General features: G+C 54.3%; 111 protein-coding genes, 2 tRNA genes and 1 other RNA gene (1 of these 114 only partly in view). 60 read left to right on the plus strand and 54 right to left on the minus strand.

The features are described from left to right. Positions 1 to 126: 126 nt before the first annotated feature. The 4 genes from A3OW_RS27545 to A3OW_RS26160 all read left to right on the plus strand — a co-directional run bounded on the left by A3OW_RS27545 (position 127) and on the right by A3OW_RS26160 (position 8,965). Entirely contained in the window at positions 127 to 1,530 is a 1,404-nt protein-coding gene (locus tag A3OW_RS27545; RefSeq protein WP_157385761.1) for an STY4851/ECs_5259 family protein, read from the plus strand. Then, positions 1,530 to 3,989: a DEAD/DEAH box helicase gene (locus A3OW_RS0101000; RefSeq protein ID WP_026223238.1), complete on the plus strand. Its 2,460-nt coding sequence runs from the start codon at positions 1,530 to 1,532 to the stop codon at positions 3,987 to 3,989. The genes A3OW_RS27545 and A3OW_RS0101000 overlap by 1 nt, the downstream gene beginning before the upstream one ends. 9 nt (positions 3,990 to 3,998) lie before the next feature. Continuing rightward, positions 3,999 to 5,112 (plus strand): IS630 family transposase gene (locus A3OW_RS26765; protein ID WP_085984322.1). Its coding sequence is split into 2 segments (ribosomal slippage): positions 3,999 to 4,426 and positions 4,425 to 5,112, totalling 1,116 coding nucleotides; the frame shifts between segments, so codons are not numbered across the junction. 31 nt (positions 5,113 to 5,143) lie between these two features. Further along, positions 5,144 to 8,965 (plus strand): helicase-related protein, encoded by a 3,822-nt coding sequence (locus A3OW_RS26160; RefSeq protein WP_157385762.1) that lies wholly within the window; start codon positions 5,144 to 5,146, stop codon positions 8,963 to 8,965. A 236-nt stretch (positions 8,966 to 9,201) separates the two neighbouring features. Here the strand turns inward: A3OW_RS26160 and A3OW_RS0101020 are convergent, their stop codons facing one another. From A3OW_RS0101020 to A3OW_RS0101055, 9 genes are all read right to left on the minus strand, one after another. After that, positions 9,202 to 10,095 (minus strand): hypothetical protein, encoded by an 894-nt coding sequence (locus tag A3OW_RS0101020; protein WP_020561568.1) that lies wholly within the window; start codon positions 10,093 to 10,095, stop codon positions 9,202 to 9,204. Then, the gene (locus A3OW_RS0101025; protein ID WP_020561569.1) at positions 10,092 to 12,872 is read right to left on the minus strand and encodes a coiled-coil domain-containing protein; all 2,781 of its coding nucleotides are present in this window, start codon (positions 12,870 to 12,872) and stop codon (positions 10,092 to 10,094) included. Before A3OW_RS0101025 ends, A3OW_RS0101020 begins: the two co-directional genes overlap by 4 nt. After that, positions 12,869 to 13,447 carry a condensin complex protein MksE gene (locus A3OW_RS0101030; protein ID WP_020561570.1) on the minus strand — a complete coding sequence of 193 codons (579 nt, stop codon included), beginning with the start codon at positions 13,445 to 13,447 and terminating at the stop codon, positions 12,869 to 12,871. The genes A3OW_RS0101025 and A3OW_RS0101030 overlap by 4 nt, the downstream gene beginning before the upstream one ends. After that, positions 13,444 to 14,700 carry a hypothetical protein gene (locus A3OW_RS0101035; protein WP_020561571.1) on the minus strand — a complete coding sequence of 419 codons (1,257 nt, stop codon included), beginning with the start codon at positions 14,698 to 14,700 and terminating at the stop codon, positions 13,444 to 13,446. Before A3OW_RS0101035 ends, A3OW_RS0101030 begins: the two co-directional genes overlap by 4 nt. A 61-nt stretch (positions 14,701 to 14,761) precedes the next feature. Continuing rightward, positions 14,762 to 15,283, minus strand: coding sequence for a GNAT family N-acetyltransferase (locus tag A3OW_RS0101040; RefSeq protein ID WP_020561572.1), 522 nt, complete (start codon positions 15,281 to 15,283; stop codon positions 14,762 to 14,764). After that, positions 15,271 to 15,561, minus strand: coding sequence for a type II toxin-antitoxin system TacA family antitoxin (locus A3OW_RS0101045; RefSeq protein ID WP_033411506.1), 291 nt, complete (start codon positions 15,559 to 15,561; stop codon positions 15,271 to 15,273). The genes A3OW_RS0101040 and A3OW_RS0101045 overlap by 13 nt, the downstream gene beginning before the upstream one ends. 224 nt (positions 15,562 to 15,785) lie before the next feature. Beyond that, entirely contained in the window at positions 15,786 to 15,959 is a 174-nt protein-coding gene (locus tag A3OW_RS28935; RefSeq protein WP_332309794.1) for an excalibur calcium-binding domain-containing protein, read from the minus strand. A gap of 96 nt (positions 15,960 to 16,055) precedes the next feature. Then, positions 16,056 to 16,388: a cold shock domain-containing protein gene (locus tag A3OW_RS28405; RefSeq protein WP_232422304.1), complete on the minus strand. Its 333-nt coding sequence runs from the start codon at positions 16,386 to 16,388 to the stop codon at positions 16,056 to 16,058. Between the two features lie 294 nt (positions 16,389 to 16,682). Beyond that, complete coding sequence (locus tag A3OW_RS0101055) at positions 16,683 to 17,252, minus strand: septal ring lytic transglycosylase RlpA family protein (RefSeq protein ID WP_020561575.1); 570 nt, start codon at positions 17,250 to 17,252, stop codon at positions 16,683 to 16,685. A gap of 969 nt (positions 17,253 to 18,221) precedes the next feature. Between A3OW_RS0101055 and A3OW_RS0101065 the strand changes: the two genes are divergently transcribed. The 18 genes from A3OW_RS0101065 (at position 18,222) to A3OW_RS27550 (ending at position 29,128) form a co-directional block, all read left to right on the plus strand. Next, positions 18,222 to 18,494 carry a hypothetical protein gene (locus A3OW_RS0101065; protein ID WP_020561577.1) on the plus strand — a complete coding sequence of 91 codons (273 nt, stop codon included), beginning with the start codon at positions 18,222 to 18,224 and terminating at the stop codon, positions 18,492 to 18,494. A gap of 115 nt (positions 18,495 to 18,609) precedes the next feature. After that, a complete protein-coding gene (locus A3OW_RS0101070) occupies positions 18,610 to 18,945 on the plus strand; it encodes a hypothetical protein (RefSeq protein WP_026223241.1) in 336 nt (111 codons plus the stop codon). A 28-nt stretch (positions 18,946 to 18,973) separates the two neighbouring features. Next, entirely contained in the window at positions 18,974 to 19,303 is a 330-nt protein-coding gene (locus A3OW_RS0101075) for a hypothetical protein (RefSeq protein WP_020561579.1), read from the plus strand. A 135-nt stretch (positions 19,304 to 19,438) separates the two neighbouring features. Further along, on the plus strand, positions 19,439 to 19,933 hold the full coding sequence (gene radC, locus A3OW_RS0101080) for a RadC family protein (protein WP_020561580.1): 495 nt from the start codon (positions 19,439 to 19,441) through the stop codon (positions 19,931 to 19,933). A 163-nt stretch (positions 19,934 to 20,096) separates the two neighbouring features. Next, positions 20,097 to 21,023 carry a tyrosine-type recombinase/integrase gene (locus tag A3OW_RS0101090; RefSeq protein ID WP_020561582.1) on the plus strand — a complete coding sequence of 309 codons (927 nt, stop codon included), beginning with the start codon at positions 20,097 to 20,099 and terminating at the stop codon, positions 21,021 to 21,023. Positions 21,024 to 21,337: 314 nt separating this feature from the next. Further along, complete coding sequence (locus A3OW_RS28410) at positions 21,338 to 21,724, plus strand: hypothetical protein (protein WP_232422305.1); 387 nt, start codon at positions 21,338 to 21,340, stop codon at positions 21,722 to 21,724. Continuing rightward, a complete protein-coding gene (locus tag A3OW_RS0101100) occupies positions 21,724 to 22,647 on the plus strand; it encodes a tyrosine-type recombinase/integrase (RefSeq protein ID WP_232422431.1) in 924 nt (307 codons plus the stop codon). Before A3OW_RS28410 ends, A3OW_RS0101100 begins: the two co-directional genes overlap by 1 nt. 272 nt (positions 22,648 to 22,919) lie before the next feature. After that, on the plus strand, positions 22,920 to 24,137 hold the full coding sequence (locus A3OW_RS0101105; protein ID WP_020561585.1) for a tyrosine-type recombinase/integrase: 1,218 nt from the start codon (positions 22,920 to 22,922) through the stop codon (positions 24,135 to 24,137). Continuing rightward, a complete protein-coding gene (locus tag A3OW_RS0101110) occupies positions 24,134 to 24,364 on the plus strand; it encodes a DUF433 domain-containing protein (RefSeq protein ID WP_020561586.1) in 231 nt (76 codons plus the stop codon). The genes A3OW_RS0101105 and A3OW_RS0101110 overlap by 4 nt, the downstream gene beginning before the upstream one ends. Then, on the plus strand, positions 24,361 to 24,693 hold the full coding sequence (locus A3OW_RS0101115; RefSeq protein WP_020561587.1) for a DUF5615 family PIN-like protein: 333 nt from the start codon (positions 24,361 to 24,363) through the stop codon (positions 24,691 to 24,693). The genes A3OW_RS0101110 and A3OW_RS0101115 overlap by 4 nt, the downstream gene beginning before the upstream one ends. Before the next feature lie 64 nt (positions 24,694 to 24,757). After that, a complete protein-coding gene (locus tag A3OW_RS0101120; RefSeq protein ID WP_020561588.1) occupies positions 24,758 to 25,261 on the plus strand; it encodes a hypothetical protein in 504 nt (167 codons plus the stop codon). Positions 25,262 to 25,354: 93 nt separating this feature from the next. Beyond that, positions 25,355 to 25,558: a helix-turn-helix domain-containing protein gene (locus A3OW_RS0101125; protein WP_020561589.1), complete on the plus strand. Its 204-nt coding sequence runs from the start codon at positions 25,355 to 25,357 to the stop codon at positions 25,556 to 25,558. Between the two features lie 114 nt (positions 25,559 to 25,672). After that, positions 25,673 to 26,092, plus strand: coding sequence for a CHC2 zinc finger domain-containing protein (locus A3OW_RS0101130; RefSeq protein ID WP_020561590.1), 420 nt, complete (start codon positions 25,673 to 25,675; stop codon positions 26,090 to 26,092). Further along, on the plus strand, positions 26,089 to 27,624 hold the full coding sequence (locus tag A3OW_RS23770) for a YfjI family protein (protein ID WP_020561591.1): 1,536 nt from the start codon (positions 26,089 to 26,091) through the stop codon (positions 27,622 to 27,624). The genes A3OW_RS0101130 and A3OW_RS23770 overlap by 4 nt, the downstream gene beginning before the upstream one ends. Beyond that, positions 27,621 to 28,091, plus strand: a complete 471-nt coding sequence (locus tag A3OW_RS26770; protein ID WP_232422306.1) for a hypothetical protein — start codon at positions 27,621 to 27,623, stop codon at positions 28,089 to 28,091. Before A3OW_RS23770 ends, A3OW_RS26770 begins: the two co-directional genes overlap by 4 nt. 67 nt (positions 28,092 to 28,158) lie before the next feature. Next, positions 28,159 to 28,530 carry a hypothetical protein gene (locus tag A3OW_RS0101145; protein WP_020561593.1) on the plus strand — a complete coding sequence of 124 codons (372 nt, stop codon included), beginning with the start codon at positions 28,159 to 28,161 and terminating at the stop codon, positions 28,528 to 28,530. Positions 28,531 to 28,565: 35 nt separating this feature from the next. Further along, a complete protein-coding gene (locus A3OW_RS0101150; RefSeq protein ID WP_020561594.1) occupies positions 28,566 to 28,961 on the plus strand; it encodes a DUF5681 domain-containing protein in 396 nt (131 codons plus the stop codon). Further along, positions 28,958 to 29,128 (plus strand): hypothetical protein, encoded by a 171-nt coding sequence (locus tag A3OW_RS27550; RefSeq protein WP_020561595.1) that lies wholly within the window; start codon positions 28,958 to 28,960, stop codon positions 29,126 to 29,128. The genes A3OW_RS0101150 and A3OW_RS27550 overlap by 4 nt, the downstream gene beginning before the upstream one ends. A gap of 155 nt (positions 29,129 to 29,283) precedes the next feature. On the opposite strand, the gene A3OW_RS0101160 is transcribed toward A3OW_RS27550, so the two are convergent. The 4 genes from A3OW_RS0101160 to A3OW_RS0101175 form a co-directional block, all read right to left on the minus strand. Next, entirely contained in the window at positions 29,284 to 29,598 is a 315-nt protein-coding gene (locus A3OW_RS0101160; RefSeq protein WP_020561596.1) for a hypothetical protein, read from the minus strand. A 350-nt stretch (positions 29,599 to 29,948) separates the two neighbouring features. Then, positions 29,949 to 30,024 (minus strand) — tRNA-Thr (locus A3OW_RS0101165). A gap of 127 nt (positions 30,025 to 30,151) precedes the next feature. Next, a complete protein-coding gene (locus tag A3OW_RS0101170; RefSeq protein ID WP_020561597.1) occupies positions 30,152 to 32,326 on the minus strand; it encodes a YgiQ family radical SAM protein in 2,175 nt (724 codons plus the stop codon). Then, complete coding sequence (locus A3OW_RS0101175; RefSeq protein ID WP_020561598.1) at positions 32,323 to 33,126, minus strand: spermine/spermidine synthase domain-containing protein; 804 nt, start codon at positions 33,124 to 33,126, stop codon at positions 32,323 to 32,325. The genes A3OW_RS0101170 and A3OW_RS0101175 overlap by 4 nt, the downstream gene beginning before the upstream one ends. Positions 33,127 to 33,550: 424 nt before the next feature. On the opposite strand from A3OW_RS0101175, the gene A3OW_RS0101185 reads away from it, so the two are divergent. From A3OW_RS0101185 to A3OW_RS0101195, 3 genes are read left to right on the plus strand one after another with little or no spacing between them, the layout of a single operon-like run. After that, complete coding sequence (locus tag A3OW_RS0101185) at positions 33,551 to 33,931, plus strand: hypothetical protein (RefSeq protein WP_020561600.1); 381 nt, start codon at positions 33,551 to 33,553, stop codon at positions 33,929 to 33,931. Positions 33,932 to 33,941: 10 nt separating this feature from the next. Further along, on the plus strand, positions 33,942 to 34,589 hold the full coding sequence (locus tag A3OW_RS0101190; protein ID WP_020561601.1) for a DUF2760 domain-containing protein: 648 nt from the start codon (positions 33,942 to 33,944) through the stop codon (positions 34,587 to 34,589). Next, positions 34,586 to 36,487: an Hsp70 family protein gene (locus A3OW_RS0101195; protein ID WP_020561602.1), complete on the plus strand. Its 1,902-nt coding sequence runs from the start codon at positions 34,586 to 34,588 to the stop codon at positions 36,485 to 36,487. Before A3OW_RS0101190 ends, A3OW_RS0101195 begins: the two co-directional genes overlap by 4 nt. A gap of 155 nt (positions 36,488 to 36,642) precedes the next feature. Here A3OW_RS0101195 and A3OW_RS0101200 read toward each other — a convergent pair whose 3' ends face one another. The 9 genes from A3OW_RS0101200 to nrdR all read right to left on the minus strand — a co-directional run bounded on the left by A3OW_RS0101200 (position 36,643) and on the right by nrdR (position 45,816). Then, on the minus strand, positions 36,643 to 39,567 hold the full coding sequence (locus A3OW_RS0101200) for a thrombospondin type 3 repeat-containing protein (RefSeq protein ID WP_020561603.1): 2,925 nt from the start codon (positions 39,565 to 39,567) through the stop codon (positions 36,643 to 36,645). A 258-nt stretch (positions 39,568 to 39,825) separates the two neighbouring features. After that, entirely contained in the window at positions 39,826 to 40,341 is a 516-nt protein-coding gene (locus A3OW_RS0101205) for a phosphatidylglycerophosphatase A family protein (protein ID WP_020561604.1), read from the minus strand. Next, positions 40,325 to 41,260, minus strand: coding sequence for a thiamine-phosphate kinase (gene thiL / locus A3OW_RS0101210; RefSeq protein WP_020561605.1), 936 nt, complete (start codon positions 41,258 to 41,260; stop codon positions 40,325 to 40,327). Before thiL ends, A3OW_RS0101205 begins: the two co-directional genes overlap by 17 nt. Before the next feature lie 45 nt (positions 41,261 to 41,305). Beyond that, on the minus strand, positions 41,306 to 41,728 hold the full coding sequence (nusB, locus tag A3OW_RS0101215; RefSeq protein ID WP_020561606.1) for a transcription antitermination factor NusB: 423 nt from the start codon (positions 41,726 to 41,728) through the stop codon (positions 41,306 to 41,308). After that, on the minus strand, positions 41,728 to 42,204 hold the full coding sequence (gene ribH / locus A3OW_RS0101220; protein WP_020561607.1) for a 6,7-dimethyl-8-ribityllumazine synthase: 477 nt from the start codon (positions 42,202 to 42,204) through the stop codon (positions 41,728 to 41,730). Before ribH ends, nusB begins: the two co-directional genes overlap by 1 nt. A gap of 72 nt (positions 42,205 to 42,276) precedes the next feature. Continuing rightward, on the minus strand, positions 42,277 to 43,383 hold the full coding sequence (gene ribBA, locus A3OW_RS0101225; RefSeq protein WP_020561608.1) for a bifunctional 3,4-dihydroxy-2-butanone-4-phosphate synthase/GTP cyclohydrolase II: 1,107 nt from the start codon (positions 43,381 to 43,383) through the stop codon (positions 42,277 to 42,279). Positions 43,384 to 43,404: 21 nt separating this feature from the next. After that, positions 43,405 to 44,061 (minus strand): riboflavin synthase, encoded by a 657-nt coding sequence (locus A3OW_RS0101230; RefSeq protein ID WP_020561609.1) that lies wholly within the window; start codon positions 44,059 to 44,061, stop codon positions 43,405 to 43,407. Between the two features lie 206 nt (positions 44,062 to 44,267). Beyond that, positions 44,268 to 45,362 carry a bifunctional diaminohydroxyphosphoribosylaminopyrimidine deaminase/5-amino-6-(5-phosphoribosylamino)uracil reductase RibD gene (gene ribD, locus A3OW_RS0101235; protein ID WP_020561610.1) on the minus strand — a complete coding sequence of 365 codons (1,095 nt, stop codon included), beginning with the start codon at positions 45,360 to 45,362 and terminating at the stop codon, positions 44,268 to 44,270. Position 45,363: 1 nt separating this feature from the next. Next, positions 45,364 to 45,816 carry a transcriptional regulator NrdR gene (nrdR, locus tag A3OW_RS0101240; protein ID WP_020561611.1) on the minus strand — a complete coding sequence of 151 codons (453 nt, stop codon included), beginning with the start codon at positions 45,814 to 45,816 and terminating at the stop codon, positions 45,364 to 45,366. Between the two features lie 385 nt (positions 45,817 to 46,201). On the opposite strand from nrdR, the gene A3OW_RS28140 reads away from it, so the two are divergent. Next, entirely contained in the window at positions 46,202 to 46,354 is a 153-nt protein-coding gene (locus A3OW_RS28140) for a hypothetical protein (protein WP_020561612.1), read from the plus strand. Positions 46,355 to 46,429: 75 nt separating this feature from the next. On the opposite strand, the gene A3OW_RS0101250 is transcribed toward A3OW_RS28140, so the two are convergent. The 3 genes from A3OW_RS0101250 to A3OW_RS0101260 all read right to left on the minus strand — a co-directional run bounded on the left by A3OW_RS0101250 (position 46,430) and on the right by A3OW_RS0101260 (position 48,800). Continuing rightward, positions 46,430 to 47,587 carry a methyltransferase gene (locus tag A3OW_RS0101250; RefSeq protein ID WP_020561613.1) on the minus strand — a complete coding sequence of 386 codons (1,158 nt, stop codon included), beginning with the start codon at positions 47,585 to 47,587 and terminating at the stop codon, positions 46,430 to 46,432. Positions 47,588 to 47,623: 36 nt separating this feature from the next. Then, complete coding sequence (efpL, locus tag A3OW_RS0101255) at positions 47,624 to 48,190, minus strand: elongation factor P-like protein EfpL (protein ID WP_026223244.1); 567 nt, start codon at positions 48,188 to 48,190, stop codon at positions 47,624 to 47,626. Positions 48,191 to 48,362: 172 nt separating this feature from the next. After that, positions 48,363 to 48,800: a universal stress protein gene (locus A3OW_RS0101260; protein ID WP_020561615.1), complete on the minus strand. Its 438-nt coding sequence runs from the start codon at positions 48,798 to 48,800 to the stop codon at positions 48,363 to 48,365. Positions 48,801 to 49,218: 418 nt separating this feature from the next. Here A3OW_RS0101260 and A3OW_RS0101265 point away from each other — a divergent pair, with 418 nt between their 5' ends. Both A3OW_RS0101265 and A3OW_RS0101270 read left to right on the plus strand, forming a co-directional pair. After that, positions 49,219 to 50,310, plus strand: a complete 1,092-nt coding sequence (locus A3OW_RS0101265; RefSeq protein WP_020561616.1) for a DUF1631 family protein — start codon at positions 49,219 to 49,221, stop codon at positions 50,308 to 50,310. Positions 50,311 to 50,381: 71 nt separating this feature from the next. Then, complete coding sequence (locus A3OW_RS0101270; protein WP_020561617.1) at positions 50,382 to 51,164, plus strand: tRNA1(Val) (adenine(37)-N6)-methyltransferase; 783 nt, start codon at positions 50,382 to 50,384, stop codon at positions 51,162 to 51,164. A gap of 37 nt (positions 51,165 to 51,201) precedes the next feature. Here A3OW_RS0101270 and A3OW_RS0101275 read toward each other — a convergent pair whose 3' ends face one another. From A3OW_RS0101275 to A3OW_RS0101285, 3 genes are all read right to left on the minus strand, one after another. Then, entirely contained in the window at positions 51,202 to 51,597 is a 396-nt protein-coding gene (locus A3OW_RS0101275) for a glycine zipper family protein (RefSeq protein ID WP_026223245.1), read from the minus strand. A 94-nt stretch (positions 51,598 to 51,691) separates the two neighbouring features. Then, positions 51,692 to 54,175, minus strand: coding sequence for an ABC transporter permease (locus A3OW_RS0101280; protein ID WP_020561619.1), 2,484 nt, complete (start codon positions 54,173 to 54,175; stop codon positions 51,692 to 51,694). Next, positions 54,172 to 54,861, minus strand: a complete 690-nt coding sequence (locus tag A3OW_RS0101285; protein WP_020561620.1) for an ABC transporter ATP-binding protein — start codon at positions 54,859 to 54,861, stop codon at positions 54,172 to 54,174. Before A3OW_RS0101285 ends, A3OW_RS0101280 begins: the two co-directional genes overlap by 4 nt. Here A3OW_RS0101285 and A3OW_RS0101290 point away from each other — a divergent pair. After that, entirely contained in the window at positions 54,860 to 55,465 is a 606-nt protein-coding gene (locus tag A3OW_RS0101290) for an arylesterase (RefSeq protein ID WP_020561621.1), read from the plus strand. The two genes, A3OW_RS0101285 and A3OW_RS0101290, sit on opposite strands and share 2 nt — an antisense overlap. 31 nt (positions 55,466 to 55,496) lie before the next feature. Beyond that, a complete protein-coding gene (locus A3OW_RS0101295) occupies positions 55,497 to 55,925 on the plus strand; it encodes a GlcG/HbpS family heme-binding protein (protein ID WP_020561622.1) in 429 nt (142 codons plus the stop codon). A 279-nt stretch (positions 55,926 to 56,204) separates the two neighbouring features. Here A3OW_RS0101295 and aroG read toward each other — a convergent pair whose 3' ends face one another. From aroG to A3OW_RS0101310, 4 genes are all read right to left on the minus strand, one after another. Next, positions 56,205 to 57,293 carry a 3-deoxy-7-phosphoheptulonate synthase AroG gene (gene aroG, locus A3OW_RS0101300; RefSeq protein ID WP_020561623.1) on the minus strand — a complete coding sequence of 363 codons (1,089 nt, stop codon included), beginning with the start codon at positions 57,291 to 57,293 and terminating at the stop codon, positions 56,205 to 56,207. Positions 57,294 to 57,489: 196 nt separating this feature from the next. Then, positions 57,490 to 57,670: non-coding RNA, 6S RNA (gene ssrS, locus A3OW_RS26775), on the minus strand. A 24-nt stretch (positions 57,671 to 57,694) separates the two neighbouring features. After that, positions 57,695 to 57,994 (minus strand): cell division protein ZapA, encoded by a 300-nt coding sequence (locus A3OW_RS0101305; RefSeq protein WP_020561624.1) that lies wholly within the window; start codon positions 57,992 to 57,994, stop codon positions 57,695 to 57,697. Continuing rightward, complete coding sequence (locus tag A3OW_RS0101310) at positions 57,994 to 58,227, minus strand: TIGR02449 family protein (RefSeq protein WP_020561625.1); 234 nt, start codon at positions 58,225 to 58,227, stop codon at positions 57,994 to 57,996. Before A3OW_RS0101310 ends, A3OW_RS0101305 begins: the two co-directional genes overlap by 1 nt. A 586-nt stretch (positions 58,228 to 58,813) precedes the next feature. On the opposite strand from A3OW_RS0101310, the gene A3OW_RS0101315 reads away from it, so the two are divergent. From A3OW_RS0101315 to A3OW_RS0101335, 4 genes are all read left to right on the plus strand, one after another. Next, positions 58,814 to 59,335 carry a UPF0149 family protein gene (locus tag A3OW_RS0101315; protein ID WP_033411894.1) on the plus strand — a complete coding sequence of 174 codons (522 nt, stop codon included), beginning with the start codon at positions 58,814 to 58,816 and terminating at the stop codon, positions 59,333 to 59,335. Positions 59,336 to 59,348: 13 nt separating this feature from the next. Beyond that, entirely contained in the window at positions 59,349 to 60,659 is a 1,311-nt protein-coding gene (pepP, locus tag A3OW_RS0101320; protein WP_020561627.1) for a Xaa-Pro aminopeptidase, read from the plus strand. After that, on the plus strand, positions 60,659 to 61,882 hold the full coding sequence (gene ubiH, locus A3OW_RS0101325; RefSeq protein ID WP_020561628.1) for a 2-octaprenyl-6-methoxyphenyl hydroxylase: 1,224 nt from the start codon (positions 60,659 to 60,661) through the stop codon (positions 61,880 to 61,882). The genes pepP and ubiH overlap by 1 nt, the downstream gene beginning before the upstream one ends. Before the next feature lie 331 nt (positions 61,883 to 62,213). Continuing rightward, positions 62,214 to 62,651, plus strand: a complete 438-nt coding sequence (locus tag A3OW_RS0101335; protein WP_020561630.1) for a hypothetical protein — start codon at positions 62,214 to 62,216, stop codon at positions 62,649 to 62,651. Between the two features lie 103 nt (positions 62,652 to 62,754). On the opposite strand, the gene A3OW_RS0101340 is transcribed toward A3OW_RS0101335, so the two are convergent. Continuing rightward, on the minus strand, positions 62,755 to 64,098 hold the full coding sequence (locus A3OW_RS0101340; RefSeq protein ID WP_020561631.1) for a sigma-54-dependent transcriptional regulator: 1,344 nt from the start codon (positions 64,096 to 64,098) through the stop codon (positions 62,755 to 62,757). Beyond that, complete coding sequence (locus A3OW_RS0101345; protein WP_020561632.1) at positions 64,095 to 65,723, minus strand: sensor histidine kinase; 1,629 nt, start codon at positions 65,721 to 65,723, stop codon at positions 64,095 to 64,097. Before A3OW_RS0101345 ends, A3OW_RS0101340 begins: the two co-directional genes overlap by 4 nt. A 124-nt stretch (positions 65,724 to 65,847) precedes the next feature. On the opposite strand from A3OW_RS0101345, the gene sucC reads away from it, so the two are divergent. The 3 genes from sucC (at position 65,848) to A3OW_RS0101360 (ending at position 69,651) form a co-directional block, all read left to right on the plus strand. Next, positions 65,848 to 67,014 carry an ADP-forming succinate--CoA ligase subunit beta gene (gene sucC / locus A3OW_RS0101350; RefSeq protein WP_020561633.1) on the plus strand — a complete coding sequence of 389 codons (1,167 nt, stop codon included), beginning with the start codon at positions 65,848 to 65,850 and terminating at the stop codon, positions 67,012 to 67,014. Then, positions 67,011 to 67,889: a succinate--CoA ligase subunit alpha gene (sucD, locus tag A3OW_RS0101355; RefSeq protein WP_020561634.1), complete on the plus strand. Its 879-nt coding sequence runs from the start codon at positions 67,011 to 67,013 to the stop codon at positions 67,887 to 67,889. The genes sucC and sucD overlap by 4 nt, the downstream gene beginning before the upstream one ends. A 136-nt stretch (positions 67,890 to 68,025) precedes the next feature. Then, positions 68,026 to 69,651 carry an NAD+ synthase gene (locus tag A3OW_RS0101360; protein WP_020561635.1) on the plus strand — a complete coding sequence of 542 codons (1,626 nt, stop codon included), beginning with the start codon at positions 68,026 to 68,028 and terminating at the stop codon, positions 69,649 to 69,651. 31 nt (positions 69,652 to 69,682) lie between these two features. Here the strand turns inward: A3OW_RS0101360 and mgtE are convergent, their stop codons facing one another. Then, positions 69,683 to 71,128: a magnesium transporter gene (mgtE, locus tag A3OW_RS0101365; RefSeq protein WP_020561636.1), complete on the minus strand. Its 1,446-nt coding sequence runs from the start codon at positions 71,126 to 71,128 to the stop codon at positions 69,683 to 69,685. A gap of 489 nt (positions 71,129 to 71,617) precedes the next feature. Here mgtE and A3OW_RS0101375 point away from each other — a divergent pair, with 489 nt between their 5' ends. From A3OW_RS0101375 to A3OW_RS0101410, 8 genes are all read left to right on the plus strand, one after another. Further along, complete coding sequence (locus tag A3OW_RS0101375) at positions 71,618 to 72,622, plus strand: DUF475 domain-containing protein (RefSeq protein ID WP_020561638.1); 1,005 nt, start codon at positions 71,618 to 71,620, stop codon at positions 72,620 to 72,622. 34 nt (positions 72,623 to 72,656) lie between these two features. Then, on the plus strand, positions 72,657 to 73,862 hold the full coding sequence (locus tag A3OW_RS0101380; RefSeq protein WP_020561639.1) for an ABC transporter permease: 1,206 nt from the start codon (positions 72,657 to 72,659) through the stop codon (positions 73,860 to 73,862). A gap of 2 nt (positions 73,863 to 73,864) precedes the next feature. Beyond that, complete coding sequence (locus A3OW_RS0101385) at positions 73,865 to 75,064, plus strand: ABC transporter permease (RefSeq protein ID WP_020561640.1); 1,200 nt, start codon at positions 73,865 to 73,867, stop codon at positions 75,062 to 75,064. 94 nt (positions 75,065 to 75,158) lie between these two features. Continuing rightward, on the plus strand, positions 75,159 to 75,881 hold the full coding sequence (gene rph, locus A3OW_RS0101390; protein ID WP_020561641.1) for a ribonuclease PH: 723 nt from the start codon (positions 75,159 to 75,161) through the stop codon (positions 75,879 to 75,881). 40 nt (positions 75,882 to 75,921) lie between these two features. After that, positions 75,922 to 76,542 (plus strand): RdgB/HAM1 family non-canonical purine NTP pyrophosphatase, encoded by a 621-nt coding sequence (gene rdgB, locus A3OW_RS0101395; protein ID WP_020561642.1) that lies wholly within the window; start codon positions 75,922 to 75,924, stop codon positions 76,540 to 76,542. A gap of 52 nt (positions 76,543 to 76,594) precedes the next feature. Beyond that, a complete protein-coding gene (locus A3OW_RS0101400) occupies positions 76,595 to 77,656 on the plus strand; it encodes a phosphotransferase enzyme family protein (protein ID WP_051091842.1) in 1,062 nt (353 codons plus the stop codon). After that, the gene (locus A3OW_RS0101405) at positions 77,657 to 78,145 is read left to right on the plus strand and encodes an MOSC domain-containing protein (protein WP_020561644.1); all 489 of its coding nucleotides are present in this window, start codon (positions 77,657 to 77,659) and stop codon (positions 78,143 to 78,145) included. Next, positions 78,145 to 79,065, plus strand: coding sequence for a DMT family transporter (locus A3OW_RS0101410; protein WP_020561645.1), 921 nt, complete (start codon positions 78,145 to 78,147; stop codon positions 79,063 to 79,065). Before A3OW_RS0101405 ends, A3OW_RS0101410 begins: the two co-directional genes overlap by 1 nt. Positions 79,066 to 79,068: 3 nt before the next feature. Here A3OW_RS0101410 and A3OW_RS23780 read toward each other — a convergent pair whose 3' ends face one another. The 15 genes from A3OW_RS23780 to hisB form a co-directional block, all read right to left on the minus strand. Continuing rightward, positions 79,069 to 80,919, minus strand: a complete 1,851-nt coding sequence (locus A3OW_RS23780) for a hypothetical protein (protein WP_020561646.1) — start codon at positions 80,917 to 80,919, stop codon at positions 79,069 to 79,071. 260 nt (positions 80,920 to 81,179) lie between these two features. Beyond that, positions 81,180 to 81,650 carry a pilin gene (locus A3OW_RS0101425; RefSeq protein WP_020561648.1) on the minus strand — a complete coding sequence of 157 codons (471 nt, stop codon included), beginning with the start codon at positions 81,648 to 81,650 and terminating at the stop codon, positions 81,180 to 81,182. 520 nt (positions 81,651 to 82,170) lie between these two features. Beyond that, complete coding sequence (locus A3OW_RS0101435; protein ID WP_232422307.1) at positions 82,171 to 82,761, minus strand: D-sedoheptulose 7-phosphate isomerase; 591 nt, start codon at positions 82,759 to 82,761, stop codon at positions 82,171 to 82,173. 297 nt (positions 82,762 to 83,058) lie between these two features. Next, complete coding sequence (locus A3OW_RS27480) at positions 83,059 to 84,357, minus strand: fibronectin type III domain-containing protein (protein ID WP_020561651.1); 1,299 nt, start codon at positions 84,355 to 84,357, stop codon at positions 83,059 to 83,061. A 772-nt stretch (positions 84,358 to 85,129) separates the two neighbouring features. After that, on the minus strand, positions 85,130 to 87,025 hold the full coding sequence (locus A3OW_RS26165) for a fibronectin type III domain-containing protein (RefSeq protein ID WP_232422308.1): 1,896 nt from the start codon (positions 87,023 to 87,025) through the stop codon (positions 85,130 to 85,132). A 656-nt stretch (positions 87,026 to 87,681) separates the two neighbouring features. Next, entirely contained in the window at positions 87,682 to 88,056 is a 375-nt protein-coding gene (locus A3OW_RS0101460; protein WP_020561655.1) for a VOC family protein, read from the minus strand. Positions 88,057 to 88,243: 187 nt separating this feature from the next. Further along, complete coding sequence (gene tatC, locus A3OW_RS0101465; RefSeq protein WP_020561656.1) at positions 88,244 to 89,050, minus strand: twin-arginine translocase subunit TatC; 807 nt, start codon at positions 89,048 to 89,050, stop codon at positions 88,244 to 88,246. Further along, positions 89,037 to 89,363 carry a Sec-independent protein translocase protein TatB gene (gene tatB, locus A3OW_RS0101470; protein ID WP_020561657.1) on the minus strand — a complete coding sequence of 109 codons (327 nt, stop codon included), beginning with the start codon at positions 89,361 to 89,363 and terminating at the stop codon, positions 89,037 to 89,039. The genes tatC and tatB overlap by 14 nt, the downstream gene beginning before the upstream one ends. Positions 89,364 to 89,368: 5 nt before the next feature. Then, on the minus strand, positions 89,369 to 89,587 hold the full coding sequence (gene tatA / locus A3OW_RS0101475; RefSeq protein ID WP_020561658.1) for a twin-arginine translocase TatA/TatE family subunit: 219 nt from the start codon (positions 89,585 to 89,587) through the stop codon (positions 89,369 to 89,371). A 127-nt stretch (positions 89,588 to 89,714) separates the two neighbouring features. Beyond that, a complete protein-coding gene (locus A3OW_RS0101480; protein WP_020561659.1) occupies positions 89,715 to 90,032 on the minus strand; it encodes a phosphoribosyl-ATP diphosphatase in 318 nt (105 codons plus the stop codon). Beyond that, on the minus strand, positions 90,029 to 90,421 hold the full coding sequence (hisI, locus tag A3OW_RS0101485; protein WP_020561660.1) for a phosphoribosyl-AMP cyclohydrolase: 393 nt from the start codon (positions 90,419 to 90,421) through the stop codon (positions 90,029 to 90,031). Before hisI ends, A3OW_RS0101480 begins: the two co-directional genes overlap by 4 nt. After that, on the minus strand, positions 90,418 to 91,194 hold the full coding sequence (hisF, locus tag A3OW_RS0101490) for an imidazole glycerol phosphate synthase subunit HisF (protein ID WP_020561661.1): 777 nt from the start codon (positions 91,192 to 91,194) through the stop codon (positions 90,418 to 90,420). The genes hisI and hisF overlap by 4 nt, the downstream gene beginning before the upstream one ends. 2 nt (positions 91,195 to 91,196) lie before the next feature. Beyond that, positions 91,197 to 91,928 carry a 1-(5-phosphoribosyl)-5-[(5-phosphoribosylamino)methylideneamino]imidazole-4-carboxamide isomerase gene (hisA, locus tag A3OW_RS0101495; RefSeq protein ID WP_020561662.1) on the minus strand — a complete coding sequence of 244 codons (732 nt, stop codon included), beginning with the start codon at positions 91,926 to 91,928 and terminating at the stop codon, positions 91,197 to 91,199. A 41-nt stretch (positions 91,929 to 91,969) separates the two neighbouring features. Further along, a complete protein-coding gene (gene hisH / locus A3OW_RS0101500; protein WP_026223250.1) occupies positions 91,970 to 92,626 on the minus strand; it encodes an imidazole glycerol phosphate synthase subunit HisH in 657 nt (218 codons plus the stop codon). 31 nt (positions 92,627 to 92,657) lie between these two features. Further along, positions 92,658 to 93,251, minus strand: coding sequence for an imidazoleglycerol-phosphate dehydratase HisB (hisB, locus tag A3OW_RS0101505; RefSeq protein ID WP_020561664.1), 594 nt, complete (start codon positions 93,249 to 93,251; stop codon positions 92,658 to 92,660). A gap of 235 nt (positions 93,252 to 93,486) precedes the next feature. Here hisB and A3OW_RS27555 point away from each other — a divergent pair, with 235 nt between their 5' ends. The 4 genes from A3OW_RS27555 to truD all read left to right on the plus strand — a co-directional run bounded on the left by A3OW_RS27555 (position 93,487) and on the right by truD (position 96,195). Further along, positions 93,487 to 93,702 (plus strand): hypothetical protein, encoded by a 216-nt coding sequence (locus tag A3OW_RS27555; RefSeq protein WP_157385763.1) that lies wholly within the window; start codon positions 93,487 to 93,489, stop codon positions 93,700 to 93,702. 266 nt (positions 93,703 to 93,968) lie between these two features. Next, on the plus strand, positions 93,969 to 94,661 hold the full coding sequence (gene ispD / locus A3OW_RS0101515; protein WP_020561666.1) for a 2-C-methyl-D-erythritol 4-phosphate cytidylyltransferase: 693 nt from the start codon (positions 93,969 to 93,971) through the stop codon (positions 94,659 to 94,661). After that, positions 94,658 to 95,131, plus strand: a complete 474-nt coding sequence (gene ispF, locus A3OW_RS0101520; RefSeq protein ID WP_020561667.1) for a 2-C-methyl-D-erythritol 2,4-cyclodiphosphate synthase — start codon at positions 94,658 to 94,660, stop codon at positions 95,129 to 95,131. Before ispD ends, ispF begins: the two co-directional genes overlap by 4 nt. Beyond that, positions 95,128 to 96,195: a tRNA pseudouridine(13) synthase TruD gene (truD, locus tag A3OW_RS0101525; protein ID WP_020561668.1), complete on the plus strand. Its 1,068-nt coding sequence runs from the start codon at positions 95,128 to 95,130 to the stop codon at positions 96,193 to 96,195. The genes ispF and truD overlap by 4 nt, the downstream gene beginning before the upstream one ends. A 143-nt stretch (positions 96,196 to 96,338) precedes the next feature. On the opposite strand, the gene A3OW_RS0101530 is transcribed toward truD, so the two are convergent. Further along, positions 96,339 to 96,815, minus strand: coding sequence for a Smr/MutS family protein (locus A3OW_RS0101530; protein ID WP_020561669.1), 477 nt, complete (start codon positions 96,813 to 96,815; stop codon positions 96,339 to 96,341). A 134-nt stretch (positions 96,816 to 96,949) separates the two neighbouring features. On the opposite strand from A3OW_RS0101530, the gene surE reads away from it, so the two are divergent. Next, on the plus strand, positions 96,950 to 97,708 hold the full coding sequence (surE, locus tag A3OW_RS0101535) for a 5'/3'-nucleotidase SurE (RefSeq protein WP_020561670.1): 759 nt from the start codon (positions 96,950 to 96,952) through the stop codon (positions 97,706 to 97,708). Further along, positions 97,705 to 98,364, plus strand: a complete 660-nt coding sequence (locus A3OW_RS0101540) for a protein-L-isoaspartate(D-aspartate) O-methyltransferase (RefSeq protein ID WP_020561671.1) — start codon at positions 97,705 to 97,707, stop codon at positions 98,362 to 98,364. The genes surE and A3OW_RS0101540 overlap by 4 nt, the downstream gene beginning before the upstream one ends. Positions 98,365 to 98,414: 50 nt before the next feature. On the opposite strand, the gene A3OW_RS0101545 is transcribed toward A3OW_RS0101540, so the two are convergent. Continuing rightward, entirely contained in the window at positions 98,415 to 99,671 is a 1,257-nt protein-coding gene (locus A3OW_RS0101545) for an HlyC/CorC family transporter (protein ID WP_020561672.1), read from the minus strand. A gap of 612 nt (positions 99,672 to 100,283) precedes the next feature. Between A3OW_RS0101545 and fliG the strand changes: the two genes are divergently transcribed. From fliG to A3OW_RS0101575, 5 genes are all read left to right on the plus strand, one after another. Beyond that, entirely contained in the window at positions 100,284 to 102,806 is a 2,523-nt protein-coding gene (gene fliG / locus A3OW_RS26780) for a flagellar motor switch protein FliG (RefSeq protein ID WP_020561674.1), read from the plus strand. Positions 102,807 to 103,035: 229 nt separating this feature from the next. Then, positions 103,036 to 103,671, plus strand: coding sequence for a DUF6781 family protein (locus A3OW_RS0101560; protein ID WP_020561675.1), 636 nt, complete (start codon positions 103,036 to 103,038; stop codon positions 103,669 to 103,671). Positions 103,672 to 103,686: 15 nt separating this feature from the next. After that, positions 103,687 to 105,369: an ABC1 kinase family protein gene (locus tag A3OW_RS0101565; protein ID WP_020561676.1), complete on the plus strand. Its 1,683-nt coding sequence runs from the start codon at positions 103,687 to 103,689 to the stop codon at positions 105,367 to 105,369. A gap of 90 nt (positions 105,370 to 105,459) precedes the next feature. Next, positions 105,460 to 106,065 (plus strand): isochorismatase family protein, encoded by a 606-nt coding sequence (locus tag A3OW_RS0101570; RefSeq protein ID WP_020561677.1) that lies wholly within the window; start codon positions 105,460 to 105,462, stop codon positions 106,063 to 106,065. After that, positions 106,062 to 107,396 carry a nicotinate phosphoribosyltransferase gene (locus A3OW_RS0101575; RefSeq protein WP_020561678.1) on the plus strand — a complete coding sequence of 445 codons (1,335 nt, stop codon included), beginning with the start codon at positions 106,062 to 106,064 and terminating at the stop codon, positions 107,394 to 107,396. Before A3OW_RS0101570 ends, A3OW_RS0101575 begins: the two co-directional genes overlap by 4 nt. Positions 107,397 to 107,423: 27 nt before the next feature. On the opposite strand, the gene A3OW_RS0101580 is transcribed toward A3OW_RS0101575, so the two are convergent. Both A3OW_RS0101580 and glpK read right to left on the minus strand, forming a co-directional pair. Continuing rightward, positions 107,424 to 108,050 (minus strand): phosphatase PAP2 family protein, encoded by a 627-nt coding sequence (locus tag A3OW_RS0101580; RefSeq protein ID WP_020561679.1) that lies wholly within the window; start codon positions 108,048 to 108,050, stop codon positions 107,424 to 107,426. A gap of 96 nt (positions 108,051 to 108,146) precedes the next feature. Next, the gene (gene glpK / locus A3OW_RS0101585) at positions 108,147 to 109,619 is read right to left on the minus strand and encodes a glycerol kinase GlpK (protein ID WP_232422309.1); all 1,473 of its coding nucleotides are present in this window, start codon (positions 109,617 to 109,619) and stop codon (positions 108,147 to 108,149) included. Between the two features lie 240 nt (positions 109,620 to 109,859). Here glpK and A3OW_RS0101595 point away from each other — a divergent pair. The 4 genes from A3OW_RS0101595 to infB all read left to right on the plus strand — a co-directional run. Beyond that, positions 109,860 to 109,936: transfer RNA gene (locus A3OW_RS0101595), tRNA-Met, on the plus strand. Positions 109,937 to 110,063: 127 nt separating this feature from the next. Further along, on the plus strand, positions 110,064 to 110,549 hold the full coding sequence (rimP, locus tag A3OW_RS0101600; RefSeq protein WP_020561682.1) for a ribosome maturation factor RimP: 486 nt from the start codon (positions 110,064 to 110,066) through the stop codon (positions 110,547 to 110,549). Then, positions 110,539 to 112,071 carry a transcription termination factor NusA gene (gene nusA / locus A3OW_RS0101605; RefSeq protein ID WP_020561683.1) on the plus strand — a complete coding sequence of 511 codons (1,533 nt, stop codon included), beginning with the start codon at positions 110,539 to 110,541 and terminating at the stop codon, positions 112,069 to 112,071. The genes rimP and nusA overlap by 11 nt, the downstream gene beginning before the upstream one ends. Continuing rightward, a protein-coding gene (gene infB, locus A3OW_RS0101610; protein WP_020561684.1) for a translation initiation factor IF-2 crosses the window boundary here: on the plus strand, positions 112,068 to 113,488 show its 5' portion. 1,222 nt of this gene lie beyond the right edge of the window; only the first 1,421 of its 2,643 coding nucleotides appear in the window; the start codon lies at positions 112,068 to 112,070; its stop codon lies off the right edge, out of view. Before nusA ends, infB begins: the two co-directional genes overlap by 4 nt.

Consider the following 113,488-nt stretch of genomic DNA (forward strand, 5'->3'; position numbering starts at 1 on the left):
GCGACGCCCGTCAATTGGCGATTTACGACGCAACAGGCACGACGTAAACTGGCTCGCCTGTATCCTTGTGTTTCTTCGTGACTGACTACTAGCCAGCAATTCTCGAGACTAAGATTTCGAGACCGCTTGCCGACCTTAATTTCAGGACTTATCGATAGCAACCTCTTAGTGTGGCAAGAAAGAGTTGCCTCCTTACTGAATAGCGGAAGAAATCTTGATGATTCTGTTCGTTTCGAGATTACAACAACGAAAGGGGAATGCCTGACACGATTGCAAATAACCCGTTTCGATTGTCTGCTAATTGCTAATTATCCGGCAGGACATATCCGCTTGGCAGCGGAAAACCTCTCTAAGCTTGGAGATGATTGGCAACAACGGGTTAGGCTTGAAATGTTTCCATTATGGGTGCCATCGGCCCACCCCCTTCAATTAGAAGTTAATCAAGAACTAACGGCATGTTGGAATGTGCCCACCGATCTTATGCCGGGGCCATGGTGGATTATCGGTAGAGATGGAGATTGGGCTCGTTTTAGGCCTATTTTATGGTCGGTACCCGTAAACAATTACATTGATATGGGAGCAAAATCTACATCTTTATTGACGGAAGCAATTCGTGAGTCAGACCAGGAGCGACGTGAAACGCTTTTAGGTAAAGTACTAGGAGAGCTGGGAACAAACCCTGAACATCCCGACTGGTTCTTGCTATTCGATTTGATCCGTCTATCCAGAGAATTCCCGACCAGTTCGCTCGATGTGCTTGTTCGCTTGGTATCTTATCCACAAACACTGGCCTTAGCCTTGCTTAAAGCAGATGATGAATCATTTAACTGTGTTTGGTCATTGGCTGAGCAATTGCCCTTCTCTTGGAGCCTATTACCTACTCAATGTTGGAAAGAAGCAGCAACACTTCATTTTTACAGCCTTCGGAATGCATTAGGCGAAATGGATGCAAATGGCGAATTGTTATTTTCTGTTTTTCAACAATTCCGCAATCGAGCCAGCTCTAGACGAGCTTATTGGACTGTTCTTTGCGATTGGCTGCACCAACAAATATTTTTAGAGCGGCCACTTAATAATACTTTGATTCGTGTCATGCGAAGATGCCCCTCTTTTATAGACCAGCAAATTGAGGAAGTTGAAAAAGATTTGCAAGGGCGACATGATGCAGAGGAGCAGTGGCCACAGAGTAAAGAGGTCATGGAAAAAGTCAATCAGGGCTTGGTTGACGAGTTTTTTTTATTTCCCCATCTCTCTCCAGTATATCGCTCTGTTAGATGTGCTCCTTTTCTGGTCGCAAAACTCAGTGTTAAAGGGTTGCATTGTCCAAATAATCTTGAGCCGAATATTAAAGGATCAGAATGGGTGGATTTAAATGAACAAAAATCCTATGCCATAACAGATCGATTAATTTACGAACTCAGACTGATTAGAGCCTTTGATCCAGAGTGGTTTGATACAGTATATGCATTGGCTTTAACTTTTGAACTATCTCGTTTGCCTCAGCAAGTACCCCAGGAAGTGGCGTCATAATGAATGTAAAAAAGTTTTATAGTGACCTTACCGTTCAACTTAATCGGCGCGCTACTCGTGCCTCATTAGGTTTACTGGGGTTTCGTAATGATGCTTTGAGGGAGTATCTTCGAGATTGTTTTAACCAGGATGCCGGCATCCCTGGCTCCTTCCTTGCCGATCCAGTATTTGAAGCTACATTCGGCTGGAAGCCAGCTGATAGAAGCTTAGGAGATTTAAAAGATAATTTGTTGCATCGGGATTTGATTAATGCCTTAAGCAACCCAGAGAAGAAAGATATATCAGAAGACTATTCCTTTTCTTTACAACAGCGCCCTTACCGTCATCAATTACAAGCTTGGCATGCACTCATTGAAGCACAACCACCACGATCGGTATTGGTCACTAGCGGTACGGGGTCAGGTAAGACGGAATGTTTTTTAATTCCGATTCTGCATGATCTAGCTGCTGAGGTCGAACAAAGACAAAATGCAACATTAACCGGCGTTAGAGCTCTGTTTATTTATCCTCTTAATGCGCTGATCAAAAGCCAGAAAGACCGATTGGTTGCATGGTCGGAACCATTTAAAGGTAAGATAAGATTCTGCTTATATAACGGCGATACACAAGATCAGGCAAAAAGCAATTGGTTAAGTGAAGTGGCTGGCCGGCGAACTTTGCGAGAAAATCCGCCGCCGATTTTAGTGACTAACGCAACCATGTTGGAGTATATGTTGGTCCGGAATGAAGACCGGCCAATTCTTGACCAATCTAAAGGCAAGTTGCGTTGGATTGTCATTGACGAGGCACACACATATTTAGGGTCTCAAGCTGCTGAGCTGACTTTACTATTGAGGCGAGTCTTACACGCTTTTGGATGTACTCCCGATAATGTTCATTTTATCGCTACATCTGCAACCCTAGGTGATAGCAGCGAAACGTCCCGTCAAAAATTGGCGGAATTCTTAGCAGATATAGCTGGTGTATCGCCGGACAGGGTCACTGTTGTTGAAGGAAGTAGGGAAGTTCCTGAATTAGGCGTTTCATTGCAACAGAAAAATGTTACTTGTCCTGATCTGCATGAATTAAGCAATTCAACAGCGACCGATCTTTTTAATAAATTAGCCAGTGATGCAAAAATTCGCAACTTGCGGGCTCGTCTTACTGAACGCCCAGCCCAGCTGACACATTTAAGTCAATTACTATATCAAGACACCAGCAGTCATTCACGTCAGACAACGCTTGAATTGTTAGATCTATGTAGTCAAGCTAAAAATGAAAAAAACGTACCCTTTTTACCGTTGAGAGGGCATCTTTTTCATCGTGCTTTGAACGGACTTTGGGCTTGCGCTAACCCGGCTTGTAAAGGCAGAAAAGATACGCATCTTGATAATGAGCAATGGCCCTTTGGTGCCATCTTTCTGGAAAGGCGCGAACATTGTGAGCATTGTGAAATGCCGGTATTCGATTTGGTGCAATGTGGAGAATGCGGCAATGAGTTCTTGTCGGGGCAAGAAACTCACTATGATGGAAAAGATTGGTTAGAACAAAAACAATACGATCAGGATGAAGACGAATTTCAGCAAGAATTGGAGCCACTAGAAACTGAGGGAGAAAATGACTCAGAGGTACCGAATAGATCAAGCCAAGGATTTGTTAGGCTGATAACGGCCAGGAATTTGGTTCATGATCAAGATATTGATTTGAGTCAAAACCGTCAGCTTGATCGGGATAAGAAACAAGGCATCCCTATTCACCTTTGCTTACCTAAAGATGATGAATTGCATGAATTGCGCTGTCCTGTTTGTGGTGAAATTGAACGAATTGGCAAAACCTTATTTCGGCCCATACGACTCGGAGCTCCATTTTTACTGTCAACCGCCATCCCCGCTTTAATTGAGCCATTACCGCCGATGACTGGCGGCGAAGAAGCAAGGCCGCTTGAGGGTAAGCGCCTGATTACATTCACCGATAGCCGCCAGGGAACTGCGCGGTTTGCCGCTAAATTACAGCAAGATAGCGAGCGCAACTATGTTCGTAGTTTGCTTTACCATTCTCTGGCAGCAACCTTGCAGTCCATTGATGAAACGGCAATTGAACAATTAAAACAAGAAGTGGCCGTCCTTGAGCCACTTGCTGTAACTAATCCTGTGCTTCAAAACTTGCTTGAGCAAAAACGTCTGGAATTAGAAAAAAAGCAAAGTCCGCAGAGCGCTCAACTTCCATGGGAAGAAGCGGAAAATAAGCTCATGAACTCTGACGATTTCACTCGATGGATGTTGCGGAACCTAAAAGAACTGACATACAACCAGTTATCCGATCGCCAAATGGCTCGTTTATGTTTGCTTCGCGAGTTTTTTGTGCGGCCTAAGCGACAATTTTCTTTAGAAGGCTTAGGTCTAGTAGTCAGTCAATTTAAATCAAAAGGATATATTGGGCTTGTAAGTCACTCTATAGTGGCATTGATGGTTACTGATTGAGGTCAAGCAATGCCAGCTCTTAAATACAAAGTCAATCTGACTGAAGACGAAAAGCGTGGCTTGGAAGCCATGATCAACAAAGGAAAAGCCGCGGCACGCCATCTGACACGCGCGCGAATTTTATTAAAAGCGGCAGCGGGTATTCAGGATAAAGACATTATCCAAGCTTTGGGTGTCTCGGAATCAATGGTGTTGACGACGCGCCAACGGTGTGTGGAAGAAGGCCCGGAAGCCGCCCTGAAAGAACGCCCCCGTCCAGGACGTGCCCCAAAACTGACGGAGAAGCAGGCCGCCCATATTATCGCCTTGGCTTGTAGTGAGGCGCCGACAGGGCATGATCACTGGACCTTGCGGTTGTTGGCGGACAAAGTGGTGGAATTAGCGTATGCCGACCGTTGCAGCTATGAAACCATCCGTCAGCTTTTAAAAAAACACTCTCAAACCCTGGCAGAAGCAAGAGTGGTGCATTCCCGAGGTGAGTGCTGAATTTGTCGCGGCGATGGAAGACGTGCTGGACCTTTATGAAGAACCCTACGATCCGTTGCGCCCGGTTGTGTGTTTCGACGAAAGTCCGAAGCAACTCATTGCGGAAGTCCGCCAACCTCTCCCGCCTGAGCCCGGTCAACCGGCCCGCTATGACACCGGCTATGAACGGAAAGGCGTCTGCGATTTGATGATGATCTGCGAACCTAAACGCGGTTTTCGGCAGGTGGACATCACCGCGCGGCGGACCAAAATCGAATTCGCGCACAGCATGAAGCATATCGCTGAACTTTATCCGGACGCGGCGGTGATCCGGGTGGTGCTGGACAATCTGAATACCCATAAAATGGCGTCTTTGTATGAAGCCTTTCCAGCAGAGCAAGCCCGTGAATTGGCGCGACGGCTGGAGTTCCACTACACGCCCAAGCATGGCAGTTGGCTAAACATCGCTGAGATCGAACTGGCCGTCTTGTCGAACATGTGTTTATCACAGCGGATACCGGACACAGAGAGCCTCCGGCGTGAGGTCGAAGCCAATATCCTACCGCGCAACACCAAGGCGACGCCCGTCAATTGGCGATTTACGACGCAACAGGCACGACGTAAACTGGCTCGCCTGTATCCTTGTGTTTCTTCGTGACTGACTACTAGTTCAACTACGTTATCCAGGATTGGATAAAGTTGAATTGCCGGCTGTTATGAAACAACGCAGCGTCAGCATTGAAGAATGGCACGCTTTATTGCAGGTTGCGGTAGATTATGTTTTACGCACCAGCGGTCCGGCAATTTCAGCACCCAAAGATATAATCCGTTGGTTGGGGTATCCTTCACGCCCTATGTATATGCTCCAGCCTGGTTTTGCTAGAAAATCCCCCAAAACCCAAAGACTTTGGCCATCTATTCAAAATCAGCAATTCAAGCGAAATCGTCTGGTTCGGCTTTTAGCTTACGCTTTTAAACTCGACCTCGAATTACAAGAACATTGTCAACAATTGGAGGAATTATTGCTGGCTGTCTGGCAAGGCATTAAGCAAATTTTGACGCAAAGCGAAGATGGCTTTCAATTGGAATTGGATAAGCAGGCCGTATTGCAAGAGGTTCGTGAAGCTTGGTTTTGTCCAGTAACACGCCGGCTGTTACCTGTCACTTTTAAAGGAGTTACGCCTTATTTACCAGCATCACCAGCGTCGGATGAAATGGCTTTGTGCCGAATAAAAGTAACTTTGCCTCGCGTGCCTAATCCATTTTGGCTGGGTAGATCTCTAAATGACATGAATAAATGGTTGGAAAGCAACACAGAAATATCTCACATTAGAAAATTAGGTGCATGGCCTGATATTAGTGACCGGATAGTGATGCATAATCGGTATCTCAGGGCTCTGGAGCATTCAGCACAAATTTCAGGGAGTGAATTAAGCGCGCGGGAAAATGCTTTTAAATCTGGTCAAGTTAATGTTTTAAGTTGTTCTACCACGATGGAAATGGGCGTCGATATTGGCGGTTTAAGCGCTGTAGCAATGAATAATGTTCCACCTCATCCAGCCAATTTTTTACAACGTGCCGGTCGAGCTGGACGCCGAGGAGAAACCTCCGCAGTAAGCTTTACACTATGTAAAGCTACACCGCATGGCGAAGCGGTATTTAAAAATCCGCTGTGGCCGTTTGTAACTCGTCTAGCAATGCCTCAGGTAGCTTTACAAAGTGAGCCGATAATCCAACGCCATATCAATGCTATGGCATTAGCGGCATTTTTAACCGATCGAGTACCGGACAGAACACATAAGGTAAATACCGGCTGGTTCTTCGAATCCCCTGTTGAAGGGGTATCGGCTCCCTGCGAAACATTTATAAACTGGTGTGAGACTCAAGCTACTCAGATTGAAAATTTGGTTCAAGGATTGATCACAGTCACTAAGCGCAGCATCCTTGCAGGGCGATCACCCGCTTACTTGTTGGATCGTTGCTCCTCTGCCGCTCGACTTATTTCTACTCGCTGGCGGAATGAGCTTGATGCTCTGCTTATTCAATATGATCTCGTTAAAACCAAAGAAGGAAACAGCAAACCCGAGCAAGCTATAGACATTCAAATAAAAAGAATAACGGGCGAATATCTGCTTGGCGTTCTGGCAAATTGGGGATTCTTACCAGGCTACGGTTTTCCAACCGATGTCGTACAACTGGTTACTACAACGCTTGAGGATATCACGCGTAAACGCATTGATTCCACGACTTCAGAAAGGGAAGATAATCGTGCCAAACGCTCCGGTTTCCCTAGCCGCAATTTGGCCATTGCAATTCGAGACTACGCGCCAGGAACGGATACGGTTTTAGATGGCCGAGTGTACCGTAGCGGCGGTGTCACGTTAAATTGGCAAATGCCGGTGGAGATGAATGGTCAACCGGAAATACAAAATTTGCGTTGGGTTTGGCGTTGTGAAACCTGTGGCAATAATGGCACACGGCTGACAATACCGAATCGCTGTCCTCAATGCGGCGAAAGTAATGGGGAAAAACTTCTTCGGCAACGCTATTTGCAACCGGCAGGATTCGCTGTGGATATTCGCTGCCAACCCCATAACGATATAAGCATTCCGCAATATATTCCGGTTAGAGATCCTCTTATTTCACTGGAGGGTATCGATTGGATGCCATTAGCAAATCCAGCTTTTGGTCGCTACCGAATTAGCACACAAGGACAACTTTTCCATCGCTCCGAGGGATTAAACGGCACAGGTTATGGTTTATGCCTTCGCTGCGGTATGGCCGATTCAATGACGGAAAAGGGTGAACTCCCCAAGGATTTTTCCGCACATAAACGCTTGCGGGGCGGGCGTATGGATGACCGCGAAAAAGAGTGCCCTGGAAACAACGAGGACTGGGCAATTCTTAAGGGAATTTATTTAGGTATATCGACACAAACGGAAGTGCTCGAGTTGCAGCTTAGGGATATAGAAGGAAAACCTATCGATCAAATGACGGCCTACACGCTAGCCATAGCGCTACGTCAAGCTTGGTGTCAATATTTAGGTATTGAAGAAAACGAAGTTGGTGCTCATGCAGCCCCCGTGCGGAATGAACTACAGCAATCGGCTTATGCTATTTACCTTTATGATATGGCTTGTGGTGGTGCTGGTTATGTCCGACAAGCCGGAGTTGAATTGCCAAAACTGCTTCGTAAAGCGCTTTCAGCTTTGGAATGTCCAAGGAATTGCGACTCCGCATGCCAAGCTTGTTTATTGACGTTCGATACGCAACATCACCAAAAAAACTTAAACCGTCACGCGGCGCTAACTTTATTATCAGGCGTCTATCTCAATGCCTTAGATATTCCTGAACATCTTATGGCTTTTGGTTCAGAGAGCCACTTAGAAATGGAGCCTCTAATTCTGGCATTGAATAGGGAATGGCAGAAACATAACATAAATTTGGCGCGTATCTACCTTGGTGGAGATGCTTCTATATGGGAGCCATTAGCATGGCGTTTTAGAGATGAATTGAATCGTTTGAGTAGCGCAGGCATTAAATTACAGTTAATAATCCCTGCCTCAATTTTATCTTCGCTAAACTCAAGCCAACGAGCCGAACTTTCTGCCGTTGCCGCTTATACAGGCGCAGAACTCTATAGCGCTAAGTCTCTTCATATGGATGGATCGCCCGCTTTACCCCTGATTCTTGAAATCGGTGCAGACCATTTCCATGTTCGCTGGGTAGCAAGCCATCAAAATGCGCTAGCTCCCACGCCTCACTGGGGAGCAGGTGGTGAATTGAGTGGTCAATATGTCTTATCTCGACAACAACAGCCTATTCCTTCTCAACCAGTTGAATGGATAAAAATTAATCCAGCCGACTTACGAGATTCGCGTCCTGGTTTAACGGAATTAGCCATAGGTCCGGAATTAAACGGCCCATCTCTTTTATTTGGAGAAAAAGCATGGTCATTAATTATCGAACAGTCGCCGATATTTGAAAATAGATTAAGAGGTGAGATCAAACTATTAGAAGTGCATTACTCAGACCGTTACTTAAAGTTACCACTCACCTTGCTGCTTTTGCATAGTTTATTGAAGCAATTAATTAGCTTCTCAGACGGATTATCCGAAAGCACGAGAATATCTATTGAAACAGCCCAACTCATCCGTACAAAAGAAGAGATACCTCGCTTGTTTTATCATGATTGGAGAGAGAGCGAGGACAGACGCGAAGTAGTTAATGCGTGGTTCAGTACAGGTTTCCATAGCTTTATTTGGAATGAGTATCCGCTCCATGATCTACCTCATGAAAGAAAATTAGAGCTTACTTGGGCCGATGGTTCGCAATTTAAGATTATGTTGGACCAAGGTGTTGGTTATTGGCGAATTGTTCGGGGAGTACGAGCTGAATTTCCTTTCGAAGGCGAGATTAAACAACAGATCAATAAACTTTCAAATACCAATCTTATGATCGAGGCAGGTAGTAAAAATCACCCAACATTTTGGTATTATGGAAAACTATAGGCTGGTCTTTAAGTTTTGACAATTGATGAAGCGCTCAAATACGAGCACAAATCGCTCAAACGCTGCCACTGCCACGAAACGAATCGGGATCACTTCTCCAGAATTCAAACAGTAACGGATTCCGATCAATCAATAAGAGGCATTTTAGAATCAAGTCTCGCCGGCTAGTCAGGAAATAGACCGCTATTGTTTGAAAAGAGGAGAGGCATCAAGCTCAACAAAGGACAAAAATCAGATCAAATATGAGATCTTGATAATTCCGACAACCAAATAACTTCATGCTCTAATGCCAATCCAATCGTAGAGAGCGATACGCACAGTTCTTGGACTTCATCGTTCATTCTTGCCGCCTGGAGTCTGGGCAACGCCGCGTGGAAATCGCTCAGAGTATTTTGCCATACGGAATTATTACCGTACTTCTGCAGAAGATTTTTCCAATCCGGAATGAGCCAAAATGTACAAGGGCAACAGGCTGTTTCTAACAATTTGGCATAATTGAGTAATCCGACACCATCATAGTCCGGGAAAAAAACCATTTGCGGAGTTCGTTGACGCGCAGCTAGCCATTTGAGCAATTGACCGTGTATCTGGCCCCCGTAATAGGTAATCGTGCCTTTAGCTTCGGGGGGCAGCCAGTCCAGCCGATTAAACAGAGCCTGATTTTCGACTAACCACAAGGGCTGTTCCGTGTACCAAGCGTCATTGGCTTGAATTGCAAGAGCGCCCGCACCAGCAATCGCGCTGACAGCGGAGAGGTCGAGCTTGCGGCCGTCTTCATGATGCCAAATCACATTAGAACCAATCGGTTTGATCAACAAATAATAGTGGCCATGGCTATGGCCTTTTCCTTTGCTATTCCGGGTTTGGGCAATATTGGCGGCCCGTGTCGGCAGGGAATCCAGAAGGTCATCTGCATTATGCGGTCGAAGTGATTTGAGGTGCTCCTGTAAGAGCGGAAGATTCGCAATCTGATAAACTAACCCGCTACCCTGCGGCTTGGTCCGGACGGCGCCGGTTTTTCGCTCGAATTCGTTGAGAGTCGCGCGCTGCGCTGCAGTCAATGCACTGGCCGGTACATCGGTTCCACTCGCCACCAGCTTTTCCAAGGCGGCGATCAGTGCACGGCTCATGCTTCAATTTCCTCCGCTTCTAGCGGCTCAATGATTTGCCACATTTGCCGGCTGATTTGATTATGGCCTTTAATATTGGAAATGGGGACCAGATAACGCGCCGTCACCAAGGGGGTTGGGGATGCAAAAATTAGCGCAAAACTAAAATCCTTAGCGGTAGCAATTAAATTCCGCTGATTCCGTTGATCCAGTGCGGAAGCTTCATCCAGATAACAAACCGCCTGAACCTTGCTGCGCTTATCCAGCATCAGATGCAATAAAGCCAGGCCAGTCACTAATTTGGCCATCAATACCGTTCCGTTAGAGGCTGCGCTGTCCAAATCGGTAAAAGACTCTTCTCGACGCCCAGCTTTACCGACGATAAATTCCAGACGGAAAAAATGCTCGATGCGCAGACAGCCTTTTGCCTCGCCTTCGGCGATCAATAATTTCTTCGCCCGATTGATTTTTTCATCATCCAACACGCTGCCATGGTTAAACAGATCGAACGTTTCACCACTATTGGCTTTCTCGGCGGTGCTGATTAAAAGTTCGACGGCTTCAACCAACTGGGTTTCGTCAACCGGCGCAATCTTGAATACCGATAAGTCCGACAATTGCCGGCGGCTGATCAGGCGGTTCAATTCATTCATTTTGCTTTTGAACGTCACCAGGCCGTCGCGGAGCTCGCGAAGACAGGCGGTGACATTCACCACGGCATCGCGTGTTTTCCGGTCAATCGCCTCGGCCTCAAGCGGTAAATGCGCGGCAAACTCGAGTATGCGTTCAATTTCCGTTTCACTGCCCTGGATAAACTGGAACTTGGTCAGACCACCGGCATGCAACTCCCCCAAGCGCGACTCGATCCGTTCATCGAGTTGCAGCAAACTCCTGCAGTCACGCTGGTAGGTCTCCAAGGTGGCATCGAGTTGCGTCAAGGCAATATCGGCATTTCCCAGCCAGGCCAGATGAGGAAAGTCAGCCAGACAATTGAACACGGGAGCCTCATCGCCTCGGTTTTCCCGTCGCATACAGATGCTTTGATGTTGTTTTCTTAGATCAGTCAGTTGGTCTTGCAAGGTTCGCTGCAACTCGCGTAGTCGCTTGGCTTCAGCTGCGGATCCATCTAATCGTGTTTTTAATGAGGCCAGTTTTTCCTCAAGGGCTGTTTTTTCGTCCAGGCGTTCCGCTTGATTGGCGTTCAGGGCTTGCAGTTCGTCGAACCGTTTCAGTTCCTCTTGCATTTGCCGGACAACGGCTTCCAATCGCTGTTTTTCCTGATTCGCGGCATCCAAGGCCTGTGCCGCGTCCAGCTGACGGTTTAAACCTTCAATCAGTTGTTCCAGCTCTGCAAGCCGCTGTTGGATTTGTTCCGGGGTACGCTGATCGTAATGCGCGGCTAATGATTCCAGCGAAATCTTTAATCCCGGTAGGGCAATAGCTCCGGCGGGTTGATCTAATATATCTCGCAGCCAGGCTTGCAGCTTTTCCGGCGAATTTTCAAACGCCTTTGGGCCCAGCGTCATCACTTGGCTATCAAACAAGCGATTTAGGGCATCAACATGAAGTTCAGGCAGAACCTGTTTTAATTGCAAATACAGGTTATCGGCAATCGTTGCCAATTCGCGTTGAAGTTCAGCCTGTTCCTTCATGGCAACTTTCAAGTCTCTGCGGATGGCTTCGCTGCCTCGGGCGGTTGCCTGCTGCACCAAAGCGATCTGTTCGTTTAGACGTTGTTCGGCGTTTTGTAAACTATCGACCAAATCGCCGCGATTCCTTATCAGCGCAAATTCGACGGCAAGCTCCTTGTGTCTGCGATCGATGTCAGTCAGTTTCTCCAATTGCTGCCGGGTTCGCAATTGCTCTTCAGTTAATTCTCTGTCTTGCAGTTGCAGTTTCGATTCCTCTTGTTCCAGCTGGTCGATTTGTTCAACCCGCGCCGCAGTTTCTCGCTGGTAATAGTTCTCCCATTCGACCAGTTTGGCTTCAATCAACGGACGGAAATGCAAGAGCTTGCCGCGAAGCTGCAGGCGGTCGGCTTGCAGGCGTTCCAGAGTCTGGATGGCGTTTTTCTGTTTGAATGTAGCGTCATACTGAGCCCGATCGGCATTCACTTCGGCAAAGGCTTTGTCCCATTCCGCCTTGAAATCGATATTGGAATCGGGCAGATCGCGGCGAAATATGGCTAATAAATAGTCCTTCACTTCTCCCGATCGCAGTTTGTCCAGGCGCAAGGTTCGGGTCAGCACCCGTTGAAAAACGTCCGCCTGGCTGCCATGCTCCAGTTTGAATACAGTAAAATCAGGCTCATGCTCCTGGCGTTTTTTCCGGCTTCCATAGAGCGCATCGGCAAATTCGCTCGAAGAATAGCTAAAGACCAGTTTTCCGTGCCTCGCCATGTGTTCCTTGAACTGAGGCTGCTGAACTTGCGAGCCATCGTCCAGGCGGAATTCTTCTACATCCAACGTGCCCTTATAAGCAAAATATTCATAATCGTGGCTGACGCCCTTGCCCACGCAACCTAATACCACCGTTCCCGTCGTCGGCAAGGCCACTTCCAACAAAATATAAGCGCTATTGTGCGGGAAATAAAAACGACGGCTGATCTCGACATCGTGAGCCCCAAAATCCATCCGTCTTTTGTCGATGATCAACAAGAATTGCAGGGCATTGATCAGGCTGGTTTTGCCGGTATTATTGGGTGCGATCAAGGATACCGCCGCATCGAGGGGCAATTCCGCACGCCGATAACCGGCACTGTTAAGCAGCACCAAGCGCTGAAATCCATACTGGATCATGCCATTTCCTCCCCATACTGATCGTCGTCCGCGGTTTCGCGCTTATCTTGTCGAACCAGTTCTTCAAAGCGATCCAGATAACGGTAGACTGCGGAAAGCAGTTTCCAGCCATTCCCTTCCGACATCGCGAATCCATAGTTACTCGCCGATTTTAATAATTGAGGGAGGGCATCCTCCTCGGCTAAAGCCTCCGCTTCGAGTAGCAACCGATTCTTTTCTCGTATCGCCGATAAAAGTTTATCGTCAATGACCCAGTCGGTAAATCGACCCAAATGGTGTCCAGCATCCGCCTGAAATTCGAAGATCAGCATGAACAGCAAGGCCAGTTGACGCGTGGTTTTGGAGACATTGCTGCTGGCTTCATCATAATGAAACCAGGCAAAACCGCGGCCATCGATCCTGAGCACGTAGCCCAGGGCGCCGAATAAGGTTTCGTAAGCGGCTTGTTCTTTCTCCAATTCGGTCCAAAGCTGATGATCGACCAAACGGTTCAGATGCTTACCGCTGGTAAGGAGTCCGAAAATTTCATTGAGATGCGGCAACTTGTGGAGATAGAGAGGTGAAACAGTATTCATGATTCATCCGAAGCCATTTCGATCGCGTGGGGGTAATGGGTAACCCGCACCGTGTTGAGATTCTGTTGTTGGGGGGCATCCGCTTGGGTAATCAGCCAATCACTTCGATTGATCAGTTCATGGTAAATCCGGAGGAGATTGGCGTCGCTGCATTGGGGAAATTCGTGATGTAACCACTGGAGTAAATTATGAACTGGCACCTCGCTGTGCAGGCGTTTCAGTAAGTCGGCTTCATCAATTAACTCCAGGAGGAGACTTTCATCCACGGCGACCTCCTCGGGAAAATCCACCGTCGCCGGTTGATAGTTCATCGCCTCGCTCATGATCGCCAACACTTCGTTGCCGACAGTCACGCGGCGCGGCATTTCCCGGCGCCATAAAGGTAAGGCACTGCCGCGCAATGTCCAGTTTAGGCCGCGCTTACGGATCTTGCCGAGGAATTGACTGATGGCGGAGGACAATTCGTTGTGCTGCCGAATTTCTTCACGCAGCGGCAACAGAGTGGCACTGCAATGTTTCAGCACATCCCGGCCCAGGCGGCGAAGCTCCTTGGCTTGAAACGCCACTTGCCGCATAGCGAGGCGTTGGCTGTACAGCGAGCCCTGGATCGTCAGCGTTTCTACAACATGATCCAACGTATGCTCAGCCGCCTCCAGATGCCGATAGAATGTACCCGAGGGGCCGCTGTCCATCATTTCCGCCATCGGAGCGACATAATTGTCATACGCCTCCAAAACCTCGCGGTAACGCTGAGCGATAGGCAGATTGGCATCGGCAGACTTGGCTCGTTCCGCAATTTCAAGAATGGCGTGCCGGTCCTGGTCAAGCTGCTGGCTGATTTGCCGAAACAGTTCGGCCAGTTGACTGGCTGCCTGGCGAAGTTGGTCGGCATGATTATTCAGCAAACCGTCACTGAGTTTGATGGTGGCACTCTTGATCGCTTCAACCCGGGCGCGGAGAATGTCAGATAAACCCAGCTCATGTTCACGCGTCAGCCCGCGCACGAACTCCAGGACCTGAGGATGAATTTGTAAAGCGGAATCCCGGGGCAGAATTTGCAGCAGATCGGATGAAGCGAGTTGACGCAGGATGTCGTCACGTTCCTCCAGGTTCTTCCCAGGATGGATGCGAGCAATGACGGTTAACAGCTGTTGTTGCTCGAATACCGGAAACTCCCGGCTGAGAGGAATCAGGCTTTCTATAATATCCCAATGGGTATAAAGGGCATAGATTAAGCTTCTGGGATTAGCCACTGTTCACTCCCTATATGCCGCAGCGATTTTTTATTTATGCTCAAGAAATTATCTTGTCCTGTTAATCCGGTTCAGCCAAAATGGCGTGAATCGTGGCTATGGTCATCAATAGGGTCATCGGTTGTAAAGGGGATTCAATAAAGCCGCGCGAAAGGTAAAACTGTTTCGCTGAGTCGGTCAGGGCATGCACCAACATGGCAAACACCCCCGCTTCCCCGGCGACGTTGACTGCGCGCAGCATCGCATCGCGCAGCAACGCCTGACCAATCCCTTGATTGTGGTAGCGCTTATCTACGGCAAGCCGACCGAGCAGCAGGATGGGCAAAGGATCGGGCATATTACGCCGCATCGCTTTGGGCGCCACCTCCTGACTGATCGCACCGGCCGACAGGCTGTAATAACCGATCACTTCCCCGCCGCTACATATTACGAAGCAACGCGAAGCGCCTGATGCTTGGTTCTTGATCGCGCGCTTTTTGAGCCAATCGTTCAAAGATAATTCGCCGCTGTCGAAATTGCTCAGCTGGTGATCCGTTGTGATCGGGGAAGGAGGGGTAAGATCGAGCGCGATTACTTCTCCCATGGGGCTCTGGTCTTGAGCAAGCGGCGTAGCTTGTCCGTGGGCGGCAAGGGCTGATCGAGTAACGCCTGAAATTTAGCAAAGGTGCCGGCATCGACCGTGAAGAAGGCTTGGTCGAGCAACACATTTTCCGCTTCGCGGCAGGCGGCTTCCAGCATGAAGTCGGATCGGCTGCGCCCTAAACGTTCTGCGGCTTGATCAATGAGATCGCGCTGTCCGGCTCTGGCGCGGATATTGATGGAAACGGAAACCGTTTCTTTGGTTTGTGTATGGGCCATCATGAGACTCCTCTGTATATAATATAACCCTACATGATTGTATATCAGATCTCAATACAAATATCGATGGTACAAATCAGCCCGATGATTCTCCCTTTGTGATGTAGACCGCCTGTTCGCGAGTTAGGCAGCATGCGGCATTTGCACAGATGTTTTTCAGCGATCTGAATGTCGTAAAATGGCCGAACTTCTCCTAATGATTTCCTTTTACACCGCCAGACAAGGCTTCAAAACTGGTTTTCGCAAGGTATCCCATCCCTATCGCCATCCATCTTCGTGCCGGGGCAGTTATCCAGGTAGAATTCGGCTTCTTCACTCGACGTCATCTGGGAACAATAAACTTTGCCTTGGCATTGGAAGTGGGGCTCGGCTATCTCCGATTCCGCTACTAACGGAGGCATTGACCGGGCGACAGTCTGAGCATGGCGATGCCCATACGTATCGTAAGCGTAAATTCCAACCAAAATTAGCAACAGAAACAGAATCGGTAGGCTGCCTCAGCGTTTTTGTGACCGAATGATCCTCTGCTTCGGTATTTGCTGTCGCCTATCGTATGGGGCGGGGTCCGACGGCGCTGCCCGTTTTCTTGCGGCTGGCTCCAGCGTCAGTTGTTGGGGTACCCCTTCGATAAGGGCTTGGATGGCGCGGGGTTTGCCGCTGGCATCGACTTCCGTCTGGTAATGGAGGGTATCCCCCACTACAGGAGGACGACTCATCCCTCGCAAGGCGGAGATATGGATGAAGATGTCGTTGCCGCCGGTGCTGGGTTTGATGAAGCCGAAACCTTTATCGTCGATCCATCGAACCAGTTTGCCAGTTTCTGTTTGCATAAGGAGTCGTTGCCGAGGTTGGTGTAGAACCGTAAGTATAGGCGGTATCGACTGGATGCAAAGCGCCGTCATGATCTGCTCGAATGATCATTTTTTGGTCAACTTAAGCCTGTGTCCTGGAAACCAGAGACTTAGCGCCACTGGTCACGGAATAGTCACAACATTATCCACAGGTTTTGTGGATACAAAAAATGGCCTAAGCCCGCTTGAAGTGAGGTCATGTGAATGACTCTCAGCATTTCGAATGGGCTTTGACCGTTTGTCCGGCGTCAGTTGAAGTGTTGAATCGGCCAACTATCGGCAGTTAATATCGCCCGGTTTAACCTCTGCCTTGGGAGGGATTTTCGCTTCGATCTTCACCGGCGCCACACCTTCTTTGTTTAAGCCAATCTCTTTGGCGGCTTTTTTCGACAAGTCAATATCGCGTCCTTTAACATACGGCCCGCGGTCGGTAATCTCCAGTTCGACGGACTTGCCGGTTTCGAGATTGGTCACCTCCGCCTCGCTGCCCAAAGGCAAAGTGGGATGTGCGGCGGTCTTTTCATGTTGATTGAATATTTCGCCGCTGGCGGTCTTTTTGCCGTGGAAACCTTTTCCGTAAAACGATGCTTCGCCTTTCTGTTCGATCACCGGCTCCCCGCTCTTTTCAATCTTCACTCGGGTATCATCCTTCACCAAATCGCCTTTTCCTTCCCTCGGCTCCTTGCACTCCGCGTATTTTTCAACCTTATCCGCCACCGCTTTGGCTTTGGCGCGCTGTTGCCGATCCTTGCCCCAAGCTGCGGCGTTAAATCCTATGCACAAAATAAAAATCACAATGATTGGCCAGCGCGGAATAAAGCGTTTAGCTATTAACGTATTCATACCCACCTCTCTAATCGCCTCGAAAATTCAAGCTCGGTTCATCCAAAACAGGAGCCAAGTGCGATTCGTACTTTGGAACTCTAACGAGGGGAGTAGGCTAGAGTCCGCTCTATGTATCGTTTTAATTTAGAGGTAGCGTTAGCAATGAAAGTTGCAGGAAGGGGATTCGGGCAGAGAGCCGGACGTCGCAGAGATATGTTGTGCTCGGCGTGAAGTGGACGGAACATCAATCCGCAGCAAGCAGTTCGATCCAATGTACGACCGGAACGTTGTTCGCAGAGCGCAAATGCATCAGACAGCCGATGTTGGCGGTGACGATGACTTCGGGTCATGGGGGCAGATCTTGCAATCAAGTATCTATAGCTAAACTGGCAGACTGGTATCCACTCAAGTACTGTCAGTCACGGGCACAACCTAGCGATCCGGAATTGGCCGATTGTGTAAAAAAAGGCCATTTTGGATAGAAAGCCCTTTTCTGCTCAAATTTATTTTTAAAAAAACAAAGAGTTATAGATAGCGCTATTGATCAAATCGGCCTGTTCCGCAAAAACCGACTTTTTCAACACAATCGGTCGAACCCCGACTGTCACGTTATTTAAAATTTTTTTAGCCAAGGATATCCGGTTTGGATAGTGACCCGTGAGGGCTAAAAATGAAATACTGCTGCCATTTCTCCATAAACTTAAATGATCAAACCCGAACACTTTAATGCCGGTCGAGTTATTAATATAAACCATTGATATAAAAAGTCTTTTATAAATATATGGCTTGAGTTTTTAAGTATGTTATGTTATAATATTACATAGGCGATCTATTTGAATTCCCCGTCGCCTTGCCCTCCCTCCGCCCCACCATTTCAACGCGTACATTCACTTTGGCCCATCGGGTTTGAACTTCCGGTGCGCTTTCATGCGCGCGTTGATTTTGGGTATCCGGAGATTTTTATCCTCCTGTTTGAGGAGAACCCTGATGACCATCCCTTCTTTACCTGCGGGACTTGATCCCGCTCTTAAAGCCCTGACTCACTGCCTAGCATTAACCAATGACAACTACCAGCGCCTGTTAAACCAGCCAGAATCCTTGCCTTTCTGCCGCGAGGCCGGCCGCACGCTCCGTGTCTTGGCGGACCGGATGACCCAGGTCCTGCTGGCCGCCCTGGCGGAACCGCCGGAGAGTAACGAGGAGGATCTCCTCCTTGAGGAGGAAGCAGAAACCTTAGAAGAGGAAAGCGCAGACGAATAAGCACCTCAGAATAGACTCTAATCTATTTCAACTATTGAACAGGCACGGCGAATATCCGTTGCAGGCTCGTTCGCCGTACCTTACTGACAAACTTTTATCCCAGGAGACCCTGATCATGACCGAATCCTCCCCACCCCAGGCCACGCCTGTGTTTGCGCGCTTCGAACTGGGGCAGCTCTGTTACACGCCCGGTGCCCAAGCGGCTTTGGAGCGTTTTAAAGTCAATCCGTTTCGCTTAATTGGACGCCATCTCAGCGGCGATTGGGGCGACGTTTGCGCCGAAGATGCAAAGGCCAATGAAGACGCCCTGATTCATGGCCACCGCCTGTTGTCGGCCTATCGGTTGACGGCGCCTGACAATGAAGGTGAACAACCAGACCCGGTTACGTGCTGGCTGATCACTGAAGCGGACCGCAGCGTCACGACGATCCTGCTGCCCGAAGAGTATTAATCCCCAACCACTATCCCGGAGAATCCCGATGAATCCAAAAACTGAAACCCCAACCGAATCCCAAACCTCCACAGACACCAAGCCCGCCGTCACCAAACCGGCCAAAGCCCAGTCCACGCCATCTACACCAGAGCCTGTCCTCAAAGCGACGGAATCTCTAGAGACCGGTCAAGCACCCGGCACACCACCCGAGAGTTCGGGCAAGCTAGCGCCGGAAGTGATCGAGCTGGTCACGGAACTACGCGACACCGTGAAGCGCCTCCAGCCGCACAAACACACAACCAAATCCTTACGCCGCGCCCTGTCCAGCGTCAGTGCCATTCTGGCCGACATTGAGGCGCTGTACGAACAACTCTGAACGCAGGCCCTGTCTAGCGTGATGTTCTGGATCACCCCGATCTGGGGTTGATCCCTTCCTTATATACCGACGTGACTTTTCTGAATGGGGTAAATCCTGCCCAGGGATCGTCACGTCCATTTATCGGAGAAAATAATGAACAATCCCTTTCAAAGCCACACCACGTCCGGATTTTACCTGGTGCTGCGCCCCGTAACCCCTGACGAAATCCTCAGCATGGCCCGCCAATTGATTCAACAGCGCTTTGCACGAGGCCAGGCGATTACCAGCCCGAATGATACCCGGGAATTTCTGATGCTGGAATTGGCCCTGCTGGAGCATGAAGTGTTCTACTGCATCTATCTCGACAACCAGCACAAGATCCTGGCCAGCGAAGCCTGTTTTCAAGGCACCGTCGATGGCGCCAGCGTTTATCCGCGGGAGATCGTCAAGCGGGCCCTAGCGCTCAATGCCAGCGCCGTGATCCTGGCACATAACCATACGTCAGGTCTGGCCGAGCCTAGCCAAGCGGACCGGCAGATTACCGAGAAATTGAAAGCGGCACTGGCACTCATCGAGGTCCGGGTCTTGGATCATTTCGTGATCGGCGGCACCGAGTCTTTTTCATTTGCAGAACGGGGATGGTTATGAAAATCAGGCTAAAACACACCTCCATCCCGCTGAAACGGGCAACCGAATCCCTGCAGGTTGCAACGCAATCCCGGCCAGGGCAACACATGACAAGCCCCGTGGGCATGTTAATACACATTAACACGCCTACCTTGATGTTGCGTATTCGCAAGGAGGCTGCGGTATGACCAACGAAATGACATCCCCCTTAATGCAATATCATGGGGCACGAAAATCGTCGACATCGTGCGCAGCGTTGACACTGTATCTCGACAATTTGGCGCCCACTGGACGACGTTCGATGCGTTCCTTGTTGCAAAACGTGGCTACATTGCAAGGCTGGTCCGGAGCGTTGGAACAACTGCCATGGCTATCGCTGCATTATGAACATGTAGCCGGTATTCGGGCGACGTTGCGCAAGACTGGAAAATCACCGAATACGATCAACACGACACTCGCGGCGATGCGTGGCGTGTTGAAAGCCGGCTTTTTATCTGGCCAGTATCCGGCACAGGAATGGCAACGGATTCAGTCCATCAGTCGCGCGCCAGGTAAGCAAGTATCTGTCGGGCGGCGCCTCCAGGGAAAGGAAATCGATCGGTTGCTGCAAGTGTGCCGGCAAGACGATTCCCTGCAAGGATTCCGCGATGCAGCCATCGTGGTGTTATTGGCCTACGCAGGACTCAGGCGTAGCGAGGTGACAAGCTTAAACATCACGGATTATAGGGTACGTAACGGGCATTTGCGGGTCCGTGAAGGCAAAGGTAATCGCTCACGTGAATTACTGTTGCCCGTGCTCGCCCGTGCTTATATTCGTCGGTGGATTCATTGTCGTGGCAATAGCCCAGGCCCCTTATTTTGCCGATTGGCGAAAGACGGCGAATGCGATCCGTTACAACGCATGAACGCACAACGTATTTACGGCATTTTAAAAAGGCGAGCGCGAGAGGCCGGCATAGCCTCCTGTACACCGCATGACCTCAGGCGCACCTTTGTCACCCGCTTGCTCGAACAAGGCGTGGACTTCAACACCACACGGCAATTGGCAGGCCATGAAAACATTCAGACCACAATCCTGTATGACCGGCGGCACACGAAAGCCCAACGGTAAGCGATGGCGAATTTCAGCTTTTAAAGGGATGCCATCTCCGTAAATTGGACTCGAAAACCGCTTCGGCAAAATCGGCAAATCGGCATGGCGTTGGATTTCAATTCAGCAAATTCGCAAAAACAAAACACCGAAAAAAACACCTCACACAGTCGCCAAAAACCATCACAAAAAAATGAAAACGATACCTGCAAAAGTGCATCCGTTTTTGTTTGAAAAAAATAAGCTCGCGCAAAAAACAGCGAAAAAACGCGAGAAAAAAGCGCATTTTCGAAAACTGTAAATGCGCTGCACCACAACCATCTGCGGTGCAATTTATGACAACCACATCACTTGAAACTTTCGCAAAAATTCTCCCGCGCGTCATCCGCATTCGCGATGCGCCATTTTATCTCGGGATGGACAAGAACCGTTTTAACACCGAAGTCAGACCTTCGCTAACCGAAATCAAAATCGGCACGCAGGGGATTGCCTTCGATCGCCTTGAATTAGACGCCTGGTTTGACGACTACAAAAACCGCCACTGCAAACCTCGCGCACAAAAACAACAATTACAGGAGAAAACCACATGGCAAAGAAAATCCCCGGTCTCGTCAAAAGGGGCGACTGCTGGCACATCGACAAAGTCATCAAAGGCAGACGCATTTGCCAAAGCACTGGCACAAGCGACCTCGAAGAAGCGAAAAGTTACCTTGCACGATTGATGGAAGAGAACCGGCAAGCCACCGTGTATGGCGTGCGTCCGAAACGCATCTTTCGGGAAGCTGCAACGAAATATTTGTTGGAATCGCAAAAGGCGAGTCTGAAAGATGCCGCTTTGCATCTGAAGTTACTGGATGACTATATCGGCGAGTTAACGTTGGAGTCGATCCACATGGGCACATTACAAAGCTATATCCAGGATCGTCGTAGTCAAGGCGTCAAAAACCGGACGATTAATTATGCTTTACAAACCGTGCGCCACATCCTGAATCTGGCAGCCATGGAGTGGATTGATGAATATGGCCTGACTTGGCTGGCCACCGCGCCGAAGATCAAGCTGTTACCGCAACTGGATGCAAGAAAACCGAGTCCTTTGAATTGGGAGCAACAGGAACGCTTGTTTCAAGAATTGCCCGAGCATCTGGCGAAGATGGCGCTGTTTAAAGTCAACACGGGTTGCCGGGAACAGGAAATCTGCACCTTGCGGTGGGAATGGGAGGAATACATTCCAGAACTCGACACCAGCGTTTTTATCATCCCTGTACATGCCGTCAAAAACCGTCTACAAAGACTGGTGGTCTTGAATAGCGTTGCTAGGGGAGTAGTTGAGGAGTTACGAGGACACCATCCGGAATATGTCTTCACCTATAAAGGCAACCGGATCACGGTAATGAACAATTCCGGATGGCAAAGCGCTCGCAAGCGTGCGGGATTGCCGCAAATCAGGATCCATGATTTAAAGCATACGTTCGGAAGGCGCCTTAGGACGGCAAACGTATCGTTCGAAGACAGGCAGGACTTGTTGGGTCACAAGTCGAGCCGGATTACGGATCATTATTCGTCTGCCGAATTGGAAAATCTGATTGCGGCGGCGGAAAAGGTCTGCGTCAGAGGGTCACGCAAAATTCACGCAACGAAAACGTAAGGCAATAAAAAAGGGAATCAATGACGTTGTAAATCATTGATTCCCTTATCAATTCATGGAGCTGGCGATGGGACTCGAACCCGCGACCGGCTGATTACAAATTTGAAGGTCTGTTATTCTCTGCTGATTGCTTAACCTTAACAAACCTTTACAAGCCTTTAAATACAGCCTATCATAGCCTTAACGGGGTTACACGAAATTTGCTTAAATTTGCTCTACTGTGTAACCCCGGCGTAACCCCGGAATCATTTGTAACCCCGGAAGGCGGAGACATGGCACAGAATAAAATCAATTTCACTAAGGCGGCTTTGGATGGCTTGGCATTGCCCGAAGCAGGTAAACGGGAAACTTACCACGACCTGAAAACAAACGGACTACAGCTACGCGTCACCAGCAATGGCGTTAAAACCTTCTCACTGTTCAGACGGGTTAAAAACGGCAGTCCTGAGCGCGTAACCCTGGGGCGTTACCCGGACATGTCTGTCGAGCAGGCCAGAACGGAATCGACCCGCTTAAATGGGCTGTTAGTTCAAGGCATCAACCCCAACACCGACGCCAGAGCCTTAAAGACCGAAACCACGCTGCAAGAGCTGTTCGACGAATTTCTAAAGCATCGGCGCAATAAGAGAGGCGCGTTTCTGTCGGAGAAAACCAAGCGCAGCTATCGGTATGACTTCGGCTTGTATCTGGAGAAATGGGGCAGGCGGAAACTGTCGCAGTTTAAAGATACCGACTTCGGTAAGCTCCACGCGGAGATAGGAAAGGAGCACCCTACTACTGCCAACCGGGTTATTGCAATGGCATCAAGCCTGTTCAGCTATGCTGCCGAACGGAAGTTATTCAAGGGTACGAATCCGGCGCACGGCATCAAGAAATTCCCGGAGACCAAGAGAGACCGATTTTTACAGTCCGACGAATTGCCGGCGTTTTTTGAGGCTTTGGCGGAGGAGCCGAACGATACTCTACGCGACTACTTTTTATTGTTACTGCTGACCGGTGCGCGGCGTTCCAATGCTCAGGAAATGCAGTGGAGCCAGCTCAATCTGGATAGGGCAGAGTGGCGTATTCCGACCACCAAAAACGGCGAACCGCAAACCGTCACGCTGACTCCGGAAGCCGTCACCATTCTGCAAACAAGGCGTGGCGGTGATCCGGTTTGGGTATTCCCTGGAAGCGGCGCTACCGGGCATCTGGTGGAGCCCAAAAAAGCCTGGAAGCGGATATTGGACAGGGCAGGGCTATCCGACCTGCGCATTCACGACTTGCGGCGTACCTTGGGCAGTTGGCAGGCTAAAACGGGCGCGTCTCTGGCGATTGTCGGCAAGAGCCTTAACCACAAGTCGCCATCGACCACGGCCATCTATGCCCGGTTAGACTTAGACCCCGTGCGCGAATCCGTCGAACGCGCCACCAGCGCCATGCTGGCGGCCGGTGGTCTGAAAGAGTCAGGAGAGATTATCCCTATCACCAAAATGAAGAAAGCATTATGAGCATTGACTACCACGATTTTATTACCATCGAACCGGGAAAACGCAGCGGTAAGCCTTGTATACGCGGTTTGCGGATTACCGTCGATGACATCCTTGACTGTTTTTCGGCCGGCATGACCGAAGAGGAAGTGCTGGACGATTACGACTATTTGACCCGCGACGACATACGCGCCTGTTTCGCTTATGCGGCCGACCGCGAGCGCCATACGCGGGTAATCAAGGGATGAGGCTGCTTTTTGACGAGAACCTGTCTCCCAAAATGGTGGCGGGGTTAAGCGATATTTTTCCTGGATCTGCCCATGTTGATCGGGTGGGTCTGGGCGGCGGTTCCGACAATGAGGTATGGCGTTACGCCAAAGATAATGATTTTGTCATTGTCAGCAAGGACGCCGATTTTTACGAACAAAGCATGTTGCGAGGTCAACCGCCGAAGGTGATTTGGATACGGCGCGGCAACTGCACCAATAGACAATTGCAGTTGATCCTAAGAAACAAGGCTGGCGATATTGCCGAGCTTTGCATGGCAGATGATGTTTCGCTGCTAAGGATCGATTGACCCCCAATTAACCGGATAGGCCGACGGGCCAATAAGGATGATTGCGCTTTAATGAAGGAGTGCTATGGATTTGTCAGAAATTTTATTCAGTTTAAGTAACGGCAGGTTAACCCAGGATGAGGCTGAGCAACTCATCCATAATTTACATAAAAAGAAACGTGGGCGTCCCAAGAAAATAAATAATCACCCCATGAAAAAAGAAGGGAAGATAGGGTGCCCTAAAAAACTTTCGAAGTATGAAAGAAATATTTCAATCATGGCGGCCAGAGTTGCATTAGATATTCATTATCCAAACTTGTCCGCTACGTCAAAGAAAATATATTTAGCTGAAACTTTTTGCATAGGAGAAAAGGCTATCGAGGCCGCGATAACGGAATTAAATAAGCGCGCTGTAAGAAAAGAAGTTTGGGTTTGCCAAGAAACAAAAGAAATTGCCTTTGTAGACCAGGAGCACATTAATAGCGTTTTTTTTGGAGCAGTATTAGGCCCTGATTCAAACGTTGTTTTTCGTAAAGTTGGTATTACAAATTACATAAAATGGATTCCTAAAAAAATAGCGGGAAAATAAGACGATTTTATCGTGAATTATTTAGGGTTACAGTCACAAAAAGATGTCGTAGATTAACAGCATGTTTTACAAACCCTTACGGAGGGCCATTACATGCTGCAAACAAATACCGATCTTTTAAACACTAAGCAAGCCGCTGAATACCTAGGCGTTACTGTTTCGACGCTAGAGGTTTGGAGATGCACAAAGCGCTATCCCATCCCTTTTATCAAAGTCGGCCATCTGGTCAAGTATAGAAAGACCGCTCTAGATGCTTTCCTGGAATCGCGCACAGTTGACGCAGCCGACGGACAATAAAAAACCCGACCATCACCCATAGATAGCCGGGTTCTTGAACCAAAACCGCAATTTCAACGCATTGAAATTATAACGGTTTTTGGCGATGGATGCACCGGCAAAAAGGACTTTGCCATGATTGAAAAATTAATCACGCGCCTTGATGGCGTCAAACGAACCGGACATGGCCGCTATATCGCCCGATGCCCTGCCCACGCTGATAAATCCCCGTCTCTAACGATAACCGAAAAGGGCGGAAAAATTTTATTCCATTGCTTCGCCGGATGCGAGCCGGCTGACGTGCTGGCCGCTATCGGCCTGACGTTCAGCGATCTTTACCCCGAGAAATCTACCTACAACAAAGGCAGCAGCCGAACGGCGGCATTCAATCCATATGATGTATTGAAATGTCTGGCGCGTGAGGCCGGAATCGTTACCCTGGCAGCGCGGCAGATAGTCCATAAAGCCCCATTGTCGGAAACCGATGCCGAGCGCGTGGATCTGGCGTATAACCGCTTACGCGATGCAGCCGAATTGATGGGGGTACGGCTATGAGCGAGTACGTTTCCGGTATTGAAGAATTGCTCAATCAGACACAAGGGGCAGGCGAAATGGGCGAGCCGGGTGCGTTGGCTGCTGATGTGCCGAACCCAATTGAAATCCAACCTTTGCGCCGCCCACACCAACCCGCCGAGCCGTTTCCTATTGACGCGCTTGGTATCAAGTTGAAGGCAGCAGTCGAGGCGGTTCAGGCAGCCGTCAAAGCGCCGCCCGCCCTATGTGCTCAGTCGTTTTTAGCGGGCGCGGCAGTCTGCATTCAAGGTATTGCGGATATCCGGCTTCATTGCAGCCGAATCCCACTGTCTGAATTTTTTCTTACAATTGCCGAATCCGGCGAACGCAAGAGCGCAACGGATAATCACGCGAAACGGCCTCATGCGGCTTGGCAGCACGAAGAATACAAGTTATTCAAGGATGCATTGCGCCAATTTCAGGATGAGAAAGAGGCATTCGAGAGAGCACGAAAAGATGCCATCAAGGAAGGCAAAGATTGCCCTTTGCCCGAGCCATCAGCTCCACGTATGCCGATGCTCTTCAGCGAAGACCCGACGTTTGAGGGCATCTTTAAATTGCTGGAAACCGGCTTGCCGTCAATCGGCATCTTTTCCGATGAAGGCGGTCGGATGTTGGGCGGGCATGCGATGAATGCTGAAAACCGGCTGAAGACTGTCGCATCCCTATCAAAGTTATGGGACGGCGCGCCGATAGACCGAGTTCGGGCCGGGGACGGCAGCCGGATCTTATACGGGCGGCGCTGTTCGGTTCATTTGATGGCGCAGCCGGGCGCGGCGGCTTTATTCCTGAACGATGGCGTTTCAGCGGATCAAGGGATTCTGTCTCGGTTTTTGATCGTGCACCCGGAGTCGACTAAAGGAACGCGCTCCTATGTTGATATAGACTTGCACAATGACCCGGCGCTATTGGCCTATAACGCCACCGTTGACCGATTACTGAGGTCGTGGAAATGGGATCAGGACACCGGGGAGCTTGAGCTAAGAACAGTCAATTTATCAGCAAAAGCCCGTCAAATGTGGATTGCTTATCACGATCATATAGAGGGACAGCAGACAGCCGACGGGCCTTATCGATCTATTACCGCATTTGCTTCCAAGGCCGCCGAACACGCGGCGAGATTGGCCGGAATCCTTCAGCTATTCGACGACCCAGGCGCGCAGACAGTTGACGAAAATCACATGGTTTGCGGCATTCGTTTGACTGACTTCTACCTGACCGAAGCGTTACGACTCAGGCAATTGGCAAGTGAGAATCAAGACCTGATTTTAGCTGAAAAATTACTGGAGTGGTTTAGGGCCGAGGGTTTAAGACAGATTTATCCCGTGAAAGTGTATCAGGAAGGCCCTGCCGCCATCCGAAGCAAGGAGCGGGCGATTCCCATTTTAAAAATCCTGGAGGGGCACGGCTACCTATCGCCTATTTCACCTGACCAAGCGCCGGAAATCGACGGCAAAATCAGAAAGCAGGCATGGAATATCAACGCTTATTCACCTGATGAGGTTTTGGTATGAGTGCGCCGATAAAATTTAATTTTTCGGCTTATACCCCTGCTATTCCCGCTATTCCTGCTATTCGAGAGCACGAACCGATGCCAAGAATAGCAGAATCGCAGGAATCGCAAGGCCCTAAGACAGAAAATGCAAAATCATTCCCTAATCAAGAGATATTCCCGAATAGCAGAATAGCAAGAATAGCAGAGGCAGACCGTCAAAAAATACTGTCCTGGCTATCTCATATTGGCGAAACGGATCAGGCCGCCGTCGACGATGTTATTGATTATTGCGCCAGTGACCCGGATGCATTGGCCTATTACTTGGGCCGGGCCGGGGAAGTCCCGCAACCACCGCCAGACGACCGCCACCATTGCCGCGAGTGCCTGAACCTGAGGAACGGCTATTGCACCCGGCAGCGGTTCAGGCCGGTCGATGACATTCCCCGCCGCTGCGAAGACCACACCGGCACGGACGAATACGCTTGAACAGTACGCAAGGCGGTACGCAAAGAGTACGCATATCCAATCATTGGCGAAACGAAGGAACACCACCATGAACAACATTACCGAAACCACCCTCCCCTTACCTACCAACATCAATGACCGTATAGCCGCTCTGAAACAGAAAGCCACCTTAGCCATCGAGACATGGCAGCCGGAACCCGGCGAAAGCCTGATAGGCGAATTGATCGGTTCACAAAAGGCATCGGGCATTTACGGCGAAAACATCCAGATCCTCATCAAGGACGAAACCGGGCACGTTACCGCGGCATGGCTCACTGCCTGGTTAAAAGATAATCTGAGGGCGCAAGGAGCCGATAAAGGCGACTTGGTAGCGATTACCTTCTTAGGCAAGAAGATGTCGCCAGCGGGGCGACCGTATAACGCTTATTCGCTGGTCGTCGATAAATTGAACAATGTTTAATTATAATCAACCTGAATCAGCAGGATTTCAGCAGGATGGCAGATACAAAATTCAAGCCCGGACAATCGGGCAATCCCAAAGGCCGGGAACCCGGAGCTACCCCGGCAACAAAACTTCGAAAAGCCATTGCCGACGCCATGCCGGAGATTCTGGCGCAACTGGTCGAACAGGCCAAGGCCGGAGACGTGGCCGCCGCCAAGGTCTTGATTGACCGGGTATGCCCGCCATTGAAGCCGCAAGCTTTGCCGATTAGCTTGCCCGTGAACGGATCGCTGACCGAACAAGGCGTCGAAATTATCCGGGCAACGATGGCCGGGCAGATACCGCCCGACATCGGCAGCCAGTTGATAACCGCCCTGGCGGCGCAATCGAAAATCATTGAAGTGGATGAACTGACTAGACGAGTGGAAGCCCTGGAGGCGAAACAATGAGTATCAAGACGAGAGTAAATAAACTGGAAGCCAAACACCGCCCCATAGGGCTGGTGGTGATTATCCTGATGGACGGAGAAACCGAGGAGCAGGCGTTACAACGCTGTTACCCAGACGAGAAACCGGATCAGGTGGTATTCTTGGATGAGGCGGATAAAACCGCCTAAACAACAAGCCGGGTAACACCGGCTTTTTTATGCCTGGCGTTCATATCGGCAATGCAGTGATGTGCTACTTTCAGGAAACAACGCCCATTGCAATAATCATGCCCGTCTGTAACGCACGGATAGCGCGGCTTTCAGAGAGTTGGCACGAAATCATGCTAAGGAATTGATTGTATGCCAAATAGGAAACAATCAGCCGGGCCACTGCATGAGGTAATGGCAACGGCGGCCACGCTAACGGCTATCTCGCCGTTGTCCATTTTTTCGATAATTTCAGGAATGCCGCTTTCTACGACTTTTTTGGCTTGTCGATAGGTTTCTTTATTGCCGAATCCGGCTTGCTCTGCGGCGATATCATCCTTTCTTTTTCCAGAAATTGCTTCGCCAAAATTTTGGCAATCCTCTTTTTCAGTATATTGATTAGTTCCGCGCCTATCCCCGAGTTCGGCCTCAATCGCCTTCCCAATAGCCACTTTCTCAGAAACCGTCCATTGCTTAGAGAAAGCATTGGCGTCTACCCAATCGGTGCTTGCAGTAATGTGCTACTTTCAGGAAACAACACCCATTGCAATTATCATGCCCGCCTGTAATGCATGTTTGTCAAGGCTTTCAGAGAGTTGGCACGAAATCATGCTAAGAAATTGATTGTATGTCAAATAGGAAACAATCAGCCGGGCCACTGCATGAGGTAATGGCGGAAACGGTAGGATTTGCGGGAGCGTGATCGATGGGGCAAAAGGCTTTGTTTAACCTGGAGTGTAACCCCAGCGTAACCCCGAAAATAAAAAAGGGCTTAGATTTGAATCTAAACCCTTGATATTCATGGAGCTGGCGATGGGACTCGAACCCGCGACCGGCTGATTACAAATCAGCTGCTCTACCAACTGAGCTACGCCAGCAAAGAAGTGCGCATTATACAGAAGAAAATTATTTTGCAAAGCATTTTTTAATTTTCATTCTGCATAACTCAGTTCTCTTATCAGGGCCTCGCTTAGGGATTATGTCCGGTTGGCCTGGGGAATTTTATTACCGCTTTTTCGCGGCTCGCGGATGTTGACTTCTGATTTTGCGTACTCGATTCTTGCCGGGTAAACCCGCTTCCTGGCCGGTATGCTTGGTTCTGAAGCGTTGTCCATTTTCCGGTGAAGTGCCGGTGCCTTTCGGTTGGAACGACGGAATCAAATGGTGCTTGCCGTTGCCGATCAGGTCGCTGCGGCCCATGTTGTTCAACGCTTCCCGCAATAAGGGCCAGTTGTTAGGGTCGTGGTAGCGCAGAAAAGCCTTGTGCAGGCGGCGCTGTTTTACGCTTTTCGGGATGTAGATGTTTTCCGACTTGCGGCTGACCTTATGCAGAGTATTCTTGCCGGAATGATACATCGCGGTCGCGATCGCCATCGGCGACGGCAGAAAGGCCTGCACTTGATCGGCGCGAAAGCCGTGGCGCTTCAGCCAGAGGGCCAGATTCAGCATGTCCTGGTCGGTGGTGCCGGGATGGGCCGCGATGAAATACGGAATCAGGTATTGCTCCTTGCCGGCTTCCTTGGAAAACTTGTCGAACATTTCTTTGAAGCGGTCGTAGGTGCCGATGCCGGGCTTCATCATCTTCGACAAGGGGCCTTGCTCGGTGTGCTCGGGGGCGATTTTCAGATAGCCGCCGACATGATGAGTAACCAGCTCCCTGACGTATTCGGGCGAGGTCACCGCCAGATCGTAGCGCAGGCCGGACGCGATGAAAATCTTTTTGATGCCGGGCAGGGCGCGGGCGCGCCGGTAAAGCCTGATCAGCGGAGTGTGATCGGTATTCAGATTCGGGCAGATGCCCGGAAACACGCAGGAGGGCTTGCGGCAGGAAGCTTCGATTTTGGGATCCTTGCAGGCGAGCCGGTACATGTTCGCGGTCGGCCCGCCCAGGTCGGAAATATGGCCGGTAAAGGCCGGCGAGATGTCCCGGATGGCCTCGATTTCACGAATGATCGAATCTTCGGAGCGGCTCTGGATGATCCGGCCCTCGTGCTCGGTAATCGAGCAGAAGGTGCAGCCGCCGAAGCAGCCGCGCATGATGTTGACTGAATGCTGGATCATTTCGAACGCCGGCACGTTGGCTTTGCCGTAAACCTTGTGCGGCAGCCGCGAATAGGGCAGGTCGTAGACGCCGTCCATTTCCTTGGTGGTTAAGGGTAACGGCGGCGGATTGACCCACACCTGACGCTGGCCGTGCTGCTGAAGCAAGGGGCGGGCGTTGCCCGGATTCGTTTCGCCGTGCATGACCCGCGATGCATGGGCGTACAGAACCGGATCGTCCTTGACGTCCTCGTAGGCGGGCAGACGGATCACGGTATGGGCGCGCCGGTTCCGGAGCAGAGTCCTGTCGAACTGCACCACGCTTTCGCCGGGTTCTTCGCCGGCAGCCGCCTTTGCTTCACAAGCGGGCTGTTCCTGATAGGGATTTTGCGGCGGTGCGACAATGCCGGGCCGGTCGAGCTCGGTCGAGTCCCTGACCGCGTATCCGGGCGGAATCTCTTTAACGAAATGCACGGTGCCGCGGATGCCGGTCAGATCGGAGATGGCTTCCCCCAGCGCCAGCCGGTGGGCGATCTCGACGATTTGCCGTTCGGCGTTGCCGTACACCAGAAGATCGGCCTTCGAGTCGAGCAAGACCGATTTTTTGACGGTATCGGACCAGTAATCGTAATGGGCGATCCGGCGCAGGCTGGCTTCGATGCCGCCGATGACGATCGGCACGTCCTTGTAGGCTTCACGGCAGCGGTGCGAATAGACGGTGACGGCCCGGTCCGGGCGTTTGCCCGCGGCGCCGTCCGGCGTATAGGCGTCGTTGGAGCGGATTTTCTTATCGGACGTATAGCGGTTGACCATCGAATCCATATTGCCGCCGGTGATGCCGAAAAACAGATTGGGGCGGCCCAGTCTCCGGAAATCGTCGGCGGAGGTCCAGTCGGGCTGGGCGATGATGCCGACTCGGAAGCCTTGCGCTTCCAATAAACGGCCGATCAGGGCCATGCCGAAGCTGGGGTGGTCGATATAGGCGTCGCCGGTCACCAGAATGATGTCGCAACTGTCCCAGCCCAGTTCATCCATTTCTTCCCTGCTCATCGGCAGCATGGGGGCCGTGCCGAAACGATGGGCCCAGTATTTGCGGTAACCGAAGAGAAAAGGTGCCGAGGCTATGGTGGATAATTTCATTTTCTGATCACGTGGTTGAGAGTGCCGGCATTTTGCCGGCAAAAATCCTTTAAAAAACCGGGAAACTCGATGAGGTAATGCTGTTCAAGGGCGAGGGCGCGGGACCTAAGCCGGTTCAGCTCGTAAACCGGCGTACCTTCGTTAAAGGCAAAACCGATGGTATTGCCTCTATCGTGGACCGTCAGAAAGAGAACTTTCGAGTTAAAGGCGCTGTCGAGCCAATCGGCGCAAGCATCGTACAGCGGCTTGTCCGTGGTCCACAGGTTGAGAACCAGGATGCCGTCCGGCTTCAATAAACTTTTGCAGGCATCGAAAAAAGCAATGCTGCGCATCGAGTGCGCCATGCCTTCCTGGTCGAAGGCGTCCAGAAAAATCAGACTGAATTTTTCCCGCAAAGTTTCGGTGCGCTGGCGTATGAAACGGCCCCCATCGTCGATGACGATTTTCAAGCGGGGATCCAAAGGCAGCCCGAAATGGCTGCGCGCGATTTTGACCACGCTTTTCCGGTATTCGATCGCATGCAGCCGGCACTCCGGGAAATGGTGCAGCAGGAATTTGGCCAGGGAGCCGCCGCCCAGGCCGACGATCAAGGCAGTTTCAAAAGATTCCTTGAACAACAGCCAGGCGGTCATGGCGCGCACGTAGGCCAGTACGAGCCGCTCCGGCTCGGCCAAAGACATGCTGCTTTGCCGGGAAAGGGTACCGAAATGCAGCGATCTGACGCCGTCACTCTCGACAATTTCAAGAATGCCGTCATCGTCGTGGCTCTGATGGATGAGACGGGCGTCGTATTTATACATAAACCGGGAAAAGAAGATCGTTCAAGCTGGCCATTATACATGAGGCGCAGCATTAGCCGGACGTTTCGGTATTTTTTAAACGAAAGGCGGTGTCAGGGACTGAGATTGGCTCTCCGTCTCGGCATTCTTCCTATTCCTCCGGTTTATTGAACAGAATGGACGCGCTTCGCTTATCCGGCCTGGCAGAGCTTTATATTATAATGCTCGGCTTATATGTAAGCCTTTTCTTGCTCGCTTTTGAGAATAACCGAAATCAGCCCGTTATAGCCGTCTTCCGCAAGTGCAGGGGTTGAAATTGGCTTTATTGCCCCGATAGTTTGAAAATATGCGCGATTATTCATTCTTGGCAGGGTAGCGTAAAATCGGCTTTTAGAAAACGAATCCAATCGCTTGAACCCGTTTCTTCACCATCCAGAGAGTCACCATGAAAAAGTTTCTTTTCCTAGCTTTACTGTTGTCGGCGACCGCCGTCAGCGCCGATGATCCCAAGAACGAATGGCACAATACGACGTTGTCCGACGCCACGATCAAGAAAATCCAGGCATCTTCCTACGAGTATAAAAAATGCGTCAGCGCCGAAATGCAAAAACCGGCTTATCGGGACATGGACATCCGGAAAGGAGCCGAGCAGGTGGTCAAACAGTGCGAGCCGGTATTGGCTCAGGTTCGCGGCATTTATCTCGAAGAAAAAGTGCCCGAAGTCGTCGCCGACCGCCATCTGAAGCAGATGCGACTGCAATCCACCCGTTCGGTGATCCAGACCATGATGTTTGCCGAAGCCGCCCGTAAATCAGGACAACAGTGACCCATTCTTTATGAATACACAATATGCAATCGATTTGACTCTAAGGCCCACGACCTTTGATTTGTGGCATGTCAGTCTGGCCGGAGCCGTTCTGCTGCTGGCGCTGATGCTGATCATCGTGCTGCTGGCAATGGTGATCGGGTTGTCGCGCAGTAGGAAAAAAGCCGCGGCAATGCCGGTTCCTGCGCCCGAACCTGTCGTCAAGGTGGTCGAAAAAATCGTCGAGGTGGAAAAACTCGTTCCGGCTCCCGCGCCGGAACCGGTGATATTGAAGGAGGCGACGCCCGATGCCGCGCTGCAGCTCCTGGGCCTTCTGCAAAGCCAGGCGCGCTTCATCGATTTCATCAAGGAAGACCTCGCCGGTTTCAGCGATGCCGATATCGGCATTGCCGCCCGCGTGGTCCATGAGGGTTGCAATAAGACGATCAACGAGCACTTTACCCTGGCTCCGGTAAGAACCGAACAGGAAGGCGGCAAAATCTCGCTGCCCAAAGGCTTTGATGCCGCTTCGGTGCGCTTGACCGGCAACATCGTCGGCGAACCGCCCTTTACCGGTACCCTGGTCCACAAAGGCTGGCAGGTGACCAGCGTTCGCCTGCCGAAGCTGACGCAAGGCCATAACGCCAGTATCATCGCCCCGGCGGAGGTCGAGCTATGAGCGAACATGACGAGAAATTGAACGCAGAACGGGACGACTCGGCTCCCTCCGGAGTCGCTGCCGGGCCTCGTTTTTCCGTCGGCATCGATCTGGGCACGACCCATTGCGTGCTGTCTTACGCCGAGCTGGGCAGTCTGGAAACGGACGAATTTTCCCAGCAGGTCATGGACATTCCGCAATTGACCTCGCCCGGAGCCGTCGAGGAAAGAAGCCAGTTGCCTTCGTTTTTGTATCAGGCGCACAGTGCCGAACTGGCGGAAGGTTCGACCGCTTTGCCGTGGACGGCCGAGCCGGAGTATCTGGTCGGCGAGATTGCCCGTAATCTCGGCAGCAAGACGCCGATCCGGCTGGTGGCCAGCGCCAAGAGCTGGCTGTGCCATGCCGGAGTGGATTGCAAAGCCGCGATTTTGCCGGCGGAAGCGCCCGAAGAAGTGGACCGGGTATCGCCTTTCGAAGCTACCGTCGCTTATCTGCGGCACATGCACGATGCCTGGCGGACTCTTCATCCCGAGGCGCCGTTGGCGGAACAGGATCTGGTCATTACCGTGCCGGCCTCGTTCGATCCGGCGGCGCGCGAACTGACGGTCGAAGCGGCCAAAGCGGTCGGACTACAGCAGGCCATTCTGCTGGAAGAGCCTCAGGCGGCGTTGTACAGTTGGATCGAACAAAGTCACGGCGACTGGCGCAATCACGTCCAGTGCGGCGACGTCATCCTGGTCGTCGATATCGGCGGCGGCACCACCGACCTGTCGCTGATTGCCGTGACCGAACGCGATGGCAACCTGGAGCTGACCCGCGTTGCGGTCGGCGATCACATTCTGCTCGGCGGCGACAATATGGACCTGGCCCTGGCTTACACCGTCAAGGCCAAGCTGGAGAAGGACGGCAAACGGCTGGAGCCCTGGCAGCTTCAAGCGCTGACTCACAGTTGCCGCGACGCCAAGGAAAAGATCTTCACCGACCTGTTGATCGACCAGATTCCTCTGGTCGTCGCCAACCGGGGCTCGTCGTTGATCGGCGGAGCGCTGCGTACCGAACTGACCCGCGAAGAAGTCAATAAGGTGCTGGTGGAAGGCTTTCTGCCCAGAGTCTCGGTCGCCGACCGGCCTCTGGTGCGCCCCCGCACCGGCTTGCGCACTACCGGCCTGCCGTATGCCCAGGACGCCGCGATTACCCGTCATCTGGCCGCTTTCCTGGGAAAACAGCAAAGCGCTACCGACGATCTCAAGGACGTCAATCTGCCCGAACACGCCACCTTTCTGCATCCGACGGCGGTCCTGTTTAACGGCGGCGTGCTGAAAGGAAAGGCTCTGGCCGACCGCTTGATCGAAGTGCTGAACAGTTGGCTTGTGGCCGAAGGAGCGCCGGAAGCAAGACTTTTGGCCGGCGCCGATCTCGATCTCGCGGTGGCGCGCGGTGCGGCCTATTACGGCTATGTCCGCAAAGGCAAAGGCGTACGCATCAAGGGCGGCACCGCGGCTTCCTATTATGTCGGCGTCGAAAGCGCGATGCCGGCGGTGCCGGGCATGGCGCCGGAACTCCAGGCTTTATGCATCGCGCCGTTCGGCATGGAGGAGGGCACCCAGGAAGAATTGCCCGAAGATGAATTCGGCCTGGTCGTCGGCGAACCGGTGCGTTTCCGTTTCTTTGCCTCGACCGTGCGCCGCGATGACCGGGTTGGCACCCGGCTCGATTACTGGACCGATCAGGAGCTTCAGGAACTGGACGAAATCGAAATTACCTTGCCGGAAGCAGGGCGCAGGCCGGGCGACATCGTCCCCGTGCATCTGTGCGCTGCCGTCACCGAAGTCGGAACCCTGGAGCTTCAGGCGATTTCTCAGAAGGACAGCGGCCGCTGGAAGATCGAATTCGACGTCAGGGCTGGAGACGATCAGTAAACAGCGTCCGGCAGGAATGTCTTTGCGCGCCATTTTTTTGATCGTATAACCAACAAAACTTATGTTGAGTAAAAAAACCGCCGGCCGGGATTTGCCGGCGGTTTTTTATAACCGGCTTGAACGAAACGTTTATTTCCTGTCTTCGGCGAGCCTTGTTATCTGCCGTGGATGATTTCGGCGACGCCAGCGTCGGTTTTGGGCTTTAACGTGTTGAGGTTGCCGGGATCGGCCTTATAGGTGCCGATAATGATGTCGCTCAACCCGTCCTGGTTCTGATCCCCGCCTCCGCCTACGGCAAAGCTGAAAAAGCCGTTTTTTGCATGGCCGTCCGCTGAAAACAATAAGCCTCCGTCCTTGCCGCTGTGTACCGACACCTTGCCGGTATTGGCCGTTTTGACGCCTTCGATGACGGCATCGTATTTATAAGCGCCCACGACAAAGTCGGGAACCGAATCGTTGTTGAAATCCCCGGCGGCGTGTATCGCGCTGCCGAATAAAGCGCTGGCCTGGGGATCTGTGTTGACGGGTTGATCCGACTCGAGCGGGTCCAGCAAAGCGCCGTCCAGCCCCGAAAAGATGTGAACGGTACCGGAATCCTTGACCTTCTGGTGGGTTGTCGGGTTCGGCGCATCCTCGTTCGGCGCGCCCACCAGAACATCGGCATGCGCATCGTCATTGACGTCGGCAATGCCGGCTACCGCGAAGCCCAGCCGGTCACCGGCATGAGCGCCGTCGAGGCGTCTGAGCAGGGAAAAATCGACGGCAGAGAAAATATAGGCGCTTCCGGCGTTCGACAAGGTTTTCTTGCCTGCCGGCACATCGTGCCGGTAAGCGCCGATCACAAGGTCCGGCCTGGCATCGTTGTCGACGTCGCTCGCAGTGAGCGAATAGCCGAAATAGTCGCCTTTGTTTTCGCCCTGAAATTTGTGTAACAAGAGGTGCGTTTTTCCGGAATAGAGATAAGCGGCGCCCGAATCGGTCTGCTTCTTGCCGGTAGCGGCATCGCTGCCGTCGGCTTTCCAGGCTCCGGCCAGGACTTCGGCAAAGCCGTCCTGATCGACGTCGCCGACGATGGCGACCGAAACGCCCAGGCTATCGCCGGCGGCTTCTCCATAAAAATCGAACAGTCTGGTTCCGCTGGCGCCCGAATAAATCAGCGTCCGGCCGGCATTCTTTATCAGTTTTTGCGAGATAGGATCGACGGCATCGGCCTGATGCGCTCCGACAACAATGTCGGGTACGCCGTCTTTGTCGATGTCGCCGGCACCGGCCACAGCGATGCCGAACTGATCGCCCGCGGCATCGCCGGTGAAGGACAGATCTTGAATCGGAAGCGCGGTTTTGCCGGAATAGACGATGACCGATCCGGCATCGCCGGCAGGCGTGTTATTGCCTGGAAGAACCGGATTGCTTCGGGGGCTGCCGACAATGATGTCGTCGAAGCCGTCCTGGTCGATGTCGCCGGCATTGGCTACGCTGTAGCCGAAATAATCTCCGTTGTTTTCACCGCTCATCCCTACCAGCGGAGAGGGATCCTCCCCGTCGAGCACGCCGTCGTTGTCGTCGTCGGGGTCGGCATTGTTGCAGGTCAGATCGCCGTCGGTATCCGAGGTCTCGGTAGGGTCGAAAGGGCAGGCGTCCTCGGTATCGGGCACGCCGTCGTTGTCGTCGTCGGGATCGCAGACGTCACCTGCGCCGTCGTTATCGGCGTCGGCCTGATCCTTGTTTTTATTGGCGGGACAGTTGTCCTGGCTGTCCTTAATACCGTCGCTGTCTTCGTCGTCGAACCGGTAGCGCGCGAGAGCGAAACCCTGCAAGCCGCCGGCATTGCTGGCGCCCGCCAGAACGATCTGTTCATCGTTTTGCTGGACGGCGGCGAAAGCCTGATCGATGCCGGGTGCTGCGCTCGTGCCGAAGTTAGTGGCGAGTTTGCCGTCGCCGCTGAAGCTGGTGTCCAGGCTGCCGTCGCTGTTGTACCGGACCAGCACAAAATTCGCATCGTCATCGGCGGCCTGAGTATAGCCCGCGACCAGGAGCTTGCCGTCCGGGAGCTGGATGACCTTATAGGCGCGGTCGTCAAGCGAGCCGATGGTCGTGGTCACCTTGCCGTTCTTGCTGAAACTCTTGTCCAGGGTGCCGTCGGCATTATAGCGGACCACGGCAATGACGTGGGTATCGCCTTTTTCGCTGTAGCCTGCGGCAACCAGCTTGCCGTCGCTTTGTTGGACGACCGACAAGGCGCGGTCCAGTCCGGACGCCACCGGCGTTCTGACTCGGCCGTCCCTACTGAAGCTGGTGTCGAGCGAACCGTCGGCATTATAGCGGGCAAGGGCAAAATCTTCATTGTTGCCGTTATCGCTGTAGCCTGCGGCAACGAGTTTGCCGTCGCTTTGCCGGATCAATGCGAAAGCGACGTCATTGCCCTCCTGGCCGAAATCGGTGGTTACTTTGCCGTCACTGCCGAAACGGGTATCCAGCGTACCGTCCAGATTGTATCGAACCAGGGCGAAATCGTCGGTGCCGGAAATGCGGCTGAATCCGGCCGCGGTCACGGTTTTACTGCTGTCCTGAACAACCGCGAAGGCGCCGTCATCGGCCGAACCTACCGGCGTGATGACGATGCCGGTGCCGTTAAAGCCGGTATCCAGAACGCCGCTGCGAGTATAGCGCACCAGGGTAAAGTCGTTATCGGTGTTATTAAAGCTGAATCCGGCCACGATCAAGGAACCGTCTTCTTGCTGCGCGGCGGCCAATGCGGCGGCATTGCCGAAGCCGATATCGGTGTTTACGATACCCGTCCCGCCAAAGCCGGTGTCCAGTGAGCCGTCGGCGTTATAACGCACGACCGAAAAGCGTTCATTGGTAAAGATGTCCCTGCTTACCCCGGCCGCGACGAGCTTTCCGTCGGATTGCTGAATCAAGGCGTCGGCGTTGGAAAAGTCGGCGCCTGCTTGCGTAATTAATTTGCCGTCCTCGTCAAAACTTTGATCTAGAGTTCCGGCCGGCGCGGCAGAGAGAGGAAGCGATGCGGAAAATAGCAGAAAAAGCAGGAAAGCTTCGACAAGTGGCTTTGTTGACATACCCAGTCCTGTGCATTGAGAGAATCGATTGGCGCCCGATTTTCCTTGATTCGAAAACGGTGGAAGAGCCTAATGCTGCAAAGTCGGACCCGCCCGCCATGGGCTGTCGGCAAACCGACCGCTCGCTTCATGGTTGAATTGTTATATTCACCTTGCTACTAAACGCGGCATTTGTCAATAAGCCCAAAGGGCAATACGGAGAGTGTCGAAGGCATCTTTCGCCCGTTCGTGATCGGAACGAGCGCGGTAGCCCCATGACTATTGGATCCAGCCTTGGAGGACGAATAGCCAAAGTAAAGCGCCGGCAAACACCGCGGCCAGTACGTCATCGAGCATGATGCCCAGCCCGCCGCCGATTTGCCGGTCGATCCAGCGAATCGGCCAGGGTTTGAGGATATCGAAGATTCGGAACAGAATGAAGCCCGCAATGATCGTCTGCCAGGTGGCGGGCACCAGCCACATCGTGATCAGATAGCCGGCCACCTCGTCCCAGACGATGCCGTTATAATCGTGTTCGCCCAGTTTTTCGGCCGCTCTGCCGCAGATGGGAATGCCGAACAAAATCGCCGCCACCGTCAATACGCTGTAGAGCGTCAGACCGGCTTGGACAAACGCCAGATAAAGCGGAATGGCCGCCGCGGTGCCTAGGGTGCCGGGGGCTTTTTTGGCGAGTCCCGAGCCGAAGCCGAAGGCCAGAAACAGGACCGGGTCGGCCAGGATCTGTCCGGGCGTCAATTGATTGCTACCGTGAGATGACTTATGAAAAATGCTCATACGCTTTCGCTTTGAAGGGTTTGATAGTTCCGTCTTTGTTGAGGCGCAAACCGGGTTCCGGCTCGATGATGCCGATCTTGCGGCAGGGCAGGGCCAACAGGGGCGCTTTTTCGGGACTGACGGTAAAGCACAGTTCGTAGTCGTCGCCGGCCACCAGCGGCATGGACCAGTCTCCGGTGTCCTGAAGGTATTCCCGTACCGCATCGGACAAAGGCAGCGAGTCCCATTCAAGGCAGGCGCCGACCCCGCTTTGCTCGAGAATGTGGCTCAGATCGCCGGCCAGCCCGTCCGAAACGTCGATGCAGGAGGTGGCCAGGCCTCTTAAGGCAAGGCCTGCGGCACAAGCCGGATCGGGCCGGTTGAAACGGCGGAGAGCTTCATCGGGCCGGCTGGAGGCATAGCCTTGCTTGATTCTCAAGCCGAGTCCGGCATCGCCGATGGGGCCGGTGACAAAGATGAAATCGCCGGCGCGGGCGGTAGAGCGCTTCAATGCCTGGCCCTTGGGCACCAGTCCCATCGCCTGCACCGTTAACGTGAGCGGACCCGACGTGGTATCGCCACCGATCAAATCGACTTGATGGCGTTCGGCCAGCGTCAGAAAACCCCGGGTGAAGGCGGTCAGCCAGGTTTCATCGACTGCGGGCAGAGTCAGGGCCAGGGTAACGGAGAGCGGCTTCGCGCCCATGCCGGCCAGATCGCTCAAATTGACGGCCAGGATTTTATGGCCCAATTGTTCGGGATCGGCGCCGGCGAAAAAATGAACGTTTTCCACCATCGTGTCCATCGTCACCGCCAGCTCGCAATCCTCCGGGACGGCCAGCAACGCGCAGTCGTCGCCGATGCCGAGACGAGTCGTCGGGTTGTTGACCCGTTGCCGGGTAAAAAACCGGTCGATAAGGGAAAATTCGCTAAGAGCCATGCGCGTACGTTACGATAACGGGATCAGGCGGAATAGTCCGTTCGCTCATTTCCTGATTTCTACGGGCCGAGTCTTCTGGGCTATCTTGTCCAGAATGCCGTTGACGTATTTATGACTGCCGTCGGCGCCGAAACACTTCGCCAGATTGATGCTTTCGTTCAGAATGACCCGATAGGGCATGTCCAGACGGCGCAGCAGTTCGTAAACGCCTATTCTCAAAATGGCCCGTTCGACGGGATCGATCTTGTCGACCGGCCGATCGATGAATTCCGACAAAGCCCGGTCGATGGTGTCGAGGTTTTCCGGAACGCCGTAAAAAAGTTCGGCAAAATAACTTTTCTGCGCGTCTTTCAAGCGGTTTTCTTCGTGAAACTGGCGTTCGATTTCGCTCAAATTGTGGCCGGTCATCTGCCATTGGTACAAAGCCTGTACGGCCGCTTTGCGGGCATTGGTTCGGGCCTGGCTCATCAGAGATCCAGGTTGTTGAACAGGCTGACCATTTCAATGGCCGACAGGGCTGCTTCGGCGCCTTTGTTGCCGGCTTTGGTGCCGGCACGTTCGATGGCTTGCTCGATCGTGTCGACGGTCAGGACGCCGAAACTGACCGGTACCTCGTATTGCAGAGATACGCTGGCCAGACCTTTCACGCATTCTCCGGCGACGTATTCGAAATGCGGGGTGCCGCCCCGAATTACCGCGCCGATGGCGATGATGGCATGATATTTTTTGGCGGCGGCGATGCGCTGCACCACCATCGGCAATTCGAAGGCGCCGGGCGCTTTGACCAGATGAATGTCCGCCGGATGGGCGCCGTGGCGGATCAGCGTGTCGACGGCGCCGGCCTGCAACTGATCGACGATAAAACTGTTGAAACGCGAGGCTACAATACAGAATTTGCCTCCCTGGGCCGATAAATTTCCTTCGAATGTTTTTACTGTCGACATGATGCTTCTCTTGTTAAAAATGACTTGTCAGATGATATATAAACGGGCCTGGCGGACGTCGTTAACATCCGTTCAGGAACCGACGTGTTCGGACACTTCCAGGTCGAAGCCCGAAAGCCCCACGTATTTTTTCTGGGTGCCCAGGACCTTGAGTTTATGCACGCCCAGATCCGCCAGGATTCGGGCTCCGGTTCCGGTCATGCGCCAATCGGTCGTTTCCAGGTCTTCATCGCTCGGAGCGATGCCGTGGTCCTCCAGTTGATAGCGATGAATCAGTTCCACCAACGCCTTGTTGTCCTCATTGCGCCGGATGACCACCAAAACGCCCCGGCCGGCTTCGGCGATCTTCTGCAGGGCGGTGCGTATGGAAATGCTGCTGCCGCTGCGTTTCGAGGCAAACAGGTCGTCCAGCAAGTTGCGCGCATGGACCCGGACCAGCACCGGTTCGTCGCCCGAAACCTGTCCCATGACCAGCGCCAGATGCAGGTTGTTGTCGTTCCGGTCCTGGTAGGCATAGAGGCGAAAGTCGCCGAATTCAGTAGGAAAGGTGCATTCGCTGATGCGTTCCAGGGTATTCTCGTGGCGGATGCGGTATTGGATGAGATCGGCGATGGTGCCGATTTTCAGATTGTGCTGCCTGGCGAATAGTTCGAGGTCGGGCCGCCTTGCCATCGAGCCGTCCTCGTTGAGAATTTCGACGATCACCGCAGCCGGTTCGACTCCGGCCAGGCGGGCCAGGTCGCAGCCCGCCTCGGTATGTCCCGCGCGATTCAAAACGCCGCCGGATTTGGCCATCAAAGGAAAAATATGGCCGGGTTGAACCAGATCGTCGGCTTTGGCGTCCGGAGCGACCGCGCACTGGATCGTTCGGGCGCGGTCCGCCGCCGAAATACCGGTGGTGACGCCGGTCGCCGCCTCGATGGAAACGGTAAAATTGGTCGAATGGGCCGTTTTGTTTTCGTTGATCATCAACGGCAGGCGCAATTGGTGGCAGCGTTCGCTGGTCAGGGTCAGGCAGATCAGCCCCCGGCCGTAGCGCGCCATGAAGTTGACGTCCTCGGGGCGGGTGAACGCGGCCGCCATGACCAGATCGCCCTCGTTTTCCCGGTCTTCGTCGTCCATGATGATGACCATTTTACCCTGGCGCAAATCTTCTATGATTTCTTCGATGGTATTCATTGCTGTCTCCAGGCCTTGTGCTTAATCCAGAAAACCGCTTTTTTGCAACAAGGCTTCGGTGATGCCTTGCGGCTCCCGCGCAGCGTTGTTGCCCTGCATTAAACGCTCCAGGTAGCGGGCCAGAAGATCCACTTCGAGATTGACTTTCATGCCGGGCGCGGTACGGCCCAGCGTGGTTTCCTGCAGCGTGTGCGGAACGACGTTGACGCCGAAAACGGAACCTGTGACTTCGTTGACGGTCAGGCTGATGCCGTCAATGCAGATGGAGCCTTTTTCGGCGATGTATCTGGCCAGGGGGTCGGGCGCTTTGAACTTGAACCGAAAGGAGCGTCCGTCCGGCTTTTTTTCGATAACGGCGCCGATGCCGTCGACATGGCCGCTGACGATATGGCCCCCCAGCCGGCTCGAAGGCGTCAAGGCCAGCTCCAGATTGACCGGCGTCCCTACGGTGGCGGCGTGCAGCGTCGTTCGCGACAGGGTTTCATTGGAAACGTCGGAGCTAAAAAAACGGGGTCCCAGTTCCACCGCGGTCAGGCAGACGCCGTTGACGGCAATGCTGTCGCCCAACTGGACGTCGGCCATCGGTAATTTGCCGGTATCGACAGTGAAGCGGTAATCGCCCGCCTTGCGCTCGATTGCCGTGATTTTTCCTATTGCCAGTATGATGCCTGTGAACATGGTCGGTCTTGGATAAATTTGGGTAATTATTTTAAATCGATTGTCAATGATTGAATAAGTTCTTCCGGATCTTATGTTTCAAAATAGTGATTGTACGTTTCCTTGACGGAAATGCGGTATCGCCTGAAATGTAATTCGAAAATGCTTGAATCTGTAGAGGACTTGCTCCCGATTAATAACATTCTTTTGAAGTAGGGAGTTACCCTTTATTGGCGCGGCTTCAGGGTGAATTTGATATCTTTGCCGACGCGTCTGACATCCGTTAATTTCAGGGTCTTTTTATCCGCCATCGCAGTGATTCCCGGCAGGTGAAACAATCCTCGTCCCCGGTCGCCCAGAACGCAAGGCGCCATATAGACGATCCATTCATCGACCAGGCCTTCGGCCAGCAGGGTTCCGTTCAACGTAGGGCCGGCTTCGACCAGCAGTTCGTTCACCTGCTGCTTTGCCAGAAAGCTTAATACTTCGTGGAGATCCATCCGGCCGTTTTTTTTCGGCAGGCGGTGGATTTCAAATCCGTTTTGCTGCAAACGCTCCGTTTTTTCCGGATCGTCCGATCCGGTCAGAATCAGACTGCGGCCCGGCAGCCCAGCCATTTGCGCATGCGCCGGCGTTTTCAAATGCGTATCCAGGACGATTCTCAACGGTTGCAGCACGTCCTCCTGAATGCGCGCGGTCAGCGAAGGATCGTCGGCCAGAACGGTATCGATACCGGTCAGAATGGCCGAACTTTTAGCTCGCAGCCGATGCACGTCGTTTCTGGCGGCAGTCGAAGTAATCCATTTGCTTTCGCCCGAGGCTACGGCGGTGCGCCCGTCCAGGCTCATGGCCAGCTTGCTTCTGACCAGGGGCCGCTTTTCCTTCATCCGTTTGATGAACCCCGGATTCAACGCTTCCGCTTCGGATTGCAGGATGCCGCAGACGACCTCGACGCCGGCTTCTCTCAATTGCCTGAGACCGCTGCCTGCGACCAAAGGATTCGGATCTTCCATCGCTGCGACGACTCGGTTCACGCCGGCTTTGATCAGGGCCAGAGAGCAGGGCGGCGTTTTGCCGTGATGGCTGCAGGGCTCGAGCGTGACGTAGGCGGTGGCGCCGCGGGCGTCCTGCGCATTGTTCAAGGCATCGATCTCGGCATGATCCCCGCCTGCTTTTTGATGCCAGCCTTCGCCGATGACGGTGCCGTTCCTGACCAGGACGCAGCCGACTCGAGGATTCGGATCGGTCGTATAGAGGCCTTTTTTCGCCAGACGGACGGCTCTGGCCATGTAGAAAGCATCCCGTTCGGTAACCGGCTGCATCTTATTTTTTCTGCAAGTGTTTGATCATGTCGGTGAATTCGCTGACGTCCTGAAAGCTTCGATAAACCGAGGCGAAGCGGACGTAAGCCACATGGTCGAGCACGCTGAGCTCCTTCATGACTTTTTCGCCCAGTTCGTGCGTCGTGACTTCCCGATCTCCCCGGCTCATCAGTTCCTTTTTGATGCGGTGGATGGCCGCTTCGATTTCATCGCCGCTGACCGGGCGTTTCTCCAGGGCCCGGAGCATGCCCGAGCGCAATTTTTTCTCTTCGAAAGGTTCGCGGGTGCCGTCCCGTTTGACGACCCGAGGCAAGGTCAGTTCCGCCGCTTCGAAAGTAGTAAATCGTTCCTTGCAGACAATGCATTCCCGGCGGCGGCGCACCTGATCTCCTTCGTTGGTCAGCCTGGAATCAAGAACTCTGGTGTCTTGTGCCGTACAAAACGGACATCGCATAACTCAATCGCTTTTAGTGAACCGATCAATCGGCTATTGGATTCAAAAACCTGTTATTTTATAACATAATCCTGATTCACCGTAGTTTATTTTCAAACAGCGACAAGGAACGCTCTCCGGCTAAAACTCGCCAAAAAGAGAAAGCCGGCTTTCGGACATCTTTTGCCGCAGCCTTCCCGACATCCGGAGAAAATAACAATGATGCGGGAAAAACAGGCTTTGGATAAATTTTCTCTAACCCAAAGATGTGACAGGGTGATGACGATGAACTCAAATACTGTTTCTAAATAAGAAACTATTTATTGTAAAAATTCACCATTGTAAACAAATAAAAGCGACTCTATAGTGTAATCGTAAATTCTTAATAACTCATAGGATCACTTATATGACTCATTTAAAAAGAGATTTGCTCATAGGCATTTTGCTTCTCGTCGGTATTACCGGTTTTATTTCTGGCGAGTTTGTCGTGTCGACCGTATTGTTCGCCTCGGCAGCGATCTTCAGCAATATGTTCTTGAGCCGCAAGCTGCACGGTTAATTTTTCTTCTTTCTTTCATTGCGACTCAAACAGCGGCTTTATGCCTCTGTTTGATTTTGTCGCATCTGAAGGAGGTCAAAAAAGGGGCGTCTGCTTTAGCCGTTTTTCCTTTTTTGCCTTCAACACCACAAATTTCGGATCGGAAGCGACGATTCGATGCGCTCCGAACAGCCGGTCCAGATGACGGTAATAATGAAGATGGCGATTGCCTATTACCCATAATTCGCCCCGGTTGCGCAATACTTTCCACGACTGTTTGAGCATTTCGCAAGCGATGCGATCGCTTACGGCATGTTGCTGATGAAACGGCGGATTGCATAAAACAAGATCGGCCGACTCAGGCTGAAAGTCGCAGAGGCCGTCCCCGACAGTGAACGTGGCGACGCGCTGTCCGCCGAAAGCGCGGGAAAAATTGTCGCGAGCCGATGCAACCGCCATATAAGATTCATCGACGAAGTGAACGGTCGCAGCCGGATTGCGCTCGGCGGCAAGCAGGCCGACCACGCCGTTGCCGCAGCCGAGATCGACGATGTCGCGGTATTCGGTGCTGCGTGGCAGTTGCTGAAGAAAAAGACGGGTGCCTATATCCAGTTTTTCCCGGGAAAAGACGTTGGCGTGATTGCTGATCCAGTACCGGGTGTTTTCGAGCGTGTATCCGGTCGGATAAGGATTCGGAGGAGCTGGTTTGGCCAGGTCGGGTTTGACGAAAATCAGGCGGGCTTTCTTTCTTGCCGGCGAGGTCGCCGTCGGCCCCAGCAGGCGTTCTGCCAGAGCCCAGACCGAAGCCGGCAGGTTTTTGACCATACCGGCCAGAATCACCCTGGAGGAGGCGGTCAGGCAAGGTCGCAGCCGTATCAGTTGATCTTCCAGAAAAGCCAGGGTTTTCGGCACTTTGATCAACACCAGATCGTACCGCTTCACGAGCGGCTCCAGGCTGTTCATCAGTGTGGCGGCGGTTTCCGGCAAATCGTTCCGGGCAAAATTGAACCGTGTTGCCTGCTGGGACAAATAGGAATCGGAGACCACGTCAGGCCGCAGCGAACTCAAGGCGCAAGCCAGTGCGCCGAAGGCATCGTTCAGGACGAGTACGCTCATGCCGGCCGAAGGCCTGCATTCGGAGTCGAGATAATCGAGCAGATATTCGTCGGCCGCGTCCCATGCCTGTAAATTGGGCGGATCGCCGAACGGCGAACGGTTCAGTTTGAATTCCCCCTGCGGGACGGTCAGTCTCATCCGATCGAAATAATTCTTAAAAATGCATCGGCCGGATCAGGCGCGGGACATGAATTTTCCGGTTTCGGTATTGATCTTGACCGACTCGCCGGTTTCGAGGTATTCCGGAACCTGAACTTCCAAACCGGTCTGCAAGCGGGCCGTTTTGGTGCGGCCGGTGGCCGTTGCGCCTTTGATCGCGGGCGCCGTTTCCACAATCGGCAATACTACCGAACTGGGCAGTTCGATGCCCAGGATGGCGTCGTCGATCAATAAAGCCACGATGCCTTCCAGGCCTTCGGTGAGATATTCGATCTTGCCTTCCAGATCCTCGCTGCTCAAACTGTACTGACTGTAATCGTCCAGATTCATAAAGATGTAATTGTCTCCGTCCTGGTAGGAAAACTGGACTTTGGCCCGGACGCAGTCGGCCTCCTTGAAGAAATCGTCGCCTTTCAACGTCTCATCCAGTTTTTGACCCGTTTTCATGTTATTGAAACGGATTTTATACAGGGTCGATGCGCCGCGCGAAGATGGGCTTCTGACGTCGATCTGTTTGACGACGTGAGGAATGCCGTTGATTTCCACGATCATTCCTCTTTTTAATTCACTGGCTTTAGCCACGAAATGCTCCTCATGATTGGTCGGCCGAACGACCGGCCGGCTTGGAAAAAGCCGCTATTATACCTGGCTTGAAGGAAGGGTTCAGCATGAAAGGAAATCCGAAAGCAAAGGGTTCGAATCGATAGCAAGAGCGGCGTCTCGCCTGAAGTGAAGCCGCTTTGGGCGCGAATCGCTAGGACAGCCGGACCGCCAGAACGTCGGCGCGAGTGTCGTGCAACACGCCGTTTGCGGTCGATCCCAGCAGCATCGCCAGACCATGCCGTCCGTGCGAACCGATGACGATCAAATCGACGGCTTGCCGCTCGGCCAGCCGGACAATTTCTTCCCTGGGAACGCCCCAGATCAGCCAGCGGTCGCCGGGTTCGACATGCAGACGTTCCGCCAGCCGGATTAATTTAAGTTTCTCGGCTTCAAGCAGTTCGTAATCCGTCGTTTGATCAAGCGGTATCAAGGTGCCATAGCCCGTATCCGGCATCGGGATATTGTCCAGAACGTGGATGATGCTCAATTTTGCCCGATAGAGATTGGCTATTTGCCTCGCTCTATGAGCAACAAGATCTCCTTCTTCGGAGAAATCCGCCGTCAGTAAAACATGCTGGTAATTCTTCATGAAATCGCTGTTGTTTCAAGTTTACCGGTCAGATGCCGGCGTTCGGTCAGAAGGTCACTTGACCGAAAACCTTCGTTATTAAGGCCGTATGCTATATTTTTCAATACGGAGACATCATCAAAATCGGCCCCCCACGCGCGTTTTGGTTTTATTGAGGCCGGAACGAGGGCGATAAAGCTCATTTTAACGGATTTTTATAAATCCTTTTAACGCATCGGCACTCGGGACGGCAATTAATCTCCGAAAGTGATTGGTTTCCTTCAAACCCATAAAGATAATCTGGATTTTCTATTTCATGTGTTTCAAAATACCAACGGCTTGTATAACATCAACAACAAATTCATCAAAAAGGAATTGAACCGATTTTTCTTGATGATTTACAAGTTACGATTAAAACGCAAGTGTCCGGGGCTAATCAATGTCAAGTTATTTCATCGATACAGAACGTCGCCGATCCAAACGGCATGGAATAAAACTCGACGCGATTCTCGCTTTCGAGGAACCGATTTCTTTTGCAATGGAAGAACCGCTCTCCCTGCAATGCCATGTCCTTGATTTCAGCGCGCATGGATTGTTCCTGGAATGCAAAAAATCCTTTGTGGATTTGTCTCTGCTGCTGCATAAAAAAGTAAAAATTCTGGTGTCTCGAGCCAGAGAGAAAGAAGAGGAAGCGGTAGCCATTGAAGCTGAAGTCATAAGACTCGGTGCCGGCGGCCTTGGCGTGGCTTTCGCCAAAATGCCGGAAGCCGTTTTCAACGGTTGGCTTAAAGCAGCGGGGACACACGGCGAAGCTGACATCTTCAGCGAGCAGGCCTCAGCGCTCCCGTCGGCAAGCCTGGAACAGTTTAAAAACTCGCTTGAATCGGTGCTCGAGATTCGGTTACCCCTGCTGATGGACGTGTTTTTCAATCGAGTGCGAAACGATCTGGAACAAGCTGCGGCGAATGCCGTTCATTTTAGCGAGGAAGCGGCCTTTCTCGATGCCATTAGAGAATTAAGATTTTGCCAGACTGCCATTCTTGGGAAATTCACCGAATCCGTTTTAAATGAAACGGACTTGCTGGGAAAGGCGGATTTTGTTCTTCAAGCCCGGGATGCCGAAGAAAAGACGGCTTTTACCGACAGGAATGATTTTGAAGAATGGCTGAGCTGGTCGGCCAGTATTAAGAGAGTCACGGCTCATTTCAGCGATTCCCTCTGCCGGTTCGAGATGAAATTAAGCGCCGCCTCCGGCGTTGCCCGAAATGATGTGAACAACCCGCTGGATCCTGCCCATCTTTTCCGGAGCTTTAATAAAAGCATCGAAAAAATTGGAGAAATCGGCACGATCAAACCGACGCTTTACCGCTCTTTCGAAAAAGCTCTGAACGATGTTTTACCCGAGTTGTATCAAGCGGCGGAAGCTCTTCTGAAAGAGGCCGGAGAACCGCTTCGGTCTTCGGATGAGCCGCAGGAACTGTCATCTTCAAAAGGCCCGGCCGGCAGGAAATTGCCGGACAGCCGCCAGTAATGAAAGGGCAAGCTTGACCGGGAGTGGGGTGCCGCCCATCGGTCGTTTGACCTTCACAGGAAACGTTGAAGATGTCGATTTTCCGCTTTCAGCAGTTTTCGGTGGTTCAGGAACAGTCGGCGATGAAGATCTGCACCGATACGCTGTTGTTCGGCGCGATGATGCCGCCGGTGGAAGGCCGAGCGGTGCTGGATGTCGGCACCGGCAGCGGCGTGCTGGCATTGATGGCGGCCCAATTGGGAGGGAAATGGATTACTGGCGTGGAACTCACGGAAGAGGCTTACCGGGAAGCGGAACTGAATTTTGCGCTGAGCCCCTGGGCCGACCGGCTTCAGGCCGTTCACCGAAGCATTCAGGATTTTGCCGAAACCGCTGCCTTGCAATACGATCTGATCGTATGCAATCCGCCGTTTTTCGAACGCCATTACCTTTCGCAGAGCAGGCTTAGACGAACCGCCCGTCATGCCGAACATCTGGCTTACTGCGAACTGATCGGCATCGTCAACCATTTACTCGCGCCTGAAGGCTCTTGTTATCTGTTGCTGCCCGTTCATGCCGTCGGCAAGTTGACGGAACTGGCGCTGGAGGCCGGCCTGTACCCGGTTGGAGAGACTCTGATTCAGGGGTTTGCCCACAGCGAAGCCAGGGTGGCGGCGCTGACGTTCGGCCGAAGCCGGCTCACATGCCTAAAGGAAAGGATGACGGTCTATGAGTCGGCCGGGATTTATACCCAGGAAAGCGAGCAGTATTTGTCGCCGTTCTTGTTGCGCTTTTCCGAAAGCGGCCGTCGGTTGACTCGGGGAACCGCAGGAGACGGAGAAGCCGAAAGGCGATCACGTCCTCCCGGCGAGTAGCAAAGAAAACACGTCCCTGTGTTATGCTCTTTTACGATCAGTTGACGACTTTTTGTCCGCGGTTTCTCATGCAATTGGAGTACGCTCTTTTGTAAGCATCTTCCGCGCTGAAACCTTGCTTGGCGGCGCCGCCGAAACCGCCCGCCGCGGCGCCGATGGCGGCGCCCGCCCCCGGATTGCCGGTAAAAGCCCCGACCACGGCTCCTCCTGCGGCGCCGATCAAACCACCGACGCCGGCGCCGATGGCCGTTTCTTTGGCCGTGCCGCCGGAAGCCTCGCTGGCCAATTGTCTGCATTCGGCTATATCTTGATTAATCCGGTAAGCGTTCGGATTGTTGTAAGGATCCACCGTCGGCTGCCAGCCGCCGTAGCTGTAACAGCCGGCACTCAAGGCGCTACCGACAACAGCAATGCTTAATGCGAGTTTTTTCATCATATTGAAGTACCTTCTTGAATTAATTTCAATGGTTTTAAGTATAGTTAATTTATTATGAATAAAGCATGAATAACAGGGTAGTCCGATTGCGTTAGAGCTCTCTTAAGACGCGTATCGGCGACTTGTTGACGACGCTGCGGACTCCCCAGCATCCGGCGGCTCCCACCAGCAAGGCGCCCGCCGGAGGAATCAGTCCCCACCAGTAGAAATGAGGCCGGTATTCCATGTGCATGACCTTATGATACAAAGCATAAATCAGCGCCTCGGCGATCACGACGGCCAGAATGCCTGAAATGAAGCCCAACAGGGAAAACTCCAGCCACTGGATTCTTCTTAAAAAACGGCGTTCGGCTCCAAGGGTTCGCATCAGCGCGCCTTCCTGAATCCGGTCGTCAAGCGTGCTGTAAACCGAAGAAAAAAGCACCGTAAAAGCCGCCGTCAATGCAAAATAGGAAAGATACAGAATGGCATGGCTGACCTGGGCAAGAATGGTTTTAAATTGTTGCAGGATCTGGTCTACTTCCAGAACGGTCATGGCCGGAAATTGTTTGACCAACGCATTCAGTACCTCTTTTTTCGCCTCGGGTAGGTAAAAACTGGTCAGATACGTTTTGGGGTAGGGATCCAGTGTGCCCGGTGAAAAAATCATATAAAAATTCGGTTTCATCGTATCCCATTGAAGGGCGCGAATGCTGGCTACCGAGGCCATGAACCGCTGGCCGCCCACGACAAAAGTCAATTGATCGCCCAGGCCGATTTTCAAGCTTTCGGCCAGCTTTTCCTCAACCGAGACCAGTCCCGGAGGCGAAGAGTTCCACCATTGGCCGGCGGTGACCTTATTTTCTTCCGGCAGCTCGTCCGTCCAGGTCAGGCTCAATTCCCTGTGGATGGCTTCTTCGCCTTGCGAATCCTTGTTGACGATTTGTTCAACCGGCTTCGAGTTGATCTCGATGAGCCGCCCCCTGACGATCGGATAAAACCGGCTGCCTTCGATGCCCCGATCTTTTAATTCCCGGGCAAACGTCGGCATTTGTTCCGGAAAAATGTTGAGGGCAAAATGATTGGGGGCGTGCGTGGGCAATTGTTTCTTCCAGGCGTCGATCAAATCGGTACGCACGATGGACGCGAGTATCATTGCGGCCAGAGTCATGGCAAAAGCCATGATCTGACCGACCGTAGCGCGGCGATTTTTCAACAAGCCCTGCAGGCCGAAGCGCCAGAATAGATTCAGGTGAGGCAACAGTCTCGCTCCGGACAGCAGCAGAGCCTGAATCAGCAAGCCCAACACCAACGCCACCAAAACTCCCGTTCCGGCGATGGTCAGAGTCATCCGGAGGTCGTCGGTATAACGCCAGATCAGCATGCAGATCAGGCCGAGGGCCATGGCCATCACCAGCCAGGCGCCGGTGGGCAAAGGATCCAGGTCGCGGCGCAGCACTCTCAGGGCGGAGACCCGTTTCAGGCGTAACAAAGGCGGCAGCGCAAAACCGAATAAAACGGCCAGCCCGGTGGCGAGTCCGAAAAAGACCGCCAGCAGACCGGGGGCGGCAAGCTGTTCGGGCAGCCAGGCTTGCAACAAACGGAACAGGGCGTTTTGGGCGAACCAGCCGATCAGGCAGCCTGTAGCGCTCGCGATCAGGCCTATGACCAGGAACTGGGAGAGATAAAGCCGGAGTATTTCTCGCTGCCGGCAACCCAGACAGCGCAACAGCGCCGTGCTGTCGAAATGCCGTTCGCTGTAACGCCGAGTAGCCATGGCGATGGCGATGCCCGAAATAACGATGACGATAATGCTGGATAAGCCAAGATAGCGTTCCGCGCGGGTCAGCGCCGAACCCAGTTCGGGCCGGTCTTCACGAATGTCCAGAAGACGCTGCGACGGATCCAGTTGCGGTTTGAGCCAGCGTTTGAATTCGGCTAAATCTTTGTCGGCGCCGCTAAGCTGAAAAAAATAATGGACATGGCTACCGGGCTGGATCACGCCGGTTGCCGCCAAATCCCGGGCATTGATCATGACTCGGGGGGAAAAGCTGTATAAATTGCCCTGCTGGTCGGTTTCATAAGTCAGAATGCCGGCAACGGTCAGCGGCTTCTCGCCTACCGTCACGAAATCGCCGGGTTTCAGTTTCAGGGCGGACAATATCCGTTTTTCAACCCACGCCGTGCCGGCTTCGGGGCCTTTATGAACGACGGTTTCGGCTGCATAATCGGAGGCGGTCATTTTTAAAAATCCCCGCAACGGATAGTGGTCGCTGACCGATTTGACGCTGACCAGCATCAGTTCGTTATTTTCCATGAGCACGCTGGCAAATTCCGTCGTTCGGGCTTCGCTTAAGCCCAGTTGCCGGGCTTTGGCGGACCATTCGGCAGGCGGCGGGGAAGAACTTCCGACCACCAGGTCGGCAGCCAGAAATTCGGCGGACTGCTGGGTCATGGTGCGGTGCAGGCGGTCGGCAAAGAGCGAGACGGTGGTGGAGCCTGCGACTGCAATGATCAGCGCGATCGTCAATAAGGTCAATTCGCCGGAACGGCTGTCCCGGCGCAGCAGTTTGAATGCCAGCAAAAAACGGCTCATGCAATGGTCCCCGAGTTTAACCGGATGGTGCGCCGGCAACGACTGGCCAAGGCCTGATCGTGGGTCACCAGGATCAGCGTCGTGTTGTGTTCATGATTCAGTTCGAACAAGAGATCGATGATCCGGGCGCCGGTCTTGCTGTCCAGGTTGCCGGTCGGTTCGTCGGCGAAAAGAATCGCGGGCTTGCCGACAAAGGCACGGGCCAGGGCGACGCGCTGCTGTTCGCCTCCGGAAAGCTGCTTCGGCGTATGCGTCAGACGGTGAGACAGTCCCACCCGTTTCAACAAGGCCGCCGCCAGCGGCTTGGCCTGGCGGTTTCCGCTGAGTTCGAGAGGCAGCATGACATTTTCCAGCGCGGTCAATCCCTGCAATAATTGAAAAGACTGAAAAACGAATCCGATGAGTTCGCTGCGAAGCGCGGCCCGGCCGTCTTCATCCATTGCGGTCAATAACCGGCCGTTTACGGTAATCGAACCCGAGGTAGGCGTGTCCAGGCCCGCCAGCAAGCTGATCAGAGTCGATTTGCCGGAACCGGATTCGCCGACGACGGCGATGCTTTCTCCGGATTGGATGATCAGATCGATTCCTGACAAAATTTGTAAAAGCCCTTCGGAAGTCGTAACCTCTTTGCCCAAGCTTTCTGCTACGATAATGTGGTTCGAGTACTTTTCAGATTTTTCAGTCATGTTGCTTAGAGTCTTGTTTATCCTTATTGTTTCATTCATACCGCAGGCCGTGACGGCCGGTACCATTGTCGTCCTGGGCGACAGTATCAGCGCCGGATACGGCATCGAAGTCTCGCAGGGATGGGTATCATTGTTGCAGAATAAGCTGAATGCCTCAAACGGTAGCGATCGAGTCATCAACGAAAGCATCAGCGGGGATACCACGGCCGGCGGGCTCGCGCGCATCGACCGGATCCTGTCGGAGCATAAGCCTGTGATCCTTGTGATAGAACTGGGCGCCAACGACGGTCTCAGGGGGCTGCCGGTGAACATCATGAAAAACAATCTTGCCGAGATCATCCGGCGCGGACAGAAAGCGGGCGCCAGGGTGCTGCTGCTGGGCATGCGCATTCCGCCCAATTATGGCAAACGTTACACTAATATGTTTTATAATGCTTATCTCCAGTTATCTTCGGAACTGAAAATTCCTTATGTCCCTTTCATTCTGGAAGACGTTGCCCTCATTAAGGAACTGATGCAGCCGGACGGACTGCATCCCAATGCGAAAGCGCAATCGATTATCGCTGAACGAGTATGGACGCCATTGCAATCTTTATTGAAATAACCTAGAAAACAACAAAAAAAGAGATTTACGGATGACAAGTTTAACACTGGAAAAAGCCAATCAAATGATACAGACCGCGATCAACAGAGCGCGGGAATTGAATATGGCGCCGTTGACCGTGGTGGTCCTGGATGCGGCGGGCCATTTGAAAGCCATGCAGAGAGAAGACGGCGCGAGCATGATCAGACAGCAGATCGCCACGGCAAAAGCCTGGGGCGCGGTCAATATGGGAGTCTCCTCCCGCAGTTTGGCGGGGGTTGCCGTGCAACGCCCCGATTTCATGAAAGCCTTGATCGGCTTGGCCGAAGGCAAGGTCATGCCGGTTCCCGGCGGCGTATTGATCCGCGATGCCGACAACAATCTGATCGGAGCGATCGGGATCAGCGGAGACGTCTCCGATCAGGACGAGCGTTGTGCGATTGCCGGGATCGAAGCGGCAGGCTTCGTAGCGGGGGTCTGAGTTTTTATAGCCCCCTGTTTCATGAGGGCGGAAGAGGGCATTGCCGAACCGGTTTAGGTTCAACTCTTCCTCGCCCATTTCAATCGAGAATGAATCCGCTTCCATGCAGAGCCGGGGCTGGAGGCACGACAGAAGCTGTAGGCCGAGTTAGGCCGTGCTTTCATGCCCTCCAGGGGCAGAACCCGCTTACGCTCTGGCCGGCCCCGGCGTTCGGTGGAATTTAATCGAAGCCTTTTTCGTGCAGGGTGCCTGCATGGGGTACGCCATTGACATAGATGTTCATGCGTTGAGGCTCCGGTTGCGGTCGACCGAGCGGCGCTCCTGCACCGCCGAGGCCAGTTTGTGCAGCAGCGGGACGGTGTCGTCCCAGCCCAGGCAGGCGTCGGTGATGCTCTGCCCGTAGGTCAAAGGCTGCCCCGGCACCACTTCCTGGCGGCCGGCCTTCAGGTGGCTTTCCAGCATGACGCCGATGATCCTGCGGTCGCCGCCTGCGATCTGGCCGGCGACGTCGTCGCCGACGATCAACTGGCGCTGGCATTGCTTCAGGCTGTTGGCGTGGCTGAAATCGATCATGATGTTGGGCCTGAGGTTCGCCTTGACCAGCCCTTCGGCGACCTGCTCGACGCTGACCGCATCGTAGTTCGGCCGACCGTTGCCGCCCCTGAGGATGATGTGCACGTCTTCATTGCCGGTGGTCGAGAAAATCGCCGAATGGCCGGCCTTGGTCAGGGACAGGAAATGGTGCGGACTCATCGCCGCGCCGATCGCGTCGATGGCGATCTTGATGGTGCCGTCGGTGGAGTTCTTGAAGCCGATCGGGCAGGAGACGCCCGAGGCCAGCTCCCGATGGCCCTGGCTTTCGGTGGTGCGAGCGCCGATCGCGCCCCAGGCGATCAGGTCGGAGACGTACTGGGGCGTGATCAGGTCCAGGTATTCGGTGGCCGCCGGCATGCCCAGGTTGTTGAGATCCAGCAGCAATTGCCGGGCCACGCGCAGGCCTTTGTTGATGTTGAAGCTGGAGTCCAGGTCGGGGTCGTTGATCAGCCCTTTCCAGCCGACCGTGGTGCGCGGCTTTTCGAAATACACCCGCATCACGATCACCAGATCGTCGGCCAACTCGTCCCTGACCGCTTTCAAACGGCTGCCGTAGTCTTTCGCGGCGATCGGATCGTGAATCGAGCAGGGGCCGATCACCACCAGCAGCCGGTCGTCTTCGCCGGTGAGAATGCGGTGGATCGCCTGACGCGCTTTCACGGTGGTTTCGGCCGCGGCCTCGGTCATCGGCATTTCGGTATGGACTTGAATCGGCGCGATCACTTCTTTGGTCGCACAGATCCTCAAATCGTCGGTTTTGTATTTCATTTGCATCAATGGCACCACACAGGACGCTGGATTAATTATTTGTTTTGTCACCCGGAGATGAAAGCCCGATTCTTTTGCGGCTTAGCAAGGTAAAAACCTTTTAGGGAAATTTCGGTTCGTCAGAGAACTCCGGTTGCGCGCTTTCAGGGCAAAAGCGCCGGAATGAGCCGGAAATGCTTAAAATTTCGGAAGAGAAAATCATGTATCTCCCGCCTGCGCCGTAATGTACTTTCGTCCTTGAACCGTAGGTTCAAGTGGAGGCTGGTCCGGTAAATCAGGCTTCCTGTTCACAACAGGCTTGCACACCATTGCCGAGTGTTCGCCTCCCGGGTAATAATAGGTTCAGGAAACACCCAATACATCCTCGAATGCTGCAGGAGATACACGACTATATTTTAGCTTATTTTTTAAGAATTTTCTAAAACGTTTTCTATTTTTTGACTCATGTTGGCCAGGCTTTCATTGAGCAGCCGGGTGAGTAATTCATTCTGGTTTTTGGTCACCTGCAACTCGTGAGCAAGATTGAGCGCCGCCATGACGGCAATCCGGTCCGCGCCGTTAACCTTGCCGGAATCCCGTATTTGGCGCATTTGCGCATCGAGTTGCTGAGCCGATCGAAGCAGATCGTCGCGTTCTTCGGGAGCGCAGGCGATTTTATAGTCTTTACCCATGATGGTCAGGGTTATGGGGTGTAAATCTTTGCTCATTAGCCGTGCTCCATTGCTTTCAAACGATTAATCATGGCTTCCACCCGGAGCCTTGCCAGAGTGGTTTTTTCAAGAAGTTTGGCTTTTTCCTTGACCAAGGCTTCCTGTTTGGTTTTAAGGGACGTATTTTCGTTTTTAACGGAATTGTATTGCTCTATCAGTTGATCCAGCTTTTCTTCGAGTTCTTTTAATTCGAGAGATTGATCTGGATTCGGATTTATCTTCGCATTCATGGACGTAGTACCAGATGGGTAGGGATGGAAAACGGGTCGCTCCAGGTAATTGATAGCCAGTAACGCCTTGAAGGACAACTGCCGGTTATTAAACGGCATGCCCAGTGCGGATTAGATTCGGCTCAATCGACTGATCAGCGTTTACCGGAAACTCATTTCCATACGACTTGGTAAGGACGAAAATTATTCTATCCTAAAATTTAGAATTTGTCTTAATGTTGAAAAATTAAGAAAATGATTCAATATTAACAGATTATCTGGGCATGCCGTTGTTGGGTTTCGCAATCGATATTATCTCCAAACTTGAGATAGTAGAGTAGCGGCGCTATAAAAAAAGTCGGCGGGCCACTCTTATGGTAATATGAAAAAACACAATCGATCGGACTCCCGACGCCGCGCATTGCAAAACAAAATCCGGTGGTTGGGCGGTTTTCGCGTCAAAGCGCCGCCGAGCCTGTAAATAAGGCAGCTTGTGGGGAAAAAACCGGATTTTCCATATGGCGCGCAATGGCTTGTATTTTATTCATTCCTGGGGAGCGGCGACGCTGCATCGAGACCCCTCCAAGCTTTGTTCAATAATGAATTCATGACTTATCAAACAATCAATACGATCTGCCTTCAACGGGATGCCGAGCTGACCGCGGCCGAAGCCCATGGCGTCGCCGTCGGCATGTTGTGCGTCGATGAACATACGGAAAGCGGACGGTGGCTGTCCGAGCTGTTTTCCAAAGCCGTTCCTCTTAATGAACAGGAAAAACGGTTATTGATGGATCTGTTCGAGGAAACGGCCAGTTTATTGGCGAGCGAGCAAATGGAGTTCGAGCTTTTCTTGCCCGACGATAATGCTCTGCTGACCGATCAGGTCGCGGCGTTGGCCGGGTGGTGCCAGGGATTTCTTTATGGAGTCGGCGCCGTTTGCACCGATATCAACTGGAACAGGAAGGTCAGCGAAATCTTGAAGGATATTTCGGAGTTCACCCGTGTCGATACGGTAGCGGAAAGCGAGGAGGACGAATGCGCTTTTGTCGAAATTACCGAATATTTAAGATCGGCCGTTTTATTACTCCGGTATGAAATAAACGCTAATACGGCCGGGGTTGTCCATTAGAAGACGAGCGCCAATGAAACAAAGTGAATTTAAAAAACGTCGCAAACAATTAATGCAGCGCATCGGCAAGGGGAATATCGCCCTGATCGCCAGCGCTTCGCCGCGGATCCGCAATCGGGACGTTCATTATCCGTTCCGCCAGGACAGCGATTTTTATTATCTGACCGGTTTTAACGAACCGGATGCATTGGCGGTTTTCATACCGGGCAGGGAGCAGGGCGAATATATACTGTTCTGCCGGGAATACGACGAAACCAAGGCTCTATGGGAAGGGGCGCATGCCGGACTGGAGGGAGCAACCCGGCATTACCACGCCGACGATTCCTTTCCGATCGACGATCTGGATGAAATTCTGCCGGGCATGCTGGAAAACAAAAGCAAAGTCTATTACCCGCTGGGGCGGAACTTCGACCTGGACCACAGTCTGCTGGAATGGATCAACCATATCCGCAGCCAGTCCAGAACCGGCGTCGTGGCGCCGGGCGAGCTGGTTTCGCTGGAGCACATACTGCACGAAATGCGGTTGTTCAAAAGCAGGGACGAACTCAATTTGATGCGCCGCGCCGCCGAAGTTTCCGCCAATGCCCACGTCAAGGTCATGCAGAAATGCAAGCCCGGTATGTACGAATATCAGATCGAGGCGGAACTTTTACATTGCTTCGTCCAGGAAGGCTTGCGCTCGGTGGCTTATCCTTCCATTGTCGCCGGCGGTAAAAACGCCTGCGTGCTGCACTATACGGAAAATTCGGACAAATTGAAAAGCGGCGACTTGCTGCTGATCGACGCCGGCGCCGAATGCGACCATTACGCCGCCGACATTACCCGTACCTTTCCCGTTTCCGGCCGCTTTACCGAGCCGCAAAAACAACTTTATCAACTGGTCTTAGATGCCCAGGCGGCTGCCATCGAACAGATCAGGCCGGGCTTGCCCTGGCATCTGGCGCATGAGGCGGCCGTTGAAGTCCTGACCGAAGGGCTGGTGTCGCTGGGCCTGTTAAAGGGCAAGGTAAAAAAACTGATCAAGGAAGAAAAGTACAAACAGTTCTTCATGCACAGGATCGGCCACTGGCTCGGCATGGACGTTCATGACGTCGGTGACTACAAGGTGGACGGCGAATGGCGATTGCTGGAGCCCGGCATGGTGCTGACCGTGGAGCCCGGCTTGTACATTCCGGCGGATTGCCAGACGGTCGATAAAAAATGGCGGGGCATAGGAATACGCATCGAAGACGATATCCTGGTTACCGAGGACGGCTTTGAATGCCTGACCGCAGCGGTCCCCAAAACCATCGCCGACATAGAAGCCCTGATGCAGGCGGCCTGATGAGTCAGGATTACGATTTGTTGATAGCCGGCGGAGGTCTGGCCGGCAATTGCCTCGCCCTGGCGCTGCAAGGCAGCGGTTTGCGGCTGGCGATCGTCGAAGCCAGCACCCGTGAGCAACAGCAGGCCTCTCCCGCCGGAGACCGGGCTCTGGCCTTGTCCGCCGGTTCCGTAGCGATGCTGGAATCGCTGGGATTATGGCAGGGAATCCGCCATGCCGCCACCCCGATCGAGAGCATTCACGTCTCCGACCAGGGCTATTTCGGCAAAACCCGTTTATCCGCGGCCGCCGAGCAGGTGCCTGCTCTGGGCTATGTGATCACGGCCCGGGACATCGAGGGCCACGTGGCGGAGTCGGTTCGTCAGGTCGGCATAGAACTGCTGAGCCCTGTCCGGGTTACAGGGCTCGCCTCCGGACCGGATGAAATGAACGTCGGTTTAAAATGGGCGAATGAAGCCACAACGGCCACGGCCAGGCTGCTGGTCGGCGCCGACGGCGGTTCGTCGTCGGTCCGAAAATTGCTGGAGATCGGACAAACCACTTACGATTACGGCCAGACGGCGCTGGTGACCACGGTCAAGTCGTCGCTACCCAACCGTAATACCGCCTACGAACGCTTCACCGCTTCGGGCCCCCTGGCTCTATTGCCGGTCGGCCGCAAACACTCTGCGGTCGTCTGGACCCGGACCCGGGCCGATGCCGAAGCGCTGATGGCGGGCGGCGAAGCCGAGTTTCTCGATGAATTGCAACAGTGCTTCGGCTATAGACTGGGTGCGCTTGAGCTGACGGCGCCGAGACGGGCTTTTCCTTTGTCGCTGATCCGTGCGGAACAGATGGTCTCCGGACGCGCCGTCATTATCGGCAATGCCGTGCACCAGTTGCATCCGGTGGCGGGACAAGGATTCAACCTCGGACTTCGCGACGTGGTGGTCCTGGCCGATAGGCTGATCGAACGGCATCGGCGTGGCCTCGATCCGGGCGCTTCCGAATTTTTACAAGAGTATGCCGAGGCCAGACGGAAAGATCACGACCGGACCATTCTTTTTACCGACCGCGTCGTCCGAATTTTTTCGAACGACTGGGCCCCGGTAACGGCTGCAAGAAACATCGGCTTGACTTTGCTGGACCATTTGCCCACGGCCAAAAGGCTTCTGGCGCGTCATGCGATGGGCTTTGCCGAAACATTGCCGTTTTTGGGGAAGAACGGGGAAAGGCATTACTGACAGGAGCTGCCGGCGTCCGGCCCTCGCTTCGAACGGGTGGATCGAGTCGAGCGTTTTTTGCGTTCCGGCCTGAAGATCGGTGAAGCGGAAAGGGAAAGAAGTCCGCCCATCGCAGCACGGCCGATGCGTTTGATCCGGATGAAAATCGCTATCCCGTTTAAAAAATTATAGGGGGCCTCTATACGGAAAAAGTTATTATTTCTGAATTAGAGTTTACCGAAGTTACTCGCTTCTGGTATATTCCGTTTTAGCAAGATTATTTGCCAAAAAGACCGGCGTGTTCAACCTAAGCCGGCGATCATAATCGTTTTTTGTGGAGGGGAGTGCTGTCATGACTGAAGGGTTGTTTATTTTAACGACTATTTTTGTGGCTTATGTGGTTTATCAGGTCGTCAACGATCAAAAAATATCCGGCAAATCCGGCGGCGCGCAGGAAGCCGCAAAAAAGACGGTGCCGGCCGAGCCGCCCAAATCTCAGACAGTTGTAAAAGAGGCCGAGCCCGCTGCTCCCGCGACGGCGGCGGTTGAACCCGCGGCTGAGTCCTCCCATCCGGCAGGCAGAGCCGGCGGTCTGCGCGACCCTAAAACGGGAGAGGTTTCCAATGCTTATACGAACTACCGCTTTACCAAACGATGGATCAAAGAAGCATTGGTCTCCGAAGGCTTATTGCCTAAAGTGTACAAGAACAACGAACTGGATGCCGATACGGAAGCCAGTATAAAGGCCGCCTTGGCCATGCTGGAAGCCATGGATAAATACCGCGCCTAGAACGGGAAAGAAAACCAGCAGGTCGGGTCTCTGCTGGTTGATTTATTTTTTGAACAGTCTTGTCCGTCAGTCCATTCAAACAAAACCTGAAGATCCCGGCTTTTTAATGATCCAGAGAAAGTTTCTTCAGACGATACCGAAACGACCTGAAAGATAGCCCCAATTGTTTCGCGGCTGCCGTCTTGTTCCACTTGTTTTCTTCCAGAGCCAGTAAAATCGCCTCTTTTTCGATTTTTTCCAGATAATCTTCCAGTGAGCCCAGAGCAGGGTCGTATTTCAGCAGCTCCGAATCCGTATTGGCGCGCAGCGGAAGATTCAGGTCGTCGACCTCGATGCATTTTCCGTCGTATAAAGCCAGCGCTCTTTCCAGAATATTTTCCAGTTCGCGAATATTGCCCGGGAATTGGTAGCGCTGCAACGCCGACAAGGCCGAAGGCGAGATGCGCACCTGATCGGAGCTGTCGTTGCCCGTCAGCTTGGTCAGGATGTGATGGGTCAGTTCAGGTATGTCGGAAGCGCGCTCGCGCAGAGGCGGCACGTGCAGATCGATCACGTTGATCCGGTAAAATAGATCTTGCCGGAAACTGCCGTTTTGCACCATTTCCGCCAGATTTTTGTGCGTGGCGCTGAGCAGCCTGACATCGACCGGAATTTCCAATTGTTCGCCCACCGGCCGGATTTTTTTTTCCTGAATGGCGCGCAGCAATTTGACCTGCAGCGGAGGAGGCAGGTCGGCAATCTCGTCGAGAAATAAAGTGCCGCCTTCCGCTGCCTGGAACAAGCCTTTTTTATCGGTAACGGCGCCGGTGAAGCTGCCTTTTTTATGACCGAAAAACTCGCTTTCCATCAGTTCCAGCGGAATGGCGCCGCAGTTGATCGCCACAAACGGTTTTTCGCTGCGCGTACTTTGCTGATGGATCAGCCGGGCCACCAATTCCTTGCCGGATCCCGATTCCCCCCGGATATAGACGGGAGCCTGGCTGCGCGCCAGTTTTTCGATTTTGGCCCGGATTTCGCGCATCACCATCGAATCTCCGAGCAGGGTATGACGGGTGCGCCTTTCCTTGCCCAGCGCCAGATGGGTAAATTTCAGTGCGTTGCCGACCAACTGCCGCAGCACCGTCAAATCGACGGGCTTCGAGATGAAATCGAAGGCGCCTTTTTTCATCGCCAGAATGGCCGTATCCATGCTGCCGTGGGCGGTAATGACGGCGACCGGTATCGGACTGGGCGCCGCCTGGATGAAATCGACCAGTTCCAGCCCATCCCCGTCAGGCAGCCTCAGATCGGTCAGGCAAAGATCGAAAGGTCTTTGCTGCAACAGAGCCTTGGCGCTCGCGACACTGTCCGCACAGCACGTTTCGACGTCCATCCGGCGCAAAGTGATTTCCAGGAGCTCCCGGATATCGGGTTCGTCATCAACAATCAAGGTTAGCGATTTTCTCATATTTCAATAATAGTTTGTTCGGCTTCCGTTAATAGCAGCCGAAAACAATTGCGATTATTTTTAGTTAAATAATAACTTAATTTGGCCTGGTTCAGCTCCGCCAATTCTCGGGAGATATAAAGCCCCAGTCCTGTGCCGGTGGCGGAGGTCGTGAAAAAAGGCTCGAACAGATGTCTGACGTGATCATGGCGAATGGCCGGCCCGTTATCGATTACGTCGATACAGCTCATATGCCGGCTTTTATAGCAGCACAGCCGGATCGGGCCTTCTTCGGGTTTGCCGTATTTCAGGGCATTCTGGCAAAGATTGTCCATGATCTGTTTCAGATGTCCCGCATCGATGCAGGCGTTCAGGTCGTTGTTCGGAATATCCAGCCTGAAGACCTTGATATTGACGCCGTGTTCGAGATGGAAATTTTTCAGATAATGATCCAGCCAGTCGGCCAACTGGATTTTTTCGCGGCGGGAAGCGCTTCGCCGGGAAAGCATTAAAATGTCCTCGATGATTTGATTCATTCGGTTCGAATTGGTCCTGATAATTTCCACCAGACGCTGATCTTCGCGCGATATTCCGGCGTTTTCCGAAAGCAGTTGCCCGGCATGGCTGATCGCTCCCAGCGGGTTTCGTATTTCGTGGGCGATGCTGGCGGTCAGCCGTCCCAGGGAAGCCAGCTTGTTTTGCTGTAGCCGTTGATTATAGAGAAGGATGTCTTCGAGAATAAGCATATAATAATGCTCTTTCCTGGCAGGGAGCGACATGAACCGTATTTGAATTTCGGCCTGACCGTAAAATTGCAAAAGAACCTGATCCTGATCGGGATTCTTCAGCCAGTTCCGGAAAGCCGATGACAGGGGTATGGAAATCTCGCCCAGACGACGGGGCGCGGCAGGCAAATTCACCAGGCGCAAGGAGGCCTCGTTGGCCATCTGGATGGACTCTTCCTGATTGGTGATGATGATCCCGGATTGCAGATGATGGATAATGTACTGGTTCAACTCTTCCAGATTGGTTATGGTTTGTTTCTGTTGGTCGGCCAGTTGCAGAATCTGTTCGCTTCGTTTGGCAAAGGCATGGGAGACGAGAGCAATCGCCAGATAGGCTCCTCCCATCATGCCCGTATAAGTGTAAGAGGTCGTCTGCAGAATCCCTGCATAATCCGAATAAACATGCTCGGTTAGAATGGCCAGGCTGCCGAGAGAGGCAAACAGCATTGCACAGCGTCCGCCGATCATCAGGCCGCCGGCCGCTATCGAGACGGCCAGCAATATGCCCATGCCGCTGCTGATGCCGCCGCAGGCGTGCATGATGACCGTCAGAATGACGATGTCGGTAAAAATCAAGATCTGCGCCTGCGACGCGTAGCCGGTGAGCCGCAAAAAAATGCAAATTCCGGACAAAACGGTGACGACAAAATAGACCTGGCTGCTGTGGATGTATAGTTCGCGATCGTACGAGCCCAGCAGGGAAGGGCCGATCCGGCCGTAAAATAAAACAAGGAACAGGCAAGCGAGCAGAGAGCGGTAAACCAGAAAGACCTTAAGCAGGATCCAGGCTTGTTCCGCCGGTATGGCATACCCTTTCGAAAAAGGGCAGGGATGGACGGTGACTGAAGAAGATTCGGACATCTTGAATAATAATGAATGGCGTTTTGCCGGGACTTCGTTAGAATAATCGTTTTTTAATCATAGCATCGATGAGACGACTTGAGAAAAATCCACGCCGGGCGGACCGGTCTACCAGGAGCGATGAATGAATATCCATGAATATCAAGCAAAACAGTTGTTTCGAAATTACGGAATACCTGTTCCCGCCGGAAATCAAGCGGCGACGCCGGAGCAGGCGGAACAGATTGCCGGAGAATTGGGCGGCGACGGATGGGTGGTCAAGGCTCAAATTCATGCCGGCGGCCGGGGCAAGGCCGGAGGAGTCAAGCTGGCCGAACAGATTTCCCAGGTGGCGGATTTCAGCCGGGACTTGTTGGGCAAGCGCCTGGCCACCGTGCAGACCGATAAGGCCGGTTTGCCCGTCAATTCGCTGCTGATCGAGAAAACCTATCCGATCCAACGGGAGCTTTATCTGAGTCTGCTGATCGACCGCGGCAGCGAGCGAATGATTTTCATCGCTTCGGCGGCGGGAGGCATGGATATCGAAACGGTCGCGCATGAATCGCCGGAACGGATCATTTCACTGACCATCAATCCGGCCGCCGGCCTGCAGGCCTATCAATGCCGGAAGTGCGCCTATGCGCTGGGTTTGAAGGGTGCACAGGTCAAAGCGCTCGGCGGCATCATGGAAGGCATGGTCGAGCTGTTCTTGGCCAAGGATGCCAGCCAGATCGAAATCAATCCGTTGATTGAAACGACGGACGGCGAATTGTTCGCCCTCGACGCGAAAATCAATTTCGACGACAACGCTGTCATGGCTCATCCGGACATTCTGGCCCTGAAAGATTCGGGCCAGGAAGACGCCAAGGAGAACAAGGCCCAGCAATTCGGTTTGAATTACATTACGCTCGACGGCACTATCGGCTGCATGGTCAACGGCGCAGGCCTGGCGATGGCGACGATGGATCTGGTCAAGCTGAAAGGCGGCAGGCCGGCCAACTTCCTCGACGTCGGCGGCGGCACCAATGTCGAAAAAGTCTGCGAAGCATTCAAACTGATCCTGTCGGACGGCAACGTCAAGGCCGTGCTGGTCAACATATTCGGCGGCATCGTCCAGTGCGACATCATCGCCTCGGGAATTCTGGCGGCCATTAAAGAAGTGCACGTCGCCGTCCCGGTGGTCGTGCGCCTGGAAGGAACCAATGCCGAGCAGGGCCGCGCCTTGCTCAACAATACCGGACTTAATCTTTATGCGGCCGACGATCTGGTTCACGCGGCCGAACAGGTGGTTGCGCTGGCGGAGGCCGTATGAGCATTTTGATAGATAAAGAAACGAAAGTGATTTGCCAGGGTTTTACCGGCAAGCAAGGCACCTTCCATTCGCAGCAGGCGCTGGACTACGGCACCCGGCTGGTCGGAGGCGTCACGCCCGAGCGGGGAGGGCAAACCCATCTGGGCCTGCCCGTATTCAATACCGTTCAGGAAGCGGTCGACCAAACCGGCGCCGATGCCAGCGTTATCTACGTGCCGCCTTTTTATGCGGCCGACGCGATCCTCGAAGCCGTGGACGCCGGCATTAAGCTGATCGTCTGCATCACCGAGGGCATTCCCACGCTGCACATGCTGCGCGTCAAGGCCGCGATGGCCGGTACGGACGCTCTATTGATCGGACCCAATTGTCCCGGCGTGATTACGCCGGGACAATGCAAGATCGGCATCATGCCCGGCAAGATTCACATGCCGGGATCGATCGGCATTGTTTCCAGATCGGGCACTCTGACCTATGAATCCGTGTATCAGACCAGCCAGGAGGGCCTGGGGCAAAGCACCTGCGTCGGAATCGGCGGCGATCCGATCCACGGCATGAACTTCGTCGACGTACTTCAGCGTTTTCAGCAAGACGAGCAGACCCAAGGCATCGTCATGGTCGGCGAGATCGGCGGCGGCGAAGAAGAGGATGCGGCCGAATACATCAAGGCCTATGTGACCAAGCCGGTGGTGGCTTACATCGCCGGTCAGACCGCGCCTCCGGGCAAGCGCATGGGCCATGCGGGCGCCATCGTTACCGGCGGCAAAGGCACCGCCGAAAGCAAGATCGCCGCATTGAGAGAGGCGGGCGTCGAGGTCGTCAATTCTCCTACCGACATCGGCCGGGCGATCAAGCAGCGGGTATCGGCTTCGAGATAGCGATATCGACGGTAAACCACGGAATCCGTCGCCGCCGCAGCCAAAACGTTTAGCGGCGATCGATTCTTTCCTTGACCGGCTTTCGCTTTCCGGATCCCGAACTTCCCCCGGATTTTCTCCCATACCGAGTTAACGGATGTTATCCCCTTCTTTAAAAATTGCCATCGCGCAAATCAATTTCACGGTCGGCGACATTCCGGCCAACGTCGCCGCCATCCGGAAGTCGGCCGTCCATGCCCGGGACGAATTGGGCGCCGACATGATCGTTTTTCCCGAACAGATCGTCGTGGGTTATCCTGCCGAAGATCTGTTGCTGCGCCCCGACTTTATCGCCCAGGCCAATAACGCCGTCTATGAACTGGCGGGCCTGGTCGACGGTATCGCTTTGGTGGTCGGCTATCCGGAGAAGGACGGCGACAGGCTCTACAACAGCGCGGCAGTGCTGCATCAGGGCGCGGTCGTGGCCAACTACCGGAAAAGGGCGCTGCCGAATTACGGAGTATTCGACGAACAGCGTTATTTTACCGCCGGCGACAAGCCGTGCGTGTTCGAATTCAACGGCGCTTTCATCGGTTTGACGATTTGCGAAGACGTCTGGCATCCCGGCCTCATCGCCGCCAACAAGAAGGAAGGCGCCGATCTCTTGTTGACTCTGAACGCCTCGCCGTTCAACTCGGGAAAAATCCACCAGCGCGAGGACGTGGTCTGTTCCCAGGTCAGGGAAGCCGAAATTCCTCTGGTCTACGTCAATCAGGTCGGCGGCCAGGACGAGCTGATTTTCGACGGTGCCTCGTTCGTCGTGGATCAGCGCGGCGACGTCGTGTTTCGCGCCGAAGAGTTCAAGGAGCAGATCGGCGTCGTCGAATTCGTCGACCACAAGCCGGTCAAGGGCGCTTGCGCGCCGCTCTATGCTCACGTCTCCAGCGAATACCGGGCGCTGGTTCTCGGTATCAGGGACTACGTGCGGAAGAACGGATTCAAGGGCGCCTTGCTGGGACTCTCGGGCGGCATCGATTCCGCGCTGGTGCTGGCGCTGGCGGTGGATGCGCTCGGCGCAGACCAGGTCGAAGCGGTGTTGATGCCGTCGCGCTACACGCAGGCCATGAGCATCGAAGACGCGGTCTCGGAAGCGGAGGCTTTGGGCGTGCGCCATCATACGATCTCGATCGAGCCGGCGGTGGCGGCCTTCAACGGCATGCTGGCCGGTCTTTTCGCCGGCACCGCCAGGGACACGACCGAGGAAAACATCCAGGCCCGTTGCCGTGGCGTCATTCTGATGGCCCTATCGAACAAACAGGGCAAGCTGTTGTTGACGACCGGCAATAAAAGCGAAATGAGCGTCGGCTACGCCACCCTGTACGGCGACATGGCCGGCGGTTTCGCGCCGATCAAGGACGTGCCCAAGATGCTGGTTTACCGGTTGGCGAAATACCGCAACCGGATTGCTCCGGTGATTCCGGAACGGGTGCTGACCCGGCCGCCTTCGGCGGAACTGGCGCCCGATCAGGTCGACGAAGATTCCCTGCCGCCTTACGACATTCTCGATCCGATCCTGGAGCGTTACGTGGAGCAGGATCAATCGGCGGAGCAGATCATGGCCGCGGGTTACCGCCGCGAGCACGTGGAAAGAGCCGTTCGTCTGGTCGATCGCAACGAATACAAGCGCCGCCAGGCTCCGCCCGGCATCCGCATCACCACCCGGGCTTTCGGGCGCGATCGCCGTTATCCGATTACGTCCGGCTACCGGGGCATCAAAGGCTAAAGTCGAACGCCGAGGGCGAAAGCAGAGCGTATTATTTCAACAAAAACACGCTGGCCAAGGCCAAAAAGATGAAGAAACCCATCGCATCGGTCAGGGAGGTCAGCATGACGCTGGTACCGACCGCAGGATCCTTGCCGAATTTATGGCGCAGCAAGGGAATGGCCAAGCCTACGATCACTGCGAACAGAAGATTGATGAACATGGCCATCGCCATCACTCCGGCCAGCGCCGGGTTCTGATAGAGGAGATAAACCACGAGTCCCACCAACAGCCCGAACAGCGTGCCGTTGAGCATGGCAAGGCAGAGTTCCTTTTTGATCAGGCGCCTGACGTTGATCGGCGTGATTTGCCCGAGCGCCAGCGAACGGATGATCAGCATGCTGGTTTGATTGCCGGTATTGCCGCCGGTGGCGGCGATGATCGGCGTCAGCGAGGCCAGCGCGACCAGTTGCAGAATGGTATCTTCGAACAGGCCGATGATCCGGGTCGAGATGAAGGCGGTGACGATGTTGATCAAAAGCCAGCTCCAGCGGTTTCTCGCGCTTTTCCAGATGCTGGAAAACAAATCCTCCTCTTCCTCGACGCCCGCCTGGATCAACAGGTCTTCGTCGCTTTCTTCGCGGATGAAATCGAGAATGCTGTCGACGCAAAGACGGCCCTGCAGGACGCCCTGATGGTCGACCACCGGCGCCGAAATCAGATCGTAGCGTTCGAAGGCGCGGGAGGCTTCCGAAGTTTCCTGATCCACCCGGAACTGAACGAAATCGGTGACCATCACTTCCGATACATAATGCGCCGGGGAGTGGGTCAGCAGACGGGGTAACGGCAAAATGCCCTTGACGACGTTGTTCTGGTCGACCACGAACAGCTTGTCGGTGTGGCTGGGCAGTTTGCCCAGTTTGCGAATGTACGCGGAGACCGCTTTCAGCGTCAGGTCTTCGCGGATGGCGATCATGCCGAAATCCATCAGTGCGCCGACCTGATTTTCCGGAAAGGCCAGGACGGTGTTGAGATGCCTGCGTTCCTGGCTGTTCAGGGAACGGAGTATCTTCAACATCGCTCTTTTGGGAAGGTCGGCGGCGATGTCGGCAATTTCGTCGGTGTCGAGTTTGCCGGCCACGCTGGCCAGATCTTCGGTTTCCATGCCGGAAATCAGCGTTTGCCGCACCGCATCCGAGACTTCCAGCAACACCTGGCCGTCCTGGGTCGATTTGATCGCGTCCCAGACGACTTTGCGCTGATCCAGAGGCAAGGATTCCAGGATGAAGGCGACGTCCGCCGGGTGCAAATCCTCGAATTTTTCCTGAAGCCGGGTCTGATGCTGCTTGTGCAGTACGGTTTCGACCAGGTCGTAATTGGTTGCCGGGCCTCTCTGCAGCAGGGATCTTTCCAGTTGCTGTTTTTCCAGCAGCGTGATCACGTCCTGAATTTGCTGCAGCAGGAACTGCATGGGGCTCAATTTGTCAGCGGATTCCATAAGGCAAAGGGTCGGGATGGGTTGGGTTGGCTCGGGCTCGATAAGAATTGGGATCAGCTCATCCGGATAACGTTTCCAAGGCGATGCGAGCAAGAATTTCCGGCTGCGATTACTGGATTATTATAAGCTATCGGGCATGACCGTTATCGGTAAAAAGCTTTCGCAACGGAGGATTCACGGCCTTTTTTTTCATTGCCGATAACGGTTAGTCCCGCGGCCTGGGCGTTGGGTTGCAATCTTTTTATCCGATCGTCGAACCGGTCCGAAGAAACAGGCGCTTGTTCCCTCCGGAGCCGGCGACTTGAGTGGAACCGGCCTTCCGCCGCCAACCCGGACGGGTCTATACTTCCTCTCGCTTGATCATCAATCGATTCCGGACAGGGCGTTGAGTTCGCTCATCCGTGTAATAAGGCCCCGGATGAAATTCATTGATTTCAAGCAAAATGAACTTATAGTAAGCGCCACATTATCAACTATCAGGAGCCAAACATGCAGCATTTTCGTTTTTCTTTCATTGTCACCGCCTTCTGCCTGGCGGCGGCGTTTTATTGGGGAGGGGTCACCGGCGCGTTCATCGCTCTGATTCTGGGGGTGCTCGAAGTCAGTTTGTCCTTCGACAATGCCGTTGTCAATGCCGCCGTGCTGAAACGGATGGATGAGCGCTGGCAGTTTTATTTCCTGACCTGGGGGATTCTGATTGCGGTGTTCGGCATGCGTCTTCTGTTTCCGATCCTGATCGTCTCGATGGCGACCGGGATCGATCTTGCCGGCGTGGCCGATATGGCCTTAACGGAGCCTGCGACTTATGCCCATCATCTGGAAGCCTCTCACGTGGAGATCGCGGCGTTCGGCGGCATGTTCCTGCTGATGGTGTTTTTCGGCTTCATTTTCGACGAAGGCAAGGAACTGCACTGGCTGGGTCGCATCGAAGAAAAACTGGCGTCTTTCGGCAAGCTGGAATCGATCGAACTGATCGTGGCCCTGGGGCTGCTCCTGGTGATTCAGCACTGGCTGGTTCCGGAGATCCGCTTGAACGTCATGGTGGCGGGCATTTCGGGCGTGATGCTGTTCGTCGTCGTCGACAGTTTGTCGGCCCTGTTCGAGGACGAGGAAGAAGGCGAAGAGTTTTCGTCGGCCGTGAAAAAAACCGGCGTCATGAATTTTCTGTATCTGGAAGTGCTGGACGCCTCTTTTTCGTTCGACGGCGTCATCGGCGCCTTTGCGATCACTCAGGACGTGATCATCATCATGCTGGGTCTTGCCATCGGTGCCATGTTCGTCCGGAGCCTGACCGTCTATCTGGTGCGCCAGGGCACGCTGGACGAATATGTGTTTCTGGAGCACGGCGCTCACTATGCGATCGGCGTGCTGGCGGGCATCATGCTGATCAGCATGAGCCGGCACATTCCCGAAGTGGTCACGGGGCTTGCGGGAGCGCTGTTGATCGGCCTGTCGGTTTATTCTTCGATCCAGTATAAAAAGGCCCAGGTCTGACCTCGAAGAGGCCTTGTTTTTTAGTCCGAACCGAATGCTGACCGCCGATCTTCTTAAACAGTCCGCCCTCGCCATCCGGTCGCAGCCTTTGCGGGCAGCGCTGATTATTCTGGCGATGAGCATCGGCGTGTTGTCGGTGAGCGTGCTGACGGCCCTCGGCGAAAGTGCGCGAAGCTATATCGTGCACGAGTTCGAATCGCTGGGAACGCATCTGGTCATTGTCCTGCCGGGACGCTCGGAAACCACGGGCGGGCAACCGCCGCTGTTCGGCGAAACACCGAGAGATCTTACGCTGGACGATGCTCAAGCCTTGCTTCGCAGTCCCCACATTGGCGCGATAGCGCCGCTGACGGTCGGCTCGGCGCCGGCTTCGTCCGGCGGGCTCGAGCGCGAGACCAATATCTTCGGCTCGACCCATGCCTTGAGGAGAGTACGCCACCTGAATATGGCGGAAGGCCGTTTTCTGCCGGAAATGGAAATCGATAAAACCGCGTCGGTCTGCGTGATCGGCCAGACCATCAAAGCCGAGCTGTTTGCCGGAAAGCCGGCGCTCGGGCAATGGCTGCGCGTCAGTGACCGCCGTTTCCGGGTCATCGGCGTGCTGGCGTCCGAAAAACAGTCGATCGGAGTCGACTTCGACGAAATGGTGATCATTCCGGTGGCTTCGGCGCAGGCTTTGTTCGATACGCGCTCGTTGTTCCGGATTCTGATCGAAACCAAATCGAAGGCGGCGATGCTCAGGGCCGTCGACGATATTCGCCAGATCATCAAGCTTCGGCATGAAGGGGAAGACGACGTGACGATCATCACCCAGGACAGCGTCATCAGCACTTTCGACAAAATAGTGACCGCCCTGACCTTGACCGTGGTCAGCATTGCCGCGATCAGTTTGGCCGTGGCCGGAGTTCTGGTGATGAACGTGATGCTGGTCAGCGTGACGCACCGCACCGCCGAAATCGGACTGCTGAAGGCGCTGGGCGCCACCTCCGGCCAGTTGCAGGGACTGTTTCTGACCGAAGCGGCCATGCTTTCGGTCGCCGGAGCGCTGGTCGGACTGGGGCTCGGCCAAGTGGCTTTGGCCGTGTTGCAGGCGGTGTATCCCGATTTTCCGATCGTGCTGCCGCTCTGGGCATTGGCGGCGGCTCTGGCGGTGGCTTTGCTGACCGGACTGGTGTTCGGCGTACTGCCCGCCCGCAGGGCGGCCCGGCTGGATCCCGTGGCCGCGCTGGGGAAGCGCTAGCGATGCACGCCTTCGATTTAGTCCGTTTGTCGTACCGGACTCTGATCAGTCACAAGCTGCGCTCGGCGTTGACCGTCATCGGCCTGATCATCGGCATTGCCGCGGTAGTGATTCTGACTTCGATCGGACGGGGCATCCATACATTTGTACTGAGCGAATTCACCCAGTTCGGCACGCATCTGATCGCGGTATCGCCGGGCAAAAAAACCACGTTCGGCATTTCCGGCGCCACCATCAGCACCGTCAGGCCGCTGACGATCGCCGATGCGGTCGGTTTAAGCAAGCTTCCGGCCATCCTCGCAGTCGTTCCGGTCGTCCAGGGCAACGCCAGGGTCGAGGGCGGCGCCCGGCAAAGGCGCACCAACGTTCTGGGCGTGGGCGGCTCGGTTCCCGAAGTCTGGCGCTTAAAAACCGCCGCCGGCCGGTTTCTGCCGGCCGAAGAAGAGACCAATCCCCGCGCGCTGGCGGTCCTCGGTCATAAACTGGCGGTGGAACTGTTCGGCTCGGACAACCCGTTAGGCCGGCGTATCCGCATCGGCAGCGATCGCTACCGAGTGATCGGGACGATGGAAAAAAAAGGGCAGATGCTGGGCTTCGACATGGACGACACCTTGTATATTCCCGCTGCCAAAGCGCTGGAACTGTTCGACCGCGAAAGCCTGATGGAAATCGACTTGCTTTATCAAAGCCGTCTTCCGGTGGACGCCGTGGTAAATTCGGTCAAAAAACTATTGATTGCCCGGCATCGGTTCGAAGATTTCACGATCGTGACTCAGAACCAGATGTTGAAAACGATGGATTCGATTCTGAACATCCTAACCCTGGCCGTGGCGGCCCTGGGCAGCATCTCGCTGTTCGTCGGCTCGGTCGGCATTCTGACCATCATGACCATCGCCGTTTCCGAACGGGTTTCCGAAATCGGCTTGCTGCGCGCCATCGGAGCGGAACGGAGCGTGATATTCAAACTGTTTCTTTGCGAAGCCCTGGGCTTGAGTACGGCGGGCGGTCTGGCCGGAGTGATTCTGGGCATCCTGGCCATCCGGATCATCGGTATCGCCTTGCCGGCGCTGCCGGTCGAACTGGCCTGGGCTTATATTGCCGCCGCTTTTCTGGTGTCCATTGTGATCGGGGCGGCTGCGGGCGTGGCGCCCGCGATGAAAGCCGCAAGGCTCGAACCCCTGGAAGCCTTGCGCGCCGAATAAGGCGGAGAAGCGGTCGAAAAGAGGCGGTAAATTGAAGCCCGCATCCCGGTGAGTTCGGTTATACTGTTGCGATTTTAACACAAGGCATAAGAGCATGAGACCGAGCGGACGAAATCCCGATCAATTGAGAGAAATTAAATTCACCTGCGGTTACACCAAGCATGCGGAAGGTTCCGTTCTGGTCGAGTTTGGCGATACGCGGGTGGTTTGCACGGCCAGTGTCGATAGCCAGGTGCCCCGCTTCCTGAAGGGCAGGGGCGAAGGCTGGATCACCGCGGAATACGGCATGCTGCCGCGCTCCACGCACAGCCGGATGGGGCGCGAGGCCAGCTCCGGCAGGCAGGGCGGCCGCACCCTGGAAATTCAGCGCCTGATCGGCCGTTCGCTGCGCGCCGCGGTGGATTTGAAAGCTTTGGGAGAAAACACGATCACCATCGACTGCGACGTGCTGCAAGCCGACGGCGGCACGCGCACGGCTGCGATCACCGGCGGTTTCGTCGCCTTGTCGATCGCCGTCCGGCATATGTTGAAGAATAAACAAATCCGGAGCAATCCTCTGCACGGTCAGGTGGCTTCGGTATCGGTAGGGATTTATAAGGGCGTTCCGGTGCTCGATCTCGACTACGACGAAGACAGCCACGCCGAAACCGACATGAACGTCGTGATGAACGATGCGTCGGCTTTCATCGAGATTCAGGGGACCGCCGAAGGCCATGCCTTCCGAAGGGACGAACTCAATGCCATGCTCGATCTGGCGAGTTCCGGTATCGGACAATTGCTGGAAAAACAGCGCCTCGCCCTGGAGGAATGCAGGTAAAGGTCAACATCCCATCGCAACCGGGTCGGGTAATATTTAAATGTTGTTTGCAAAAAATCAAAAAATCGTTCTGGCCAGCAATAACACAGGCAAAATTCGTGAAATCCAGGCCGTCCTGAAAGATCATCCGATCGTTCCGCAGTCCGAATTCGGCGTGATCGAGGCCGAAGAAACGGGAAGCACCTTTGTCGAAAACGCCATCATCAAAGCCAGAAACGCGGCTCTCTTCAGCGGTCTTCCGGCCATCGCCGACGACTCCGGCCTGGTGGTCGACGCCCTGGACGGCGCCCCGGGCGTGATCTCGGCACGCTACGCCGGCGCCGGCAGCAGCGATTGGGACAATCTGAACAAATTGCTGAAGGAGCTGGAAGGCGTCCCGGACGCCCGGCGCACCGCCCGCTTCATCTGCATTCTCGTGTTCATGCAGCATGCCGGGGACCCTTTTCCAGTGATTGCCCAGGGCGTCTGGGAAGGCAGCATTTTGACCGCGCCCGCCGGAAAAAACGGCTTCGGTTACGACCCGGTCTTCCGGGTTCCGGAGCGGAATTGCGCATCGGCCGAATTGTCCGCCGAAGATAAAAATGCGTTAAGCCATCGGGGACAGGCGTTGAGAAATTTGACGGCATTGCTCGGCGCCCGCGAAGCGGTTCAGGCAGGGTGACCCTCCGCAGCGGCCGCCGGCCGGTTTTTTTTAAATGATGAGTTCCATTCCGATGAATTCCCTTCATGCGATCGCCGAACAATTCGCAGAGACGGTCATCGACGTCGCTCCGCTTGGGAACGGCCTGATCAACGACACGTTTCTGGTGACTACCGGTTCGGCCCCGCTGGTGCTTCAGCGCATCAATTGCCGGGTGTTTCCGCATCCGGAACGGATCATGGCCAATCTGAACGTCCTCGACCGTCATCTTCGGCAGAAACAGACCGGCTCGGTCGATCTTCGGATTCCCGAAATCGTACCGACTCGTCAGGGAGAAACCCATGTTCGGGATCAGGAAGGAGATCTCTGGCGGGCATTGAGCTTTATCGAAAACAGCGAAAGCCTGGAAACGATCAGGACGCTCGACGACGCCGAACAGGCCGGGCGCGCGCTGGGCCGGTTCCATCGTTTGCTCGGCGATCTCGATCCCGGGCTGATGATGGACACGTTGCCGGGGTTTCACGTCACGCCCGGCTATTTGGAATGCTATCGCCAAGCGGCTGAATCGGCTTCCGTCCCGGCCACTCCGGAAAGCCGCTATTGCGCCGATTTTATCGAAGCCTACGGCGGCATCGCCGGTGATCTGGAACGGGCAAAGGAAGAAGGATTGCTCAGGCTACGGGTGATTCACGGTGATCCCAAGCTGAACAATTTTCTGTTCGATAAACGCAGTAAAGAAGCTGTCGGGCTGGTCGATCTGGATACCGTCAAGCCGGGCTTGCTGCATTACGACGTCGGCGATTGCCTCAGGTCCTGCTGCCTTATTCCGGATACCGGCGAATTCGATTCGGAGATCGCGGCGGCGATTCTGGCCGGGTATCTGAACGAGACCGCAAGCTTTTTTACCGAACCGGATTACGACTATTTGTATTCGGCGATCCGACTGCTTCCGTTCGAATTGGGCCTCAGATTTTATACCGATCATCTTGAAGGCGACCGTTATTTCAAGGTGTCCGAGCCAGGCCGGAATCTTTCGAGAGCCGCTGAACAGTTCCGTTTGTGCGGCAGCGTCATGCGGCAGGAAAGCAAGATCAAAGGCCTCATCGACGGCTTCAGAACAAAGGCGCCGGGCTGAGTGTTGACGATCGCGGATTTGCTGAATTGTTTCCCCGTTTCGGGCGAGCTGGTCTGGATCGGCTTAAGGCCGGGCCGCGGACTCGACGTCGTTTCCGTCGAGGCGGCGGTGGCCGAGGCGGAGTCGGGTCTTGTGGGCGACCGTTACCGGGGCGGAGGCAAGCGCCAGGTGACGCTGATGCAGTGGGAGCATCTGGCCGTGCTGTCTTCGTTTTCGGGAAAGCCGGTTCGTCCCGAAATGCTGCGCCGGAATCTTGTCATCCGGGGTCTTAACCTGATCGCCCTGAAAGACAGGAAATTCCGCATCGGTGCCGCCGTTTTTCAAACTACGGGTCCTTGCGCTCCCTGTTCCCGGATGGAGCAGATATTGGGCCCCGGCGGCTACAACGCTCTGCGCGGCCACGGCGGCCTGACCGCCGTAATTCTCGAAAGCGGCAGGATTTGCGTCGGCGACCGGCTGACGGTTCTGCCGGACGAAGACCCGTTCTGATGGACAGCGCGCGTTCCACCCGGCGCTCTTTTCTTGCCGGCTTGTGCCTGGTCTTGCTCGGCGCCTTCGGCTTTTCGGCCAAATCGATTCTGGTCAAGCTGGCCTATGCCGCCGCGCCCGAACTGGACGCCATCGCCCTGATGGCGCTCAGGATGCTGTTCTCTCTGCCGATTTTTCTGTTGGCGGCCGCATGGCACAACCGGAAAACGCAACCGCGTCCGCTGCGGAGAAAAGAGTGGCTGGCCGTGATTTTACTGGGACTGGACGGCTACTATCTTGCCAGTTATCTCGATTTCTACGGCTTGCAATACGTTTCGGCGGGGCTGGAGCGGATTATCCTGTTTTTGTACCCGACCTTCGTCGTGCTGTTTTCGGCGTTCGCGTTCGGGCGGGAAATCACCCGTTTCATGGCCGCCGCGCTGGCGCTGACCTATTCGGGAATGATGCTGGTGTTTGTCGAACACGTGTCGCTGGCGGCACCGGACTTATGGCTGGGTTCGTCCCTGGTGCTCGGCAGTGCGGTCGCGTTTGCCGGATTCACTCTGGGCAGCGGGGTGATGGTGCACCGGATCGGCTCTTCCCGTTTTACCGCGTATACAATGTCGGTAGCCGGTATCGCCACGTTGATTCATTTTGTTCTGGAGCGCGGCTTTGCCTTCACCGGATTTCCGGATAAAGTCTACGGGCTGGCCTTGACGATGACCGTTTTTTCGACCGTGTTGCCGGCTTTTTTCATGAACGCCGGCATTCGAAGGATCGGTGCGGATGCGGCCTCGGTCGTCAGCACGATCGGGCCGATCGCGACGCTGGTCATGGCCTTCCTGGTCCTGGACGAAGCGGTTACCCCGCTGCAGTCGGCCGGCACCTGTCTGGTTCTATCGGGCGTTTACGTGCTCGGCCGCGCGAAATCCGGGGCTTAGGAATTAACCTGAAGCGTGGGTCTTGTTTCTTTCCCGATCGATCTCAATGTAGAGGTCCCGTTGCATCTGTAGATGCGGCTCCGTGGGAGCGATGGCCTTGGCACTGTTCAGGGCTTTAAGAGCGGCATTCAGGTCGTTGTTGCGGAAGAACAGGTATTCCGAATACCAGACGTACATGAACATGCGCGATTCCGAGGAAGCCATGCCGTTGGACAGGGCGGCCTTGAACAGCCGGTTCACCTCGGGGTCCTTCAGGCATTGATCGTTGTGCAGCGCGATCTCTTTAATCGAAAACAAGAGATTGCTGTCCGGCGGCGGCAGGCGGGTTTTGGCAAAACGCCGTTCCAGTTCCTCCAGCCAGAAGGGATCGATTTTCACTCCGGCAAGGCAGTTCAGGCGGATCAGCCCGAGCAATCCGGCCTTGGCGCCGGGATCGCGCAGGCCCGGCCGCTCGTAGAATTCGTGAACCAGTTTATACCACTGGCCGTTGCGGTCCTTGGGCGCGATGCCTTTCATCAGTTCGTCGGCCGCAGTCAGGCTGGAGCGGGTCGACAACGGATGCGCTTCCGCTTCCATCAGCGCGCGCCTGAGTCCGTCGGCGAACTGATGCGAGCGAAGCGCGGTGGTCAAGACCGAAAACATCAGAAAGGACAACACCACGGCGGACGTGGCGATTCTCAGAGTTTTTTGCGGCTCTACGGCCCGGTACCCGACCACCGGCAGCAGCAGGATGCCGAACAGGCCGGCGTAGTTTCGATGCTCATGGGCGATTTCCAGGCCGATGATCGAGGATTCCAGGCTGTGCGAGACCAGGAACCAGGCGACGGCGAACGACAGTAGCGGATTGCGCTCCCGATTCCGCCAGACGAGCCAGCCAAGCCCCACGATGCCGAGAAGCGCCGGCAACGTGGTCCAGGGCGACAGAAGGCCGGTCGATACCAAAATGTCGTCGTGGAAAACGGCGAACGCGTTCAGACGCGGCAACAGGATCATGCCCAGATAAGTCCAGAGTACCCGGGGTTCGGTCAGCAGGCGCTCGGTCAGGGTAAAGGAGCGGAGAGTGTAGCTCCCCAGCAGCCATTCCCGTCCGGCCGGAGTCAAAAGATAAACCGCCAGCGCCAGGCCCGCGCAAAGCGTGGCGCCCAGGATGAATTTGCCGAATAAATCGATGCCGCCGTGGACGTGCCGCCGGATGATCGCTTCGTAGATAAAGACGAAGCCTATGAACAACACGCCGGATTCCTTGCTGAGCACCGACAGCGGCCAGAACACGAGCCAGGCCGCCAGCATGAACGCCAGGCTCCGGCGTCCGTCCGGATCGTCGCGGCGGGCGCGAAGATGCAGCAGCACCGCGGCCAGCAGAAACAGCGTCGCCAGGCTGGTCATCCGCTGCACTACGTACAGAACCGAAGTCAACTGGATCGGATGCAGCAGCCAGGCCGCCGCGACGAAAGCGGCCAGAAGGCGGGTGTTTTCGAGGCGGTCCGAAGGCCGGGTGGCGCTCAGTAAGGAATGGGCAACGGCGTAGATCAAAAGACCGTTCAGGCCGTGAATGGCCAGATTGGTCAGTTTGAACGGGAAGGGGGCCAATTCGGTGAAATAATAATTCAGGGCAAAGCTGAGCTGGCTGACCGGCCTTCCCAATGGGCCGGCGTTGCCGCTGGCCGTCGAGTGCAGCATCGCGTCGAGCGTCAGCGATTTCAGGCGGATTCCTTCCGGCAGGACGATATTGATGTAATCGTCGAAAAAAAACGGTCCGAACAGGCCGGGCCAATAGACCGCCGCCGTGACGACGAGCCCCAGGCACAAGGGCAGCAGACTCAGGGTGGGTCGATACGGGTGGTCGGTGGTCATGGGGGCTCCGGTTGGAATGTTCGGGGATAATGGAAGTATATTCTAAAAAATCCGAGCCGCAGGAGAGCGGTTGAGACTGCGTTCGGTCGACAGTTTTTGCCGGCTTGAATGAGGCAGGATCTTGTGGCCGGCTTGTTCGTCGGATTTCTTGATTTTAGACAGGAACAGGGCATAAAAAAAACCGCTCCGGAAATAATCCGGAGCGGTTTCTTGCGGTTGCTTTAGGCGATTATCCGAAGCTCAACCTTGTCGTCCCAGGATTAACGGCAATTGGAGGGCAGGTATTTACCGTCGATGGTTGAAGTACAGGCCCAGGTCAGCTGACCGCTGCCTACGCCGGCAGCAGCTCCGGTTACTTCTCTTGCAGTCAGCACGACAGGACCCTGTGCGCCAGGTACCAAGGAGGTTGCGGTGACTGTAACGACGGTGCCGTCGTTTGCAACCACAATGTCATCTACATAGGGGGTATCGCCTGGGAAGTTATATCCTGCCACAGGGCCAGTACCGCCCGCAGTGATAAAGGCAGCCAGAGAGCCCATGGATGATACGGTTTCCGACACCGCCAATTTGGCCGGTTCCATCATCACCAAAACTTCGGACATCTTGGCGCGGGTCGTGTAATCCTTGTAGGCCGGAATCGCGACCGCCGCCAGAATGCCGATGATGGCGACGACGATCATTAATTCGATCAGGGTAAAACCTTGTTGACGGTTGATGTGATTGTTTTTCATGCGAGATACCTCTTGGTCTGGTTAGTGGTCAGTCAGGTAGATGCAGGATGCGTGCCAGGTATTAAATCAGTCGAAACGTTGCGTCGAAAAACGCGGCAAACTGCGTTGTATGCCCGTGTCCAGCTTTGCTGATGCCTGCCGGCCGGTACGAATTCCGGACCGGTTTTATCCGGGGTCTCCGTTTCTTCTTACGGATTAATGTCTGTTTGTGACATTATTTGTCAGTCTTCCAGGGCTCTTACCGTTTGGGAAAATTTCCTTTTTTGCGAAAAAGATCTGTAGGGTATGCATCGCATACCCTTTCAAAGCTTGCCGAATGATCAGGCTTTCGAGAAGGTATGCGGTGCATACCCTACCGCTGGAGCAGGGACTTTTCCAGGGAAATGCGGAGCATTGATTGAATGGAAACGGAAACCCGGAGAGCGGGACTGCATCCGATGCCGTCTCGTTGAATGACAGCATCGAATCGGTTTTGGAAAACTGCCCGGAGTTTATCGTGCTCCGGCTGCGCTAGAGCCGGTCAATCTTCGCATTCTTCTTCCAGCAGATCGCACAGGATGTGGCCGATCAGGATGTGCATCTCCTGGATGCGCGGCGTTTCGTTCGACGGCACGATGAAGCTGATGTCGCACAAGGGCGCCAGTTTGCCGCCGTCCCGGCCGAGCAGGCCAATGGTCTTGCAGCCGCATTTCTTGGCGGCCTGAACCGCTTCGATGACGTTCTGCGAGTTGCCGGACGTGGTAATGCCGACCAGGATGTCGCCGGGTTTGCTGATGCCCCGGACCTGCCGGGAAAACACGTCGTTGAAGCTGTAGTCGTTGCCGACCGCGGTCAGGATCGAGGTGTCGGTGGTGAGCGCTATCGCGTTGAGCGGGCCGCGCTCTTTCATGAAATGGCCGACGAATTCGGCCGCAATGTGCTGCGAATCGGCAGCCGAACCGCCGTTGCCGCAGAACATCACTTTGCCGCCCTGCTTGAGAGTCGAACGGATGGCGCGTCCGGCGTCGATGATGAGCGGGGCTAGCTCCTGGAGGCAGCGGCTCAGTAACGCTTCGTGCTGAGCAAAGGACGTCTCGATGGTTTTGTGTGCGTAGTCGTTAAAAGCTGGCACTGGAAATTCCTCGCTGAAATCGATTAGTGAAAGGTAAAAAACCCGAGGCGGTCCGGCATGGAGCCGGAATCCATCCTGGGGCAAAGTTCGGTTCGTTCGTTTGAATAGGGCTTCTCCATGAGGATTGGCCGAACGGCGGCCGGGCTTTTGCCAATTATAGACCATCAGGCCGGGATGCGGTGACTCATGCTTTCATTCGAAGCAGGCCGGGTTCCGCATCAAGGTCCGACGAAAAAAAACGCGCGCCCGTTGCGGGCGCGCAAGGTTAGGGGATTGCCCCCTGGGAAAGGTAAGAACTTATTGAATGTATGGTTGTAAAGTATCGTGCCATTGTTGGAACTGGCTCGAATAACTGCTGTTGTTCAAGTCCGTGTCGTAGATTTCGAAATAGGTGGCTTTGAAATCGTTGTAACCATGGCTGATGCCTGCGCTTGGGGTGTCGCCTTTCGGGAAGTTACACCAGGACCAGGCTTTCTGATTCGACCATTCGCCGCAAGCCTGGAACATGATGCCGGCTTTGCCTACGGCAGGCGTCAGCACGTCGCCCAACGGGCCGTTCGGCGCCGAGCCGGACAACACTTCCTGGAAGAAGTTGACGTTGCTGTACTGAGCCATCAACGTGTCGCGGATATCGTCGGCGGTGGACGGATTGTCTACATTGTCCGAAATGCCGAACAATCCCACATAAATGTTTTTATTGGGGAAGGCTTTGGCCCAGGCGCTGACAGAGCGGTTCACGGCGTCTTTGAACTTCGATGCGGAATAGCCGGAAGGCAACTGGGTCAGCCGCACGGATTGAATGCCGCCGATGGCCGCGTCAACCTGCTTGATCGTAGAGTGAGCATTCGTAGCGGTTCCGTCGATTTGATGCGTGCTCAGAGCGCTGATCAGTTTTTCCAGAGCGGACAGCATCGTGGTATCCCACGGCACGATGGTCTTGCCGAATTGAGGATCGTTATAGGTCGTACACTTCGATTCCAGCCAGGTCGGAGCCGCCATGACCATGGTGGCTACGCTGACGCCTTGGCCTGCCGACTTGGCTTTCTGAACGATCGAATCAAGTTTGGAGAAATCGTATTTGCCTTCGGTTTTTTCGATTTCGCTCCAGTAAAGACGAACCAGCACGCCGTCGACAAAAGGCTTGTCCACGACATTGTCGATCGAATAAATGCCGGCGGGGGCTCCGGAAACAACGTCACCGCCGCCACCGCCGCCACCGCCGCCACCGCCACCGCCACCGCCGCTTGAACCGGAAGACGTTGTGGCGCTGGTCGATGAGGACTGCGACGACGTATTGCCTGCCGCATCGTAAGCGGCGACGGTGTATTTATAAGTCGTGCTGGCGGAAAGGCCGGTATTGGAAAAAGAGGTGCCGGAAACGGTGGCCACCTGGGTGCCGCCCCGATATACTTTGTAGCCTTTGACTCCGACCGAGTCCGAGGAAGCTTTCCAGCTCAGATTGATCTGCGAAGAAGAAGCGGCGGTTGCCGTGAGTCCGCTTGGAACGGTCGGGGCGGTATTGTCTCCCCGGCCGCCACCGCCACCGCCACCGCCCCACCGGGCTGCTTGTGCGGTACCGACTTGTGCGATACCCATAGCCCCTGCCAGACATAGAGAAATCGATGTTTTTAAGATTAAACCGGTAATTCCAGGTTTACCATGGGCATGGAATTTAGAATACTTCATAAATTTTCTCGTTTGGTTTTATAGAAATAAACTTTAGTAATCGTCCGTCAATGTGCAGTTTCCGGTCCTATTACTGAGTTGATTCTCCTCAAATAACTTGAGAGTTATTTGAGAACTCTCCTTATTTATCCCGGGCGGAATAATTTGGAGACGGGTACAGTGTGCCATGGCTTTCTTAAATGAAAGTTAAGAACCGGGAACGAAAAGAAAGGGAATTCTGCCGTATTTATTTGCCGTTGGAGCCGCTCTGATAGGGAAGGCCAGTATTCATGCAGAGTATGGGTGTTTTGACTGTTCGGAGGGCGGTACAGAAACTTTGGCCGGCAGGGGATGGCGTTAAGCCTGTAAACCGGCATTCAGTGCCGTTTTTCGTCAGTTCAACCCGCCGGTCGGCAAAACACGATAATCCAGGCGGTGCCTTTGCCTTGAATTTGCCGTAATAGAGCGCACCACTCGGGAGCTTCCTTTCGGTGACACTCGGAAGAACGTTATAGAAAGGTCGAGGCCTTGTCCGGACGGGGCCAGTAAAAGACCTGCCAGGTTTTAAAACCCGGCAGGTCTTTTTATCAATAGTGATGAAGCCGGCTCTGCCATTTGCCGGTTAGTGCGTCCGGAAGCAAAAAAAACGCGCGCTCATGGAGCGCGCGGGGCTACTGGGGGATGACCCAAAAAGGAACAGGACTTATGGAAGATACGGAGCCAACGTATCGTGCCATTGCTGGAACTGAGACGCATAGCTGCTGTTATTCAAATCATTTTCATAGATTTCGAAATAAGTCGCGCCATAGTCGTTATAACCGTGAGCAATACCTGCGCTCGGGGTGTCTCCTTGCGGAAAGTTACACTGGGGCCATGCTCCCTGATTCGACCATTCGCCGCAAGCCTGGAACATGATGCCGGTTTTGCCAACGGCAGGTTCCAGAACATCGCCCAATGGGCCGTTCGGCGCCGAACCGGACAGTACTTCCTGGAAGAAACTGACATTTTTGTACTGAGCCAGCAACGTGTCGCGGATGTCGTCGGCGGTGGATGGGTTGCTGATGTTGTCCTGTATGCCGAACAATCCCACGTACAGGTGCTTGTTGGGGAAAGCGGTGGCCCAGGCGCCGACCGAGCGGTACACGCCTTCCTTGAGTTTATCGGCGGTATAGCCGGAAGGCAGTTGTCTTAGACGGACGGACTGAATGCCGCCGATGGGCGCGTCGACCTGCTTGACCGTGGGATGATCCTTTAACGGCACGCCGTCGATTTGATAGACGCTGAGGGCTGCGGTCAGTTTCTCGAGAGCGGACAGCATCGTGGTATCCCAGGGAACGATCGTCTGACCGAACTGAGGGTCGTTGTAGGTCTCCGACTTGGCGGCCAGCCAAGTGGGATCGGCTGCGACTATAGTAGCCAACGTGACGCTGTGTCCCAGGGCTTGTGCTTTTTTAACGGTGGTGGCGATCTTGGAAAAGTCATACGTCCCTTCGGTTTTTTCCACCTGGCTCCAGTGAATACGGATGAGCACGCCGTCGACAAAGGGTTTGTCCACGACATTGTCGATCGAATAAATGCCGGCAGGAACTCCGGCAGCCGGTCCGCCGCCACCGCCTGACTGCGTTGTTGCGCTGGCGGATTGCGATTGATCCGATTCGTTGCCGGCCGCATCCATAGCCGAAACGGTGTAGCTGTAGGTCGTACTGGCCGTCAGACCGGTATTGGAGAAGGAAGTACCGGTAACGGTCGTTATCTCGCTGCCGTTCCGGAATATTTTGTAACCGGTAACGCCCACAGCATCTTCGGAAGCCGTCCAGGTCAAGTTGATTGCCGAGGAAGAAGTCGCGGTAGCGTTGAGGTTGGTGGGAACGGTCGGCGCCGTCGTATCGCCCGAGCCGCCTTCCAACGTAGTGGCACTGACGGGTTGTGACTCCGAGGAGTTATTGCCGGCGGCATCGTAAGCCAGGACGGTATATTGATAACTCGTGGCGGGGGAAAGACCGTTATTGGTGAAGGTGGTCGTCGTCACACTGGCAATCTGGCTGCCGTCCCGGAAGACGGTATAGCCCTTGACGCCCACGTTATCGGTGGCCGCCGTCCAGCTCAAGTTGACCGTGGAAGAAGAAATGGCGGATGCGGTGAGTCCATCGGGAGTAGAAGGCGGCGTAGTGTCGGTTGAATTCGACAGCGTGGTCGCGCTGACCGACGTCGATTTCGACGACGTATTGCCGGCCCGATCGTAGGCAGCGACGGAATATTGATAATTTGTATTGGCGGCAAGACCGGTGTTGGAGAAGGACGTGGTGGTGACGTTCGCAATCTGGGTGGTGCCTCGGTATACTTTGTAGCCTCTAACACCCGACGACGAGTCGGTGGAAGCCGTCCAGCTCAGGTTGATCTGTGAAGAAGAGGCTGCGGTTGCCGTGAGTCCGCTGGGGACGGTGGGAGGCCGCGTGTCGCGGGGAGGCCGAATGGCGGCCTGTGCCGAATTAATCTGAAAAGCGCTCAGGATTCCGGATAGACAAAGGCACATCAATATATGTAAAATTACCCCTGTATTTTGATGTTTCAAATGGGCATGGAACATTGAATACTTCATAATTTTTCTCGTTTGATTATAAATGAACAAAAGTAATCGTCCGTAATGTGCAGATTCCGGTTTTTACTACTTGCTGTACTACATCAAACTCTTTCCTCAAATAATCGGAAGATTATTTGAGGAATCTCCTTTTTCAGGTGAAGCGTTTCGGAGACGAAGGCAGTCTGTCACAGAATTCTTAAGGCAGGATTAAAAGAAATAATTTTCGTTAACAGGACGGTTGAGCCGCAGAGACCGATTAATTCGGTAAAAATAGGGTCTTGCCTTCCTTTATCTGGCGTTCAGTATAAGCGGCAAATCACAGGATTTTGCCGGAGCCGATCGGTAGCGGGTGTGAAGCAAATGCCTTTGCCTTAAGTTTAAAATGCCGGGCATACGGGATCCGGATTTATTATTTTCCCTTGTCCGATGCTCTTGGATTCATTCTCTTGATTTTTTGAAGGAGCGTCTTTTCGGTTACCGCTCGTCCAAAAGATTTCAGCTCGCCGGATCCGATTGTCGAGAGTCAGGTTTTGCTTAATGCGGCTGGGCGTGGCAAAGAAGCGCCAAAAATCGTTAAGCCGTTTCGATTTTTGGCATAAAACGGCTGAGATAGGGGCTGCGGAAGACTTGGCCTGAAGGATAGGCTTTGTCCTGGATGAAAATACAGGAAGTGTTTACGGTTGTTCTATGATTTCCACGGCATTTCCGTCCGGATCCCGGCAGAACAGGGCTTGACGCCCCGATTTGCTCAGGCTGTAACGAATGCCGTTTCTGTTCAAGGATTCCAGAACGGGCGCCAGCGAAACTACGGTCAGGGCGAAATGACGATCCCTGCCGCCGTGCTCGGGACGGCCGGTTTTCGGATCCGGACTTTCCAGTTCCAGCAGATGAACTTGCTGGGAGCCGACCTGAAGCCACGCTCCCGGAAAGCCCAGATTGGGCCGCTCGATCTGCTTCAGACCCAAAACTCCGTGATAAAAGGCAAGGGAGGTCGCAGTATCTGCGACCATAATGCTGGCATGATGGAGGGAAATAAAATGGATGGCCATGAGGGTGAGTTTATTTGAATCAATCCGAAGATTATACCTTTCCCGGTATTTTTGTAAATAATGGATAAGATTACGAGCAGGGCAGTCGGGCTATTACGGGCACTGGTTGGCCGCGGATAGAGAAGCTTGTCCGGCATCCGATGGGTGAGAGAGATCCCGATAGGCTTCGAAGTGATAACGAAGCTCGTCACTTGTGCTTCGGAGAATCGATCTCATCAGGCAAGGTTTTTATTAGCCCTCCGGCCGGATCGGCGCTTTCCGGTTTGCGGGCGAACAGGCGCGAGCTGAGCAGCCCCAGTTCGAACAGCATCCACATCGGAACGGCCAGTAAGGTTTGCGAAATGGCGTCGGGCGGCGTGAGCACCATGCCGACGATGAAGGCGCCGACGATGACGTAGGGCCGTTTTTCCGCAAGCTCCCGGGGCGTAACCAGCCCCGCCCAAACCAGGACGATCGTCAAAATGGGCACTTCGAAGCAAACCCCGAAGGCGAAGAACATCGTCAAAACAAAGTCCAGATATTGGGTGATATCGGTCATGACCGCCACGCCCGGCGGAGCGGCGGCGGTTAAAAACCCGAAGATGAGCGGAAAGACCACGAAGTAGGAAAAGGCGACGCCCAGATAAAACAGCAACGTGCTGGCGATCAGCAGCGGCAGGATCAGCCGCCGTTCCTGTTTGTAAAGGCCGGGCGCGACGAAAGCCCAGAACTGGTACAGAATGTACGGAACGGAAATGAAAACGGCAACGACCAGCGCCAGTTTAAAAGGCGTAAAAAAAGGCGAGGCCACCTCGATGGCAATCATCGTGCTGTTGGCCGGCATGTGCTTCATCAACGGGCCGGCGAGCAGCGCGTAAATGTCGTTGGCGTAATAAGCCAGCGCCAAAAATACCACCAATACGCAGAAAACGACGCGCAGAATTCGGTCGCGTAATTCGATCAGGTGGCTGATGAACGGTTGTTCCGCGTGCTCTTCGTGATTATTTTGACTCATCGGGACCGGAAATCTGTTGAGCGCTTTCTCTTTTTACCGTATCGACCGAAGATTGAATGGCGTGCGCCGCGTCGGTCGCCTCATCCAGCAATTGCCGAAATTCTTTCATACCCGATTCTTGTTTCAAGGCTTGGCGCAGTTCTTCGGCATGAAGTTCTTCCCGGATTTCCGTCTTGACCGAAGCGATGATGGATCGTGTCTTGCCGATCCAGAAGCCCGCCATCCGGGCGACCCTGGGCAACCGTTCCGGACCGATCACCAATAAACTGACCAAAGCGACCAGGCAAAGTTCGGAAAATCCTATGTCAAACATAACGGTTAATTTTTTTCATGATGGCGCGAAACGACCCGGCCTTCGATGACTTGATCGGCGGCAGAATCGGACGAAGGTTTCGTGTCGTCGTTTTCTTTGATGGCCTTGCGAAAGCTTTTGATGGCGCTGCCCAAATCGGAGCCCGCCTCACGCAAACGCCGGGTGCCGAACAGCACCATGACGATGACGAGCAAGATTAACAGTTCACTGAGGCTGATGCCCATATTAAACTCCACTTGATGAATAATGAATGACGAAGGCCGTCTCCTTTTTTCCTATGCCGGATCGTTCGTTCGGTCGAGGAGATCTCTTCGGATTGCCTCAGGGCACAGAAAGACGAATCCTGGCGAGCTAGGATTTCCGCCGCGCTTTTTCTTCCAGCCCCGACAAACCGAAACGGCGCTCCAGCTCGTTCAATACATCGTCCGGGCTCAAGTTTTGCTGCGCGAGCAAGACCAGGGTATGAAACCACAGATCGGCCGTTTCGTAGATAATCTGCGCCTGGTCTCCGCCTTTGCCGGCGATGACCAGCTCCGTGGCTTCTTCTCCGACTTTCTTGAGAATGGTGTCCAGTCCTTTGCTATAAAGGCTGGCGACATAGGATTTTTCGGCCGGCTCCTGTTTCCGCTGCTCCAGAATGTTGGCTAATTGCTGTAAGACGTCGTTCATGACTTTGTGTAAATGGTTTCGGGATCTTTTAATACCGGTTCTGCAATTTGCCATTGACCGTCGACCAGGCGCCGGTAAAAACAGCTTTCTCGACCGGTATGACAGGCAATGCCGCCTTGCTGTTCAATTTTTAACAGAATGACGTCTTCATCGCAGTCCAGCAACAGATCGATTACTTTTTGCCGGTGTCCGGACTCTTCGCCTTTGCGCCATAATTTTCGGCGCGACCGCGACCAATAAACGGCATAGCCTTCCTTGACCGTCAAACTGAGCGACTCCCGGTTCATCCAGGCGAACATCAGGATTTTTCCGCTGTCCCTCTGCTGCACGACGACCGGGACCAGACCGTCTTCCGTCCAGCGTATTGCATCCAGCCAGGCGTCGGTCATGTCAGGCGCACCTCGATGCCGCGAGCCGCCATATGCTGTTTCGCCTGACGTATGGTGTATTCGCCGAAGTGAAAAATGCTGGCGGCCAGCACCGCGTCGGCTTTGCCTTGAAGGATGCCTTCGGCCAGATGGTCGAGGCAGCCGACACCGCCCGAGGCAATGACGGGTACGGTTACCGCTTCGCTGATGGCGCGGGTCAGCGCCAGATCGAAGCCTTCCCGGGTGCCGTCCCGATCCATGCTGGTCAGCAGGATTTCCCCGGCGCCGTAGGCCACCATTTTTTGCGCCCAGCCGACCGCTTCGATGTCGGTGGGTTTGCGTCCGCCGTGGGTAAAAATTTCCCATCGGTCGGGCTCATTGCCGGCGCTGACTTTTTTGGCGTCGATGGCGACCACGATGCACTGGGAACCGAAACGCTGGGCGGCCTCGTAGACGAATTCAGGATTGGCCACCGCCGCGCTGTTGATGCCGACCTTGTCGGCTCCGGCGTTGAGCATCCGGCGAATGTCGTCCAGAGTTCGGATGCCGCCGCCCACCGTCAGCGGAATGAACACTTCGCTGGCCACCTGCTCGACCACGTGCACCATGGTTTCCCGGTCGTCATGGGTTGCGGTAATGTCGAGAAAGGTGAGTTCGTCCGCGCCTTCCCGATCGTAACGCCGGGCAATTTCGACCGGGTCGCCGGCATCCCGGATATCGAGGAATTTAACGCCTTTCACGACGCGGCCGTTATCGACGTCCAGGCAGGGGATGATGCGCTTTGCCAAACCCATGGCTAAAAAGTCTCCGCCAGTTTTTCCGCTTCGGCGAAGTCGAGAGTGCCTTCATAGATGGCTCTCCCGGTAATGGCGCCAATGACGCCGTCGCCGGCAACGGCGCCCAGGGCCCGGATGTCGTCGATATTGGTGATTCCCCCGGAAGCAATCACCGGAATGCGGATGGCCCGCGCCAGCCTGGCCGTGGCTTCGACGTTTACTCCGGACATCATGCCGTCTCTGGAAATGTCGGTATAGATAATGGCTTCCACGCCGTCATCCTCGAAATGCTGCGCCAGATCGATCACGTCGTGACGGGACAGTTTGGACCAGCCGTCAATGGCTACTTTGCCGTCTTTGGCGTCGAGCCCGACGATGATGCGCCTTGGATATTCCATGGCGATGTCCCTGACGAAATGAGGCGCATTGACCGCTTTGGTGCCGATAATGACATATTCGACCCCGGCATCGAGATAAGCCTGAATGGTGTCCTCATCGCGAATGCCGCCGCCGATCTGCACCGGAACGTGGGGAAAAGCCTTCACGATGGCGGTGATGATCTCTGCATTTTTCGGTTTGCCGGCAAAAGCGCCGTCCAGATCGACCAGATGCAATCTTTTCGCGCCGGCGGCAACCCATCGGCCGGCGACGGCAACCGGATCGTCGGAGAAAACCGTATCCTCGTCCATACGCCCCTGCCGCAAGCGGACACATTTGCCATCTTTCAAATCGATTGCAGGTATCAGCAACATATTTCAAAATCCTCAATAGCGAATAACTAAAAACAATCCGGTCAGTCGTTGGCGACCAAAACTTGTCCATCCCAGTTTAAAAAGTTTTTCAACAACTGCAAACCGGCTGCCTGGCTTTTTTCCGGATGAAATTGCACGGCGAAAACATTGTCTTCCGCGATGGCGCAGGCGAAGGCTTCCGGATAGTCGGCCGTGGCGGCCACCACGGAAGCATCCTCGGGTTGAGCGTAATAACTGTGCACAAAATAAAAACGGCTGTTCTGCGGAATGTTGTGCCATAAAGGATGAGGCGTCTGGTGGACCTGATTCCATCCCATGTGAGGAATTTTCAGCGTATTTCCGTCGGCATCCTGCAAGTGATCCGGAAAGCGCACGACCCGGCCCGAAAAGACGCCCAAACCGGCGGTGCCGCCGTTTTCTTCGCTTTCGGTCAGTAGAGCCTGCATGCCCAGACAAATTCCCAGAAACGGTTTCAAGCGCGCGGCTTTTTGTACGACTTCCGACAAGCCGGCCTGATTCAACGCGTTCATGCAATCTCTTATGGCGCCGACGCCAGGAAAAACGATGCGGTCCGCGTTGAGAATGGCATCTCTGTCGGAAGTGCAGATGACCGTAGCGGCAGGAACCGCATGCTGAAGAGCCTTGGCGATGGAGTGCAGGTTGCCCATCCCGTAATCGATAACAGCAACAGAAGACATAACGGTAGAGTATAGGTCGAGAGGAAAAAAGTTACAGGCACCCTTTGGTGGACGGCATGATGCCGGACATTCGTGGGTCGTGGGCGGCGGCCATGCGCAGCGCCCGCCCCATTGCCTTGAAAATGGTTTCGGCAATATGATGGGCATTGGCGCCTTTCAGGTTATCGATGTGCAAAGTGACGCCCGCATGATTGACAAAGCCTTGAAAAAATTCACGAAACAGATCGACGTCGAAGCTGCCGATCGTCGCTCTGGGGAATTGAACCTGATAAAACAATCCCGGCCGGCCGGAAAAATCGACGACAACGCGCGACAAAGCTTCGTCCAGAGGAACGTAGGCATGGCCGTAACGCGCGATGCCTTTTTTATCGCCGAGCGCGCGTGCAAACGCCTGGCCCAGGGTAATGCCGATATCTTCCACCGTGTGATGGGCATCGATTTCCAGATCGCCTTTGGCGTCGATTTCCAGATCGATCAGGCCGTGCCTGGCGATTTGATCCAGCATGTGATCGAGAAAAGGAACGCCCGTGGAAAACAAGGCTTTACCGGTGCCGTCCAGGTTGACTTTGATGCTGATTTGAGTTTCGAGCGTATTTCGCTCTATTTGGGCCGTACGTTGAACCATGTCGACATTCGTTGGTGAGCATAATGCACCATTTTACTATGAAGTCATTCCGAATTGCATCGATTGTTGTTATCCGCAAGAGGGACTGTTCCGGAAGGGCGCAGCCGGGCTTCGTTCCATAACTCGCGGGATGTCATTATTTTATTACACTCTATTCGGCATCGGCCGACACGAATTTACGATTAAGCGGACTTTTATTATTGAACTTTTCTGCAATGCTTAAGGAGTCGCCGAAATGGAAAACGGATTTGATAGAAACAACAGGACGTGGCCATGGAAGGATGCCCCAAGCCAACCAGGCGGCTTAAGCCCCGGTACATTTCGTATGTATCGGGGCTTTATTTTTTCCGTTTTTCATTTGGGCGATGCCAATGTCCTGACGGGCCATGATGAATTCGATGAAAGCGTCTTGCCTGCGATCGAGTCAATGATAGACCTGCCAGGTTTCTGAAACCTGGCAGGTCTTCCTTAGCCGGGCGAAACGGCGAATAAATCCTCTCATCCATTTTCGCTTTGTCCGGTATAATGACCGGCGGCTGACGGCCCTTCCGTAGTGGCAGGAATTGTGTAATCTGATAGGCGAATTTCCGCGGTTTTCCCTTCCGTATCCCTAAGGAACGGACCTTTGATCTTTGTTATCCCGCTTTCTTCCGGAACGACGGTCAAGCCATTCCAATCCTTCAGGCAAGCTATTTAATTCTTGATTAATACGAAAAAATGACTCGAACAAGCAGATTTTGGGGCATCGTGCCGGCGGCGGGCGTCGGCAAACGCATGCAGTCGGACAGACCCAAGCAGTATCTTGAACTGGCCGGAACTCCCGTCATAGAGCATACGTTAACCCGGCTTCTGTCTACCGGCATTTTCGAGGCCATCGCGGTAGCCGTCTCGACGGAAGATCCTTATTGGCCGGACTTGAAAATTTCCCGGCATCCGGCCATTGTTACGACTCCAGGCGGCAAGGAACGCGCCGATTCGGTGCTGTCGGGGCTGAATTCGCTCAGGGACCGGGCTACCGACGAGGATTGGGTGCTGGTCCATGATGCCGCCCGGCCGTGCATTACCGCAGAAGACATGAACAAGCTGATCGATCATCTGACCGCAGAAGACGTCGGCGGCATTCTCGCCCTGCCGTCGCACGATACGCTGAAACATGTCCGGGAAAACCGCATTGCCGGCACGCTGGATCGATCTCATGTCTGGCGCGCGTTGACTCCGCAGATGTTCCGCTACGGCCTGCTCAAGAAGGCGCTGGAAGCGGCGCAAGGGAATCCTGCGGTGACCGACGAAGCCAGCGCGCTGGAACTTGCCGGATTTCATCCGAGGATTGTCGAAGGCCGGCCCGACAATATCAAGATTACCCGGCCCGAAGATCTGGCCCTGGCGCAATTTTATTTGGAGCAGCAATGATCAGAATAGGACAAGGTTACGACGTGCACCGATTTAACGAGGGTGACCACATCATTCTGGGCGGGGTCCGGATTCCTTACGAAAGAGGCCTGGAAGCGCATTCCGACGGCGACGTGGTGTTGCATGCTTTAAGCGATGCCTTATTGGGAGCCGCGGCCCTGGGCGACATCGGCAAGCATTTTCCCGATACCGATCCCGAATTCAAAGGCGCCGACAGTCGCGTGCTGCTGCGTCACGTCTATGATGTCGTCCGGACAAAAGGCTATCGGCTGGTCAATGCCGACATCACGATCATTGCGCAGGCACCGAAAATGGCGCCGTACATCGCCGACATGTGCCGATGCATTGCCGACGATCTGCAGACGGAAATCGATTGCATCAACGTCAAGGCGACCACTACGGAAAAACTGGGGTTCGAGGGACGCAAGGAAGGCATTGCGGTTCAGGCCGTGGTATTGATTGAAAAATGAGCGAGCCTTCAGCGCTCGTTCTGTCGGATGATCTGCTTCGCATGAAGAGCACGGCCATTCCGGTCTGGCCTTGTGCGTACGGCCGGCCTCCGGGACGGGGCGTCATCCGGGCGGCGGCGGAAGACTTTCGAGTCGACGAATGCCTGGCTTTCGAACCTTCGGGGACCGGCGAGCACGTTTTTCTGAACATTGAGAAAACCGGAGAAAATACCGAGTATGTGGCAAGGCAACTGGCCCGCTTTGCCGGCGTCAGACAGCGGGACGTCGGTTATGCGGGATTGAAAGACCGCCATGCGGTCACGACGCAATGGTTCAGCGTCTGGCTGCCGGGCAAACCGGATCCCGACTGGACCGCCTTTGCATCGGACTCGGTGAAAATACTTCAGTCGCTGCGTCATGCCCGGAAACTCCAGCGCGGCGCCTTGGCGGGCAACCGTTTCAAACTCGTCATTCGGGAATGGCGGGGCGACAAACAGGCAACCCACGACCGACTGCAAGCGATCCGGACCGGCGGCATCGCCAATTATTTCGGGCCTCAGCGCTTCGGTCACGAGGGCCAAAACCTGGCTCAGGCCCTGGCTCTGTTTCGGGGGGCGAAAGCGGGGCGCGAACAGCGCAGCCTTTATTTGTCGGCCGCCCGGTCCTTTCTGTTCAATCAAATTCTGGCTCGAAGAATCGAACAAAAAAACTGGAACCGGGCCCTCGCCGGCGACGTGTTTTTTTTCGACTGGTCGCACAGCCGTTTTCATGCGGAGAAGCCGGATCCGGACATAATCGCCCGGATCGATGCGGGAAACCTCCATCCGAGCGGCGCCTTATGGGGCAGGGGAGATGTTCAGGTTTCCCTGGACGCGCTGGCGACCGAACAAGCATTGATCGAAGCGCATGCCGAAATCGCCGAGGGACTGGTCCGGTCCGGGGTGGAGGCCGACCGGAGGCCCTTGCGAGTGAACGTACGTGAGCTGCGATGGGAATTCATCGGCGAAACGGCGCTGGAACTGTCCTTCGGGCTGCCGGCCGGAAGTTATGCCACGGCCCTGTTAAGCGAAATCATTGGGCTTTGAAAAACAAACGGCTCCTTTACTGAGAAAGTTATCAATGAGTGAAAAGGTAGCCTCGAGGCAGCGAAGCGGAATCGAGGACTTTCCCTCTACGATGACTTTCATGTTCCGGGGCGATGCATGAGATTCATGACCGTTAGGATGTTTTACGACAACTGCAATAATACGTAAACGGCCCCGGCGCCGCCGTTTTTAGCGGGGGCCGAACAAAACGCCAGCACGTTTTTATGCTGTCTGAGCCATACATTCAGATGGTTTTTCAGAATGGGATAGTCGGAAGACGAACGATAGCCTTTGCCGTGGACAATCTGTACGCAGCGGCAGCCGTTGATGACGGCGGAGCGTAGGAAATTCAGCAATTGCCGTTTGGCCTCCCGGCTGGAAAGTCCGTGCAGATCGATTTCCGCGTCCAGGCCGAATTGGCCGTTGCGCAGTTTTTTTAAAACGTTTTTTTGCAGGCCCGGGGCGGTAAAGGCCAGCGTATCTTCCGGGGCCAGTTTTTCGATGTCGTTCGCAACCGTTCCGATCAAATCCTCCTCGACGTGAAAGGCTCTCTGTTTCGGGCGAGGCTTGGGTTTTTCTTGATTCTGCAGGAGGACTTTATCATTATTTACCGGACGCACTTTTCCTATAGAATGGCGAAAAAGCGCACTGTCGGCTGCGGAAAGGAATTTTTTTGACACGAAAGCTGATTTTGAATTTTATTGTTGCTAATATTGACGATTTTATAGATTATTCTGCTTCAGGGCGAATGGTAATGCATATTTTGTTGAGTAATGATGACGGCTATCTGGCCGAAGGGCTTGTGGCTCTGGCCAATGCATTGACCTCGGTTGCCGAAATTTCGGTGGTCGCCCCCGACAAGAATCGAAGCGCCGCCAGTAATTCGCTGACGCTGGAAATGCCGTTGCGCGCTTACCAGGCCGACAACGGTTTCATCAAGGTCGACGGAACGCCGACCGATTGTGTGCATCTGGCCATCACCGGTCTGCTGGAAAAAGAGCCCGAGATGGTGATTGCCGGCATCAATCACGGCGCGAATCTGGGAGACGACGTGATTTATTCGGGCACGGTGGCGGCGGCGACCGAGGGGCGTTTTTTAGGCCTTCCCGCCATGGCGATTTCGCTGGCTTCGACTGAAGAGCCCGGCCATTTCGAAACGGCCGCTCTTGTTGCGGTGACATTGCTGAAACAACTCATCGAAAACCCTCTGCCTCAGGATACCTTATTGAACGTCAACGTTCCGGATGTGGCTATTAAAGATTTGAAAGGCTATCAGGCGACCCGGCTCGGTCAGCGGCATAAGGCGGAAGCCGTCATCAAGAATCGGGACCCCCGCGGCCGCGCCATTTACTGGGTAGGGCCGCCCGGCGTCGAACAGGACGCCGGTCCCGGAACCGATTTTTACGCCGTTAACCGCGGTTACGTATCGGTAACGCCGTTACAAATTGACTTAACCCGTTTCGAGAGCCTCAATTCGATCAGAAAATGGCTTCCTGTGGAGAATCATTCATGAAAATGAGTTTACAGGGAATCGGCATGACTTCGCGGCGGACGCGGGAGCGCATGGTCGCCCGCCTGGGGGTGCAAGGCATTACCAGCAACAAGATCCTCGACGTGATGCGAAATACGCCGCGCCATATTTTCGTCGACGAGGCTCTGTCAAGCCGGGCTTATGAAGACACGGCCTTGCCGATCGGCTTCAATCAGACGATTTCCCAGCCGTATATCGTCGCCAAAATGACCGAACTGTTGCTGGAATTCGGCCCTCTGTCGAAAGTGCTCGAAATAGGTACCGGCTGCGGCTATCAGACCGCGATTCTCGCCCAACTCGTCGGCCACGTCTATTCGGTGGAAAGAATTCTGCCGCTGCAGAAAAAGGCCAAGAACCACTTGTGGGACTTGAAGCTGAAAAACATCAGCTATCTGCACAGCGACGGCGGTTGGGGCTGGCCGGATTTCGCTCCTTACGACGGCATTCTGGTCGCGGCGGCGCCTTCCGAAATTCCGGAAATGCTGCTGGATCAGATGGCGGTCGGCGGCGTGATGGTGATTCCGATCGGAAAAGGCAGCCGGCAGGAGCTTCAACGGGTAGTTCGCAAAGAGAACGGCTTTGAAATTGAGGAGCTGGAACGGGTCAGCTTCGTGCCCTTTTTGTCGGGCAGGGAATAGCAAGCCTCCTGGCTGCTCGTTCGGAGCGGAACCGCCTCCGGGACGGAAGGTCAGGACTCCTTTTTCGGCAGGAATTTGACCAGTTTTACGGTGTTATCATCCCGCTTCAGAATTTCCAGAGGATAGCCGTAGAGCATGATGCCGGTACCGACGTCCGGTATGGCCTCCATAAATTCTATGATCAGTCCGTTCAGGGTTTTGGGGCCTTCGGTGGGCAACGACCACTGCGTGATGCGGTTCAATTCCCGGATCGTGATGCCGGCGTCGACCAGATAACTGCCGTCGTTTTGTTTCTTGACGGTCTCCTCTTCGGTAACCAGTTCTCCTACGATTTCCTGCAATAAGTCGTCCAGGGTCAGCAGTCCCTGCACGTCGCCGTATTCGTCGACCACGAGGCCGATGCGAACCTTGTCCTGCTTGAATTGCTGCATCTGTTTGTGCATGGGCGTGCTGCCCGGGATGAATACGGGTTTGCTGAGCAGGTTGATGATGCTTTGCTTGTCGAAATCGGTCTGATCGACGAGCACCAGTACTTTTCTAAGATGCAGAAAACCGATGACCCGGTCGATACTTTTTTTATAAACGGGAAGCCGGGTATGCGGACTCGTTTTGATCTGTTCGATAATGTCTTCGAGCGAGGCTTCCAGGTCGAGGCCGTAGATTTCGTGGCGCGGCGTCATGATGTCTTCGACCGTCGCCGATTCCAGATCGAGAATGCTCAACAGCATTTTCTGATACCGGATCGGAATCAGGCTTTCGGCTTCCGTCACCACGCTTTTCAGTTCTTCCTTGTTGAGTATGTCCTGATGGTTCTTTTTGACGTTGACGCCGACCATTCTGAGCAGCAGATGAGTGAACAGATTGACGCTCCAGACGATCGGATGGAAAAGATTCAACAAGGGAATGTAAATCCAGGCCGCCGGAAAGGCCAGGAGTTCCGGTTTGACGGCGGCGAGCGTCTTGGGCGTGACTTCGGAGAAAATGAGGATGACGATCGTCAACACGGCCGCGGACAGGGCGATGATCGATTCGTTCTCGCCGTACAGCCGGATCGCCAGTACCGTGGTGATCGACGAAGCGAAAATGTTGACGAAATTATTACCCAATAAAATCAGGCTGAGCAGGCGATCCGGCCGTTCGAGCAAGCGTTGGGCCTTGATGGCGCCGGAATGCTTTAATTTAACCAGATGCTTTAACCGGTAACGATTGAGTGTCATCAAGGCCGTTTCGGACCCTGAAAAAAAAGCGGACAGAATGAGCATGAGCACAAGCAGGCCGAGCAGCGTGCCGAGGGGTAGATCGTTCAAAGAAGGCTTACTCTTGAGTTGTTGGAACCGCCTTAGTCTCTATCAAGAGAAATATTTGTCAAGCCTGAATGTGCTTTTAAAGAAAGGCAAAATCCATAATTCATTTTAAATAAGCAATCGAATTAACTGAAATTCATATATTTTTATGCATCGGACGGATTAAAAATTTACCGGGATATTCGACGAAATTCTTCTCTTGTATCCGGCCTGATTCAGGCTATGCCATCGGCAACCGTTAACGTCCGTTGTGCCTCTCATAGACCAGGATATCTGCGGGCGGCAGTGTCCATCGCCGGGCTGAGTGCGGCCGGCCATTCCTCATACCCGTTTTCAGACTAAACTTAAAGAGGAGTCCACCGGTTTCCTAATGCCGCGTACGGAAGATGAGTAGGAATCAAATTTTTCCATTCCCGACGGGATTTACGGAACGCGTTTTTTAACCTTAATCGTGAGCCGGCTGGCGGAACACGAGGCTTGACGGCTTTTCAAATTCATCCGGCAGCCATTGTCGAGGGCCATTGCGGCCGTTTTTGTTTTTGAAGCCGGGTTGGAAAATGAACGGGCGCTTCAATAAGATAGTTTGAATCCGAGGCTGGCAGGCGTGCAGTAATCATGAAAAATGTCGATCAATCCAATCAAGGAAATTTTCAGCTAACGGCGGGCCGTCTGATCGGTTTGGCGGGCGTTCTTGTCGGGGGCATGGCAGTTGCGTACGTCTTGGCGGAGCATCTTCAACCGTCCGCTTTTTTCCCGTCGGCAACGGACCTTCGGAACGAGAAAGCTGCGTCCGGATTCGGAGCGGCACCGGGCAACTCCGCGGACGGGGCGGTTTCGCCATCAAATCCTTCCGTGACGACGGAAAAGTATGGGGAGCCCGAACTCGGGAAAGAGAACGAAGCCTTACGAGCCCACAAGCTGTTGGAAGCCGAAATTGCGCATTCGCTCATGGTTATCCACAACGTCCGGACGGCGAGGGTACTGCTGGCCCTGACCGAACCGAACGGAAGTACGGCGGAAGGGAATGACCCCAGCGCTTCCGTGACGGTAACCGTCGACCGGCCGGAGGAGGCACTGCGGCCTTATCAGATTAAGGCGCTGGTCCAACTGGTGGCCGCCAGCGTGCCGAGGTTGAAGCCGGAGCGGGTCATCGTGGTCGATCAAAGAGGCCAATTACTCAACAGCAAAGAAAACCTATGGCATTCCAATTGGAATGCCGAACAATTCGAATACAAGAAAAACCTCGAAGAGCAATTGGCCGAACGGGCCGTCCATCTGTTAACTCCCCTGGTGGGTGCTGAAGCCGTGCGCGTGACGGTGACCGCTGATTTGAATTTTCTCGGATCGGGTCCGTCTCAGGAAGCTGCCGACGAGGAGGCGCCGGGAGCGGCAAGCCAACCGTCGGCGGAAGAGGCAAACTTTCCTGTGGCCGAGTCAGGGAATCCTTCGGTTCAATCCGGCTCGGCCGCGACGGCAGCCGGAAAAAATTATCCGGTTAATGGCCGAGCCGAAAAGAGAGTAAAATACGAAAATCTTCTGAAGCCGGTATTGCGCAAATTGTTCGTTTCGATACTGCTGGACGACAACAAAAGCGCATCCGCCGATGTGAAGACGAAAGCCCGCCCTTACAGCCCGAAGGATCTGGAGGGTTTTTCCCGATTGGTAAAGCAGGCCGTCGGTTTCGACAGCGGCCGGGGAGATCAGTTAACCCTGGCCCATGCGTCCTTTAAAAAGGAGCCGGAGCTTTCCACAAAAGACCTGCCGTATTGGCAATGGACCGGATTTTATCCGAAGGCAAGCCAGATCATTGCCGGCGTGGCGGCTTTATTGCTGGTGCTGGGAATCATCCGCTCTTTTCGGCGTTATCGGCCCGGATGGCGCCTGGGCGGTCTGGCGAAGGCAAACTATGCAAAAATTCGGGATGCGGCATGGGCCGGCCATGGAGGATACGAGCGCAGCGGCATGGATCGCGAGCAGTGGAACGAGTATCAACAAGCCTTGCGGGCTTTGCCGACTGATATCGTCGCCATTTTGCAGTTCGATCCGCCGGCGGATTATCTTCTCCGGCTGGAATACATAAAGAAGATCGTCGATGCCGATGCGGGATGGGTGGCGGAAATCCTCATGCTGAATTTGAAAAAGACCGAGTTCGACGCCGCTCAACTGGAAAAAGCGGCTCTGGTCATGCTGTCGCTGGGCAGGGACAGGGCGGCGGACGTGATCAGGCTCCTGCCGCCCCGTGAAATGCAGAAAATCGGCGCCGCGATGGCAGGCGCCAGAGACGTCTCGGCCGGCGCCGTGGAAACGGCCGTGGAGGAATTGATCGCTGCGGTAAAAAACCGGAATGCGCTGGTTCTCGATAAAGAGGACTACATCCGCCAGGTATTCACTTTGGCGATCGGAGACGACAAGGCAAAAAGAATAATGGAGCGGATATGGCCGGGCAGCCTGACCAGGGGCATCGAGCAGTTTAAATGGATGGACGGCCGCTCGGTGGCGGATCTGATAAGTAACGAACATCCGCAGATCATTGCGATCATTCTGTCGGTGCTGGACAGCGAACAGGCCGCCGAAGTGATCATGTCCATGCCGGAGCACCTGCGTGCCGATTTGTTGACGAGAATCGCTCTCACGAAAGGAGTCCAGCCGTCGGCTTTGCGCGAGCTGGATCAAATGATCGGACACCGGTTGCCGGATGCCGACGGCAGAAATGTCTCGCCGGTCGGTGGTATCGATTCGGCTGCCGGTATTTTAAACCGTATCGACAGCCGAACGGGCGACGTTCTGCTCGCCGAAATTGCCGACCGGAATGCCGAACTGGCCAGAAACATTCAGGAAAAGATGTTTGTTTTCGACGACTTGATTCACCTGGATGCGAAGGGCATGCAGGCTCTATTGCGCGAAATCTCGACCGGCCATCTGTTGTCGGCCTTGACGGGAGCCGGAGAAGAGCTGAAGGAAAAGGTATTCAAATGCATGTCTCGGCGCGCCGCCGAAATGCTGCGCGAAGACCTGGTGATGGCGCCGGCGGCTCATCCGGGCGAAATCGAGTTTGCCCGGAAGTCGATCGTAAAGACGGTCAAGAAATTGGCGGATGCCGGTGAAATCAGATTATCCATCAATAAAGAACTGTCTTGAGCGAAACTCAGTCATAAAATAACAAAGGCCGAAAAGACGAATATCAAAACGAAGCCGGCGATTTTCCCGTTAGTGAAGCATAAAGTCATGCAGATCCCGGATGATCCGGTTTCGGGATATCGGCGGGAACAAGACGAAATGGCAGAGGTCTCGGTAGAATGAGAGGATTCGAACCGAACATTCGAATTGAAAACGATCCATACGACTATTTCTAATCTGGAGCATGAACATGACTGAAACTAATTCGCAGCACGATGTTAAAGAAGCGGTAAGGGACGCGGTAAATTCCGGATTGGACGTCTATCAGCAAGTCAAGGCCATTACGTTGAAGGCGCTGACTAACCGGCAGCTCAGTATAAGCAATATCACCCAGGTCGCCGATGCGGTCGTACACGGCATTAATGACGGCATCGGCCCGCAAGGCGAGCAGGCCAGGGAGCGGTTCGGGCAGGCCGCCTCCGCTCTGGACGATGCGTTGTCGGTCGCTGCGGAAGCCTCGAAACTGGCAATCCAGGAAGCTTCCTCAAAAATGAATGACTTTTCCGAGTCGGATCTGAACCAGGCCACCGAAGACTTGAAAACGATGGAAAGCCTGTTTTTTGAAACTCTGGGAAAAATCGCCAGAGGCGGCAATCACATGATGGCCGAAATCGGTTCGGATTTTATCGACCATGCGCAAAGAAGCGGAACTGCGGTCGGAAAGCAGGTGGTCAATGCCCTGGACGCGCTCAAGGAATTGCCGGCCCAAGGCACCGGCACGCTGGTCTCGGGCGCTGCGACGGTCACTTCCGTTCTGGCCCAGATGGGCAGCGGCATTCTGGCGGGCATCGCCGAAAGCCTGCAGACGTCCCAAACGAAAAAATAAGCCCGGCCATTTCCGATGCTGTGGGAAGTGCTTAGCGTAGCCAGGGATATCGGCCGAGTTCAGGATATTGCTTCCGTACTGATTCGTTACGGTTTCGGCAGCTTCGTGCGCGTTTTGGGCATGGGCCGGCTTCTGGAAGGCGCCGGAAAGGTGCTGCATTGGCAGCACGTCGAAGAATACGTGACGCTCGATACGCCGCAGCGCATTCGCCGCGTCCTGGAAGAACTGGGTCCGACTTTTATCAAATTGGGCCAAGTGCTGGCGACTCGGGTCGATTTGTTTCCTCCGCCCTATACTGCCGAGTTCGAAAAGCTTCAGGACCAGGCCCCGCCGGTGCCTTTCGAGGAGTTGCTGGGCCAACTGGAAGAAGATCTCGGCGAGCCGGTCGACGACCTCTTTTTGGCGGTCGACAGACAGCCTCTGGCCGCCGCTTCCATCGCCCAGGTTCACAAGGCGATACTGAAGGACGGCACTCCGGTGATCCTGAAGATTCGCCGGCCCGACCTGCGCCGGATCATTGAAGCGGACCTGCGTCTTCTGCAGCGGATTGTCGAGATTGCCGAATCCGAATCGCCCGAACTGCGCCGTTTTCGGCCGAAAGAAATCGTCCGCCAGTTCACCCAGTCCTTGCGCCGGGAGCTCGATTTTGCGGCGGAATGCCGGAATGCCGAGCGGATAGCGGCCAATCTGGCCGGCAATCCCCATATCAAGATTCCCAAAGTGTATTGGCAGTGGACCGGAGAACGGCTGAACGTCCAGGAATATATCGAAGGCATTCCGGGAAGGGATCTGGCCGCCGCGGAAAATGCCGGGCTGGATCGGAAAGTGCTCGCCGATCACGGCGCCCGGGCGGTCATCAAGATGATCATGGAAGACGGTTTTTTTCATGCCGACCCGCACCCCGGAAACGTATTTTACATGCCCAACAATCAACTGGCGTTTATCGATTTCGGCATGGTCGGGCGCATCACCGAAGACCGCCGGGATCAGGTCGTCAGTTTGCTGTACGGCATGGTCAACCATGCGCCCGCCCAGGTCGCGGAAATCCTGGAAGATTGGTCGGACAACATGAACATCAACGAGCAGATGCTGATCGTCGAGATCGAAGCCTTCGTTGACCAATACAGCTCGCTGGCGCTCAAGGACTTGAGCCTGACCGTCATGATGACCGATTTGATGGCCCTGCTGCGCGACCACAACTTGATCCTGCCGAGCGATCTGGCGCTGCTGATCAAGGCTTATATCACCCTGGACGGCCTCGGCAGGCATCTTAATCCGGAATTCAATACGCTGGTTTTCGCCGCGCCTTATCTTCATTCGTTGATGATGGATCGCTACCGGCCGGAAGCCATCGGAAAGCGGGGGTGGCGTAATCTGGTCAGCATCCTCGATTTGATCTCGAGCCTGCCGAAAGATTTGCGCAAATTGCTCCATGCCACCCGAAAAGGGGCGTTTCAGATCGAAATCAACGTGCGGCGCCTGGAGCATTATGCGAACGTCTTCGATGTCGCGATCAGCCGTTTGACGATGGGCATCGTTACGGCTGCATTGATTATCGGTTCCTCGATCATCATGACCGTGGAAGGGGGACCTGAAATGTTCGGTTTGCCCGCTTTCGGCTTTCTGGGTTACACCTTTGCGGCCATCGCGGGTTTCTGGCTGTTACTTTCCATATGGCACAGCGGCAGAAACCGGTAACGGGCGAAACCATCGAGTAGGTTTCCTTCGGTTTTTACCTCAAGCTACGGGAAACCTGGATAATGACTGGATTGGCGAAAGTGTCCTGCAATGAAAGAAGAAAGAGATAAAACGGTTAAGGTGGTGTTACAAGGCGGCGACGGCTTGCTGGTGGCCGATCTGCAAAAAGACTTTTGCCCCGGCGGCCGTCTGGCCGTTGCCGGAGGCGATCAAGTCGTACCGGTCGTGAACGGCTATATCGAGTGTTTTATCCGGCACCAATTGCCGGTGTTCGCCACCCGCTGCTGGCATCCGGAAAAGCATTCTTCCTTTATATCCCAGGGCGGCCCGTGGCCGGAACACTGCGTGGCCGGTTCCACGGGGGCCGAATTTGTCGATGAGTTGCATCTTCCTGCGACGGCCCATATTCTTTCCAAAGGGACGGAGTCCGGCAATGACGGATATTCCGCTTTTTCCAGCCCCGAATTGAAAATCCTGCTGGAACGGATGCATGTCTCGCGTCTGTTCATCGGCGGCCTGGCGACGGACTATTGCGTGCTCCATTCGGTATGTGACGCGCTGGACCTCGGCTACCGGGTCCTATTGCTGACCGATGCGGTCAGGGCGATCAATGCGAAGGCGCAGGACGGAGAAAAAGCGATCCGGCAAATGATTTCAAAAGGAGCGCAGCCCGTGACGTTGGATAGGCTGCAATGAGTGAAAACAGCGCGTTGCTGACCGATCTGTACCAGTTGACCATGCTTCAGGGTTTTTATCGGCAGGGCATGGAGGAGACGGCTGTTTTCGAGTTTTTTGTGCGCAAGCTGCCGAAAAACCGCAGTTATCTGATGGCGGCGGGCCTGGAGCAGGTGCTGGATTATCTGGAAAGTCTCCGGTTTTCCTCCAAGGAAATCGACTGGCTGGCCGGCACGCGCCGTTTCGCACCGGCCTTTCTGGAGCGTCTGGCCGAGTTTGCTTTTACCGGCGACGTTCAGGCCATGCCCGAAGGCACGGTGTTTTTTCCGAACGAGCCGGTCCTCAGGATTACCGCGCCGCTGCCCGAAGCGCAGTTGGTGGAAAGCCGGGTGGTCAATCTGCTGCATTATCAGACCCTGATCGCATCGAAGGCCGCCCGTTTGGTATGGATTGCCGGGAATAAATTGCTGGTGGATTTCGGCATGCGCCGGGCCCATGGTGAAGAAGCCGCCCTGATGGCGGCACGGGCAAGTTATCTGGCCGGTTTTTCCGGGTCGGCGACGGCGGCGGCCGGGATGGCTTTCGACATTCCGGTATATGGCACCATGGCGCATTCGTTTATACAGGCTCACGAACAGGAAGAGCTGGCTTTCCTTCATTTCGCCGAGGCCAATCCCGACAATGTGGTGTTGCTGATCGACACCTACGATACCGAGCAGGCCGCGCACAAAGTGGTCGGCCTGGCGTCCCGCCTGAAGGCGCAGGGCATCGACGTCAAGGGAGTGCGCCTCGACAGCGGAAATCTGGCCGATCACGCCGGCAAAGTCAGGGACATTCTGGATCGGGGCGGGCTTCGGGAAGTCACTATTTTTGCCAGCGGCAGCATCGATGAATACGTGCTCGATCAGTTGCTCAGGCAACAGGCTCCGATCGACGGCTTCGGCATCGGCACCCGGCTGGATACGTCGGCCGACGCGCCTTATCTCGACTGCGTCTATAAACTTCAGGAATACGCGGGCATCGCCCGGCGCAAACGCTCGGAAGGCAAGGCGACCTGGCCGGGCCGCAAACAGGTTTATCGGAATTACAACGAAAACGGAAAGATGCGGGGCGATACCGTGACGCTCGACGGCGCACCGTATGCGGGCGAGTCGCTGTTGCGCCCGGTCATGCAGGGCGGTAGAGCGATTTCCCGGAAGCCTTCATTGCAGGAAATCCGTGAATACAGCCGGGAGCAACTGCACCGGCTGCCGGAAGCGTTGCTCCGATTGAGTGATACGCCGGAGTATCCGGTCGCGATCTCCGCAGAGCTGCAAGCACTGGCCAGGCAGGTCGACCGGCAGACCCGCTGACCGGTTTTCCGGCGCCGGCTGCGGAATTTACCCGATGTTGACGCCGAACAGAGCGAGCAGATGCTCGGAAGCCAGGACCCACAGCAGCGCCAGCATCAGCCCGGCGATCACGTCGGAAGGGTAATGAACCTGAAGATAGATGCGCGAAAACGCGACCATGGCCACCACGAGAACGGAAGCGGCGAGCCATCCGGCTGCAAACGGCGCTTCTGCCGGCTGGAATATCAAAAAAAGCGAGCCGACGAAAGCCGTGATCTGCGCGCTGTGCGCGCTCGGAAACGAAGAATGCGCCGGCATTTTGCCGAGGATCGGAAATAAATTCGGCCGCTTGCGCTTGAATAAGGGTTTGCTCAGATTGGCAATGACGCTGGCGCCGATAAAGCTTAGCATCAGAAAGAATCCGGCTTCGGATCGGCCGGCATGGTTCAGCCGCCACAGCAGGGCGGCAGCTATCGGCGCCAGAACAAAGAAGGAGCCCAGGTGGGTAACCACCAGAAAAATGCGGTCCAGCCGGCGGTTCCGGCAGGCCGCCGTCCGGGTCAGCAGGGCAATATCCCACGGGAACGGCGGAGCGCCGCGGCGTCCGGCCGCCATCAGCAGCACAGCGATGGCAATCGATAAAAGCAAAACGGTCGTCAGTTCCGAGGCAGCCATGAATCCATCTCATCTCGATCAATCAGGATAAACATTACGGATTATCGGATAAGGGCGAATGTATTCGCCCGGTTTGCTCATGCCGAGCCGGCCGGCTTAATCCGCCCAGTTTTTTGCTCTTTCGACCGCTTTCAGCCAGCGCCGTGTTCGTCGATCGATTTCTTCAGGCGGCATGGCGCCGTGAAAAGTCCGGTCGATGGCCCATTGTTTCCTGAGTTCTTCCAGATTCCATAGTCCGACCGCGATGCCGGCAAGACAGGCCGCGCCCAGGGCCGTGCTTTCGAGCGTCTGGGGGCGGACGACTTCGAGCGACGAAATGTCGGCCTGGAATTGCGCCAGCAGGTTGTTCGTTGCCGCGCCGCCGTCGATTCTGAGCTGCGGCACGGGCCGTCCGCCGTCTTCGGAGAGAGCGTTAAGGAGATCGTTGACCTGAAAACAGATGCTCTCGATCGCCGCCCGGGCGATATGGGCGCCGGTCGTGCCGCCGGTAATGCCGAAGAGGCTGCCGCGGGCCCTGGGATCCCAATGAGGCGCGCCGAGCCCGCTCAGCGCGGGCACGAAAACGACTCCGCCGCTATCGGGAACGCTGCCGGCCAGCGCCTCGCAATCCGCGGTCCGGTCGAACAGCCGCAAACCGTCGCGCAGCCATTGAATCACCGAACCGCCGGTAAAGACGCTGCCTTCGAGCGCGTAAGCGACCTCGTCGCCGATCTGCCAGGCGATCGTCGTCAACAGGCGGTGCTTCGACGCCCGTCTTTCCGGCCCGGTGTTCATCATTAAAAACGAACCCGTACCGTAGGTGCATTTGGCCATGCCGGGGTCGAGGCACATCTGGCCGAACAAGGCGGCTTGCTGATCCCCGGCGACGGCCGCAATCGGAATGCCCGAACCGATGCCGGGATGGGCGGTCGTTCCGTAAATTTCGGCAGTCGATTTGACCTCCGGCAGCAGGGAGGAGGGAATCTCGAACAGGTTCAGCAATTCCTCGTCCCACTGCCGGCTTTCGATATTGTAAAGCAGGGTGCGGGCCGCATTGGAGACGTCCGTGATGTGCAGGGCCCCCCCGGTCAGATTCCACACCAGCCAGGAGTCGACGGTGCCGCAAGCCAGTTCGCCCCGGCCGGCTTTTTCCCGGGCCCCTTCGACGTGGTCCAGAATCCAGCGGATTTTGGTCGCCGAAAAATAAGGATCGATCAGCAGTCCGGTTTTCGCCCGGATCATCGGTTCCAGTCCGGCTTCCTGCAGACGGCGGCACTCTTCGGCCGTTCTTCGGTCCTGCCAGACGATCGCGTTATGAATGGGCTTGCCGGTGAGCCGATCCCAGACGACGACCGTTTCCCTCTGATTGGTAATGCCGACGGCGATCAGATCGGACGCCTGGAGCTGCCGTTGCGACAAGGCCAGCCGTATCGTTTCGGCTTGCGTCCGCCAGATGTCTTCGGCATCCTGTTCGACCCAGCCCGGTTCCGGATAGCAGGACTTAAGCGGCTGCTGAGCCATTGCGACCGGATTGGCCCGACGGTCGTAAATAATGCACCGGGAACTGCTGGTGCCTTGATCGATTGCCATGATGTAGTTCATAAACAGGTCACGAAGAATAGGGGGAAATGGGCCGGACCGATCCGGTTTTATTAAAAATATCGGGAACCTTTTTTTTGCAAGTAAGTTCCAACGTTTCGCATTGTCCGGTTTTTGGACCGGAAGAGCCGGAATTCTTTCAACTGCCGGTAATATCCGCAAGTTGCAGCAATGACTTTAAATAAATCGATTGCTATTTCTCTGGATTTCCGTATAATAGCTTAAATCAATCGCGGGGTGGAGCAGCTTGGTAGCTCGTCGGGCTCATAACCCGAAGGTCGTTGGTTCAAATCCAGCCCCCGCTACCAATACGGAAGCCCCATCTTGGGGTTTTTTATTTTCCGGGAACCGTTCTGGGTGGGTGTTTATATATCGTTAGTTAATGGAAGAGCCTCGGGCTCTTTTTTTTTGTGCGTTTGAAAGTGGGGAAAAACAATGAAGCAGGCTCCTGAACATTTGGTCCATTTGATTGAACCAATTGTGGAAGGTTTGGGTTATGAATGTGTCGGCATCGAATATCATCCGCACCCGAGACACGGTCTGTTGAGAGTTTACATCGATAGTGAAAACGGGATTCTGGTGGACGACTGCTCGAAAGTCAGCCATCAACTCAGCGGCGTGCTGGACGTTGAAGACCCGATTCCGGGCAACTATCAACTGGAAATTTCATCCCCGGGCGCAGACCGGCCTTTTTTCAAGCTCAAACAATTTGAACAATTCGTCGGCAGTAAAGTGGTGGTCAATCTTTTCAGATCGGTCGACGGCCGAAAAAAAATTACGGGTCTGATCGACAGGGTCGAAGACGACGTTATTTTTCTTCAGGAAAACGGTCAAATTTACCAAGTTCCGTTTGACGTTATAAGCAAAGCACGGCTGGTGCCTGAATACAGTTTTGAAAAAGGAGAGCACAGTGGCAAATAAAGAAATTTTATTAGTAGTCGATGTTTTTTCGAATGAAAAGGAAATCGAGAAGGAAGTTGTTTTTCAGGCGATCGAATCGGCGCTGGAAACGGCAACGATAAAACGTTACGGCAATCAGATAAAAGCTCGTGTTGTCATTGACAGAAAAACCGGCGATTACGTCACTTACCGGATTTGGGACGTAGTGGCCGCCAACGATCAAATCAACGGCGACGTCGAATTTCCCCAGTCGCAAGTGCTGCTGGAAGTCGCCCGGATGGACAACCCGGACGTTCAGGTGGGCGATACCATCCAGGAAGAGATCGAGTCCGTGGAGTTCGGGCGCATCGCCGCGCAAACGGCCAAGCAGGTCATCATTCACAAGGTGCGGGAAGCCGAGCGCAAACTCATCGTCGATGCCTATAAAAACCGGGTCGGCGAGCTGATCACCGGCCTCGTCAAACGGATCGAAAAAGGCAACGTCTATCTTGATCTGGGCGGTCACGTCGAGGCCCTGATTCCCAGGGAAGAGATGATTCCTCGGGAGTCCGTCCGTGTCGGCGACCGGATTCGAGGCTATCTCAAAGACGTGCATTCGGAGCCCAGAGGCCCGCAATTGTTCGTCAGCCGCACGGCGCCCGAACTGTTGATCGCTCTGTTCCGCCTGGAAGTGCCCGAAGTCGGAGAAGGCATGATCTCGGTCATGGGCGCTGCGCGCGATCCCGGCGCCAGGGCCAAGGTCGCGGTCAAGAGCAACGACCCCCGGCTGGACCCGGTGGGCGCCTGCGTCGGCATGAGGGGATCGAGAGTGCAGTCGGTTTCCAACGAGCTGGCCGGCGAGCGCATCGACATCATTCTCTGGAACCCAAGCGAAGCGCAATACGTGATCAATGCGATGTCGCCGGCGGAAATCCAGTCGATCGTCGTCGATGAAGACAAGCACAGCATGGATCTGGCGGTAAGCTCCGAAAACCTGTCCCAGGCGATAGGCCGTGGCGGGCAAAACGTCAGACTGGCGACCCAGTTGACCGGCTGGGAGCTCAACGTGATCGACGCTTCCAAAGCCGAAGAAAACAGCGAAGCCGAGGCGAACAAGATCAAACGCATGTTTATCGAACAGCTCGACGTCGACGAGGACATTGCGATGATTCTGGTGGAGGAAGGCTTCAATACGGTTGAAGAAGTGGCCTATGTTCCCGCCAGCGAAATGCTCGATATCGAAGGCTTTGACGAAGACATCGTCAACGAATTGAGAAGCCGGGCGAAAGACGCTCTGCTGATCAGCGCCATTGCCGCCGAAGAAAAAATTGAAACGACGGCACCGGCACAGGACTTGCTGGAAATGGAAGGAATGGACAGGGAACTGGCTTACGAACTGGCCGGAAGGGGCATCATCACGATGGATGATCTGGCCGATCAGTCGGTCGATGATCTGCTGAATATACCGGGTTTGAACGAAGAACGAGCGGCAAAATTGATCATGAAGGCGCGCGAGCCTTGGTTTGCCGAGCAAAATGGCGCGGGGGAAAGGGGGAGCAAATGAGCGATAAAACAATCAGACAACTGGCGGAAGTAGTCAAAATTCCTTTGGACAAGCTCTTGGAGCAACTGAAGGAAGCCGGTCTTTCCGCCCGCACTCCGGACGACATTATCGGCGACGACGAAAAAATGCAGTTGCTGGCGCATTTGCGTAAACGCCACGGCAAGGACGAAGGAGAAATGAAGACTTCGCCGCGCCGGGTCACCCTGGAACGCCGGAAGGTCATCGAAATCAAGCAGGCCAGCGTTCCCGGCAGCACGACCAAAACCATCAGCGTCGAGGTGCGCAAAAAGAAAACCTACGTCAAGCGCAGCGAAGTCGCCGAGACCGAGGAACACAAGGAATTGCAGGCGCCTTCTCCAAAGGAACTGCAACCGCCGCCTGCAACGCCTGCGGTGGAAGCGGCCAAAGAAATCGAAGCGGTCGAGAAAGCGCCCGAGCCGGTAGCGGAATCGGAGACTCCGGTTGAAGCCGCGGTTCCGGAAAAACCGGCGGCCGAGCCGGCCACTGCGGCGCCTGGAGCGGTCGAGCACGCGATCATCGAGGAGCAGGAGCCGGAGTCGAGATTCGACACTCTGAAAATTAAGGAAGAAAAGAAAAACAAGCCGGAAAAGTCGGGCCGGCCCAAGGAATCCGACGAAGTCAAGAAAAAACAGGCGGAAAAGGAGCGCAGACTGGAAGAATCCATCAAGCGCAACGCCGAAAAAGTCCGGCAGCAAGCGTTTGCCAAGCAGGAAGTTCTGCATAGAAAAAAACAGGAAGAAAGTCTCTTCGGTGAAGGCAAGGACATGCCCAGAAGGCCCAAGAAAAAAGCCAAGCAGCCTCAGCGCGCTCCTGTGCAGTCGGAAGGCAAGCATCAATTCGAGATGCCGGTTGCGCCGATCGTCAAGGAAGTCACCATACCCGAATCCATCCTGGTGTCCGATCTGGCTCAGAAAATGAGCGTGAAGGCCGCGCTGGTGATCAAGCATTTGATGAAACTCGGCATCATGGCCACCATCAATCAGGCGATCGATCAGGAAACGGCCGCCATTCTCGTCGAGGAAATGGGCCATAAAGCCATCATGCAAAGCGATGACGACCTGGAAAAGGAAATGCTGGCCGAAGCCCAGATGGAAGAAAACCGGGCTGAGCTGCCGCGCGCTCCGATCGTGACCATTATGGGGCATGTCGACCACGGTAAAACCTCGCTGCTGGATTACATTCGCAAAACCCGAGTGGCTGCCGGCGAAGCCGGAGGCATTACCCAGCATATCGGCGCCTATCAGGTCAAAACCGATCACGGTTCCGTCACCTTCCTGGATACGCCGGGCCACGCCGCCTTTACCGCGATGCGCGCCCGAGGCGCCGATTTGACCGACGTGGTCATCGTCGTGGTGGCCGCCGACGACGGCGTCATGCCGCAGACCAAAGAGGCGGT

It is taken from the genome of Methylosarcina fibrata AML-C10, assembly GCF_000372865.1.
Lineage (GTDB): Bacteria > Pseudomonadota > Gammaproteobacteria > Methylococcales > Methylomonadaceae > Methylosarcina > Methylosarcina fibrata.

Coding starts and splice junctions, on each gene's coding strand:
- A3OW_RS0101265 (WP_020561616.1), top strand. CDS start 49,219: ATGTCAAGTTATTTCATCGATACAGAACGTCGCCGATCCAAACGGCAT.
- A3OW_RS0101425 (WP_020561648.1), bottom strand. CDS start 81,650: ATGAAAAACAATCACATCAACCGTCAACAAGGTTTTACCCTGATCGAA.
- A3OW_RS0101145 (WP_020561593.1), top strand. CDS start 28,159: ATGAACAACATTACCGAAACCACCCTCCCCTTACCTACCAACATCAAT.
- A3OW_RS0101045 (WP_033411506.1), bottom strand. CDS start 15,561: ATGATGGCCCATACACAAACCAAAGAAACGGTTTCCGTTTCCATCAAT.
- A3OW_RS0101250 (WP_020561613.1), bottom strand. CDS start 47,587: ATGAGACTGACCGTCCCGCAGGGGGAATTCAAACTGAACCGTTCGCCG.
- ribH (WP_020561607.1), bottom strand. CDS start 42,204: ATGTCGACAGTAAAAACATTCGAAGGAAATTTATCGGCCCAGGGAGGC.
- A3OW_RS0101170 (WP_020561597.1), bottom strand. CDS start 32,326: ATGAAATTATCCACCATAGCCTCGGCACCTTTTCTCTTCGGTTACCGC.
- A3OW_RS0101065 (WP_020561577.1), top strand. CDS start 18,222: ATGACCATCCCTTCTTTACCTGCGGGACTTGATCCCGCTCTTAAAGCC.
- nrdR (WP_020561611.1), bottom strand. CDS start 45,816: ATGCGATGTCCGTTTTGTACGGCACAAGACACCAGAGTTCTTGATTCC.
- A3OW_RS0101055 (WP_020561575.1), bottom strand. CDS start 17,252: ATGAATACGTTAATAGCTAAACGCTTTATTCCGCGCTGGCCAATCATT.
- pepP (WP_020561627.1), top strand. CDS start 59,349: ATGAAACAAAGTGAATTTAAAAAACGTCGCAAACAATTAATGCAGCGC.
- A3OW_RS0101570 (WP_020561677.1), top strand. CDS start 105,460: ATGAAAGAAGAAAGAGATAAAACGGTTAAGGTGGTGTTACAAGGCGGC.
- rdgB (WP_020561642.1), top strand. CDS start 75,922: ATGTTGTTTGCAAAAAATCAAAAAATCGTTCTGGCCAGCAATAACACA.
- rimP (WP_020561682.1), top strand. CDS start 110,064: ATGAAGCAGGCTCCTGAACATTTGGTCCATTTGATTGAACCAATTGTG.
- A3OW_RS0101030 (WP_020561570.1), bottom strand. CDS start 13,447: ATGAATACTGTTTCACCTCTCTATCTCCACAAGTTGCCGCATCTCAAT.
- sucD (WP_020561634.1), top strand. CDS start 67,011: ATGAGCATTTTGATAGATAAAGAAACGAAAGTGATTTGCCAGGGTTTT.
- tatB (WP_020561657.1), bottom strand. CDS start 89,363: ATGTTTGACATAGGATTTTCCGAACTTTGCCTGGTCGCTTTGGTCAGT.
- ubiH (WP_020561628.1), top strand. CDS start 60,659: ATGAGTCAGGATTACGATTTGTTGATAGCCGGCGGAGGTCTGGCCGGC.
- A3OW_RS0101315 (WP_033411894.1), top strand. CDS start 58,814: ATGACTTATCAAACAATCAATACGATCTGCCTTCAACGGGATGCCGAG.
- A3OW_RS0101195 (WP_020561602.1), top strand. CDS start 34,586: ATGAGCGAACATGACGAGAAATTGAACGCAGAACGGGACGACTCGGCT.
- A3OW_RS0101480 (WP_020561659.1), bottom strand. CDS start 90,032: ATGAACGACGTCTTACAGCAATTAGCCAACATTCTGGAGCAGCGGAAA.
- thiL (WP_020561605.1), bottom strand. CDS start 41,260: ATGGCTCTTAGCGAATTTTCCCTTATCGACCGGTTTTTTACCCGGCAA.
- hisA (WP_020561662.1), bottom strand. CDS start 91,928: ATGTTGCTGATACCTGCAATCGATTTGAAAGATGGCAAATGTGTCCGC.
- A3OW_RS27480 (WP_020561651.1), bottom strand. CDS start 84,357: ATGGGTATCGCACAAGTCGGTACCGCACAAGCAGCCCGGTGGGGCGGT.
- A3OW_RS0101150 (WP_020561594.1), top strand. CDS start 28,566: ATGGCAGATACAAAATTCAAGCCCGGACAATCGGGCAATCCCAAAGGC.
- A3OW_RS0101120 (WP_020561588.1), top strand. CDS start 24,758: ATGGATTTGTCAGAAATTTTATTCAGTTTAAGTAACGGCAGGTTAACC.
- A3OW_RS0101580 (WP_020561679.1), bottom strand. CDS start 108,050: ATGGCTGCCTCGGAACTGACGACCGTTTTGCTTTTATCGATTGCCATC.
- A3OW_RS0101345 (WP_020561632.1), bottom strand. CDS start 65,723: ATGTCCGAATCTTCTTCAGTCACCGTCCATCCCTGCCCTTTTTCGAAA.
- sucC (WP_020561633.1), top strand. CDS start 65,848: ATGAATATCCATGAATATCAAGCAAAACAGTTGTTTCGAAATTACGGA.
- A3OW_RS0101305 (WP_020561624.1), bottom strand. CDS start 57,994: ATGAGCAAAGATTTACACCCCATAACCCTGACCATCATGGGTAAAGAC.
- A3OW_RS0101575 (WP_020561678.1), top strand. CDS start 106,062: ATGAGTGAAAACAGCGCGTTGCTGACCGATCTGTACCAGTTGACCATG.
- A3OW_RS0101335 (WP_020561630.1), top strand. CDS start 62,214: ATGACTGAAGGGTTGTTTATTTTAACGACTATTTTTGTGGCTTATGTG.
- A3OW_RS0101130 (WP_020561590.1), top strand. CDS start 25,673: ATGATTGAAAAATTAATCACGCGCCTTGATGGCGTCAAACGAACCGGA.
- A3OW_RS0101280 (WP_020561619.1), bottom strand. CDS start 54,175: ATGAGCCGTTTTTTGCTGGCATTCAAACTGCTGCGCCGGGACAGCCGT.
- nusB (WP_020561606.1), bottom strand. CDS start 41,728: ATGAGCCAGGCCCGAACCAATGCCCGCAAAGCGGCCGTACAGGCTTTG.
- A3OW_RS0101185 (WP_020561600.1), top strand. CDS start 33,551: ATGAAAAAGTTTCTTTTCCTAGCTTTACTGTTGTCGGCGACCGCCGTC.
- tatA (WP_020561658.1), bottom strand. CDS start 89,587: ATGGGCATCAGCCTCAGTGAACTGTTAATCTTGCTCGTCATCGTCATG.
- A3OW_RS0101175 (WP_020561598.1), bottom strand. CDS start 33,126: ATGTATAAATACGACGCCCGTCTCATCCATCAGAGCCACGACGATGAC.
- A3OW_RS0101020 (WP_020561568.1), bottom strand. CDS start 10,095: ATGAGCCGTGCACTGATCGCCGCCTTGGAAAAGCTGGTGGCGAGTGGA.
- A3OW_RS0101260 (WP_020561615.1), bottom strand. CDS start 48,800: ATGAAGAATTACCAGCATGTTTTACTGACGGCGGATTTCTCCGAAGAA.
- A3OW_RS0101290 (WP_020561621.1), top strand. CDS start 54,860: ATGTTGCTTAGAGTCTTGTTTATCCTTATTGTTTCATTCATACCGCAG.
- A3OW_RS23780 (WP_020561646.1), bottom strand. CDS start 80,919: ATGACCACCGACCACCCGTATCGACCCACCCTGAGTCTGCTGCCCTTG.
- ribBA (WP_020561608.1), bottom strand. CDS start 43,383: ATGAATACCATCGAAGAAATCATAGAAGATTTGCGCCAGGGTAAAATG.
- A3OW_RS0101190 (WP_020561601.1), top strand. CDS start 33,942: ATGAATACACAATATGCAATCGATTTGACTCTAAGGCCCACGACCTTT.
- A3OW_RS0101410 (WP_020561645.1), top strand. CDS start 78,145: ATGGACAGCGCGCGTTCCACCCGGCGCTCTTTTCTTGCCGGCTTGTGC.
- A3OW_RS28410 (WP_232422305.1), top strand. CDS start 21,338: ATGACAACCACATCACTTGAAACTTTCGCAAAAATTCTCCCGCGCGTC.
- fliG (WP_020561674.1), top strand. CDS start 100,284: ATGAAAAATGTCGATCAATCCAATCAAGGAAATTTTCAGCTAACGGCG.
- A3OW_RS23770 (WP_020561591.1), top strand. CDS start 26,089: ATGAGCGAGTACGTTTCCGGTATTGAAGAATTGCTCAATCAGACACAA.
- truD (WP_020561668.1), top strand. CDS start 95,128: ATGAGCGAGCCTTCAGCGCTCGTTCTGTCGGATGATCTGCTTCGCATG.
- A3OW_RS28935 (WP_332309794.1), bottom strand. CDS start 15,959: ATGCCTCCGTTAGTAGCGGAATCGGAGATAGCCGAGCCCCACTTCCAA.
- A3OW_RS0101375 (WP_020561638.1), top strand. CDS start 71,618: ATGCAGCATTTTCGTTTTTCTTTCATTGTCACCGCCTTCTGCCTGGCG.
- A3OW_RS28405 (WP_232422304.1), bottom strand. CDS start 16,388: ATGCAAACAGAAACTGGCAAACTGGTTCGATGGATCGACGATAAAGGT.
- hisH (WP_026223250.1), bottom strand. CDS start 92,626: ATGTCTTCTGTTGCTGTTATCGATTACGGGATGGGCAACCTGCACTCC.
- tatC (WP_020561656.1), bottom strand. CDS start 89,050: ATGAGTCAAAATAATCACGAAGAGCACGCGGAACAACCGTTCATCAGC.
- A3OW_RS0101040 (WP_020561572.1), bottom strand. CDS start 15,283: ATGGGAGAAGTAATCGCGCTCGATCTTACCCCTCCTTCCCCGATCACA.
- A3OW_RS0101560 (WP_020561675.1), top strand. CDS start 103,036: ATGACTGAAACTAATTCGCAGCACGATGTTAAAGAAGCGGTAAGGGAC.
- hisB (WP_020561664.1), bottom strand. CDS start 93,251: ATGGTTCAACGTACGGCCCAAATAGAGCGAAATACGCTCGAAACTCAA.
- A3OW_RS0101565 (WP_020561676.1), top strand. CDS start 103,687: ATGCTGTGGGAAGTGCTTAGCGTAGCCAGGGATATCGGCCGAGTTCAG.
- ispF (WP_020561667.1), top strand. CDS start 94,658: ATGATCAGAATAGGACAAGGTTACGACGTGCACCGATTTAACGAGGGT.
- A3OW_RS0101270 (WP_020561617.1), top strand. CDS start 50,382: ATGTCGATTTTCCGCTTTCAGCAGTTTTCGGTGGTTCAGGAACAGTCG.
- A3OW_RS0101105 (WP_020561585.1), top strand. CDS start 22,920: ATGGCACAGAATAAAATCAATTTCACTAAGGCGGCTTTGGATGGCTTG.
- hisF (WP_020561661.1), bottom strand. CDS start 91,194: ATGGGTTTGGCAAAGCGCATCATCCCCTGCCTGGACGTCGATAACGGC.
- A3OW_RS0101295 (WP_020561622.1), top strand. CDS start 55,497: ATGACAAGTTTAACACTGGAAAAAGCCAATCAAATGATACAGACCGCG.
- A3OW_RS0101070 (WP_026223241.1), top strand. CDS start 18,610: ATGACCGAATCCTCCCCACCCCAGGCCACGCCTGTGTTTGCGCGCTTC.
- A3OW_RS0101285 (WP_020561620.1), bottom strand. CDS start 54,861: ATGACTGAAAAATCTGAAAAGTACTCGAACCACATTATCGTAGCAGAA.
- radC (WP_020561580.1), top strand. CDS start 19,439: ATGAACAATCCCTTTCAAAGCCACACCACGTCCGGATTTTACCTGGTG.
- A3OW_RS0101075 (WP_020561579.1), top strand. CDS start 18,974: ATGAATCCAAAAACTGAAACCCCAACCGAATCCCAAACCTCCACAGAC.
- A3OW_RS0101310 (WP_020561625.1), bottom strand. CDS start 58,227: ATGAATGCGAAGATAAATCCGAATCCAGATCAATCTCTCGAATTAAAA.
- aroG (WP_020561623.1), bottom strand. CDS start 57,293: ATGCAAATGAAATACAAAACCGACGATTTGAGGATCTGTGCGACCAAA.
- ribD (WP_020561610.1), bottom strand. CDS start 45,362: ATGCAGCCGGTTACCGAACGGGATGCTTTCTACATGGCCAGAGCCGTC.
- A3OW_RS0101200 (WP_020561603.1), bottom strand. CDS start 39,567: ATGTCAACAAAGCCACTTGTCGAAGCTTTCCTGCTTTTTCTGCTATTT.
- A3OW_RS0101275 (WP_026223245.1), bottom strand. CDS start 51,597: ATGAAAAAACTCGCATTAAGCATTGCTGTTGTCGGTAGCGCCTTGAGT.
- A3OW_RS0101360 (WP_020561635.1), top strand. CDS start 68,026: ATGTTATCCCCTTCTTTAAAAATTGCCATCGCGCAAATCAATTTCACG.
- A3OW_RS0101230 (WP_020561609.1), bottom strand. CDS start 44,061: ATGTTCACAGGCATCATACTGGCAATAGGAAAAATCACGGCAATCGAG.
- A3OW_RS0101400 (WP_051091842.1), top strand. CDS start 76,595: ATGAATTCCCTTCATGCGATCGCCGAACAATTCGCAGAGACGGTCATC.
- A3OW_RS0101460 (WP_020561655.1), bottom strand. CDS start 88,056: ATGGCCATCCATTTTATTTCCCTCCATCATGCCAGCATTATGGTCGCA.
- rph (WP_020561641.1), top strand. CDS start 75,159: ATGAGACCGAGCGGACGAAATCCCGATCAATTGAGAGAAATTAAATTC.
- A3OW_RS0101090 (WP_020561582.1), top strand. CDS start 20,097: ATGACCAACGAAATGACATCCCCCTTAATGCAATATCATGGGGCACGA.
- A3OW_RS0101205 (WP_020561604.1), bottom strand. CDS start 40,341: ATGAGCATTTTTCATAAGTCATCTCACGGTAGCAATCAATTGACGCCC.
- mgtE (WP_020561636.1), bottom strand. CDS start 71,128: ATGGAATCCGCTGACAAATTGAGCCCCATGCAGTTCCTGCTGCAGCAA.
- A3OW_RS27555 (WP_157385763.1), top strand. CDS start 93,487: ATGGAAAACGGATTTGATAGAAACAACAGGACGTGGCCATGGAAGGAT.
- glpK (WP_232422309.1), bottom strand. CDS start 109,619: ATGGCAATCGATCAAGGCACCAGCAGTTCCCGGTGCATTATTTACGAC.
- A3OW_RS0101125 (WP_020561589.1), top strand. CDS start 25,355: ATGCTGCAAACAAATACCGATCTTTTAAACACTAAGCAAGCCGCTGAA.
- A3OW_RS0101000 (WP_026223238.1), top strand. CDS start 1,530: ATGAATGTAAAAAAGTTTTATAGTGACCTTACCGTTCAACTTAATCGG.
- A3OW_RS27550 (WP_020561595.1), top strand. CDS start 28,958: ATGAGTATCAAGACGAGAGTAAATAAACTGGAAGCCAAACACCGCCCC.
- A3OW_RS0101540 (WP_020561671.1), top strand. CDS start 97,705: ATGAAAATGAGTTTACAGGGAATCGGCATGACTTCGCGGCGGACGCGG.
- A3OW_RS0101340 (WP_020561631.1), bottom strand. CDS start 64,098: ATGAGAAAATCGCTAACCTTGATTGTTGATGACGAACCCGATATCCGG.
- A3OW_RS0101385 (WP_020561640.1), top strand. CDS start 73,865: ATGCACGCCTTCGATTTAGTCCGTTTGTCGTACCGGACTCTGATCAGT.
- surE (WP_020561670.1), top strand. CDS start 96,950: ATGCATATTTTGTTGAGTAATGATGACGGCTATCTGGCCGAAGGGCTT.
- A3OW_RS28140 (WP_020561612.1), top strand. CDS start 46,202: ATGACTCATTTAAAAAGAGATTTGCTCATAGGCATTTTGCTTCTCGTC.
- A3OW_RS0101115 (WP_020561587.1), top strand. CDS start 24,361: ATGAGGCTGCTTTTTGACGAGAACCTGTCTCCCAAAATGGTGGCGGGG.
- A3OW_RS0101025 (WP_020561569.1), bottom strand. CDS start 12,872: ATGATCCAGTATGGATTTCAGCGCTTGGTGCTGCTTAACAGTGCCGGT.
- A3OW_RS0101380 (WP_020561639.1), top strand. CDS start 72,657: ATGCTGACCGCCGATCTTCTTAAACAGTCCGCCCTCGCCATCCGGTCG.
- ispD (WP_020561666.1), top strand. CDS start 93,969: ATGACTCGAACAAGCAGATTTTGGGGCATCGTGCCGGCGGCGGGCGTC.
- A3OW_RS0101100 (WP_232422431.1), top strand. CDS start 21,724: ATGGAAGAGAACCGGCAAGCCACCGTGTATGGCGTGCGTCCGAAACGC.
- hisI (WP_020561660.1), bottom strand. CDS start 90,421: ATGACCGACGCCTGGCTGGATGCAATACGCTGGACGGAAGACGGTCTG.
- A3OW_RS26165 (WP_232422308.1), bottom strand. CDS start 87,025: ATGAAGTATTCAATGTTCCATGCCCATTTGAAACATCAAAATACAGGG.
- A3OW_RS0101110 (WP_020561586.1), top strand. CDS start 24,134: ATGAGCATTGACTACCACGATTTTATTACCATCGAACCGGGAAAACGC.
- A3OW_RS26770 (WP_232422306.1), top strand. CDS start 27,621: ATGAGTGCGCCGATAAAATTTAATTTTTCGGCTTATACCCCTGCTATT.